The organism is Nonomuraea sp. ZG12, assembly GCF_052068115.1.
Lineage (GTDB): Bacteria > Actinomycetota > Actinomycetes > Streptosporangiales > Streptosporangiaceae > Nonomuraea.
On sequence record NZ_JBQHCW010000027.1, the window covers coordinates 1 to 115,343 of the forward strand.

Consider the following 115,343-nt stretch of genomic DNA (forward strand, 5'->3'; position numbering starts at 1 on the left):
ACCCCCCGTGCCGATGACCAGGACGGACGTGGCTATCCGGTTCTCCGGCGCATGCATGGTGTGCTCCTCAACCCGCATCTTCACGAAAGCAGTTCCACGAAGCAAGACCGGACAGCACCGCGATCTGTGACATCCATGCAGGCGTGCACGGTCACTCTTGGTGGGCCGGATGTCCCCGCGCGAGCCGCAGTTCGGTCTGGGGGGTTGGTCTTGCCTATGTCAGCCCAGAACCGGAGACTTGTGGGCCATGATGGCGCGGGCCCTCATAGCCGCGGTCCAGATCGTGACGGTGACCAGCAGGACGTAGATGGCCGCGATCGCCGCGACCACGGCCGCCACGCCGATGAAGGGCGTCGCGAGCGGGAGCGACAGGATGAAACTGGTCGCGCACTCATCGGGGCGACCTGACGTCGACGGCCGGCCAACCGGTCGTCCCCTAACCTTCTGCTGCTCGGCGGGGAAGGGCGTGGCGGAGCTGCGTTCGGGAGCTGATCCCGAGCTTGAGGAAGATCTTGCGGAGGTGCCACTCGACGGTACGCGGGCTCACGAAGAGACGAGCCGCGACCTCCGGGTTGGACAGGCCGTCCTGCACCAGCAGGGCGATCTGCTGCTCCTGCGGCGTCAACTCCGCACTCGTCGAGGCCTCGTTCTTGCGCTCGCGGCGGATGGTCTCGCCCGTGGCGAGAAGCTCGCGCCGGGCACGCTCGGCGAACGCCTCCATCCCGATCGACATGAATATCTCGTACGCGGTCCGCAGGTGGTCGCGCGCCCCGGCCCGCTGACGGTTGCGGCGCAGCCACTCGCCGTACAGCAGGTGAGCGCGCGCCAGTTCGGGGCGCAGGATCGTCCGGCGCAACCGCTCGATCGCCTCGCGGTAGAGGTCGTCCGCGGCCGCGTCGCCGCTCAGCAGCGCCCGGCAGCGAGCCAGGATTCCCTGGGCCCAGTCGGTGTCGCAGGGTTCCGCCGCGTCCGCCAGACCTTCGAGCGCCTCGTGGGCCGCCGTGTCGTCTCCGGCGCGTGTCGCCGCTTCGACGAGTTCGGGCAGCGCCCATTGGGAGACGAGCAGGTTGGCGCTCTGGGTGGTGGCCTGGGCCGCCGGCAGCGCCTGCTCATATCGTGCGAGGCCGTTGTAGAGGACCGAGGCCGCCCAGTGGGCGGAGGCGACGCCATTCAGCTGACCACCGGCACCGGCCTCCTCAACCGTGGCGGCGATCAGCGCCGCGGCCGCGGCCTCCTGACCCTGCATTGCCGTCAGCAGGAGCTTGGTGTGCTGCGTCATGGGCACACCCGTAGCGTCGGCGACAGCTTCGGACTGGGCGACGATCGCGGCCGCGGTGGCGAATTCGCCGCTCAGCACGATCGGCAGGGCCAACGCGTGGAGATAGATGGGAAGCTCGGACAGGGCGCCGGCCGTGCGTACCTCCTCGATCACCCTGACCGGCCACTCGGCCATGATCCGGTCATCCCAGAGGAGCGCGGTCAAGCCACCGGCGGCCCAGCTCCAGTTCATGATGTCCTGTAGGGGAGCGTCGGTGAACGCGGTCATCGCCCGTCGCAACGTGGGCAGCGCGGCTCTCCGGCCGTCGGTGATGAGCAGTGCGTAACCCTCGAGGACGAGATCGAGGGCACGCGGACCATCTTCGGGACAGGGAAGTTCCCCCATCGCCCGCGAAATCGCCATGAGGCTGTCCCGGTTCGCGGCCCCATAAGATGCGCTGGCCCAGGCGATGAGATAGGTTTCCCGCGCCAGATCCATATCGAAGGGCTCCAGTCGCTGCGCGGCCGTCAGCAACATCGGCGGCGCCTCGTTGTTGAAGCCGGCCGAGAACGCGATGTGACTGCGCACCAGGTGGGCTCGCACGCGTTGGAATTCGCTCTGGGCGTCCCGGTCGGCGAGGTCGACGAATCGGCGCGCGGCGTCGATGTCGCCCGCCCGTAGGCTGGCGTCCGCGGCCGTCAAGGCACGTTCGGCGCGCCGCGAGGTGTCCATGGTCAGTGCCACGGATCGCTGCAGGAACGCCGCCGCGGCGGCCAGCCCACCGCGCGCCTGCGCCCGGCCGGCGGACCGTTCGAGCTCGGCGGCGACGGCCTCGTCAGGCGCGGCTGTCGCGGACGCCAGGTGCCAGGCACGGCGATCCGGGTCGGTTGTCGCGTCGGTGGCCTCCGCCAGCGCCAGATGCACCGCCCGGCGATCCTCGTCCTTCGCCGACCCGTACACGGCCGACCGCACGAGCGGGTGACGGAAGATCACCCGTGCGCCGAACACCAGCAGCCCGTCCGTCCCGTTCCCCTGGGCCGTCTCCGGGGTGACCCCGAGCCGTTCGGCGGCACGCCGTACCAGGGCGGGGTCGCCGGTAGGCTCGGCGGCGGCGAGCAGCAGCAGCAGGCGGGTCTGCTCGGGCAGGTCTTCGATCCGGGCCAGGAAACTTTGCTCGATCCGGCTCGGCAGCGTGTCTGCGCGCAGCAGGCCGAATCCGCCCGCCCGCTGGGTCACGGTCAGCTCGCGCGGTAGCTCTAGCAAGGCAAGCGGGTTGCCTCTGGTCTCGGCCACGAACCGATTGCGGATGTGTTGATCGAGCCGGGTGTGCGTCACCGAGTCCAGCAGGGCGTGGGCGTCGGCGGCCTTCAGCCCGGTGACCTCCAGCTCCGGCAGTCCGAGCAAGTCCTGAGCCCGCTGGCGAGAGCTGAAGACGAGGGCGACCGACTCCGCCAGCAGTCGCCGGGCGACGAAGCCGAGGACCTGCGCCGAGGACCGGTCCATCCACTGTGCGTCATCCACCACACACAGCAGCGGATGCCCCTCCGAGGCATCCGACAGCAGACTCAGCACCGCCAGCCCGACCAGGAACCGTTCCGGCGGGGCTCCCGCTCGCGTCCCGAACACCGTCTCGAGCGCATCGCGCTGTGGCGCGGGAAGGTTCCTCAGCCGATCCAGCAGCGGCGCACATAACTGATGCAATGTGGCGAAAGCCAATTCCATCTCGGACTCGACACCGGCCGCACGCAGCACCCGCATGCCGGCCGCCGAGTTTTCCGCGTACTCCAAGAGCGCCGACTTTCCGACTCCCGGCGCGCCGTGCATCACGAGCACGCGGCTCTCCCCCCTGCGGACGGCCGCGATCATCTGATTGAGGAGAGCACACTCCGACCCCCGCCCGAGCAGACCAACGTTCTTACCGTGCCCGGCGCCCCGCCTGCGTTGGTCCACGGTCCTCCTTTTGTCCCCATTGCACGACTCTGATACTCCCACGGCCTACGCCAGGCCAAGCTTCCGGACCAAGGGATGTCGGCAACGATCTGTCATGAAAGGCGCGACGGCGTTCGGCCAGGTCAGCGGCTTGCACCGGACAGAGCAGTGGGTGGTTCTGCCGCGTGTACCTCGTTGGACTGCGGATCGGCTGACGGGAACGATGCGCACCGGCGAGCCGGATGGCATCTGGGGCAGCACCACTGTCGAAGAGCGCCGCCACCTGCGCGCGCGAAGCAACTTACGGCTAGCTTGCCCGGCTATCGGCGTGCTCCTGGTTCAGGACGAGTTCGAGCTGGCTACGTGAGGTGATGTCCAGCTTGGCGAAAATCTTGCTCAGGTGGTATTCGACCGTGCGCGGGCTAGCGAACAACTGGCTGCCGATCTCCGAGTGGCGAGCCGGGCGATCTGCCCTTCGCGCGGGGTGAGATCGCCACCGGCCCGCACGCCGCGCTGCGTCGCATCCCCGGTCGCCCGCAGTTCCTGCGCCGCCCACTCGGCGAAGGCCGTGTACCGCTTCATAACTCATCGCAGGGTGCTTGATCTGCGGTTCTGACCTTCGGCAGCGGTACGGGCAAGATCGCGGTTTGTGTCGGTTCGTCTGCTGCATCTGTTTGTGGTTCGGGTGCTCGGCTGGCTGGTGTTGCTGGGAGGTGGTCAGGCGGTTAAGGATGTCGAGATCATGGTGCTCCGGCATGAGGCGGCGGTGTTGAAGCGCCAGGTCCGGCCGAAGCCGGACTGGGCTGATCGGGCGCTCCTGTCGGCGTTCGCTCGCTTCCTACCCACGACGCTGCGAGCTCATCGGCTTGTCACCCAAGGCACCCTGCTGGCCTGGTATCGCCGTCTGATCAAACGCTCGTGGACGTGCCCAAGCCACTCTGGCCGTCCCGCGACGAGTAGGCAGTCCGGGACCTGGTCGTCCGTCTGCCCCGCACATCGCGCCGAGACCGCGCCGGCCCAGCGCCCGTTCGCCGTGCTGTTCGGCTGCTCCGATTCCCGGCTGGCCGCTGAGATCATTTTCGACCGGGGCCTCGGTGACTTGTTCGTCGTCCGCACCGCTGGCCACGTGCTGGGGCCTGAGGTGCTGGGCAGTATCGAGTACGGGGTAAGTGTGCTGGACTGCCCCTTGGTGGTGGTGCTGGGCCACGACGCCTGCGGCGCGGTCGGAGCCACTCGCGCAGCCCTGGAGGACGGTGTGGCCGCGCCCGGATACGTGCGAGACGTCATCGAACGGGTCACGCCCAGCGTGCTGGCCGCCCGCGCCGCCGGCCTCACCCAGGACGGCGATTTCATCGTCGAGCACATACGGCACACCGTCGACCTGCTGCTGGACCGCTCCCGGGTGCTGGCCGCCCAGGTGGAGGGTTTTGGCACCGGACAGGGGTTGTGCACCGACAGTCTGCTATACCGAAGACCCATCGCAGATCGGGCGGGGAAGCTGTGTGTCACTGTTCGAGGCTGGGTGGTGAGTAGGCGAGCACGTCGGGCACGGGGGGGTCATAGCGCTCGATGTCGACCAGCGCGCTGTGAGCACTCGGTCCTTGTGACAGGCGCGAGCAGGGCCGGTCCGCCGTGAGAACGTTCGGGTTGCTGTGACGATCCAGTGTTCCGCTCGTGCCTGGCTGGACCGGATCCCACCACGCCCCGGTGGACAGTTGGACGACGCCCGGCATGACGTCGTCGGAGAGGACCGCGCCCGCGAGGCAACTCCCCCGGTCGTTGTAGATGCGCACGATCACGCCGCTCTCGATGCCGCGTGACGCGGCGTCCGACGGATTGATCGTCACGGGCTCACGGCCGCGGATTTTCGAACTGAGGCTGTGGCCGCCGTTGTCGTATTGGCTGTGCAGGCGTGAGGCGGGTTGATTCGAGATCAGGTGCAGTGGGAATCGGTCCGACAGATCGGCGCGAAGCCATTCCACTGGTTCGAACCACGTGGGATGGCCGGCGCAGTCGTCGTAGCCGAATGAGTTGATCTCCTCGGAGAAGATCTCGATTCGGCCCGACGGTGTCAGCAGGGGTAACGCTGCGGATCTGAGCGGAGGGCTTCGAAACTGCCGGGAAACGGCGAAGATGATCAAACACCGACAGCCGCATGGCGAGATGCGGGAACATCGGGGGAACATGATCTTGAGGTGATCATTACCGAGCCGCTGGCATCGTCCAAAACGGGCCGTTGACCTGCGGTGATGTCGGTAGGGCGGGTGGGACTTGAACCCACGACCCACGGATTATGAGAATCCTCGGTCAGTGTCGTCCGCTATCGCAATGTGTTGTTTTGTATTGCTCTTTCCGTGATTTTCTTCACCGCTGTGTCGGTTGCTGTCAGTATTCGAGCGGCACACGCCGCACTTCGACGCGGCGGCCCGGCACTCGCTGTGGTCCGCGACGAGCCCGCCACCGTCCTCATCGTCTCTCAGCCCAGCTCACGAAGCCATGGGTCCAGAAGCGTGACCGCGCCATCCCGCGTGCCACCTTGAACGGGGTTGCCGTAGTGGTCCGCCGCGATGCCGGCGACCTGCTTGTCCGAGCTGCCGATGGCTTGGACGATGCCCTCGAAATCGCTCGGGAAGACGCAGTTGTCGGCGGTGTAGGTGACGAGCAGGCTCGGCAGGACCATCTCTGGGCCGGCCTTCTCGATCGTCGCGTTGGACGACAGCGCGGACCAGGTCGACAGCCACGCGTCCGGCGTGGTGAGCCGGCCGAACCCGACGATGCCGTAGTTGGTCGTCTCCGGTTTGGCGCCGTACACTGACCCGTAGCCGCGGTCGGACTTGTCCAGGTTCTGGTCCATCGCCCGCAGGTCGGCGTCCGTACGCCACACGGTGATCAGCCGTGCCGTACCCGCGCGCCTGCGATCTTCCGCCGCCCCTCCTCCGGATTTGATCGCCTTGCGGGCGGACAGTGCCTCCGCGACGTACGCCCGTGCCTTCTCGTCGATCCGGGCGATCCGCTCCCGCTGGGCCGCGCGATAACGCTCGACGAACTCCGGCGTGTAGGCGGAGCTTTCCGGAGCCGGCCGGTAGCCGTTCTGCTCCCCGAAGGGGTCGAGCGAGGAGTCGACGGAGAACGCGTCGTCCTCGTCGGTGACCGAGGGGTCGATGCACCGCCCCAGGAGAGTGCCCTGCCCGGGGTGCGGGGCGATGTAGGCCAGCGCGTCGAGCTCGGGCAGGACCGTGTCGCCGAGCCCGCTGGGCCGCCCGGCCGGTGTCCTGGCGATCCGATCCTGCGGCGCGCGGAGAGACTGCTGCACGTAGTAGGTCAGGAGCCCTCCGCCACCGGAGTTGCCGAGCCCGACCGTTCGCCGGAACCCGGCGCCGTTCAGCCATTCCAGACCGGCGGCCAGATCAAGCAGCGTCTGCTCGTGGACGAGCCGCAGATCGTTACCCGCGTCCCTTGCCTGCTGGACGAAAACCGCATGTCCGGCCTCGATCAGCGCCGGGATCAGGTAATGACGGGAGAAGTCCACTCGGGGATGCATCAAGACGACCACGGTGGTGTCACGCGGTTTGAGATCCGCCGGGGTGTACAGCGTGCCCTTCGCCGCGTTGCCGTCGGCCACCACGCTGGTCCGCGGCACGATACCGGTGCCCGCGGGGAGAGAGCCCGGGTGCCAGTCGACGTTCAGACCGGGGTTCTTGCGAGTCGTGGCGGTCATCGGACGGCGGTCACGGTCGCGTCGCGGGTGAGCAGCCGCCCAGCGCCCGGCAGGTCGACCGGCAGGCCGAGCGACTCGAGCAAGGTGAACGCGCCTGCGGTCGCCGCGGAGAGCACCGGGATTCCGAAGGTGCCCTCCGCGGCCTGCACGAGGGGCAATGACGGCATCTGCACACATGCCGAGAGGATCAGCGCGTCGGCGCCGCTCAGATCCAGGGACCGCGCGGCGGCCAGCACTCTGTCGCCCGGGATGCAGCCGACCTCGGTGTTGTCGGCGACCTCGAGCGCTTTCCAGTCGGTGACCGTGATTCCCTCCGCTTCGAAGTAGGCGACGACGAGCTCCGCGACCGGACGCAGGTAGGGCATCACCAGGGCGACGCGGTCCGCGGCGGTCGCGCGCAGCGCGTAGATCAGGGCACCGGCGCTGGAGGTGACCTGTGGCGCGAGGCCACGCTCGGAGAACTGGTCCCGTACCGCCTGTTCGGCGGTTACGTGCTCGGCGATCCCGTCCGGGTGTCCCTGCGCCATCAGCGCGACGAGGCAGGCGTAGAGGACCGCGTCGACGCCCGCGTCGCCGATCTCGTCGATGCACCGGCCTCGCTGCGCGTTCATGGCTCGGAGTTCCTCCGGCGACACCGTGTGCATCCGCATGCGGGTCGAGTGGAAGGAGAACGTGGCGTCGCGGTGCCGCTGCAGCAGCGCCGGCATCTCGGTTTCCACGGTGACGTTCGAGCTGGGCACGACCAGCCCGATGCGGTGATGACCCCTGGGGGGCACAGCCGTCGGTTCACTCATCGTTGTTCCTCACTGAGACGACGCGCAGGGCGTTCTTGTCGTGCTGGGCGATCCGGGAGCCTTGCAGGCCCGCGACCGCCGAGTACCACACGGCGTGTCGGCAGCCGGTCGCGCGCCGGTCGATGACGATCTCACCGCTCGTGCTTGCGTGCCCGGCTCCGAGAGGTTCGTCGGAGGACGGGCCGGCGGGCTCGCCCCCGGCAGCGATTCTGAAGTAGGGGCCGACCTTGTCCACGATCAGCAGCGGGTCCCGCTGGGCCACCTCGAGAACGCCCTGGTTCTCCGGGACGCCGAGGACGAACATCGCGGTCACGGCGTCACCGTCTCCGGTTCGGGCGCCGAGGGCAGCGCCTGCTCCCAGGCCTCGGCGCGTTCCATGATCAGCTCGGCCTTGCGGGTGAGCAGTTTCTCGAGCGTGGGCTCCGGACCGGATGCCACCTCGCAGAGCGCATCGATGGTGAGCGTCGCGTCCAGGTCCTCCTGCGGCGTGACCGGGCGCAGGGCCCGGGTCAGCTCGATCATGTAGCCGTTCGGGTCGTGGGTGTAGATCGACTCGATCGTCTCGTGCATGACCTGCATCTCGCAGGGCCACTCGCTCCCGTCCAGGCGGCGCCGGTATTCGAGCAGGTCCTCCTCCGAGTCGACGTGGATCGCGAGGTGGCGGGAGTTGGCGAAGAACTCGGGAGTGCCCTCAGGGAGGCGGGCCCAGGCATCGCCACGGGCTTCCGGGTCGCCGACCGGCTCGTGGCCGAAGTAGTAGAAGAAGGCGATCCGGTCGTCGTTGCCGATGTCGAAGAAGAAGTGAATGAAGTCGGGGTGCTGGTCAGGACCCCAGCCCGCGGCGCAGATCGAGTGCACCACGGGGAACTTCAGCACGTCCCGGTAGAACCGTACGGTCGCGGCCGGGTCGAAGGTCGGGAACGCGGCATGGTCGACACCACGCACGCGGTGCTCACCCTTGATCAATTTAATCTCCCGCATGTTCTGAGTGGTTTACGTTGCTCTCGCGACAGTTGCGTCGATTGATCAGGTTTCATCTCCGCCCCCGGTGAGGTACACGAGGTCCGCCCGGCCGGAGGCGATGCCGGCGGCGAGGTCGTCCATGCGGCTCGACGGGCCTTCGACGACGACGAGCGCACCGATCTCGTTGCGCAGGCGTTCGCCGATCTCGAGCCTGGTCAGAAGGCTGTCGTGGTCCTCGGGCCCGGTCAGCCAGCAGCCTTGCCAGCCCTTCTGCACAAGATCGTGCACGTGCTTGATGAGCGCCTCCCCTTCGTCCCAGGGATCGGTGCGGACGACCTCAACCCGGGCAAGGTCGGCGGCAGAGGGCGGGGCGCTGTCACCGGGAACGGCGGAGAGGGTGTCCCGGGTGTGCGGGGCGAGCAGACGGGAGTCCCAGCGGCGAGTGCCGCGTTCGAATGGCCGTGCCAGCACCCAGTCGACTACGCCGTCGGTCTGGACGTGGCTAGGATCGACTCCCGCGAACCGGGCGAGCCCGCTCCGGACGACCTCGGGATTGGTCCCGGCGAAGCGCTGGAGCGAGACGTTGCCGGTGCGGGTCATGTAGGCGACCATCAGCTGCTCGACCGGAAGATGGATGCGCCGCGGGAACGAGTCCCACCAGAGCATGCTGCGCCGGGCGAGCTCCTGCAGGCGTTCCACCTGCGGGCGGCGCTCCCGCTCGTAGGCGGCCAGCGCGGCCGGCAGATCCGGTGCCGCTGTCACCGCTTCGCGCAGCGCGATGGCGTCCTCCATCGCGAGCTTGGTGCCGGAGCCGACGGAGTAGTGGGCGGTGTGCGCGGCGTCGCCGAGCAGCACGACGTTGCCGTGCGTCCACCGCTCGCAGTGCACGGTGCGGAAGCGCAGCCACCGGGTCCGGTTGCCGATCAGCCGGTGCCCGCCGAGGTGCTCGGCGAACGCGTCCGTGAGGTAGTCGAGGGCCTCGGTGTCGGACTCCTCGGGCGGGGTCGCCTCGGTCGTGGCGTCGAAGCCGGCCGCGCGCCAGGCCGCCTCGTCGGTCTCGATGAGGAAGGTGCTGCGGTCGCGCGCGTACGGGTAGGCGTGGGCGACGAAGATCCCGTGGGCGGTGGTCGCCGGGGTGAAGATCGCGGTGTCGAGCGCGAAGTCCGTGCCCGCCCACAGGTAGAGTCCGCCGGCGACGTCGGCACGGGCGCCGAGCTCGACGGCGAGTTCGGTACGGGTCTGGCTGCTCACCCCGTCGGCCACGATCACCAGCTCGGCGTCGAGGTCGGCGAGGGAGGCCCGGGCACCGTACCGGATGTCGACGCCGGCGGCCTTGGCGTGCCGGCTGAGGATCGCCAGCAGCTCCGTTCTGGCGATGCCGATGAGCGCTCCGTTGTGCACCCGTGCGGACTGCCGGCCGACGACCATCCGCATGTCGTGCGGCCTGCCTGCCGTGATGATGTCGGCCTGCGTGACAGGGTCGGCGGCCTCGAGGTTGCGCTGGGTTCGGGCGGCGACGGCGACGCCGAACCCGAAGGTCTGCTCGGGCACGCTCTGCTCGTAGACGATGACCCTCGCTTCGGGGTTCGCCAGTTTGAACAGCCGGGCCGCGTAGAGGCCTCCCGGGCCGCCGCCGAGCACCGCGATGCTGTCGAGCCTCATAGGGGAGCGTTCTCCTTCTCGATCTTGCCTTCTATGTCGGCCCGGAGAGCCTTCTTGGAGACCTTGCCGACGTTGGTCAGCGGGAACGCGTCGACGATCTCGAGGCGCTCCGGGAGCTTGAACTTCGCAAGGCCCTGCTCGAGCAGGAACGCGTTGACGGCGTCGAGGGTGAGTGTCTCGGCACCGACCCCGGGCACCACGTAGGCGCAGATCCGCTCGCCCAGAACCGGGTCCGGCATCGCCACGAGGGCGGCCCCGTGCACCACGGGATGGCGGGCGATCAGCTCCTCGACCTCCTCGGCGTGGATCTTCTCGGCGCCGCGGTTGATGACGTCCTTGATACGGCCGTCGATCGAGTAGAAGTCCCGGCCGTCCACCACGTGCCGGGTGACCAGATCGCCGGTGCGATAGAAGCCGTCCGTGGTGAAGGCGGCGGCATTGTGCGCGGCCGCGCGGTGGTAGCCGGGGATCGTGTACGGCCCTCGGCAGGCGAGCTCACCGAGCTCACCGTCCGGCACCTCCGTCTCGAAGCCGACGTTGAGCACCCGCACCTCGTCGGCGGGGGAGATGGGAGTGCCTACCGTGCCGCGCCGGACCCATTCCGGCGAGCTCGGCGGGGTGAACAGGAACATGCCCTCGGCCATCCCGAACATCTGCTGTGTCGGGATGCCGAGCTCGCTCTCCAGGCGCTCGAGCAGGTCCGCGGAGGGACGCTGGCCACCCAGCACGAACCTCGTGAGACTGGTCAGATCGGTCGTGCGCGCGGCAGGATGCCGCAGAATCCGGATCGCGACCGCAGGCGGGACGACCGGCATGGTGGTGACCCGCTCGCGCGCGATCAGCTCCAGCATCGGGCCGGCGTCGGCTCCGGATGGGAGGACGAACGTGCCGCCCACGAGGTGAGCAGGCTGCAGGGCGGCGGCGATGCCGGCGTTGTGCATGATCGGCAGCGGGTGCAGGACCACGGCGTTCTCGTCGAGTTCAAGCGCTTCGGCCCACACCTGGGAGTTGTAGGCGTACTCGGCGTGCCGCCGGGGAGCGACCTTGGGCAGGCCCGTCGTGCCGCCGGACAGCTGGAAGGCGACGATTCCGTCCGGGTCGATCTCCAGCGAGCGCAGTCGCGCGCGGGCGTCCGGCTGCGATCCGGCGTCGAGGATGTCGTCGAACGAGAGTGCGCCGGGTGGCGCCGCGCCGCGCGCGACGATCAGTGTGTCGAGGATCGGGACGGCCTCGCCGAGGCGGGTGCCCAGCTCCACCAGGTCCCGGTTGCGGAAGTCGGCCTGGACGATGTGCCCGCGGGCCGCTGTGTGCTCTGCGAGCCGGCCGATCTCATGCGCGCCGTGCTGGGGAAGGGTACAGACGGGGATGATGCCGGCCTTGACCACGCCGTAGTAGGCGACGACGGTCTCGGCGACATTGCCGAGCTGGAACATCATCCGATCGCCGGGTCTCAGCGTGGTCATGGCGAGAAGCCCTGCCGCGAAGGCGGTACTGCGCTCGTCGAGTTCGCGGTGGGTCCACCTGACCTCGGTGGTGACCAGCGCGAGGTGGCCGGGGCGCCGGGCCAGGGCGAGGCGTATGACGTCCCCCAGCGGTTCGCGCTTCCACAGCTGCTCACGGACGTAGCGTTCGGCTCGGTCGTGAGGAAAGGGCGGGGACGGAAGGCCGACCTCACCGGTCATGGCAGACTCCTCGTTGACGCTTATGTAGAATAACCGACGTTTGTGTCAGGGCCAAGCGCAGGCGTCGACGCCGTTACCTGGCGATGGCAAGTCGGTGCGGTCTGTCAGTCGGAATCGGCGGGCAGGGCCCGCCGCATCGCGCTCTCAAGGTGTGCGATGTCTTCCTTGAGCAGCTCAAGGGCCGCCCGCGGGCCCGCGGCAACCGTACGGTCGTCGGTCCTGCGGACACCGGTCATCGCGACGTCGACGAGGACGTCCGCGATGGCGTCGGCATCACCGTCGGTCTCGGCCCGATACCACCAGGCCACCCAGTTGACCATGCCGAGCATCCCGAGCGCGGCCGTACGGGCCGGAAGGGGGCGGAAGACTCCTGCGGCGACGGCGTCCTCGATCAATCCGGTCAGTAGTTCGAGCACCCGATGCCGGGCCTGGCGGTGCATCTCCGCGATCTCCGCGGGAAGATCAGGTTCGCTGCGGTCGAGCAGCCGGAAGCGGCTGGTGTTCCTGGCATTGGTGACCGCTATCTCGCGAAGCGCGGTCTCGACCCGCGCGTCGGCGGTGAGGTCCGCACGGCCGCTGACGCGCTCGAGGATCTCCACGACGCGCTCGAGGACATCGCGCACCAGCGCGGCGAGGAGCTCTTCCTTGTTGCTGACGTAGTGGTAGAGCGCCGGCCGGCTGATCCCCATCGCGTTGGCGATGTCCTGCAGGCTCGTGTTGGCGAAACCCTGCTCCGCGAACAGCCGGGCCGAGTGCTCGAGCAGTTCGTTGGACACCAGGTGCCGGCGGGTCGGCTGCCGGGCCATCGTCACCTCGCCTTGATCTGGTATCCGCGAACGCGACCCATTCTGCCCCATGATCGTCATCACGCGGTGATCCCGCCCTCGGCCGCGGGCAAGGCGGGCTTGGTCGCGGGGATCGCGCCGACACCGGGCCGTGGGACGAAAGCCGAGGCGGCGGCGCCAACGACCGCGACAGCCGCGAACACCCCGACATTGCCTCCGAGACCCACGCCGGCCGACAGCAGAGTGCCGCCGAGTATGGGGCCGCCCACAGAGCCGAGCCGGCCGAAGCCGCTGCTCAGACCGAGAGCGGTCGCCCGGTTGCCGACGGGGTGGTACGCGGCCACATACCCGTAGACGACGATCTGGTTGCCGGTCGTCGCCGCGCCGGCGATGAAGGCCAGGACGTACAGCACCACGGTCGGCAGCGGCAAGGCGAACAGGCCGAGCGACACGACGGCGACGGCGAAGAGTGTGGTCGCGACCCAGCGGCTGCCGTACCGGTCGGCGAGGGAGGTGCCGACGAGCCCGCCGGCCACCGCCCCCATATTGAGCAGGAGCAGGAACGCGAGCGCGGACGACAGCCCGTATCCGGCGTTGCGCATCAGTTGCGGCAACCAGGTGTTGAGCCCGAAGACCAGCAGCATCGAGCACATGTTCGCCACCACGAACAGCACCGTGGCGACCGCGGCACGGCCGCTCACCAAGGAGCCCAGTTCCCGGCGGACGGAGTCGCGGGTCGATCGCACGAAATCCGGCGACTCCGGGAGGAGCCAGATCGCCAGCGGAACGAGCGTGACCAGTGGCAGCGCGCCGACGGCGAACAGCACGCGGAATCCGGCCGGCTCCAGCAGGACGAGCGCGAGGACCGAGGCGAGGATGCCGCCGACGGGGAAGCCGCAGAGCATCAGACCGCTGATCACCTGCCTGCGGCGCGCCGGTGCCACCTCCATGACCAGGGCGATGGCCGTCGGGGGGATGCCACCGAATCCGAGCCCCGCCAGAAATCGGAACAGGCCCAGCGACGACGGGTCAGGAGCGAGGGCGGCCAGCAGCATCATCAGGGAGAACCAGGCCAGCGAGATGATGAAGAGTCGTCGCCGGCCGAGCAGATCGGTCAGCGTTCCGCACGTGATGGCGCCCACGAACGCCCCGAGCAGTGCGTAACTGCCGATCGCGCCGGCTTCCACCGGGGACAGCGCCCACTCCTCATGGGCCAGCAACGCCGGTACGGCGGAGCCGTAGACGATCAGATCGTAGCCGTCGAACACGATCGCCCCGAAGCCGATCGCCACGGCCGCGATCGCGGCTCGTGGACTCACCGGGCGGGGCTGGGCGGAGGTCGTCATCCGTAATCTCCTCTTCGACCACACCCGATGCAGCGGGTGTGGCCAAGAACATACGAAGAACTCGACACTGATGTCAATATTTCGACACTGAGGAAAGGCTGATGGGTTCGACGCCCGTCATGACAGTCTCAACTCCCGCTCACCCAGCGGGGCGAAGAACACCTCGACCGCGTCGGACGGGGCGGTGGCCGCCCAGCGGGGCGTCCGGTCCTTGTCGATGACCTGGGCGCGGATCCCCTCCTCCAGATCCGGATGGCCCAGGGCCCGGCACGACGTCCGGTACTCCTGAAGGAGGACCTCCTCCAGCGAGCCGAGTAGCCCTGCCCGGCGGATCGCCGCATGGGTCACCTGGAGTGCCGTGGGGGAGTTGCCGCCGATCCGCGCGGCCGCCTCCTTTGCCGCGAGCTCGCCGGTGTCCAGCAACAGCTTCACGATGGTCGCCACGTCCTCGGCCGCGTAGCAGACGTCGATCCAGGAACGCTGCTCCGCCAGTACCCCGGACGGTGGCGCCTGGGCGTGGGCCTCCACGGCAGCGGTCACCCCGCCCTCCGCGACGGCCCGCGTGAAGGCGGTCATCTCCGCGGAGGGGATGAAGTGGTCGGCCAGGCCACAGGCGATGGCGTCGCCCGCCCCGATCGCCGTCCCGGTCAGCGCCAGATGCATGCCGATCTCACCCGGCGCCCGGGAGAGCAGGTACGTGCCGCCCACGTCGGGGACCAGGCCGATGCGCGTCTCGGGCATGGCGAGCTTCGTCCGTTCGGTGACCACCCGTACGCTGCCGTGTGCTGAGACGCCGACACCGCCTCCCATGACCAGGCCGTCCATAAGGGCGACGTACGGCTTGGCGTACCTGGCGATGTGGGCGTTGAGCCGGTACTCGTCACGCCAGAACGCGGCAGTGGCGTCGCCGCCCCGGCGGATGTCGTGATAGATGGAGCGGATGTCCCCTCCCGCGCACAGGCCGCGCTCGCCCGCGCCGCTGATGAGCACGGCCTCGACGGCGGCATCGCTCGCCCAGGCGTGCAACGTGGCGTCGAGCCGTCGGACCATGTCGTGGGTGAGTGCGTTGAGTGCCGCTGGCCGGTTGAGCAGCAGGTGGCCTAGGCCGCCAGAACGGGTCGTCCTGATGTGCATCAGGCGGCCCTGGCCGGGCCACGGGCGACGATGGCGCGCATGATCTCGATCTTCTCAACCGCGGTCGTAGACCAGTCCGCAGGGCAGGGCGATCCCGGGCCGGCGCCTGGGCGAGATGGCGTTCACGATGGCAGCGTGGCCGCCCATTCGCTGAGGGTCTCGGCGAAGAGCTTGGGATCCTCCGTGTGCATCGCGTGGCCGAGCCGGGGGAACGAGCGGTGGTCGACGGGCTGGTCGGCCTGGGTGATGAGCTCCCGGGCGCGGGCGGCCTGCCGGTCGGACAGCGCGCCTATCAACTGGCTCGTCTGCTCGTCCCCCTGCCGGAAGTGGTGGGTCAGCAGCACCGCCACCTTGACCGAGGGCAGCATGCGGGCATAGTCGCAGCTCGCCGCGACGGTTCCGGTCCAGAAGGCGCGGCCCCATTCGGGGGTCGTACTCCTTGAGATTCTGGGGCGGGCCGTCTCCTGCGGTGAACCTGCCGAGGGTGACGGTGAGCCGAGGCGGCAACTCGTCCTGTGCCGCGTTGAGCATGCCTTCCCGATCGCCGATCGACCACTGATCGCCCAGGTACTTGCTCCAAAGCGCGATCAACGGGCCGAGACCCTGGCGCAAGGACTGCCCGCACGAGGTGTCGACCTCGGCGTGGAACAGCGGCGGATCCTCGTAATAGGCCCCGCGGATGCTGCCGGGCAACCCGTACGCGGACAGCCAGGCGGACATCAGGCCACCTGAGGAAAAAGCCCGCTGACCAGGACCGGGCGCTGGATGCGACCGACGTGGGGGACATAGGTAGCGTCTGGGGCGTCGGGTCCGTAGCGTGGCGTTCGCATGACGGTTGACCCTAGCAACGCTTCGACAACGATGTCCATAAATTGACGCCTTTGTCGGCTATTGTGGATCGAGTCGTGTTCGCGTACCTGCTCGGCGTCACCGCCAACCCCACCGGCCCGTGGACCGCTCAGGCCGCCCGCAACTTCCTCATCGACACCGACACCGACATGACGAAGCTGAAGTTCCTGATCCGCGACCGCGGCGGCCAATTCACCGATGCCTTCGTACAACACGGCCCGACCTCACCGCGGCATCGGACAGTTGACACCATCGCAAGCCGAAACCAGGACCGCCAAGCCCATCGACCTGGCCGACCACGCTGTCCACCGCAAAGCCATCCTCGGCGTTGTCAACGAGTGCCGGATCGCCGGCTGACCAGCGACACCACCCGAGAACCGGCAGGCCAGACACCGAACCCATTATTGAGCCCCACAGGCATCAAGACGGTGCTCACCGGTGTCCGGATGCCGCAGATGAACTCGATCATGGAGCGGTGGGTGCAGTCGTGTCGGCGAGAGCTCCTCGACTGCTGCCTCGTATGGAACGAACTCCACCTGCGGCACGCCCTGCGCGAGTACGAACACTTCTACAACTGGCACCGGGCCCATCAAGCCCTGGACCAAGCAGCGCCGCTGCGTCCCGCCCCGGACCCGATCATCGACCCCGGGCGGATCACCGATCTGAACGTACGCCGACGAGACCGGCTCGGCGGCGTCCTCCACGAATACTTACATGCAGCTTGACCTGCATGGATGGAATTTTCGGCAGGCGCAAATCTGACCGTCATTGTCCCGGCGGACCCCATGCTGCGGACCTCTGCTCTCCTGCCACGCGCCCGGGGACCTGGGCCGGCCCCCGACTACAGGTGCGGCCCGAGCAGGGTCAGGTCGGCGGGCGAGAGGCGATCGGACGCGGTCGCCGCCTGGTGCCAGTAAGGGTAGAGCAGGGGCTGGCGGCTGACCTCGTCCAGCCGGGCACGCTCCTCGTCCGACAGCTTCAAATCGGCCGCGGCCAGGTTGTCGGCAAGCTGCTCGCTGGTGCGGGCGCCGATCACCAGCGAGGTGACCGCCGGTCTGCCCAGCAGGTACGCCAGCGCCACCTGCGCCGCCGAGACGCCGTGCCCCGCCGCGATGTCGACCAGCACCTCCACCGTGTCGTAGAGCTGCTCCTGGTTGCGGACCGGCGGCTCGTTCCAGTCGGTGAGCTGGCGACCTTCGGCCGGCTGCACGCCCCGGCGGTAGCGGCCGGACAGCAGGCCGCCGGCCAACGGGCTCCACACCAGTACGCCGAGGCCTTGGTCGACGGCGGCCGGAATCAGCTCGTACTCGGCGTCGCGGGCCTGCAGGGAGTAGTAGATCTGCTGACTGACGAAGCGCGGCAAGCCGAGCTTGTCGGCGATGCCCAGCGCCTTCATGAGCTGCCAACCGGCGTAGTTGGAGACTCCCACGTAGCGGACCTTGCCAGAGGTCACCAGGTGGTCCAGCGCGGCCAGGGTCTCCTCCAGCGGGGTGCGGCCGTCCCACTCGTGCACCTGGTAGAGGTCGATGTGGTCGGTGCCGAGCCGGCGCAAGCTCGCCTCGGCACCGGTGATGATGTGGTGCCGAGACAGCCCGGCGTCGTTGGGACCGTCGCCCATCGACATGCGTACCTTGGTGGCTAGCAACACCTCGTCGCGGCGCCCCTCGATCACCTTGCCGACGATCTCCTCGGACAGGCCGGCGGAGTAGACATCGGCGGTGTCGATGAGGTTGACCCCGGCGTCCATGCACATGTCGATCTGCCGACGTGCCTCCTCCACACCGGTGGAGCCGACGTAGGCGAACTTGCCAGCGCCGCCGAAACCCATGGTCCCCATGGTGAGCACCGATATCCGCAAGCCAGATCGGCCTAGTTCACGATATTCCATTGCGCTATTATCCCGTTCCTCGCGGCGGGTCCTACCGGTCCACCAGCAGTTTCCGTGACTGGAGACCTGCGTCCGCTGAAGCGGTAACGCGCAACACCACCCGGCCGGCGTGACGGTTCGCTGGGTGGTGTTCGGTGTTGTCAGACGACCTGGATGAAGACCCGGTCGTACCGCGTGAGGGGGAACGTGCCCTTGTCGGTGCCTTGGAGGATGACCGAGATGGTCTGGCCCGGTGTGGCGTCCGACGGGACGGTGACAGTGATTCGGTCGTGACCGCGGTCGGTGATGGTGACGGTGCGGGGGTAGGTGCCTTCTTCCCGGTACTGCCACCAGCTGAGATTCACGGGACTCTGTCAGGATCGTCAGTGAGGCCGGCGAGAGTGACCACGGAGCCGGGGCGTGCCCGGACCGTGTCACCGCCGAGGATCTTCACTGTGGGCGCGTGGTTGCCGTCCTTGTATTTGCGGGTCAGGGTCCACTGCACGCGGGCCGCGAAGTCGTTCTGCGCGGCCCCGGCCCAGCGCAGTGTCGTGTAGTCCCTGACCTCGTTGCCGGTGTCGTCCTTCTCCGTGGCTACCATCGTCCACAGGTTCGGCGTGGTGCTCGTCTGGGTCGCCCGGCCGCCCCAGTTGCCGAGCAGCGGGTTCTCCGGGTCCTGGATTCCGGTGTTGAGCAAGGGGTTGAAGGCGACGTTGTCGCCCTCGGAGAGGAAGTCGTACGGCGCCAGCGGCTTGCACCAGCCGGACGGGGCGCGTTCGGGATCACCGAAGATGTCAAGCGGGTCGCCCGGCATGGATTGACCGTCGAGCCAGGACCGGTATAGCGAGCCCAGCGGTCCGATCTGAATGTTCTGCTTGATCCACGCGCCGCTGAAGCAGACGCGGTCAGCCGGCAGACCTCGGACGTTGCCCTGCCCGCCACGGGCACAGTTGTAGCCCCAGGTGGCGTAGCCCGCCGCCATGTTCTCCACACGGAGGTCCGGCCAGATGGGAGCAATGTATTTCGCGTAGGTCTCGTCCTGGAGGCCGCTGGCCAGGATCACCGTCTTCTTGGAGACCTCGGCCTTGACACGGGGCCACTGCTTCGTGTGGGAGAACCGCTGCTCGATCGACTTGAGGGCACGGGCGATTGTGCTGGTTCCGGCCCACGCCTGGAGGTACAGGGGACGCGCATCATGGTCAAGCAGCAGGTCGCGGACCGACTTCTACAGCGTCAATCCCGTCGACACACTCGAATACCGCGTGCTGGCACACGTCAGCGACGACACCACCGCCGCTGACCTCGCGTCCGCCCGACGCGCGGTCCCCTCGGCCGACCACGAGCTGACGCTCTTCACACTGCCCGAACAACTGGTCGTGCAGATCATGCACCACGGCCCTTTCGCGGACGAATTCGGCACCCTCGCGCGGCTCGGCGCCTTCGCATCGGACCGCGGCCTGCGGCGCGTCGGCGCGCACCACGAGATCCACCTGGACCCCTTCACTGCCACCACCCCACAGGAGCACCTACGCACCATTCTGCGGGACCCGGTCGGATGACACCGCGCGGCCCACCAACGATGCGGGGTCGCATCATCGGCGGCCGGGTCCACACAGTCGCCGCGCCGCCGACCGGGTGATCTTCGGTGCGCCGTCCTCCGCAGGAGCGGTAGATGGCGTGGTCAGGCGGGGCGATGCTCGGCCCGGGTTTCGTGTAGTCCGACCAGCCCTCGGTGGTCAGTGGCCGCCGAAGTCTTCATTCCACATATCGTCACCGGCCATGCGGCGATGCCAGGTCCAGATCGTCTGCCCCGGCGCCGGACAGCGCAGACACATCCCGGCGCGAGACCGCGCCTCCGATGCTCTGACCGATACCGTAGCGAGGAACCGGGGGGCGGTCGCGTATGTCGCGGTGTGGGTTGCTCTATAGGTTATGCACTCATGTTGCTAACCGCCCGCTCGAGTTCGCCACGAATACGGTCCATGGTGGACGGGTAGGCCTCGGGCAGGTCGACGCCAAGCCGTTCAGCGAGGACGAAGATCCACCACAGGCACTCGGCGAGCTTGTGCCGTAGCTCGGCATCCACGTCGCCGTCGATATTCCAGGTGCGTTCGGCCGCGAGTACCAGGCGCCCGACGTAGGCGGCGTCATTGGTGAAGCCGACCGCGAGCTCCGGCAGCGTCCACGTCCTGTCCAGGACGCGCCGTTCGACCTGCTCGTAGAGGGCGCGTACGCGCAGCGCCTCGTCGCTCGCAGCGGCCAGCCCGGCCTTGCACGTCTCACTTATCTTCTGGCTCTGACCTGCTTTTTCTTCCATAAGACGACGCTATCGGGAGATGCGGACAACTACGATCCTGGTCCGCATGAGTCACCCGGCAGTGCCGGCGTCCCGTAGCGCAGGGTGAATTCCCCACAGTCTCATTGAAGCGCCCTTTCGTCCCGGGGGAGTCCTCGTACAGCCGGTACCCCGCTGGTCACGTCCCTCTGCTCGGGCCGGGCGCCGGATCATCATCCCGACCAGGAACGGCGGCATCCGGCAAGCCCCAGGAGACGCTGAATCCTGCGCACGGCACGGCATCCACGCCGAGACCGGGACGATCACGGCTGATCAGGTGAACGCCACGCTGGGACGCCTGGAGAAGGGGGACGTGCGCTGCCGGTTCGTCATCGACGCCACGACCTTCACCGCGCGCTGACCGAGGTCAGCGGACGAAGGCCTGGGCAGCCAGGCCGTTGACGGTGGTGTCACCCTGCTGGAAGCCGACCATCGACTCCAGCATGGGATGCGGGTAGTCGAGGCTGGGCGCGGTCAGAGCATCGAGGCGGGTGATCTGCTCGGCGGTGAGGGTGACGTCGAGGGATGCGAGGTTGGCCTCGAACTGCTCGGGGGTACGGGCGCCGATCAGCGTGGCGGTGACCTCCGGCCGCTGCCGTACCCAGGCCAGCGCGACCGCGGCCACGGTCGCCCCGAGATCATCGGCGATCTCGGCCAGCGCGTCGAGCAGCACGAAGGTGGACACGGTCAGGTGTGGACCGGCGTAGGCGGCGCGCCCCGAACCGGGCACCGCCGTGGTGGCGCGTGAGTACTTGCCGGACAGGGCTCCGCTGGCCAGCGGGCTCCACGGGGTGACGCCCAGGCCGAAGCGCCGCGCCGCGCCGAAGGTCTCACCTTCGACGGTCCGGGCGAGCAGGGAGTATTCGACCTGCAGCGCGGCGATCGGCTCCCAGTCGCGGAACCGGGAGGCGGTGGCGGCCTCGGCCACCCACCAGGCCGGCACGTTGGACAGGCCGATCGCGTGGATCTTCCCGGCGCGTACCAGGTCGGTGAGGGTGGACAGGGTCTCCTCGATGGGGGTGTGCCGGTCCCACTGGTGCATCCAATACAGGTCGACGTAGTCGGTGTTCAGCCGGCGCAGGGAGGCGTCGAGCTGGGCGCGGATCGCCTTGCGGCCGGCGCCGCCGGAGTTCGGGTCGTCAGGCGCCATGCTGCCGCCGAACTTGGTGGCCAGCACCACGCGGTCGCGGACGCCGGGGCGCTTGCCGAAGTAGGCGCCGAGCGTGGTCTCCGAGGCGCCGCCGTTGTACATGTTGGCGGTGTCGATGAAGTTGCCGCCCGTGTCGAGGTAGCGGTCGAGGATGGCGAAGGAGGTGTCGGGGCCGGAGCCCCAGCTGCCGTCGTCGAAGGTCATCGCGCCGAGGGCCAGCGGGCTGACCCGCAGGCCGGAGGTGCCGAGCGTGCGGTACGAGGTGAGGGACATGACGTTCCTTATCGTGTGGTGCGGTTGTTCCACCCACCACCTTCGCCGCCAGGGCGCTGCCGATGAAGGCCGCGCGAGAGGGGGTGTACGACACCTAGGAACGGCTTCGCATCGAGGCGAGGTAAACCAGGGCCTCGGCGCTGCGGCTGCCCGGCTCGGGCGTGCCGACCAGGAGCTGCTGGCCGGGGGCGTCGTGGACGTCGAAGGTCTGGTAAGTGAGCTCCACCCGGCCGACCGCCGGATGGACGAAGACCTTGAAGGCGCGGGTGAGCCCGCCCACCGACTGATCGCGCCATAGGTCACGGAACGTCGCGGACGTCTTCAGCAACTCCTCCACCAGCGCCCCGATCCGCGGGTCCCCGGGAAACCGGCCGGAGTGCAGGCGCAGCGCGCGCACGGTCTTGGGCACGACCTCGTCCCAGTTGGCGAACACCACCTGGGCCTGCGGATGGGTGAACAGGATCCGGACCATGTTCGTACAGCCCTCGAAGGGTGACAGCAGCGCGGCGGCCACGGCATTGGTGGCCAGCACGTCGAAAGCGGGGCCGAGGACATAGGCCGCCGACGCCGGGAAGGCATCCAGGAGCTGCGCCAGCGCGGGATGGACCTGGGCCAGGCCACCGGGCGGGCCCAGGCGAGGGGTCAGACCGGCCAGGCGGTGGAGATGTTCGCGTGAGTCGTTGTCCAGGCGCAGGGCGCGGCCGATGGCGTCCAGCACGGAGGCGGACGGGTTGCGTTCGCGGCCCTGCTCCAGGCGCGTGTAGTAGTCGCTGCTGACCCCGGCCAGGACGGCGACTTCCTCCCGGCGCAGCCCGGTCACCCGGCGCTTGGCGCCTGCGGGGAATCCGACGTCTCCCGGTTCGATGCGCGCGCGGTGTGCCTTGAGGAATTCGCCGAGTTCGGTCGTATGCATGCTGGTCACCCCCGCCCAGGGTATGCGCGGGCTGACGTAGGCTCGCGCTGTGATCACCACCTCCGCCCGCCTGCTGAGGGTGGTCTCGCTGCTGTCCAGCAGGCCGACGTGGTCGAACGCGGAACTGGCGGCCCGCCTGGAGGTCACCGAACGCACGATCCGCCGGGACATCGAACGGCTGCGGGAGCTGGGCTACGGCGTGGAGTCCGTGCCCGGCCCGGGAGGCGGCTACCGGCTGAGCGGCGGAACCCGGATGCCGCCACTCAACCTCGACGACGACGAGGCCTTCGCCGTCGCCGTGGCCCTGCGGGAGGCCGCCAACGGCCCAGCCCTCGGCGGTGATCAGGCGGCACTGTCGGCCCTGCTGAAGCTGCAGCACATCCTTCCCCGCCGCATGGCCGCCAGGCTGACCGGCCTGGACGCAGCCGTAGAACACACACCACGCGCGCCCGCGCCCGAAGCCTCCGCCGCCGTGCTGCTCGTCCTCGCCTCCGTCTGCCGGGCGAGCGAGCGGACCCGGCTGACCTACCGGGACATGCACGGCAAGAGCAGCACTCGTGACGTCGACCCGCACCGCCTGGTCTACACCGGGGCGCACTGGTACTTCGTGGCCCGCGACGTCGACCGCGACGAATGGCGCACCTTCCGCGCGGACCGCGTCACCGACGCCCAGCCCACCGGGGTGACCGTCGACCTGGTCGATCCCCCTGACGCCGCGCGGCTGGTCTCCGACACCATCGTCCGCACCGGATACCCCTTCTACGCCCGGGTCCGGCTCCCCGTACCCCTGCGGGAGGCGCTGCGCCTGGTCGCGCCGATCGTCGCGACGCACGAGGCCGACGGGGACGACGCCACGATCATCACGATCGGCGGCTCCGATCCCGACCAGCTGGCCGCCTACCTGCTCGGCCTGCGCACCCAGGTGCAAGTCCTGTCGCCCGGCTCGGTGCGTCAAGCCCTGCTGAGCCGGCTCGACGCCCTGTACCGCAGCAACACCTCCGCCGCGCCGTGACCAGGACACATCCTGTCCGGATCTGCCTCTAGCGTGAGAAGGAGGCGGGCGCCTTGAGTGAACCCGCGCCGGCAACACGTACAAAGTTCGGAGCAGTGTCATGACCGGCAACAGCCGATTGATGATTTACGGAGCCACCGGATACACCGGACGGCTCGTCACCGAGCGGGCCCAGCACCTGGGCCTCGACTTCATCGTGGCCGGGAGGAACCCGGACCGCGTCGACGCCCTCGCCAAGGAGTTCGGCGTGCCGGGCCGCTCTTTCGCCCTCGGCGACCCGGCGCTGACGCGCGAGGGCCTCGACGGCGTCACCGTCGTCCTGAACGTGGCCGGCCCCTTCCGCAAGACCGCCGGCCCGCTGCTGGACGCCTGCATCGCGACCGGCACGCACTACCTGGACACCACCGCCGAATACGACGTCTTCGCCGCCACCCAGTCCCGCGATGCCGCGGCTCGGGCGGCGGGCGTGATGGTCATGTCCGGCACCGGCTGGGACGTGGTGCCCAGTGACTGCGTCGCCGCGTACGCCGCCGCCCGCGTCACCGAGCCCGTTCGGCTGCGCATCGCGCTCAAGCTGCTCAGCGCCACTCCCGAGGAGGCCGCCGGGCTGAACCTCTTCTCCCGCGGGTCCATCGCCAGCGCCACCGAAGGCATCGGAGAGCTCGGCGCGCTCGTGCGTGCCGACGGCGAGATCGTCACGCTGCCGCAGCCGAAGACCGCCTCGTTCGACTTCGGCGACGTCGGCCCGGAGATCTGCGCGTCCGTCCCCATGGGGGATCTGATCACCAGTCACGTCTCCACCGGAGCCGGCACGATCGAGGTTTACGTCCAGGCCGGGCAGCCCCTGCCCATCGACCTGGACCTCGCCACACTGCCGGACGGGCCGAGCGCGGCCGAGCGCGAGGTGGGCCGCAGCAAGATCGTCGCCGAGGCGACCGGCCGAGACGGCACCGTGGCCCGCGCCCTCATCGACACGCCGACCGGCTACCGCTTCACTCAGCTCTCCTCCGTGGAGATCGCCCGCCGCGTCCTCCAGGGCTCGTACACCGCGGGCTTCCAGTCCCCGGTCTCCGCCTACGGCCCGGAACTGGCCCTGAGCATGGCCGACACCCACATCACCGACCTGTGACGTACGACCCATGAAGGCCCGGGGCGCCCGCGGCAACCGGCAGACATCCTGCAGGGTGCGCACCCCGGCCGAACGCGGCCCGGCCGCCTCCACCAAGAGCCTGGCGATCGATGCCACTGTGGCGCCGGGGGCCCCGCCCGCGTTGCCGATCGCGACACCGGCCATCACCAAAAGTGTAACTACATGTGTTACATTAATGTCGAAGGTGGTCGCGCGGCCGACCGGCCTCCGTGGAGGGGCCGCGGCTGGCCGGAGCCTGCGACCGCAGTCGTAACAGCAACCGTTTGTGCAAGGAGGATGGGACATGGGACAGCTAGACGGGAAGATCGCCCTGGTCACGGGCGGTAGCGCCGGTATCGGCCTGGGGGTGGCCCAGCGCTTCGCGCGTGAAGGCGCCACCGTCTACATCACGGGGCGCCGCAAGTCAGAACTCGACGCCGCGGTGAAAACGATCGGCGCAGGTGCCATCGGTGTGCAGAGTGACGTCTCCAGACTGGCGGATCTCGATGCGCTGTTCGCCACCATCAGGGAACGCAGCGGGCGACTCGACGTTCTGTTCGCCAACGCGGGAGTGGGCGCTCTCGTGGCGCTCGACGAGGTCACCGAGGGGGAGTATGAGCGGACATTCGGCATCAACGTGAAGGGCATGCTCTTCACCATGCAGAAGGCCCTGCCACTCCTGCCGGACGGCGCATCCGTCATCCTCGCGTCTTCTACCAACGCCTCCCAGGGAATTCCGGCGATGAGCGTCTACAGCGCCAGCAAGGCGGCTGCCCGCAACTTCGCCCGATCCTGGGCGGCAGAGTTGGCGGGCCGGCGAATCCGGGTCAACTCGATCAGCCCTGGCCCCATCGAGACTCCCGGACTCCTCGGCTTCGCCGGCGAAGACGCCGATGCCAGGCGCGAACTCAAGGACAACTTCTCCAGCTCTATCCCTCTGGGGCGCTTGGGGCACGTGGACGAAGTGGCTTCCGCCGCGGTCTTCCTCGCCTCCGACCAGAGCTCCTTCACCACGGGCGCCGAACTCTTCGTCGACGGCGGTCTCGCCCAGATCTGAGGGGGGTGCGACTCGTCCATCGGTGGTGAGAGCTCGCAAGCTCCTGGCCGACACAAGAACGGTTACACTTTCAGGGTCAGTGGTGCAGGGGACGCCATCTGCCGCTTTGAAGCGAGGATCGGAGGAGGTGGGCGGCTTGAGCGCGAACAGCCGCATGAGTCTGGCCGTGCACGTCCTGACCTGGCTGGCCTACGACCGCCGAGGGACCGACAAAGAGGTCGCGACGTCACAGCGCATCGCGAGCAGCGTGAACACGAATCCCGTCATCATCCGGCGCTGTCTCGGACAGCTGAAGGACGCCGGGCTGGTGACGGTCACCCACGGCAGAGGCGGCGGTTGGAACCTGGCTCGCGCCGCGCAGGACATCACTCTTCTGGACGTCTACCGCTCGCTTCCTGATGAGCCCGTTTTCGGCATGCACGCCTCGACTCCCGACGCGGAGTGTTACGTCGGTGCCGGTATCCAGTCCGCACTCTCCGACGTTTACCAGGAGGCGACCGAAGCCCTGTGCCGGTCCCTGCGCGAGACCACTCTCGCCGACGTGTTACGGATGACACTGGCATCGCAGGCCGTGACCGCTGGTACCCCGTGACCGGATCGTCGAATTCCCTTCGCGGGGCCGCAAGGCACCCCAGCCGATAAGTTGGAAGAGCGCACAGAACACGCCCATCGGCGCGCTCACCGCGGTGTCTTTTCCCGCCCTGGTCGATCAAGCCCGCGGCTCTATATCCGATCCTGTGGGGCTCAAGAACTCGAATCACTTCCCGCGCTGAGCCCTGCGCTCGATGTGCGGATGGGGTCAAGGGCGCCGAATGGTCGGTCCGGGCCGCCTGGGATCATGTCTCGTGATCTTGTCTACGGTGTACGCCGTCACCCGGCGTCTGTTGTCTTTGCCCGGGCTGCTGCTACGAAGGAGCGTCTCCAAGGAGGCGGAGCTGCCGGTGCTTCGGCATCGGAACGCGGTCCTGCGCCGTCAAATCTCGCGGGTGCGCTACGAACCGGCTGACCGCCTGTGGCCGGCGGCGCTCTCGCGCTTGATACCTCGCTCCCGGTTGGGCGGAGATCTTCCCGATAATCCGGCCACGTTGCTCGCCTGGCACCGCAAACTCGTGGCGAAGAAATAGGGAAATCGAGCCTTCCTGAATTTCTCTGTCGTGGTGACAGGCGGGATTCGCTCTGAATGAGCAGGGGACTGGTACGCTCCGGGACTGCTGTAGATCATCCGGTCGCTGCGCCAAGTCTCGGAGGCCCCTTTTCATGCGCCGTTTACCAGCCCTCTTATCCGCCTTGCTCCTCGGTCCGGCGACCATGCTCATCGTTCCGTCTGCGGCGGAGGCCGCCGTTCCCGACGTCGTGCGTGCGGTCCGTGAGCGGCTCGCCAAGGGCGCGAGCGTGAAGTTCACGCAGTACGGTTCCGTCGAAATCAATAACCGGAACAAATACACCAATCACACGGCCCGGGTGTTCCGCTACAACCCGATACAGGAAGGGATGCTGGTTCTCGGCAGGGGTGGAGTCGTGGCGGCGAGCATCACGCGCCGGGTGGACTTCAACCGTCATCTGCTGCCGCTGGCCAAGGAGCGCGCGGCCGAAGGCGACCCGGTCTCCCGGAGCCTGATCGCGCAAACTCGGCCGCACCGCTGGATCAACAGCAAAGGCCGCTTCTACAGCACGGAACGGCTGTGGACCGCGAACCTGCCCCAGGGAAAGACGTGGGCGCGGCGCGGCAACCGCGGTGCGGGCGCCACAGCCTTCGGCGACCACGTCATCAACATCTTCGAACTCGCGACGCTGAAAGCGCTGATCGCCGACGCCGATGAGAAGAAATTCAACCTGCCGAACCCGTCGGGTAAGACCGCCGACCTCAGGCGGACCGGGTTCTACAAAGGCACCCTCACGTTCGCCGAGTTGTATGCCCTCTCGCCCACTTTCCGGCAGGTGGCGGGGAAGCGGCCGGACGCGAGTTATGCGAACAAGGTCGTGGGCTGGACGCTCTACGTCGACGCGAAAGGGCTACCCTTCAAATTCGGCTCGGGCTTCTCCACGCAGGAGAAGGAGAAGTACCACACCCAAGGAGGCGCCACGACGGACATTGTGAGCTGGGGCCCGCCTAGGAACATCGCGGCGCCCAGGCCGAATCAGGTCGGCGTCGTCCGCGCTCCTGCCGACAGGCTGCCCGAATTCGACGACCTCGCGGAAATCGCCCAGGTGAAGGCGCCAAGCTTGGAACCGGCGTGGGAATCGAGCTGAATGAACCGGAGGCCGCTCTCGGCCTCAAATGCGAAGAGTGTTTGCTTGTCCACTCAAAGTCACTATAGCGGGGCCTTCTAGGCAGACTGCAACGGTGACGGATGGTGTTCCGCTCGGAAATGCGGTTTCGTGCTCTGAACTGGGGGTTTCTGCATGATCAGAGCGGTGGCTGCGACTATCGCGGGGTGTTGTTGTCGCTGGTCTACCGGTTGGTGAGGGGCTTGTTCGGCCTGCTGACCGTGCTGGTCCGCTCTGGTCTGTCCAAGGATGTTGAGCTGCTGGTGCTCCGTCACGAGAACCAGGTGCTGCGCCGGCAGTTCGATGGCCGGCCGCGGTGGGGTCACGCCGACCGGCTCTGGCTGGCGGCGTTGTCGAGACTGGTCCATCGCCGCCGGTGGACGGAGGCGTTCCCGGTCACCCTGGAGACGATCTTGCGCTGGCATCCCACCCTCGTGGCGCGTAAGTGGACTTTTACCGACAGGCGACGCCCGGGACGCCCTTGCACTCGCCGGCCGGTCAAGGCACTGATCGTTCGGATGGCGCGGGAGAACCCGGCATGGGGGCACCGGAGAATCCAGGGCGAGTTGGCGCGCCTGGGCTACCTGGTCGCGGCGTCCACGGTGTGGAAGATCCTGCACGTCGCTGGTATCGATCCGGCGCCCCGCCGGGTCGGGCTGATGGCTGCAGTTCCTGGCCGCGCAAGGTCATGCGATCGTCGCGTGTGACTTCCTGGTGGTCGAGACGTTGCTGGTCAAGCGGCTGTATGTGCTGGTCTTCATCGAGCACGCGGCGATTGCACCTGGCCGGAGTGACCACGCATCCGACCGGAGCATGGACGAGGACAGAGGTGACCTCCGCCGCTGCGGCCGCGTCCTGTGCCGAAGGAGACCTGCGCTTCATCATCGTCCTGGCCGACGGCAGAGCCATGCACGCGCGCCGGGCGCTGGTCGCCACCGGACTGCGGGACGTGCTCCCCGACATCCCCGGACTTGCCCGGCACTGGGGCCACGGCGTGGTGCACTGCCCGTACTGTGCCACGGATCGGAGGTGCGTGACGAACCCATCGGCATCCTGGCCGTGGGCCCGGCCTCGATCCACCACGCACTCCTGTTCCGTCAGCTGACCGACGATCTGGTGTACTTCACCCGCGGCACCGACCTGGACGAGGACACACGCGCCCGCTTCGCCGCCCGTGACATCCGCGTCGTCGACACCCCGGTCGCGGAGGTCCGGTCCGACGAGAACGGCATCACGGGCGTGCGGCTGGCCGACGGACAGGTCGTGCCGCGTCGGGTCCTCGCGGTCGTGACCACGATGCTGGCCCGCACCGGTGGTCTCGACGGCCTGCGGCTGCCGATGGAGGATCTGCCGGGCGGCATGGGCTGCCGCCTACATGAACGCCGACCTCGCCATCGCCTTCGAAGCCCCACAGAGCACGGTCCTGTGGATCATCAACGTTCACACCCTCACCCCGGCCGCGCTTCTGCTGTCGCGGATCTCCTTCAGCGCCGGACGCCCATGCGGTTGCGCCGCCAGGCGAGGCCGATCAAGGCCACGAGGGCGACGAGCGCCACAAGCACGATGATGCCGATCTTGAGGGGAGTCCCCATCGCGCCTTGGTCGTCCACCACGGTCGTCGTCGCACCGGCCTTGTTCTGCGCGGGCGCCGCCGCCCCGTCCGTCGCGGGCGCGGCGGCGACCACGCCCGACTTCACCTTCACCGTCGCTTTCGCCTTGGAAGGCTCGGTCGCGATCACGGTGACCCGCCACTCGCCACTCGGCAGCGGCTCGGCGGAGCGGTAGAGGTTCTGGCCCTCGCTTGCCGACCTGAGCGGCACCGGGCCGAAGGAACGGCCGTCGGCCGAGGTCGCGGTCAGCTTCGCCTCGACGATCTCCGTGACGGGATGGCCGTCCTTTTTGTACGTCACCAGCACGTTGACGTTGTCGGCGCCGTCCCCCGTCACCTCCAGAATGATCGGTCCGCCGTGGGCGGAGGCCGCCGGTGCGCCGAGCACCAGCAGGAACCCGGCCAGCAGGACGGTGAGGACGTATGTCAGTGCCTTGTTCACGAGTGGTGACTCCCCTCGGGTTCGGTGTCGGGGGTGAGCGCCCCTTCGCCGGGTGATGTCGGTAGGAAGACATGCTGGTGACCGTAGCCCGCGTCGATGTTCAGGGCGTCGAGAGCGGTGGCTCCGATCGACCAGGTGAAGAGCGCGTCGGCGCGTTGCCGTACGGTCAGGTCCATGGCGGCGGTGCGGGCCGGTCCGGTGAGGTCCCGCGCGGCCGCGTAGGTGTCGACGGTGGTGGCGATCTGCCGTACGGCGGAGGCGAGACTCGACCTCGCCACGTTGGTGGCGGTCTCACCGGACGGCGGGTCGGCGAGGCCGTCGGCGGCCGCGATGGCCGCCTTCTGCCATTCCTCGACGTCGGCGGCGGTTACCCCGACGGGCCCTGCGGTGCCGTCGGCGGGGAAGGCCTGGCTCAGGCCGTCGAGCACGGGGAGGAGCCGAGCCCGCGTGCTGCGGGCCAGCTCCGTCAGGGTCTTCTGCGTCTTGTCCCGGAGGGCGGACTCGGCGCGGAGCCGGTCGGCCGTCTGCTCGATCGAGCTCGGCCGGCTCACCCCGAACGCCACACCGCCGGCGACGATCGCGCCGAGCGCGAACGCGACCGTGAGGGCGAGTACGGGGGCCACTATCGCACGCCGTACCGGCGTCGGTTGCCTGGGTCGGTTGATGGTCGCCACCTCCTGAGGGCGGATGTCAAGATCGGGAAGTGAAACAGGCCCCGCGACACGTGTCGCGGGTGATCTGCGCCTGGTTCGGCGAGTCAGCCGGCGGGCACTCCCTCGGAGCCGTGCCCCGGTGCTCACGCCCCGAGAGGCGTACCTCGGCTGTGGAGCATGATCAGCTTTTCGATACGCCTGCGGCGCCGGGCAGCGATCACCCGGATGGCGAGGAAGGTAAGGGCGAGGAGGGCGAGGAGGGCTAGCTGCGGCCACGGCAGTGCCCAGACCGTGGTGTCGATCGCGACCCGCTCGGTGGTGAGGCCCGGGAGCGGCTCGCCCGCGGGCGAGGGGATCGACGTGATCGTCGTACCGATGGGCCCCAGCGGCCAGGCGCCGGGCACCCGTGCGACGAACGTGCGGCTGCCGCCCGGCATGATTTCCCTGGCCTTGGCCGCGGACGTGTCACTCCAGATGCTCTCACCCACGAGGGTGGAGGTCAGAACCCGGTTGTCCGTGACCAGCCGGACATTGCCGGCATTGGTCACGGTGTAGGTCACCTCGACGGATCCCGCGGCGAAGGGGTTCCCTTCTGTGGCGTCAGCACAACGCCCTCGTCGGCGGGGAGAAGCTGTGGCAATCCGCCCGGCGCGAGCGGCCCGGCTTCACGGTGGCGAACGTGTGCTGGTGGTACGCGATGGGCGCCGACGTCGACTGGACGGTCACCCCCCGGCCGATCTATTACGCCGACGGGCGCAAGGAGGCCGACTGCTATACCTACCCCCAGGAGCTGCACGACGAGCTCACTGCGGCGCTGGGCACCTTTCCCCTGTTCACCTACTGGGGCCCGGGAGCGGGCATCGCCTCATCAGCCTGGATCTGCCGTGCCACCCAGCACGTCATGACCGCGTACAACCCCGACCTGACGCTGGCCTACATCCCCCATCTCGACTACGACCTGCAGCGGTACGGCCCGTCCGACCCTCGCGCCGCCGCAGCGGCCGCCGAGCTCGACACCGTGCTGACGCCGCTGCTCGACGCCGCGGCGGCGCAGGGTAGGACGGTCGTCTGCGTGTCGGAGTACGGCATTACCGACGTCTCCCGCCCCGTCAACGTCAACCGGATGCTCCGTGCGGAAGGGCTCTTGGGCGTCTACACCCAGGACGGCATGGAGTACCTCGACCCGTGGACCTCGCGCGCGTTCGCCGTCGCCGACCACCAGGTGGCGCACGTCTACATTTCCGACCCTGCCGACGTGCCGGCCGTCGCCAAGCTCTGCGCGTCCCTGCCCGGCGTCGCCGAGGTGCTCGACGAAAGCGGAAAAAAGGCGTATGGCCTGGACCACCCCCGATCCGGCGAACTGGTCCTGCTCGCCGAGGCCGAGGCGTGGTTCACCTACTACTACTGGCTCGACGACGCCCGCGCGCCCGACTTCGCCCGCCTTATCGACATCCATCGCAAGCCCGGCTACGACCCCGCCGAACTCTTCTTCGACCCGGCGCACCCCGGCGCTGCCAAGCGCAGGGCTGGGGTGGCACTGCTGCGCAAGAAGCTCGGCATGCGCTACCTCATGAACGTCGTCGGCCTCGACCAGGGCGCTCGCGCCGTCCGCGGCTCACATGGGCTGCTTCCCGCCGACCCCGCGGACGCGCCGGTGCTGCTCTGCTCCGACCCTTCCGCGGCCAGGGAACGGTTCGAGGCAACGGAGGTCAAGGACCTGTTGCTCCGCCTGGGACTGGAGTCTCTTTCATCGTGACGTGGCTGGTCATAGCAGGGCCTGCCTGGCCGACGCCGGTATCCGGACCGTGATCACCGGGATTCGGATACCGCGCCCATCAAGCCCTGGATCAAGCGGCCCCGCTACGCACCGTCCCGGAGCCGATCACGGATCCGACGCGAATCGCCGAGCTGAGCGTACGCAGACGGGACCGGCTCGGCGGGGTCCTCCATGAGTACTCACATACCGCTTGAACTGCATGGATGGAATTATCGGCAGGCGCAATGTCGGGCCCGGTCTCCGATCCAGGCCGCTTCGAGGATCGCGGTCAGGCTGGCGGTGTCGGTCGGGCCTGGATGGTTCTGGATCAAGCGGGTGACGCCACCGGCCATCTCCGCGAAGCGCGGGAGGTCGGCGCGTGCCACGCCGATGTCCGCCAAGGTGGTAGGGATGCCGATGTCGGCAAGGAGCCCGTCGAGCCAGGTGAGGAACGTATCTGCGGCCTCGGCATCCGAGGCATCGGTCACGTCGAGCCCGCACACCCCGGCGAGGATGGCCAACCGGTCGCCGATGGCATCCCTGGCCGCGTCCAGCGCGTAGGGCAGCAGCAGCCCGACGCCCAGGCCGTGCGGCGTGTGGGTGGCTGCGCCGATGGGGTACTGAAGGGCGTGCGGAGCCGCGTTGCCTGCGTGGGAAAATGCGAGCCCGGCTAGCATGGACCCATAGGACATGTCCGCGCGCGCGTCCTTGTCGCCTCCGTCCCTGACGACATGGGGCAAGCTGCGGGCGATCCGCTCCGCGGCCAGGAGCGCGTAGTGATCGGTGATCGGGTTGCGGCCGAGGAAGACCTGCTCCACCGGGTCGCGCGGTCCGTGGGCCCGGGGTCGCGCGGTGTAGCTCTCCACCGCGTGACAAAACGCGTCGATGCCGGAGTGGGCAGTGACGGTCGCAGGGCAGGTGTAGGTGAGCTCGGGGTCGACGATGGCGAAGTCGGGCACGATGTGGACGCTGGAGACCCCCACCTTCAGCTCGCGGTCCGGGTCGGTCAACACCGAGACGGGCGTGAGCTCGGAGCCGGTGCCTGACGTCGTCGGGACCGCGACGAGAGGAATCGTCGGCCCCGGCACCTTCGACTCGCCGTAGAAGTCGCGCGGCGTCCCACCGTGGCGCCGGATGACGCCGACGATTTTGGCGAGGTCGATCACCGTGCCACCCCCGATGGCGAGGATTACGTCGGCGTCCACCTCTGCGGCGACCGAGACGGCCAGGGCGACATCGGCGAGCGGCACGTCCGGAGTCACGTCGGCGAACACCCCGACGACTTCGACCTTCTCCCGCACGGCGGCCACGATCTCGGCCACGCCCGGCTGCCCCAGAAGAACCCGGTCGGTCACGATGAGGACTCGCGAGCCACACTCGGCCACCACTCGTGGGATGTTCTGCGCGACCCCTTCGCCCACTATCAGCTGGCGTGGTCCGCGGACGGTCTCAAGCATGTCTGCCTCTCTGGAACGTCGGCGGTGATTTGCTGGGCGGACGTCCAGGTCATCTGCGAGACCGGGACGGCGTCGGCAAGGGCGGTACGAGTCAAGGTCGCGACCAGCACCTCGATCATGAGCCCGAGGGCGTAGCCTTTGGGACCGCCGAAAGGGCTGATCGCCCCATCCACCGCCGCGGCCGCGTCTGTGGCGCGCACACCGGCGGAGTCGACGGCGTCCCCGGGTGCCGGCGGATTCGTGCCGACCATGGCCCGGGTCCCGCCCCACGGGTGGAGGCCGGTCAGGTCATGTGCGCACCGGGCGCGGTGATCCTCGGCGGACACCCGGAGCAGCAGGCCGGTCACGGTAGGTCGATCGCCGCGTAGGTGACGTCGAGGTACTCAAGGATGCCCTCGTGCGACCCCTCCTTGCCGATCCCGGACTGCTTCACGCCTCCGAACGGAGCTGACGGGTCCGAGATCAGACCACGGTTGATGCCGACCATCCCCGTCTCTAGCCCCTCGGTGAACCGGAGCGCCCGCTGGAGGTCACGGGTGAAGACGTATCCGACCAGGCCGTGCTCGGTGTCGTTGGCCTTCGCCATGACCTCGTCGTCGGACGTGAACGAGATGATCGGCGCCACCGGGCCGAAGATTTCCGCCTCCAGCATCCGCGCGTCTTCGGGCACGTCGACGAGGACCGTAGGCGGGTAGAAGTGGCCCGGCCCATCCGGACGCTCGCCGCCCACCAAGACACGGGCGCCGCGATTGACCGCGTCGGCGACGAGCTCGTCGATCTTGGTGACCGAGGCCTCGTCGATCAACGCCCCGACGTCCACGCCGTCGTCGAGACCATGGCCCACCGAGAGCGCGCCCATCCGCTTGGCGAAGCGCGCCGTGAACTCCTCGCGCACCGGCTCCTCGACGTAAATTCGGTTGGCCGCGATGCAGGACTCCCCGATGTTGCGCATCTTGGCCACCATGGCACCGTCGAGCGCGACGTCCAGGTCCGCGTCGGCACACACGATCAAGGCCGCGTTGCCGCCCAGTTCCATGGAGGTGCGCAGCACGTTGTCCGCCGCCTGTCGTAGCAGCACGCGCCCGACCTCGGTCGACCCGGTGAACGAAAGCTTGCGGGTCCGACGGTCGGCTAGCAGTGCTGAGACCACCTCGCCGGCACGCTTGGTTGTCACGACGTTGACGACGCCCGGGGGAACGCCGACCTCCTCCATGATGCGGGCCAGGAACAGCATGGTGAGTGGCGTCTGGGCTGCTGGCTTGGTGATCGTCGTGCAGCCCGCCGCCAGCGCAGGAGCGATCTTGCGGGCACCCATGGCCAACGGAAAGTTCCAGGGCGTCACGAAGACGCACGGTCCGACCGGCTTCGGCACGGTGAGGATGCGATATCCACCAGCGGGAGCGGTGTTGTAGCGCCCCTCGACGCGCACCGCCTCCTCGGCGAACCAACGGAAGAACTCGGCGCCGTAGGCCACCTCTCCCCGAGCCTCGGCGAGCGGCTTGCCCATCTCGAGCGTTATCAGCCGGGCGACCTCCTCGGATCGCTTGGTCAGTGCCCGGTACGTCGCGGTCAACAACTCTGACCGTTTTCGCGGCGGGGTCGCCGCCCACTCCGCCATTGCCTTGCTCGCCACGTCCAGAGCGGCGAGCCCGTCAACGACGTCGGCGTCCGCCACCTCGGCGATGGTCTTGCCGGTGGCCGGGTCCTCGACGACAAAGGTGGCTCCGCTGGCGGCGTCGCGCCAGGCGTCGCCAATCCGGAGCCGCCGGTGCTCGGGGGCCAGGACGTTCATCGGGTCACTCATTGCGTCGCCTCCTGTGATGTTCTTGGTGATGTCCAGCGTGACCTCAGCGATCGCGCCACGCGCGTTGACGAACGGGTCACACGACCTCGTCGGGGTCGAGGTCGCCGAGCGGGTCGAACGTGGCCTTGGCCCTGGCTGCAGGGCGACGCCCCGCGCCACCGATCGCCTTCTCGGGCCATGGCTGCTTCAGCGTCGTCAGGCCGTGCTCACCGGTGACGGTCCGCCGAGGCTCGATTGCCACGTGCGGGCGCATGTTGACGTCGCCGCCCTGCGCGGTTACCTCCCGGCATCGGACAGCGCCAGCCCGGTGCCCGCATCGAACAGGTGCGCACGGTCCAGGTCGACCGTGACAAGCAGCCGCTCGCCCGGCGTACCGGTGACGGTGGGTCGTGCCTTGACCTTGAGGATCTCCGTCCCCACTCGGACGTCGACCACCGTTCGGTCACCGAGGGGCTCAAGGCCGTAGAGCTCGCCCGACAACGATGCGTTCCCACGCTGCTCGACGGACAGGTCCTCTGCGCGCAGGCCCAGCAGCAGCGGACGACCGTCCTCAGCCGTGGTCCAGCGGGGCCGCGGCAGCGTCCAGCCTTCCGCCCCGACCAGACGATCTCCCTCGGCGTGGCAGGCGAGCAGGCTGATCGGCGGGCTCCCGACGAAGCCTGCGACCCACTGGTTGGCTGGACGCTCGTACACCTCGGTCGGCGTTCCGACCTGTTGCACCTTCCCCTCCTTGAGGACCGCGACCTGGTCGGCCATGGACAGGGCCTCGACCTGGTCGTTGGTCACGTAGACGAAGGTTCCCCCGAGGCTCCGGTGGATGCGGGTGAGCTCGGTGCGCATCTCGACGCGGAGCTTGAGGTCGAGGTTCGTCAGCGGCTCGTCCATGAGAAACGCGCGCGGGCGACGGACCAGCGCCCGGGCCAGGGCGACACGCTGCATCTCACCGCCCGACAACTGCGCGGGACGACGCTGCAGCAGACGTTCGATGTGCAGCAGGCTCGACATCTGCTCGACGGCAGCGGCGACCTCGCTCGAAGAACAGCGGCGTGCCCGCAGCGGCGAAGCGATGTTTTCGTACGCCGTGTGTCGCGGGTAGAGGGCGTAGCTCTGGAAGACCATGGCCAGGTCACGTGCGGCCGGGGCGTCACCGGTCGCGTCCCTCCCGTCCAGATGCACCGACCCGGCGTCAAGCTTCTCAAGGCCGGCGATCGCTCGCAGGGTCGTCGTCTTGCCTGCCCCGGAGGGCCCGAGCACGACGAAGAACGAGCCGTCCGGCACGTCCAGCGTCACCCCGTCCAGGGCCTGGACTTTACCGAAGGACTTGCACAGCCCGTGCACTGCCACGGTTCCCATCAGGCCACCAGTTCTTCCGTGCTCACGTCGTAGACCGGCGGGGGGCCGCCGGTGTGCCGCAGCCCGACCGGTGCGTCAGCAGCGAAACGGACAGTCGGTGGCATCCGAACCCGTACGTCGCGCTGGCCGCCGTGGTCGACCACGTAGATGATTTCGTCGCCCAGCCACTCCGCCGAGACCACGCGGGCCGGGACCGAACGTTCCGCTCCTGGTTCCGTGACTTCCAGCGCCTCCGGCCGGACGCCTGCGACCAGGCAACGGTCGCGCGGCAGGCTTGGCGGTGGCGTGAGGACCAGTCCGCTCTGACTGCGCAGCTTCCCGTCGGCCACCTCCACCTCAATCAGGTTCATCGGCGGGGAGCCGATGAATGCGGCGCAGAAAAGACTCGCCGGACGGTCGTAGACTTCCAGCGGCGTGCCGATCTGCTCGACGCGGCCCTTGTTGAGGATGGCGATTCTGTGACCGAGCGACATCGCCTCGACTTGGTCGTGGGTGACGTAGACCATCGTCGTCCCCAGCTCCCCCTGCAGGTGCTTGATCTCCGTGCGCATGTCCGCCCTCAGCTCCGCGTCCAGATTGGTGAGAGGTTCGTCCATGAGGAATGCGCGCGGTCGTCGCACCAGGGCGCGAGCAAGCGCGACGCGCTGCTGCTCCCCGCCGGACAGCCGGTGCGGTCGCCGGTCCAGGAGCGGACCAAGCCGCATCAGCCGGGCGGCCTCGTCGACCCGCTTCTGCACCTCCGGCTTGGGCAGTCCCTCGGCCCGCAGTGGGAACGCCAGGTTGTCGCGGGTTCTCAGATGCGGGTAGAGAGCGTAGAACTGGAACACCATGGCGATGTCGCGCTCGGCAGGCGGCAGGTCGTTGACCAGCGTGTCGCCGATGCGGATGTCGCCCGTCGTCTGCCTCTCCAGGCCGGCTATGGCCCGCAGCGTGGTCGTCTTGCCGCAACCCGAAGGGCCGAGCATCACGAACAGCTCGCCGTCGCCGATGGACAGGTCCACGTGATCAACTGCGACCGTCCCGTCCGGGTAGCGCTTGTGCAGGGAGGTCACCTCGATGCCCGCCATCAGCGTCGCACCGCCCCGAGCGTCACACCGGCGACGAGGTGCTTGCGCACCAGGTAGGCGAAGACGAGCACCGGTAGGGCGAACACTATGGAGGCGGCGGCCACGAGACCCCAGTCCACAGTGGTTCCACCGATGAGGCCGGCGATGGCGGGTGGGGCCGTCCGCACGTCGTCGCTGGAGGTGAGGAAGATGGCGAACACGAACTCGTTCCACGAGAAGATGAGTGCGAAGACCGCCGTCGCGGCGATGCCGGGCACGAGCAGGGGAAGGGTGAATCGCCAGAACGCCTGCAAGCGGGTGTAGCCGTCGAGCATGGCGGCATCCTCGTACTCTGCGGGCACCTCGTCGACGAACCCCTTCATCATCCAGATCGTGAACGGGACGTTGAACGCGGTGTAGATGAGGATCAGGCCGAGCTTGGTGTCGATGAGTCCGACTTGGCGGTACATGAGGAAGATCGGGATCACGACCACCACGGGCGGCATGAAGCGGGTGGACAGGATGAAGAACAGTTGGTCCTTCTTGGCCTTCAGGGCGAAGCGTGAGTAGGCCCAGGCCGCTGGGACCCCCAGAACGGTGGCCAGCACCGTGGAGACTCCGGCGACCACGACGGAGTTGAGGAACGAGACGGACAAGGCCGAGCGACCGCCGCCAGAGGCGACGAACACGTCCTTGAAATGGTCCATGGTGACCTTGAAGCCGAAGAACTTAGCCGGAATGGCGTAGACGTCCCGGTTCTCCTTGATGGACGTCTCGATCATCCACAGCACCGGAAAGAGCATCACGACGGCCAGCACGATCAGCAGCGCGATCTCCAGCACGGAGCGGCCCCGGCCGCCACGGCGGCGCGCGGGGGGCGTGTGATCCCGGACAGGACCTGTGGGCACGGCCTCGTCGACGGAGACGGCCATCAGTCCTCCTTGAGCTTGTTCAAGTAGCGCAGGTAGAGCTGCGTGAGCACGATGACGACGAGGACCATGAGGATCCCGTACGCCGAGGCGGTTCCGGTGTTGAAGCCCAGGAACGCGACCTTGTAGACGTGGAACGACAACGTCTCGGTGGAGACCCCCGGACCTCCACTGGTGAGGATGTAGACGAGGTCGAACAGCCGGAAGGCCTCGATGGCCCTGAACAACACAGCAATGAGGAGCAGCGGCCACACCAGCGGAAGAGTGATGGTGCGGAACCGGAACCACTCGGACGCCCGGTCGATCGAGGCGGCCTCGTACAAGTACTTGGGGACCGCGGTAAGGCCCGCAAGTGCGATGAGCATGATGAACGGCGTCCATTGCCAGGTGTCGACCACGATCAGGGAAATCAATGCCGTTCGCTGCCCGGTGAGCCACTCCACCTGCCCCAGGCCGAGCGAGCCGAGCATGCTGTTGATCACGCCGAATTGCGCGTCGAGCATGAATCGCCAGAACAGCCCGACCACGACCGGCGACAGCATCATCGGAACCAGGAACAGAGTGGTCAGCAGTCCTCGCCCGTGCGTGCGCCGTGAGATCAGGTAGGCGATGGCGAAACCGAGCACGGTCTGCAGAGCGACCGCGCCGCACACGTAGATCAACGTCGTCAAGGCCCTCTGGTGGACCTGCGCCGAAGTCAGGATGGCGGTGTAGTTCTCGAACCCGATGAAATGGGCGGGCCCCCCGCGGGTAGCCGAGTAGTCGGTGAACGACAGGTACAACGCCCACAGCAACGGGAACACCGACATGGCGAGCAACAGCAGCAACGCGGGGGAGGTGAAGACCACGGTGAGCCAGCGGTCGCTCAAGCGGCGGGACCGACCCGGTGCGGGCGGCGTCGCAGACGCCACCTGCCCGGGGTGGTCGGTCGTCAGAGAGACGGGGTCACTCACAGTCCGCCGCCGCCCTTGCGGTTTTTGGAGTCGAGCACGCCCTGCTGTTCCTTGGCGATGTCGTCGAGCGCATCCTTCGGCTTCTTCGCGCCGTTGAGAGCCGCGTTCACGTTGGTGTTCTCAATGTCGACGAGGCGCGCGTACTCGGGCACGTTCCACATGTCCCGCATCCGCGGAACCGAGTCGGTGTACACCTGGTTGAACGGCTGGGCATTGAGGAACTCGGGCGACTCCAGGGCGTCCGTACGCGATGGCACGCCACCGGCGGCGGCCCACTTCTTCTGGACGTCGGCCCGCTCGAACCACTTCATGAAGTTCAGGGCCTCCGCCTGGTTCGTCGTGGAGGAGTAGGCCGACACGTGCATCCCCATGCCGCCGAGAGGCACCAGGTTCGTCTTCTGGCTCGGCAGGGTGGCGAAACCCAGCTTGTCGAGAATTTGCTCCCGCGTGGTGCCGAGCGTCGACTGCTTCGGGTCGAGCAGGCCGCCGCTCGCGGCGATCCAGTTGAACGCGATGCATGCCTTGCCCTGGGCGACCGCCGCGTTCACCTCGTCGATGAACCAGTTGCCGGAGCCCTTGGCGGTCAGCGGCTTCATCTTGTTGACCAGGACGTCCATCGCCTCATGGCCCGCAGCGTCGTTGAGGACGCCATCGATCTTGCGCGTCTTGGAGTCCCAGAGATTGCCGCCGTAGACGCCGTTGACCGTGTTGTACGTTACGGCCGCGGCGTCGGAGCCGTTGGCCTGGTGGAAAGCCAGCCCGCTGACGCCAGGGTTGTCCGCCTGGCACTTCTCGGCGACTGAGATCATCTGGTCCCAGGTCTGAGGTGGCTTGTCGCCGATCAGGTCCTTGCGGTAGATCATCGTCCAGGTGTCGCCGAGCAGCGGCAGTCCGTACAGGCTGGCGTTTTCGTCGCGCTTCCCGGTCTCCGCTTGGGGGAACTGGCCGTAGGCCGCCAGGAGGTACGGGTTGTAGGCCTTGACGTCGATGTTCTTCTTGACGAAGTCGGTGATGTCGAGGATGTTGCCGTTCGTCACGGCCTCGCCGATGTGTTGCGAGTCCAGGATCGGGATGTCGAAGTCGGTCTTGTGCGCTGCGAACTGGGTGAATATCGCGTCGTGCCAGTTCGCGTTCGGCACGGTGTTGACCTTGATGGTCACGTTCGACCGCTCCTTGGCGTACTCCGCGTTCGCGAAGGCTTCCAGCGCGTGGGCGGGGGGCCAGTCGAACCAGATGAAGCTGAGGGTCAGCGGGTCCTTGGTGAGCTCCGGGATGGTCGCCGGTGCCTTGGGGGCGCTCGCCTTCGCGCCGTCGTCCTGGCCGCAAGCCGCCATGGTCGTGGCCACCAACATGGCCACCATCGCCAGCTGCACCTTTCGACGGGGAACGGACAGTCGTCCTATTCGCTTTGGATACCGCATCCTCTTGCCTGCTTTCTGGGTGGGGGGACCTCTGGAGCAGTTGCTGCGTGCTTCGCCGAGCAGTTGCTGGGTTGTTCAGGCGTGTTGCCGGCGGTCGCAGGGCCTGGCCCGCAGACCGGCGTCACGAGTACGCCGCGACGTAATGGGGCTTCAAGCAGTCGAGAAGTCCTTCGGTCCTTTGCGGCCCGGTGGCGAACCGAGTAGGACGTCGAGCATGCTCATAGGAGCTTCAACTGATCGAAGCGGAGCGATGGGTGCAGATGGCTGGCATCCGTCACCTTTCCTATACGATCCGAATGGGGGCGTCAACACCCCGCAGCGTTGAGACCGATGTCAACAGGTTCCCGAAGACGCAAGAAAGGACCTCATGTCACGATGGACGACGAAGCGATGATCGCGCGGCGCCGTGGAGCCATGACGGGCGGAACGCCGCCGGGAAGATCTCGCGGCCGGCTTGCCGACGAGGTGTACGACACGCTGCTCGGACAGCTGATGTCGCTACGGATCGAGCCTGGCTCCCGCGTCACGATCGACGTCCTGGCGCGAGAGCTGGGGGTCTCGCAGACGCCGATCCGAGACGCTCTCAACCGCATGGAGGCCGAGGGCCTGGTCGTGCGTGTGCCCCATGCTGGCTATCGCATTCCCCCCCAAATCACCCGTCACCGATTCGAGGACATGCTTGAGCTCCGCCTGCTCCTCGAGCCGGCAGCGGCGCGCAGATCCGCCGAACGCGCATCCTCGAAGCAGGTGGCCGGTCTGCGACGAATGCTGGAGGAGATGGCGGAGTTGGAGGGGGGCAACGGGCCCATGGCCTATGGCGCCTTCGGGCTACGCGACGCCGCTTTTCACGATCTCGTCGCCCTGAGCGCGGAGAACCAGGTCATCCGAGAAGCGCTCGCTCGCCTGCACACGCACGTGCACCTGTTCCGGCTTCTCCACGACAACCAGGTCACTCACTTGGCCATGGCCGAGCACGAAGAAGTTCTGGCCGCGATCGCCGCGCGTGACCCCGACGCCGCCGCCTACGCCATGCGTCGGCACATCCTGCTGTCCGGCGCGCGGTTCCGACGATTGTTCGACGAGGTCAAGGACGCGGACGGAATGGCGGTAAAGGCTTGACGGGCGGGCTGGGCCGAGGAATGCTAACCCAATCGGATCGGATCGGATTGGATCGGATTGGATCCACCTCACCCGCCCCAGATGCGAGGAGAAGCAGGTGCCCAGAGCACTGCTCCTGACCGGCGACGCCGCCGAGGAGCTCGACACCATGTATCCCTACTATCGCGTGCAGGAGGGCGGCTGGGACGTTGACGTCTCGTCACGGACGATGCGTGACGTTCAGCTGGTCATCCACGAGTTCGACCCCAACTCCGACGCCTACGTGGAGAAGAACGGCCGAAAGTTGCCGGTCGACGTGCCCTGGGCCGAGGTCGACGTCGAGCGCTATGACGCCCTCATCATCCCTGGGGGACGCGCCCCCGAGTGGATCCGGGTCGACGCCGACGTCAGGCGCATCACCGAGCACTTCTTCGCGCGCAACCTCCCGATCGCGCTGGTGTGCCACGGCGCGCAGGTGCCAGCTGTGTACGGGCTGCTGAAGGGCCGAAAGACGGCGTGCTTCCCCCCCATCACCGGTGACATGGAGAACGCGGGCGCGACGGTCGTCGACGCTCCCGACGTCGTGGACGGCAACCTCGTCTCCTGCCGGGGGTGGCCCGACATGCCGCAATTCGGCAGGGCGATGATGGAGGTCTTTTCGAAGTCGATCAACTCCGCATCGGCATGAGCACACCTGACCTGTCCCGGTGACGGCACTTCGGACCGTCACAGTCGACGGCTCCCCCGTCCACGTCATGGAGAGCGGCACCGGGCCCGCGGTGCTGATGCTGCACGGCTCCGGACCCGGTACGACCGGATCCGGCGCCTGGGCAACGACGGCACAGGCGCTGGGCACGTCCTGGCGCCTGGTGGCTCCTGACCAGGCGGGGTTCGGCCGTACACCGATCCCGGCGGGCTCCAGGGGTGGGCTCCGGCTGTGGACGGAGCAGGCCGCGGGCCTGATGGATGCTCTCGGTGTCGAACGCTACGCCGTGGTGGGTCACTCCATGGGCGGTGCCGTGGCGCTGGCGTTGGCGGCCGCGCGTCCCCAGCAGGTCACCCGTGTCGTGGCGGTCTCGACGATGGGCGCCCCCGGGGCGCCGCTGTCCGCCGAGCTCGACGCGGTCTGGGCCGCCCCCGCCGGCCCGCTCGGGGCACGAGACATGTTGAGTCGCCTCGTCCTCGACCAAGCGCTCGTGACCGAGTCGGCCGTCGCTGCCCGTGCAGCTGCGATGCGAGCGGGGGCGGCCGCATTCGCGTCGTTGTTCCCTCCACCTAGGGCACGTTGGGCCGACGACCTCACCCTCTCGGCGCGAACGCTGGCAGGGGTCCGCGCGCCCGTGCTGCTCGTCCACGGCGCCGAGGACCGAGTCACCCCGCTCGGGACGGCAGCCCTGCCCCTGCTCGAACACCTGGCCGATGTCCGTCTGTACGTGCTCGGCCGATGCGGGCACGTACCGGCGCTCGAGCACCCACACGACTTCAGGCGACTCCTGTCGTGTTTCCTCGGCCGGGAACGAGGTCACTAATTGCTGCGACAGGTCCGCAGCCCGTGCTCAAGCAGATCAGCATGAAGCAGGCGTGATCCGCGCAGAAGCTAGCGCCCTCCCCGAGACCCGAGCCATGACGAGGCAGTGGCCGAGGTCATCGCTCGACATGGTCGCATCGACATCCTCGTGAACGACGCCGGACGTAGCCACGTCGGTGCCGTGGAGGAAACCGGCGAGGCCGAGCAGCGGGCCCTGTTCGAGGTCCACTTCTTCGGCCCCGCCGCGCTGACACTGCGCCTGCCGGAAATTACATCCGCCCACGTCGTTCTCCGGTGAGGGCTTCGCGTGCCGCCGGGCTGGCTTTCTGATCCGAGACCGGGATGGGAAGTTCCCGGACCTCATGGACGAGGTCCTCGCCAAGGCTGCCATCAAAACGGTGCTCACCGGTATCCGGATGCCACATGGACTCGATCATGGATCGGCGGGTGCAGTCATGCCGTCGCGAACTTCTCGACCGCTGCCTCGTATGGAACGAACGCCACCTGCGGCACGCCCTGCGAGAGTACGAACACTTTTACAACCAGCACCGAGCACATCAAGCCCTGAACCAAACAGCCCCGCTGCGCACCGTCCCCGATCCGATCACGGATCCAGAGCGAATCATCGAATGTCGGTCCAGGAGTCCCGGCACCGTCTGGCCCGCAAGATCTGCCACGGCAACTCCGGTCGGATCCGACAGGCCTATCGGAAAGGCCAGGAGGATCAACTCGCGGCTCTTGGACTTGTCGTCCATGCCGTCGTTGTGGTCGGGGGTGGCGCCTCGGCCGAGGGCCCGGCGGATCGAGGTGGGAGGTGATGCGCCAGGTGCTCGCAGGGCCGCGGCTTCCCGGTCGCCGACGTGGTCCAGGACGGCGGCCACGTGCGGGCTGGGCGGGCCGGTGACCACGGACGTGTTCCCTGTTGAAATCGACGCGTCTTCAGAGCTTGGTGAGAGGTGTGACAGGTGGGGGGAAGGTCTGTTGGGTGCCGGAGAGATCGTTAGTGGTGCAGGCCGTATCCCCGCTTGAGCCTGCCCGCCGACGAGATGGCGGCGAGCAGGCTCTCGTGGTTCAGGCGTTCATGTGGGATCCCGAGATCAGATGCGGTTCCACCGTTGGTTGGCGCCGCCGTGGCAGGTCCAGATGTTGAGCCGGACGCCGTTGGCGGTGCCGTTTGCGGTCACGTCCAGGCACTTGTTCGCGCCGATGGCGGTGATGGTGCCGTCGGTGTTGAAGCGCCACTTCTGGTTGCTCTGGCCGTTGCAGTCCCAGATGAGAACGCTCGTGCCGTTGGCGGTGCCGTTGTTGTTGACGTCCAGGCACTTGCTGCCATAGACGCGCAGTTCACCGGCGGACGTCGAGGTCCACTGCTGGTTGGCCTGCCCGTTGCAGTCCCAGATGTTCACTGGCGTGCCGTTGGCTTGAGACGCTTCGACCACGTCGAGGCACCGGCCCGATCCGACACCTTGGATCCGCGTCGTGGGATCGGGTGTGCCACCACTGACGCGGAACACCACGGTGCCGTGGGACGGGACGCTCGCCGAGATGGCTCCCGTGGTCGTGGTGACGGCGTTGGTCCAGGCGTCGCGCAAGGAGAAGGAGTTGCCGCTCAGGCCGATGGCGGAGGCGGTGGTGCTGATCGTGGTCGTGCTGCCTCCCTGGTTGAACAGGGCCACCGCGACGTCGCCGTTGCTGAGGCGTTTGGCCAGGATGCGGCGGGTGCCGTCGTTGCTGATCTGGGTGGCCTGCAGGCCGAGGGCGTCCTGGTTGATGGCGATCAGGCGGGGGTTCTTCAAGATCGTCGTGGTGGCGGCGTCCATGTTCCGGACGTCGTTGCCCGCGATGAGCGGCGACGCCATGACGGCCCACAGGGCGAAGTGGCTGCGCATCTCGGTGTCGTTCATGCCGCCCCGGCCGACCTCCATCATGTCCGGGTCGTTGAAGGCCCCTGGCCGGGCGTAGCCCGACAGTGGCGCGTTGACGTTGACGATGTTCTGGATGCCCATCGGGTAGCCGTTGGTCTGGCCGGAGTCCCAGGTGTTGGTGATGTCCTCGGTGGTGCGCCAGATGTTGGCGACGTCGCCCCAGTTCCGCTGTGGGCCGGTCTTGTCGTGGATGCTGTTGGGGTTGATGCTGTAGAGGATCGGCCGGCCGGTGGCGGCCAGGGCGTCGCGCATCTTGGCGAAGGTGCGTACCTGGTCGTCGATGGTGCCGGTGGGTGAGCACCAGTCGTACTTGAGGTAGTCGACGCCCCAGGCGGCGAACTGGCGGGCGTCCTGGGCCTCGTGGTTGAGGCTGCCGGTCGCGCCGGGGTAGGAGCCGAAGTACTGGGCGCAGGTCTTGTCGAGCGGGGCCTGGTAGAGGCCGAACTTCAGGCCCCTGGCGTGCAGGTAGTCGCCGAGGGCCTGCATGCCGCTCGGGAACCTCGACGGGTTGGCCTGGAGGTTCCCGGCCGAGTCGCGGGTCGGGTTGAACCAGCAGTCGTCCACGACGACGTACTGGTAGCCCAGGTCGCGCATGCCGTTGCTGACCAGGGCGTCGGCCGTCTGCCGGATCAGGGTCTCGTTGATGTTGCAGCCGAAGGTGTTCCAGGTGTTCCATCCCATCGGCGGGGTACGGCCCACGCCGTTCTCCAGAGCCTGCGCCTGGGCGGCGGGGATGAGCGCCACGGCCAGCGCCGCCAGGCTCAGCATGACACGTGCTCGTTGTCTGCTCACGGATGTCCCTCCTAGGGATGGTCGGGCGCAGCCGACCGGGGGTGGTCGCGCTGCCGCGGGTGATGGGGTCGAAGGCGGTGCTCATGCCGGCTGCGGGCGGTCACTGGAAGGAGGCGTCGTCGATGTAGAGGTCGTCGGTGCCCGAGGCCGTCTCGACAGAGAAGGAGGCGTTGGTCAGGAGGCTGCCACCGCTGTTGCCGTACGGAGTGAACTGCCACCAGTTGAGGTTGAGCAGGTAGCCGCTGCCGCCCGCGAAACGCAGGTACAGGTCACGGGTGCCGGTCGCGCCGGACACCGGGCAGGTGACCGTGGCCCAGTTCTGCCAGCCGCCGGTGCCGTTGACGGTGCAGGTGCCCACGAGAGTGCCGGTGGCGCTGCCGAGCCGCAGTTCGATCCGGCCGCCGCTGGTACCCGAGGCCACCCGGGCGGTGAAAGAAGTGGCACCGTTGCCGAAGGCGACGCCCTTGACCTTGATGTAGTCGCCGTTCTGGATGAAGCCGACGTTCATGCCGCCTTCGCCGGAGGCTTCGGTCTCCACCCCGGACGACCAGGCGATGGTCTCGGCTTCCTGCCGGACGAACGGGTCGAGGGTGCCGACCTGTGGCGGACCGGCGGTGGTCATGTTGATCGTCGGAATGGTGCCGTCGGCGTTGTAGGTGAACTTCTCCACCGCCACTGACCTGGTGTAACCGCCGCCGTTCGGCAGAGCGCCGTTGTGGTAGAAGAAGTACGATCCTCCGGCGTAGTCGATGATCCCGGCGTGATTGGTGAAGCTGCTCCCCTGCCGGGGCATGATCGTCCCCCGGTAGGTCCACGGCCCGATGGCCGTGGGGGCCGTCGAGTAGGCGATGAACTCCGAGCAGCATTCGGCGGCGAACACGTTGTAGTACAGGCCGTTGCGCTTGAAGATCCAGGGCCCCTCTTCATAGAGCGTGGGACGGCTGGGGTTGCCACTGCGCGCGCCGAACCCCGCGCTGGTCAGCGGGATGTAGGTGATCCCGCCGGAGTAGGAGATCATGTCGCTGTTCAGGCGTACATACGCGAGGCGAGGGTTACCCCAGTACAGGTAGGCCTGGCCGGTGTCGTCGATGAGGACGTTGGGGTCGATCTCGTTGTTCTCGGCCAGCGGACGGCCCAGCGCGTCACGGAACGGCCCGGTGGGGCTGTCGCCGACCGCGACGCCGATGGCCATGCCGCCGGTCGAACGGTTCCGCACCGGGACATACCAGTAGAACTTGCCGTTGCGGTAGGCGACGTGGCCGGCCCAGGCGTTGGCGTCGGCCCAGGCGAAGGTGGCCAGGCTCATCGGTGAGCCGTGGTCGGTCCAGTTGGCCATGTCGGTTGAGGAGTAGACGCGCCAGTCGCGCATCGTGAAGTACGTGGAGCCGTCCTCGTCATGGCCGGTGTAGAGGTAGAGACGGCCGTTGTGGACGAGCGGCGCCGGGTCGGCGGTGTAGATGGTCTGCACGATCGGGTTGTCGGCCTTGGCCATGGGCGGCGACAACGTGATCAGCAAGAACAGGCTCACGGTCCAGAGAATCATTCTTCTGGCAGTGCGAAGTGCGGGTCTCACCTGGCGTCTCCCTCAGGCGGTGTTCGATGGGGGTGTGGTGGCCCCGGACGCGGCGGGTCAGAGCGACCGCCGCGTCCAGGGCGGTTCAAGGGGCGATCAGCAGGCTCATGCGCTTCAGCGCTGCAGTGTCAGCAGACCCGGCCGGTAGGGCAGGAGGCCGTAGTCGCCGCCGGAGTTGGGGTTGCGTCCCTGGTAGAGCAACTGCAGGTTGCAGGGGTCGACGGTCGCCGCTGTCGCGGAGGTGGTGCCGACGGTGAGCAGAGCGCCGGGGAACACGATCGACGCGATGGCGGCGATCAGCACGCGTGAACGATTTCCCCTGATAGGCCGCATGGTTTCCTTTCAACGAAAAGTTAGCGCTAACATAACGGCCATGAAGGTATCCGGATGGCGGGGCCGAGGGTGGGTGGCAATAAGGTCGCGTCTTTTGTTATCGCTAACATTCAGATCTGCGTCTGAGGCGTAGTTTCACGAAGTACATCCGACCGGTCGATCGGCGTCAACGAGGAGCGGTTCTCGCTGACCTCGGCGCCGCCGTCGGCGCGCTTCCCTGCCTGGACATTCAGCCCGAGAGAGATCGCCTAACGGCTCCTGCGAAAGTGAAACTTTCATAGAAGTACGACTTGGCAACCATGGATTTCGGGCCTGATCTCGTTGATTCTCGCAGTCTGGCTGGCAGAGATAACGGCTCCCCTTTCGATCAATTTTCGGACGGATGGCCACGAACGGTGGAAGTCACCTCGGCGTTCGATCGTGCAGGTTCACGGCCAAGGGGGTGAGCCGGGGCTGCTGCGCGGTGTGACCGCGATCGGCCACTGCCAGCAGCCGCCGGCCGGCCTGCTCGGGCCGGACACCGGGACCGTCGGCCGACAGAGTGCCCGGTTGGCGGGTGAGCCCCTCGATGAGGTCCTCGTCGACCGTGAGGCCCAGACCGGGCGAGTCCCCGAGGAGAAACGCGCCGTCCTCGACGCACAGGTCGACGGACAATCCGAACGGCGGCCGCAGATTCTGCAGCTCGCTGGCCATGTGATTCGGCACCGAGCCGGCGGCGTGCAGCAGCCCGACCGGGATGTTGCCGATCGGGCTGACCGGCAGATCGTGGGCGTGAGCCAGGGCGGACACCCGCAGGAAGTGGGTGACCCCCCAGACCGCAGCCATCTGGACGATGTCGACGGCCCCCGCGGCCAGCAGCGGACGATACTGCTCAAGCCCGGTGAGGTTCTCCCCGGTGGCGACCGACGCGCGGATCCCACGGCCGACGACGGCCAGGCCCTCGGCGTCCCACCGCCGGACGGGCTCCTCGATCCAGGTGAGATCCAGGGTGCGTTCGAGCTCGCGGACGTGCCGGATCGCCTGCTTGCGGGTCCAGGCCTCGTTCACGTCGAGCATCAGGCCCGGCCGCGTTCCGCGCCCGGCCTCGGTCAGGACCTCCTGGACCAGGACCAGGCGGTGCCGGTCTCGCTCGATGTCGAGGCCACCCTTGATCTTGGCCGCCCGCAGACCGTGCTCGGCGTAGACCGCGTACACCGAGACGAGTTCGTCGTCGGTCAGGCCGATGTCCAGCCCCGAGGCGTAGGCGGGAACCCGCCTGTCACGCCCGCCCAGCAGCCGCCAGAGCGGTTCACCGGCCGCCTTGGCCTTGATGTCCCACAGCGCGGTGTCGAGGGCGCCGATGGTCCCGAACACCGCGCCCGCGTGGCCGGCCTTGAAGGTCTGCCGCAGCATGCGGTCGTACAGCGCCGTTACGCCGCGCGGATCCTCGCCCTCGATGGCGGCGAAGACACTGGCGAGCTCCACGTGCGGCCCGATGCCGACGCCGGTGATCCCCTCATCGGTGTCCACCATGATGATCGACACCAGAACGACGCCATCGGCGTAGACGCCGTTGGCGTCACCGACCGGACGGTCCCATTCCTGGACCGTCGTCAAAGTGCGATACCCCGAAATTCGCATGTCAGCCCTTCGTGGAACCGGCGGTGACACCGTCGGCGATCTGGCGCTGAAGAAAGAGATAGATCATCAACATGGGTACGGCGGCGATCAGAACCCCGGAGGCGAAGGTGGGGATGTCGTCGGAGTACTGTCCACGCAGCGAGGTGACTCCGACCATGAGGGTGCGGTGGTCGGCCGATGGCATCATCAGCAGGGAGACGAGCACGTCGTTCCAGCAGAACAGGGCGTTGAGAATGCCGACCGATAGGAGGGCAGGAGTGCCCATCGGCAGCATGATCCGCCGGTAGACGCCGTACGTCGTGTTCCCGTCGATTCTCGCCGCGTCGACGATCTCCGAAGGAATGGTCTTGTAGTAACTCGTCATCAGGAAAATCGTGAACGGCAGGAACTGCGCGACGTAGGCCAGGATCAGGCCCGGGTAGGTGTCGATGAGGCCGCTGTCGGCCATGACCCGCGTGAGCGGCACCATGATCACCTGAAATGGGATGAACAAGGCTGCGAGACAGCCCAGGAACAGCGTCTTGGAACCGCGAAAGCGCAGCTGGCTCAGCGCGAAGCCGGCCATTGATCCGAAGAGCAGAAGGACGACCACCGAGATCGTCACCACGATGAGCGAGTTGGCGAAGTATCGGGCCATGCCGACGCTGGTCCACGCGGTGACAATGTTGTCCCAGTTCAGGGAGGTCGTCGGGGAGAACCGGTCGAGGACGTAGTCACGCCGGGTCTTCATGGCGACGTTGGCGGTGAACACGAGAGGGTAGATCGTCGCCAGCGCGAGGAGCGCCATCGGAACGGCGACCACCCACCTGCCCACGCGGCTGCCGGACATCAGTCCTCCCTTCCGGCGCGGCGGAGCACGCTGATCTGCATGAGTCCCACCACGAGCATGATGAGGAAGAGGACCGTCGAGGCGGCCGAGGCGAGCGCGGGGCGGTTCATCTGTCCCTGCTGGATCCAGATGTAGTACTCCGGCAGGTAAGTGGACCCCTCCGGGCCGCCGCTGGTCATGACGTACAACAGGCCGAACATGGACGTCAGCATCCCGATCATCGTCGTCACGAAGACGAACTGGATCGTGCGGGTCAGGCTCGGGATGATCACATGCCAGACGGTCCGGGGGAGTGACGCGCCGTCCACCCTGGCCGCGTCCAGGAGCGCGGGGTCCAGGGTGGCGAATCCGGCGAGGAACACCACCAGGGCCATCCCGAACGTCGCCCAGATGTGCACGCCGACCACCGCGAACATGGCGATGTCCGGGTCGCCGAGCCAGTCGACCGGGCCGACGCCGATCACCGCGAGGACGGTGTTCAGCGAGCCGTCGAAGGCGAGCATGAGGTTGAAGATCGCACCGACGATCACCGGTGAGAGCACGGCCGGGAAGAAGTAGACGCTGCGGAAGACCCGGTGCCCGGGTACGCGCAGGTAGATGAAGGTCGCGAGCAGACCGGGGATGGCCACCGCCACGGGAAGCAGCAGCACCAGCAGCCCGACGTTGCGCAGCGCGCTTCGGAACGTCGCATCCTGGAACATCTCCAGGTAGTTGTCGAGACCGACCATCGTCCCGTTGCGCTCGCCGTCGCCCGTGAAGGAGAAGTTGACGCCCAGCAGCAGCGGCCACAGCCGCAGCGTCACGATGATCAGTAAGGCCGGAGCCACCAGAACGTATGGCGCGAGGCGTTCGGACCACAACTTCCGGGAGCCCGGCCGGGAAGAGGCTCCGGGGTCACCGTGACGTCCCCGCCGCCTCGACTCTTCTCCGCCGGCCCACCCGGAGCCGACCGGCCGGGCCGGCGGTGACGAATTTCGGATCGGCACGGGATCAGCTCGCCCGATCGGAAGCGGCCAGCTGCTCCACCACCTCGTCGACGGTCGCCGAGCCGCTCAGAAGCTGCTGGGACAGCCTTCCCATCAGATCCAGGGTCTTGGAGGATAACGCGACATGCAGGGCGGGCTTACCGTTCTTGATCTCGGAGACGATCGTGCCGACGGCCGCGGGGCCCTGCGACACGTCGATCGTGGTGTCGGACGCGATCGCGCCGGCGTCGGAGTAGAAGGAGGTCAGGGCGTCGGTCGCGGTCAGCGACCGCACCAGGTCGGCGGCCAGCTTCGGGTCCTTCGCCCACTTCGCGACCGCGTAGCCGATGCCACCGTCGTACGGAAGGTTCGCGCTGGTTCCGCCGGTGACGACCGGGGACGGCATGACGCCGAGCTTGTCGGCTCCCAGGAACTCGCTGAAGTCCTTCCAGTGCCCGATGTCAGACATCAGCCCGATGATGTGAGCGGCCTTACCGGAGTTGAAGATAGTGAAGGCGTCGTTGAACATCGCGGTCGAGTTGGCCCCGTCGTTGTTCAGCTTCGAGTCGCCGGCCTCTTTCCACAGCTTGAAGACCCGCTTCACGTTGGGAGAGGTCCAGACGCGCTTCCCGGCGATCCAGTGGTCGTACTCCTGCGGCGTCAGGATGCCCGAGCCGAGGCCCGACAGGAAGAACTGGATGCCGACGCCCTCCTTATTGCCGAGCGCGAAGCAGTTGGTCCCCGTCTTCAGCTTGATGGTGGTGCAGTTTTCGACGAACTCGTCCCATGTGGTGGCGGGGCTCGCCGGGTCGAGTCCCGCCTTCTCGTACAGCGCCTTGTTGTAGTAGATCGGATGGCCCTGCAACGTCACCGGCGCGGCGTAGACCTTGCCGTCCTTACTGAACGCGTCCCAGCCCGCCAGGCGCTGCTTGTCCTCGGCCACGTACGGGTCGAGCGGAAGGAGCGCGTCCACGCGGTCGCGGATCTGGCCGCCACCGTTGAAGAGCATGACATCGGGTCCTGTGCCGGCCTGGATGGCCGCGCCCAGCAAGGTGTAGTACTGGTCGAACGGCTGAGCCACGAACTCGACCGTGACGCCGGGGTGCTTCTTGGCGAAGTCGCCTTTCGCCCTCTGCACGTAGGAGGCCGCGGCCGCGTCACCGGATTTCCAGTCCCAGACCACGAGCTTCGAGACCTTGCTGGAACCGCTCGGCGATGACGTGGGCCGGGTGGCGCTTCCGCAGCCGGCCAGGGCCAGTCCCGCGACCAGGATGGCCGACCACAATATTCGCTGCTTCATTGCTGTTCACTCTCCAGAGGACGGCCGGCTCGCCCGACCGCTGTTTGAGGCGAAACGTAATTCGTATGACGTCTTACGTCAATGCACGTGTCATATACTGACGGCGAAATATGGCGCCGCCCGCGGCACCGGAGGAGATATGACGACATCCCAGGAGTCGCCGCCGGCGTGGGTGCGACGGCCGGCCAACCTCGCCAAGGCGGTGACGGCGGAGCTGGTGGAGCGCATCGTTCGGGGGGTGCACCCCTCGGGTACGCCGTTGCCCCCCGAGCCCGCGCTTTGCGATGCCTTCTCGGTGAGCCGGACCGTCATCCGCGAAGCGGTGAAGATCCTTCAGGAGAAGGGGCTGGTGCAGGTCCGCCAGGGCAGCGGCACCATAGTCACTCCGCCGACGATGTGGGACATGCTCGACGAGCTTGTCCTGGCGGCGACCATCGCCGAGGATGACAGCCTGGCCATCCTTGACGACCTCGTCGTCACGCGACGCGTGCTGGAGTCCGACATGGCGAATTTGGCCGCTCGCCTCGCGGATCAGGACACCATCGACCGGCTGCGTGCGCTGGTCGATCGGATGGACGAGCTCGTGGACGACCATGTCACGTACGCCGAGCACGACCGCGCCTTCCACGACACGATCATGCAGGCGTCCGGGAACCGGATCGCCCGTGGTGTGGTGCGATCCCTGGAGAGCCAGGTCATCAACACCGCGCGCTACATGGGCCAGCCCCAGCGGACCCTGTGCGTGGCGTCCAACCTCGGCCATCGCCGCATCTACGAGCGCATCGCCGCCCACGACCCCGGCGGTGCCGCCGAGGCGATGTTCCATCACATCACCGGCGCCTGGCTCGTCCGTCGCGGTGGGCCGGGCGACCCCGTGCGCCTGGAGCGTTGATCACCGCGGGGACCGGAGCGTCTGGGTGATGGTTCTCGCCGGGACGGTGGACCGCCCCGGCGAAGGTAGGAGATGGCCGGCTCAACTACTCAGGCTCCAGCGCTGGTTGGCGCCGCCGTGGCATGACCAGATGGCGAGTTTGGTGCCGTTGCCCGTGGCGCTGTTGGGCACGTCGAGGCACTTGTTCGCGCCGATGGCGGTGATGGTGCCGTCGGAGTTGAGGCGCCACTTCTGGTTGTTCTGGCCGTTGCAGTCCCAGATCTGCACTGCGGCACCGTCGGCGGTGCTCTGGTTGCTCACGTCCAGGCACTTGTTGCCGTAGACCCGCAGCTCATTCGCGCCGTTCGATGTCCACTGCTGGTTGGCCTGTCCGTTGCAGTCCCAGATCTGCGCCTGGGCGCCATTGGCCTGCGAGACGCCGCTCACGTCGAGACACCTGCCCGAGCCCACACCCCGGATCGGCGTGGAATCGGCCGGCGGGGTGGTCCCGAACTGCGAGAAGAAACTCCACACCTCTCCCTTGGTCCAGGTCGTGATGCCGCTCTCAGCGTAGGTCCCGTCCACCGGGCCGGGCATGTGGCCGTTGTCGAAGGCAGCCCAGACGACCGGGTATCCGGCCCGGCATCCCGAGTAGGTGGTGGATATGTGCGTCCTGCTGCCCGACCCCGGCTCGGGTGGGTTCTGGGCGGTACAGCCGTTGTTCCTGACGAACCTGTCACGCAGCGACCGTCCCTGGGAGATGTTGAGCACCGAGTCCCCGATGCCGTGGAGTCCCATGTACGCGATGGGCTGACTGCCGTCGCTGCACCCGCTGAGCTGCGCACCGGCGTAGACAGCGACCGCACGGAAGACCGTCGCCCTGCTGCACGCGAGTGAGTAACTCATGCCGCCGCCGTAGCTGAAGCCCAGGGCGAAGCGCTGCGAGGTGTCGACACACAGGTCCGCCTCGATCAGCCTGATCAGGTCGTCGACGAGGGTCACGTCCTCGCCGCCGGAATTGGCCCAGCCGTTGCCGATGCCCTGGGGCGCGACGAAGATCGCGCCGTTGTTCGACATCTGCCGCAGGCCGTAGAAAGACCAGGGGTACCCGCTGGTGCCGCCCGAGTCGATTTCGGTGGCTGTGCCGCCACGCCAGTGGAACGCGAAGATCAACCGGTAGGGCGTGCTGTTGTGGTAGTTGTCCGGGGTTCGCAGGATGAAGGAGCGATTCTTGCCGCCGCTCTGAATCGAATGCGTACCGCTCCCCAGCGTCGGAGTCTTGCCGCACCCGGCGGTCGGCGCGAGGGTGCCGGCACCCGTGGACGACGTGGTCCCGCCGGTGCTGTTGCTCAGCGCCGCGGGCCCTGTGGACAGGACAAGAAGTGCCGCGACCGCGATCGCCCCGAAGATGGATCCGTGCTTCGACATCACGCGACTCCCCTTGGGGTTCGAATATCGACACGTCTGGATGGGGACACCACTTGGTTCTCCTTCATGGGGGGGTGAAAGGCATGGGGGGTGAAAGGCTCGGCCTGCCGGTGTGACGGCTCAGCGCCGTTCTGTTGGTCCCGCGCGGAACACCACATCCGGCCGGCACCGCTGAGCCTCGAGCTGCCTGATGAAGTCCACCTACGCCGTCGGTCGCGTGGCTGGTTTCGATCGCGCACATGACCGCTGCGGAGTGCCCCACTCCAGCTGCGGTCCAACCGAGGAGCCCCTGACAGGAGCGTCCTGGCGACTTAGCTACCCATTACCTTCCTCGCGCTGAGGCGCGTCAAGACCTTAAGCCCACTTATTTCTGGCCTCTCACAAAGAGGTCTGTGCAAGAGTGGGAACTCATCCGGGCATTATTGCAGGTAGGTGCCCGTTTCTTTCCTGACGCTGATTCCAGGATCCGGCAGGGCGACAGATGTATCGCATTCAATCCAGGGCGGGCGGGGGATTGATGCTGGCCCGCGCCACGGTTGGTCGTACCCTTGAGGAGGCGGTGGCGACACTCCGCGTGCGGAAGGCGCATACCGGCCGGGCTGCGAGTTGATCAGTCGGCTGCGCCCGCGACTGCATGCCCACCGACCTGGACCACATCACATGCTGTTCGAGTTCCGCCGGGCTCAGGAGATGGAGACGAGCCGGCCGGCCGCCCGCCGCGCCACACCAGCGGAGCCGGGAGGTATCGAGAAGTCCATCAGATAGCGGTGCGAGAGGCCCGGCGGCTGCAGGCCCAGTCCAACCTCATCAGGATCTTCGCGATCAGAAACGAAGGCGGCAACGCCGCCACCCTTGTCGGATCGGTGCGCTGCTTGTCCAACGACACCGTCAGCCTGAAAGTCGTGGTCTCCCGGACCGTCTCCCACGGCGATGAGCCCGCCCCCTTCGGCGAGACCTCCGCCAACGTCACCTGCACCCCCCGCCTCGAAGACAGGTTCGTGTACGTGCCGATCCTGCGCGACGGCCCGTCACCCCCGGCCGCATGATGGCGGCGGCCACCGACATGTACAACAGCGCCGGCAGGCACCATTACGCCTCTAACACCATCCTGCCCATCGGACACTGAGAGCGGGGTCCAAGTACTACGCGACCCGGGAGCCGGGGTTGGTGTCACATGATGGGCCACCGACCCCGGACTGGTACCGGGACACCTTCTCGTCGGCGGAATGGGCCTGCCACAGGACGGTAACGGGTGAAAGTTTCACCGTGCCGCGTTCTCGGGAAGAGCGAACATTCTGGGTAAAGGCAGGTAAGACCCGGTCGCCGAACGAACGCCGGCCAGGCAGGACCCGACCGATTCTTGACAGGCCTTTCTTGCTTCGTGTCTACTCTGGCGCACCACCCACAACCGGCCGCCGGCAGAGGACAGGTTCAGGAACTGATGTGAGCGCTAACAATGACATTCGGACTCGAGCGTCCCGCCCCAGACGCTCGGTCCAGCCCCGTTTGAAGGGATGTGAGCGTTACAGACGTCGATGAGGTCAGCCCGGTAAACGTGGTGCGCCTGGGCGCCATTGGACTGCGAGACGCTGTTACACGGTCGATTTTGTCGGGTCGCAGTTCAACGGACCGTGTCCCGTCCGGAAACACGGTCTCGTGCTCTGCACTGGGATTCTGCTGCATGATCAGAGCAGCGGCTGCGACCAGCGCGAGGTGCTGTTGTCGCTTGTCTACCGGTTGGTGAGGTGCTTGTCCGGCCTGCTGACGGTCGCCAACTGCTCCTCCGCAACGGGGTCTCCGGGATGAGCCGAGGCCTTACGCGGCTGTTGCCCGCCGTCGCCCGTGCCCGGATCAGTGGGACGAGAAGAAGAGGCGCTGCTGGATCTCCCTGCGGTAGTCGTCGAGGGTGTTGTCGATGTGCGTGGCCGCGGCCTGAGCGGCCGCCTCGGGGTCACCGGCGCGGATGGCCTGGTAGATGGCGTCGTGCTCCTCCACGGCCTTGGCGGCGTGCTCGCCCACCGAGCCGCGCAGGCCGATGAGGCTCGACTGCGCCTGCAGCCTACGGGCCTCCCGCACGGCGACCTGGAGGAATATGTTGTGCGAAGCGACGGCGATCGCGGTGTGAAAGGCGTCGTCGCCCTCGTTGAACAGTTCCTCGCGTCCGGTCTCGAAGCCGGTGCGGCACAGGCCGGCCGCTTCTTCGATCGCCCTCAGCTCGGCCGGGGTGGCGCGCCGGGCGGCCAGCCGGCTGGTCTCCATCTCCTGAGCCCGGCGGAACTCGAACAGCATGTAGACGTGGTCGAGGTCGGTAGGGAGGAAGAAGGACCCCCAGCGCCCGGTGCCGAGCATCCCCTCGTCGTCGGCCACGTACAGGCCGCGGCCCTTCTGGGCGCGTACCCGGCCGAGCGCGGAGAGGATCTTCACCGCCTCGCGCACCACGGTGCGGCTGGTGCCCAGCTGCCGGGCCAGCTCGTTCTCGGTCGGCATGCGGTCACCCGGACGCAGGCCGAGTCTGAGGATCAATTCCAGCACCTGCTCGGCGGCTACCTCGTAGCCCGGCCGGTATCCGCTCTCGCGGGGGGCCTCAGTCACCGTGCTTCCTCCTTGCCGTTCCCTGCAAGAGTATGACTGATGGGCCGACCCGCCCCGCCACAGTGCCGTCTCATGAGTACGACACATATGAACGGTTCATCCCTGAGTTATCGGTGCGGATGTACGCGGTCATCGGTATTTCTGCTGGTGAAGGTATGAATTAGCCGACCATGGTCGCACTCTCGGTGCGCCAATCGCAAAATAGGCAGGCTTAAAGGCTTGACGGCTATCCCTGCCCCGAAGGTAATGGGTAGCGAGTCCGGCGATCCCCGACCGCTCCACCCGGCAAAGGCGTCACCTGCCTGAGGATCACGGCGTGACCTGGCCATACGCCTACCCCCCGAAGGAACGACTGTGCCCTTACCTCCGCCCGTCACGATGCTGAGACCGATCCTGATCGGCATCTTCACCGCCGCGCTGGCCGCGGCGTTCGCCCTCGTCGCCCCCGCCGACCCGGCCCTCGCGGCCACCACGACCCTGTACGCGTCACCCGCCGGCACCGGCACCGCCTGCACCCCCACCCAGCCGTGCTCGCCGGCCGCGGCGCAGACGGCGGTACGTTCGCTGAACGCCGGGATGTCCGGTGACATCGTCGTGGAGTTGGCCGGCGGGGTGTACCGGCTGTCCTCGCCGCTCCGGCTGACCGCCGCCGACTCCGGCAGCAACGGCTACTCCGTCAGATGGCAGGCCGCGGCAGGGACCGTCCCGGTCATCAGCGGAGCCAGGGCGATCACCGGATGGACCGTCGCCGACTCGGGAAAGAACATCTGGCGCGCCAACGTCGGGGCCGGGATCGACACCCGGCAGGTGTACGTCGACGGTGCGCTCGCCACCCGGGCGCGCACCGCCGTCAACCGGTCCGACTTCACCGCGAGCAGCACCGGGATGAGGTTCACCAGCGGCGCGCTGAGCCATCTGAACAACCTCGCCGACCAGGACCGGGTGGAGATGGAGAGCGTCGGCTCCTTCACGGACCGGTACGCGCCGGTGCAGAGCATCAGCGGAAACCTCATCACGATGCGGCAGCCCGCCTGGAGCAACAACAACTTCGGGTACGACACCTTCACCAGCCCGCACCGGGCGGGGCCGCTCCACCTGGTCAACGCCTACGAGTTCCTCGACTCGCCGGGGGAGTGGTACCTCGACCCCGAGGCCGGCGTGCTGTCCTACATCCCGCTCGCCGGGCAGAACATGGCTGAGGTCAGCGTGGAACTGCCGGTGCTCCAGTCGCTCGTGCACGTGGGGGGCACCTATGACGCGCCCGCGCACCACATCACGTTCAGCGGCATCACCTTCACCGGCACGAGCTGGCTCGGCCCCAGCGGCGACCAGGGCTACGTGGACCAGCAGACCGGCGCCTACATGGCGGGCGACTGGAGCCGGCCCGCCTTCACCTCCTGCCACCAGGGCTGCCGGGAGTTCGAGGCGACCCGGCCGAACTGGTACCAGATGCCGGCCGCCGTGCAGGTCTCCGCGGCGAGCACCATCACCTTCACCGACTCGCGCTTCGTCAACCTGGGACAGACGGCCATCGGCATCGGCAACGACGCCAACGCGCACGCCAGCGGTGTCGGCCTGGGCGCCGCCGACATCACGGTCATCCGGTCGGAGATCGCCCACAGCTCGGCCGGCGGCATCGTGGTCGGCGGCGTGCGCGCGGACGCACACCACCCGAGTGACCAGCGGATGGTCAACCGGAACATCACCGTCAGCGACAACCGCATCCACGACCTCGGCCTGGACCACCGAGGCGTCGTCTCGGTCCTGACCACCTACGTCACCAACACCGACGTGTCCCACAACGAGGTCTACAACATGCCCTACACCGGCATGTCGATCGGGTACGGCTGGGGCGCCAACGAGCCGGGCGGCAGCACCCACTACGCCGACCGCGGCCTGTACGACTTCCAGCCGCGCTACACCACGCCCACCACCGCTTCCGGCAACCGGCTCATCGGCAACTACGTGCACGACGTCATGCAGCAGATGACCGACGGCGGCTGCATCTACACGCTGTCGTGGAACCCGGGCGCGGTGATCAACGACAACCACTGCCTGCGCACCAACGGCTGGTTCGGCATCTACTTCGACGAGGGCTCGCGGCACTACACCGTCAGGAACAACGTGCTGTCGAGCACCGGCACCTGGGCCACCGCCAACTACTGGTACGGCGAGAACATGGGCGACTTCACCGTCACCGGCAACTGGTCGACCAACGGCAGCACCAACATCACCAACGGCGACCGCGGCAACGTGGTGAACAACAACGTCACCGTCACCAACGGCGCCTGGCCGGCCGGTGCCCAGGCCGTGATCGCGGCCGCCGGGCCACAGGGCCGGCCTCCGGGGAGCACGAGTGCGTTCAAGGGTGTGGGGTCGGGGCGGTGCCTGGATGTCAACGGCGCTTCGCAGGCGAACGGCGCGCAGGCGCTGATCTGGGACTGCAACGGGCAGGCCAACCAGCAGTGGACCTCGACCGGCGCCGGTGAGCTGCGGGTCTACGGCGGCAAGTGCCTGGACGTGAACGGGGCCGGGACGGTGGACGGCACCGCGGTGATCATCTGGGACTGCAACGGACAGAACAACCAGAAGTGGCGCCTCAACGCCGACGGCAGCATCACCGCCGTCGGCGCGAACAAGTGCCTGGACGTCAGCGGCACCGGCACTGCCAACGGCACCAAAGTGCACATCTGGACCTGCCACGGCGGCGCCAACCAGAAGTGGACCCGCGCCTGACACCGTCGGCCTGACGGGCCTCGTCTCCACCGCGGCCAGAGGCGGCACTCCTCTGGCCGCGAGGCAGAATCCCGGGCGCCTTGCCCTGACCGGTCCTCCTGTCGCAGAAGGGAACACTCATGTCCCGACGTCCATGGCTCACCTTGCTGACCACGATGGCACTCATCACTTCCGGAGCACTCGCGCTCGACGCCTCCCCGGCGAACGCCCTCGACATCCCGCCGTCCGACTACCAGCAGGTGTCTCTCGCGTCGGGTGGCGCTGAACTGGGTGAGGCGATGTCGCTGGCCGTGATGCCGAACCGGTCGGTGGTGCACACGGCGCGCGACGGCACGCTGCGTGTCACCGATGCCAACGGCAACACGAAGGTGGCCGGCAGGCTCAACGTCTACACCCACGACGAGGAGGGCCTGCAGGGAGTGGCGGTCGATCCCGGCTTCGCGTCGAACCGGCACCTCTGGATCTACTACTCTCCGCGGCTGAGCACGCCGAACGGTGATGCGCCCAGCACCGGCACGCAGGCCCAGTTCGACCAGTGGAAGGGCGAGCTGTACCTGTCCCGGTTCGCCCTCAAGGCGGACGACACTCTCGACATGACCAGCGAGAAGGTGGTCCTGCGGGTCCAGAACGACCGCGGCCAATGCTGTCACGTGGGCGGGGACATCGACTTCGACGCCACCGGCAACCTATATCTGACCACCGGCGACGACACCAACCCGTTCGAGTCGAGCGGCTACTCCCCGCTGGACGAGCGGACCAACCGCAACCCACAGTTCGACGCCCAGCGCTCGGCCGCCAACACCAACGACCTGCGTGGCAAGCTCCTGCGCATCAAACCACAGCCTGACGGCACCTACACGATCCCCGGCGGCAACCTGTTCCCGCCGGGGACGGCGAAGACCCGGCCGGAGATCTACGCGATGGGCCTCCGCAACCCGTTCCGGATGAGCGTGGACAAGGCGACCGGCATCGTCTACCTCGGCGACTACGGGCCGGACGCGGGTGTGACCAGCTCCAGCCGCGGGCCGAGCGGGCAGGTGGAGTTCGACCGCATCACCGGTCCGGGCAACTACGGATGGCCGTACTGCACGGGCACGAACACCACCGGCGAGACCTACAACGAATGGAACTTCGCCACCAACAGCACCGGTCCGAAGTACGACTGCGCGGGCGGCCCGGCCAACAACTCCTTCCGTAACACCGGCCTGACCACGCTGCCTCCGGCGAAGCCGGCGTGGATCCGGTACGCGGGGGACGCCGGAAGCCCACCGGAGTTCGGCTCCGGATCGGAGTCGCCGATGGGCGGCCCGGTCTACCGTTACGATCCCGCCCTGAGCTCGGCCGTCAAGTTCCCCCAGGCGCTCGACGGGCGGTACTTCGCCGGCGAATACGGCCGACGCTGGATCAAGGCGATCGAGGTCAAGCCGGACGGCGCCCACGGGGAGATCTCGGCGTTCCCCTGGTCGGGGACGCAGGTGATGGACATGGCCTTCGGCCCTGACGGAGCCCTGTACGTCCTCGACTACGGCACCGGAAACAACAACCAGGCGCTGTATCGCATCGAGTACATCGGCGACGCCAACCGCAATCCGATCGCCCAGGCGTCCGCCGACAAGACGTCGGGACCGGCTCCGCTGACGGTGAACTTCTCCTCGGCGGGCAGCTCGGATCCGGAGGGCGGCGCGCTGGCCTACTCGTGGAACTTCGGCGACGGCACCACCTCCACGGCAGCGAATCCGAGCAAGACCTACACCACGAACGGCGCCTACACGGTGACGCTCACGGTCCGGGACCCGCAGGGTCTCACCGGCACGGCGAGCGTGATCGTGACCGTCGGCAACACCGCACCGACGGTCAGCCTCACCACCCCTGCCGACGGGCAACCGTTCTCCTTCGGCGACACCGTGCCCTTCCAGGTCACCGTCAGCGACCCCGAGGACGGCACGGTCGACTGCGACGGGGTCACCGTCGCCTACTTCCTCGGCCACGACAGCCACCGTCACCAGATCACCTCCAAGACCGGCTGCTCGGGCTCCATCTCGGTGCCGGTCGACGGTGAGCACGACGCCGCGGCCAACATCTACGGCGTTTTCGAGGCCTCCTACACCGACCAGGGCGGTCTGACCTCCACCAGCGCCCGTACGCTCCAGCCGCGGCACCGACAGGCGGAGCACTTCGGTGCCCAGCAGGGCATCCAGACCGCCGACCACGCCACCGCGGAAGGCGGCAAGACGGTCGGCTTCACCGATGACGGCGATTGGATCTCCTTCCGGCCGTACCACCTGGGCGACGCGACGAGGGTCATCGCCCGGGTGTCCTCGGACGGCGCGGGCGGCAGGATCGAGGTACGGGCGGGCTCGGCGACAGGCACACTGCTGGGAACGGCGAACGTGGCGACCACCGGCGGCTGGGACACCTTCACCGACGTCTCGGCGAACCTCAGCGGCGCGCCGGCCGGCATGACGACGTTGTATCTGGTCTTCCGCGGCCCGACCGGACAGGGCCACCTGTTCGACGTGGACGCCTTCACCTTCGACACCGGCACCCCGCCCTCGGGGAGCACGGGTGCGGTCAAGGGTGTGGGATCGGGGCGATGCCTGGACGTCGACGGCGCGTCGCAGGCCGACGGCGCGCAGGCGCAGATCTGGGACTGCAACGGGCAGCCCAACCAGCAGTGGACCTCGACCGGCGCCGGTGAGCTGCGGGTCTACGGCGGCAAGTGCCTGGACGTGAACGCGGCCGGGACCGCGGACGGCACCGCGGTGATCATCTGGAACTGCAACGGCCAGAACAACCAGAAGTGGCGCCTCAACACCGACGGCAGCATCACCGCCGTCGGCGCGAACAAGTGCCTGGACGTCAACGGCACCGGCAACGGCACCAAGGCGCGCATCTGGACCTGCACCGGAGGAACCAACCAGCGCTGGACCCGCGTCTGAAAGGGACACTCATGCTGCGACATCTGACCCCCGCCGCCCTCGGGCGCACCGCCAGGAGCGACCGAAAGACCTCTGTGCTGCGACGCCTGTCAGTGGCGGTGGCGGTGGCGGCGATCACCGCCGCCGCGACGATGGTCCCCGCCATCCCCGCCCAGGCCGCGGCCTTCAATGTGCTGGTGTTCTCCGAGACGGCCGGGTTCCGGCACGACTCGATCTCCACCGGGATCCAGGCCATACGCGAGCTGGGGGCCGCCAACGACTTCGCCGTCGACGCGACCGAGGACTCGAACGCCTTCGTCGCGGCCAACCTGGCCCAGTACAAGGCGGTGGTGTTCCTCAACACGACCGGTGATGTGCTCAACGACGACCAGCAGGCCGCCTTCCAGGCGTACGTGGACGGCGGAGGCGGTTACGTTGGAGTGCATTCGGCCGCGGACACCGAGTACGACTGGCCGTACTACGGGCAACTGATGGGGGCCTGGTTCACCAACCACCCGGCGATCCAGCAGGCCACCGTACGGAACGAGGACCGGGCGCACGCCGCGACCGCTCACCTCGGGACGACCTGGTCACGCACCGACGAGTGGTACAACTACCGCTCCAACCCTCGCCCGAACGTCCGCGTGCTGCAGAGTCTGGACGAGGGCAGCTACAGCGGCGGCGGCATGGGCGATCACCCGATCACCTGGTGCCGCCCACAGTCCTCCGGCCGCGCGTTCTACACCGGTCTGGGGCACACCCGCGAGTCGTACGCCGATCCGAACTTCCGCACGCTGCTGCTCGGCGGGATCCGGTACGCGGCCAAGGCCACCAACGCCGACTGCCGTCCGGAGACCGGGTACACGACGTTGTACAACGGCTCGACGACGGGCTGGTCGCAAGCGGGGCCGGGGTCGTTCGCCAACAGCGACGCCACGCTGATCTCCCAGGGCGGCATGGGGATGTTGTGGCACAACGCCAAGGAGTTCCGCTCCTACTCGCTCAAGCTCGACTGGAAGCTGACCGGCGACTCCAACTCCGGCGTGATCGTCGGGTTCCCGGCCACCAGTGACCCCAACGCGGCGCTCAACACCGGATACGAGGTGCAGATCGACGCAACCGACACCCCGGACAAGACGACCGGGGCGATCTACGGGTTCAAGGCCGCCGACATCGCCGTCCGGGACGCGGCGCTGAACCCGCCAGGGCAGTGGAACACCTATGAGCTCCTGGTGGAGGGTGAGCGGCTGCAGGTGTTCCTGAACGGCACCAGAATCAACGACTTCACCAACACAGATCCGGTCCGCTCGCTCCAGCAGGGCCACATCGGCATCCAGAACCACGGGTCCGGCGACGTGGTGTCCTTCCGCAACATCCGTATCAAGGAACTGTCCAGCACCCCGGGCAGTACGAGCGCGCTGCGGGGTGTGGGGTCGAACCGGTGCCTGGACGTCAGCGGCGCGTCGCAGGCCAACGGCGCGCAGGCGCAGATCTGGGACTGCAACGGGCAGCCCAACCAGCAGTGGACCTCGACCAGCGCCGGTGAGCTGCGGGTCTACGGCGGCAAGTGCCTGGACGTGAACGCGGCCGGGACCGCGGACGGCACCGCGGTGATCATCTGGAACTGCAACGGCCAGAACAACCAGAAGTGGCGCCTCAACACCGACGGCAGCATCACCGCCGTCGGCGCGAACAAGTGCCTGGACGTCAACGGCACCGGCAACGGCACCAAGGCGCGCATCTGGACCTGCACCGGAGCAACCAACCAACGCTGGACCCGCTGAGGCCCTCGGTCACACGCCGGCGCGCGGCCCCCGTCCAGGGGCCGCGCGAGCCTCCCCTCGTCACCCTCCGACTCCGACCGTTGCCGGCAACCCCCTCAGGAGATCCTTCATGCGAAGATCACGCCTGTTCTCCGCCCTGGTCGCAGCCTTGTCAGGGCTGTTGATGTCCTTGTCGCCACAAGTGGCGCACGCGGCCGCACCGCAGTTCAGGGTGCTGTTGTTCACCGAGACGGCGAGCGGCGCCTTCCGGCATGACTCCATCCCCGCAGGTGTCGCGATGTTCCAGCGGCTGGCGGCCGACAACGATTTCCAGCTCGACCACAGCGAGGACTCCGCCGTCTTCACAACCGCGACCCTGAACGCCTACGACGCGGTGATCATGTTCCAGACCAGCGGAATGGTATGGGACAACGACGCTCAGCGTCAGGCCTTCCAGACCTATGTGCGCGGTGGCCACGGCGTCGTCGCGATCCACAACGCCACCGACATGAACATCGAGGCGCAGTTCCCCTGGTGGGACCAGGTCGCCCTGGCCGGCGCCCACATGACCGCGCATTCGTCGATCCTGCAGGGCACCGCCAAGGTGGCCGATAAGGCTCACCCCTCCACGCAGGGGCTGCCGGATCGGTGGGTGCGTACGGAAGAGTGGTACAACTTCGACCAGAACATGCGGGGCTCGGTGCACGTGCTGGTGACCGCGGACGAGACCACGTACGACGCGGGGCCGAACAGGATGGGCGCCGACCACCCGATCTCCTGGTGCCACAACCCGGAGGGCGGCCGGGTGTGGGCCACTGCGATGGGTCACCAGGCGTCCGCCTACGCGGAGCCCCTGTTCGCACAGCATCTGCTGGGCGCTGTGCGGTGGGCGGCGGGCGCGGCGCCGGGTGACTGCGGCGGCACGGTCGCGGCCCGGTTCCAGAAAGTGACCCTCGACGGCGCACCCGACCAGCCGATGGAGCTGGATGTGGCCGCCGACGGCAGGGTCTTCTACATCTCGCGCTCCGGCAAGGTGAACATGATCCCCGCCGATGGCGGGGGCACGCGCGTCATCGGCACCCTGCCGGTGTACGACGGTGGCGAGGACGGCGGCATCGGGCTGGCGCTGGATCCGGGCTTCGCCACCAATGGCTGGATCTACGTCAACTACTCGCCGTCCAACGGCGGGGAGGTGAACCGGTTATCGAGGTTCACGTACAACGGGACCAGCCTCGACCTGGCGAGCGAGAAGAAGATCCTTGAGGTTCCGGCGTACCGCAACGTCGACGAGCCCGGCCACACCGGCGGCTACCTCGTGTTCGGGCCGGCCGGGAACCTGTACATCGGCCCGGGTGACGACACCAATCCGCACGGGTCCAGCGGATACGCCCCGATCGACGAGCGGCCGGGCCGGGAGCACTACGACGCTCAGCGGTCCTCGGCCAACACCGACGACCTGCGCGGCAAGATCCTGCGCATCCACCCCGAGCCCGACGGCACCTACACGATCCCGTCCGGCAACCTGTTCGCGCCCGGCACCGCCAAGACCCGGCCGGAGATCTACGCGATGGGCTTCCGCAACCCGTTCCGCTTCTCGGTCGACAAGGTGACGGGCTGGATCTCGGTGGGCGACTACGGCCCGGACGCGGGCGCCGCGAACCCCAGCCGCGGTCCCGAGGGCACCGTCGAGTGGAACCTGATCAAGCAGCCCGGCTTCTACGGCTGGCCGTACTGCGTCGGCGACAACCTCCCGTTCAACGACTACAACTTCGCCACCGGCACCTCCGGCGCGAAGTTCTCCTGCTCGGCACCGGTCAACAACTCGCCCAACAACACCGGACTGACCAACCTGCCCCCGGCCAAGCCCGCTACCGTGTGGTACGACTACCACGCCTCGGTCGAGTTCCCCGAAATCGACTGCTGCGGCGGCGCCGCCCCGATGGGCGGCCCGTTCTACCGCTACGACCCGGCCGGCACCTCGGACCGAAAGTTCCCCGAGTACTTCGACGGCACGCCGTTCCTCTATGAATGGAGCCGCAACTTCGTCAAGGAGCTCCGCCTGGACTCCTCGGGCAACCTCCTGAAGATCAACCCCTTGGTGGCCCAGTTCGCCCCGCGTGCGCCGATCGACATGAAGTTCGGCCCGGACGGCGCCCTGTACATGGCCGACTGGGGCAACGGCTTCGGTCACGCGAACACCGATGACGGCATTTACCGTGTCGACTACGTGGCCGGAAACCGCGCGCCCCTGGCCAGGGCAAGCGCCGACCCCGACTCGGGCACGGCACCGCTGGCGGTGGCGTTCTCCTCGGCCGGCTCGACCGACCCCGACGGCGACGCGATCACCTACGCGTGGGACTTCGGCGACGGCGGGACCGCCACCAGCGCCAACCCCTCCCACACGTACGACACCAACGGCACCTACACGGCAAGGCTGACCGTACGGGACTCCGGCGGGAAGACGGGCAGCGTCACGTTGCCCATCGTCGTCGGCAACACTCGTCCCGAGGTGGCCTTCTCGGCCCCACCCGACGGCGGGTTCATCGACTTCGGCGACCAGGTGGACTACACGGTGAACGTCACCGACGCCGAGGACGGCGCCGCCGACTGCACCAAGGTCAACGTGATCACCGCGCTCGGCCATGACCAGCACGCCCACGACACCGGCCAGTACACCGGATGCTCCGGGACGGTCACGACCACCGCCTCAGGCCATGACGAGGCCGCCAACGTCTACTACGTCCTGTCCGCCGACTACACCGACCAGGGCGGCCTGAAGGGCTCCGCCGGCCTCACCCTGCAGCCGAAACACAAGCAGGCCGAGCACTTCACCGGCTCGGCCGGAATCCGCGTCATCGACGAGTCCGGCGCCGAAGGCGGCAGGCGCATCGGCGACATCTCGAACGATGACTGGATCTCCTTCAGCCCGATCAACCTGTCCGGGATTGACACGGTGTCCTTCCGCGTCTCGGCGCCGTCCGGCACCGGGGCGTCCATCGAACTGCACGCCGACTCGCCGACCGGGCCCCTCCTTGCCTCTAGCCCCGTGCCGGCGACCGGGGGATGGAACACCTACGTGTCGCTGCCCGCGGTGCCGGTCACCGACCCCGGTGGTACCCGCGACCTGCACGTCGTGTTCAAGGCGCCGTCCGCGAACGCGTTCGACCTGGACTCCGTCACCTTCAACGGCAGGGGAGTCGGGCAGGGTGACGGCACGCCTCCCGGCAGCACGAGCGCACTGCGGGGCGTGGCGTCGAACCGGTGCCTGGACCTCAACGGTGCCACGCAGGCGAACGGCGCGCAGGTGCAGCTCTGGGACTGCAACGGGCAGCCCAACCAGCAGTGGACGCCGACCGATTCGGGTGAGCTCCGCGTGTACGGCGACAAGTGCCTGGACGTGACCGGGGCCGGGACCGCGGACGGCACCGCGGTGATCATCTGGGACTGCAACGGCCAGAACAACCAGAAGTGGCGGCTCAACGCCGACGGCACGATCACCGCCGTCGGCGCGAACAAGTGCCTGGACGTCAACGGCACCGGCAACGGTACGAAGGTGCAGATCTGGGCGTGCAACGGCCAGAACAACCAGAAGTGGACCCGCGTCTGATTCCCCTGGCCGTGGGGGCCACCACCACTCCGTAGGGAGCGATATCCGAGATGCCTGATCTATCGCGAAGGCAAGTGCTGAAATTGGGCGCGGCAGGATCTGGAGCCGCGATCCTGCCGCTGGGGTGGACGGCCGCCCCCCGGGCCGCCTCGGCGCCCCCTCCCCAGGTGCGCGCCGCGAACGAGCTGGCCCTGTGGTACGACGAGAGCGCCGGCACGGACTGGCTGCGAGCGCTCCCGATCGGCAACGGCCGCCTGGGCGCCATGGTGTTCGGCAACGTCGACACCGAGCGATTTCAGCTCAACGAGGACACCGTCTGGGCCGGCGGACCGTACGACCAGAGCAATCCCCGAGGGGCGGCGGCGCTGGAGCAGATCCAGCACCTGGTCTTCCAGAACCAGTGGAGCCAGGCCCAGACGCTGATCGACCAGAACATGCGGGGAAATCCGGTGGGACAGCTGGCCTACCAGACCGTCGGCGAGCTGCGGCTCGGCTTCGGCAGCGCCGCCGGGGTCACGGAGTACAACCGATATCTGGACCTCACCACGGCCACCACGGCCGTGTCCTACCTGCAGAACGGCGTCCGCTACCGGCGCGAAGTGCTCGCCAGCGCGCCTGATCAGGTGATCGCCATCCGCCTGACCGCCGACAGGCCGGGCTCGATCACGTTCTCCGCGACGTTCGGCAGCCCGCAACGAGCGACGCGCTCCAGCCCGGACGGGACCACGGTCGCGCTCGACGGCATCTCGGGCGACATGGAGGGCGTGGCCGGCTCGGTCCGGTACCTGGCGCTGGCACGGGCCGTCGCCGAAGGCGGCAGCGTCCGCAGTTCCGGCGGCACCCTGCAGGTCACCTCCGCAGACAGCGTGCTGGTGCTGGTGTCCATCGGCTCCGGTTACCGCGACTTCCGCGACGTCGGCGGCGACCACCAGGGCATCGCGCGCCGCCATCTCGACGCGGCCACTGGCAGCACCTACGACGACCTGCGCGGCCGGCACGTCGCCGACTACCAGCGGTTGTTCGGGCGCACGACGCTTGACCTCGGCCGGACCGCGGCGGCCGACCAGCCGACCGACGTGCGGATCGCGCAGCACGCGAACACCGACGACCCGCAGTTCTCCGCGCTGCTGTTCCAGTACGGCCGATACCTGCTGATCTCGTCCTCACGGCCGGGCACCCAACCGGCCAACCTCCAGGGCATCTGGAACGATTCGCTCACACCGGCCTGGGACGCGAAATACACCATCAACGCGAATCTGCCGATGAACTATTGGCCGGCCGACACCACGAACCTGTCCGAGTGCTACAAGCCGGTGTTCGCCATGCTCGACGAGCTCGCGGTCAGCGGCGCCCGAACGGCCCGCGTCCAGTACGACGCCGGCGGCTGGGTGACCCATCACAACACCGACGCCTGGCGGGGGACGTCGGTCGTGGACGGCGCGTTCTGGGGCATGTGGCAGACCGGTGGCGCCTGGCTGGCCACCCTCGTCTGGGACCACTACACCTTCACCGGCGACCTGGAGTTCCTCCGGCGGTACTACCCCGCGATGAAAGGCGCCGCGCAGTTCTTCCTCGACACCCTCGTGCAGGAACCGAATCTCGGGTATCTGGTCACCAACCCGTCGAACTCTCCGGAACTCGCCCACCACGCGGGCGTCAGCGTCTGCGCCGGCCCCACCATGGACAACCAGATCCTGCGAGACCTGTTCAACGGCTGCGCCGAGGCCTCCCAGACGCTCGGCGTCGACGCCGACTTCCGGGCGCGGGCCCTGACCGCCCGGGACCGGCTCCCGCCGATGAAGATCGGCTCGCGCGGCAACATCCAGGAGTGGCTGTACGACTGGGTCGAGACCGAGCCCGCCCACCGGCACATCTCCCACCTCTACGGCCTGCACCCCAGCAACCAGATCAGCAAGCGCGGCACCCCGGCGCTGTACACCGCCGCGCGGCGAACCCTCGAATTACGCGGGGACGACGGGACCGGCTGGTCACTCGCCTGGAAGATCAACTATTGGGCGCGGATGGAGGAAGGCAGCCGGGCGCACGCGCTGCTCCGCCTCCTGGTGACGACGGACCGGCTGGCGCCGAACATGTTCGACCTGCACCCGCCGTTCCAGATCGACGGCAACTTCGGCGCCACGTCCGGCATCGCCGAGATGTTGCTGCACAGCCACAACGGCGAGCTGCACGTGCTGCCGGCACTGCCGCCGGCCTGGCCGAACGGCAAGGTGCAGGGCCTTCGGGGACGCGGCGGCCACACTGTGGATGCGACATGGAGCTCCGGCGGGGCCACCGAAATCCTCATCGGGTTCGACCGTGACGGGACGGTCGACGTACGCAGCCGCATCTTCGCCGGAACCTACGAGGTGGTCGACGCCTCGACCGGCGATACCGTCTCCGTCGCCGAACCCGAGGACGACGTCATCAGACTGACCGGCCAGGCCGGTCGTACGTACCGCCTGAGCGGGTCCGGCCCCGCGCCGGCGAGCTACGTGCGGATCATCAATGCGACCACCGGCCTGGTGCTGGACAGCGGCGGGAACGTCGCCTCCGGGTCGAACCTCAAGCAGTGGAACTGGGACGGCAGCACCCACCTGCAGTGGCAGCTCGTGGACCTGGGCGGCGGCTGGTACCGCATCGTCAACCGCGCCAACGCCATGGTCATCGACAGCTGGGGCAACACCGCCAACGGCGCCACTGCCCGGCAGTCGGCCTGGAACGGCGCCGCCAACCAGCAGTGGCGACTCAACAGCACGGGCAACGGCCGCCACCAGATCATCAACCGGGGCACCGGCACCGCCCTGGACGGCATGGGCAACAGCACCGCCGGCTCCGCCGTCGCCTTGTGGACGCCGAACAGCAGCACCAACAACCAATGGACGATCACGAGCGCGTGACCGCCGCGGCGCCTCACCCGCTCCGCGGCCGACAGCGTGGCTGCACGGCGACCGCGGCCGGTGACCTGGCTCCTGTTGCTGAGCCTGGTCACCGTCCGCGCTTGCGCTGTGGGCCATGCGGACGCGGGGGTGTAGGTCCACTTCCGGTTGCCGCCGCCGCAGCAGCTGTAGTTCCACGTGGCGATGAAGTCGTATCCGCCGGAGTTCAAGGCGGATGCCGTCGCGTTGTACCTGTCTGACCCGGCGCGGACGTACGCGTCGGTGGCCCGGGATCTGGGCATCAACCGTGAGACCCTGCGCCTGTGGGTGAAGGAGGCCCGCGCGGACGGCACCGCCGGGGCGAAGAAGGCGGGCCCGGCCAAGAAGCCGGCGAGCGGCCCGATATCGTCCGACGACGTGCTGGAAGAGGAGAACAAGCAGCTCCGGGCCCAGGTCCGGGAGCTGGAACTGGAACGCGACATCCTGCGCGGTCGGCCAAATATTTCGCGGGAGAGACGAACTGGTGAGCCGCTTCGAGTTCGTTGCCGACCATCGGGGCGCCTTCGGCGTGAAGCGGCTATGCCGGGTGCTGGGACTTTCCCGCTCCGGCTTCTACCGATGGATGAAGGCGGCGCCCCCCCGGGCGGCCCGTGCCGCGGCCGATACCGCGCTCGCGCAGGAGATCAAGCAGATCCACGAGGAGTTCGACGGCACCTACGGCAGCCCGCGCATTACCGCCGAACTGCGTGAGAAGGGCCGCGAGGTCAACCACAAGCGCGTCGCCCGCGTGATGCGCCGCATCGGCATCGTCGGGGGGTGCACCTGCGCAAAAAGGTGCGCACCACTCTGCCCGAGCCGTCCCATCAGAAGGTTCCCGACCTGCTCCGGCGGGACTTCACCGCGCCCGCGCCGAACCTGCGCTACGTCGGGTCGGGTAGCCGGAGGGAATTTCACCCTCCGGCTCCCACAGAACCGTGCGTAATAGTCTCCCATTACACGGCTCTTGCCCCCTGATCGGGACTGTACGGTCTTCGGTGTAACTCCTGATCAAGGAGAACGCAGTGATGAGTACTGTGATCCAGGCATCGACGGAGATCGACCTGGAGGACGCCGCGGTGGCGCGTAAGAAGCCGGAGAACTCGACGGATCGGGAGCTGGTGGCCAGGCTGGTTGACCAGGCCGGGGGCGATGGCGGTGGCGGCGAAGCGCCGGAAGTGTTCGCGTCGCCGTTCCTGGTGTGGATTCCATCCGAGTCGCATGGCGTTCCTTCCTGGTTTGTTCGGGTGTGCTTAGATCTGGGTGAGTATGGAGGCGGCGGCGTCGACGAAGTCGTGAATGTCCTGGTCGCGGGTGGCGGTGGAGACGCAGCCCATACCGCGAGGGGCGATGATGAAGCCCTGGTTGAGAAGGCCTAGGAAGAACGCCTGCTGCATCTTGGGGTCGACACGGCGGGTGTCGCGGAAGGTGGTCACGACACCTGCGCCGATGTGGATGTTGAACAGGGACGCGTACCCGGTGACGTGGGCGGGAAGGCCGTCACGGTCGATCCGGCGGGTGAGTTCGTTGCGCAGGCGCGCACCCTTCGCGGCGAGGCCGAGATGGGCGAGCGGCGACAGCCGGCGCATCGTCACCAGGCCGGCGGCCAGGCTGCAGGCGTTGCCGGTGAAGGTTCCTCCCTGGTAGAGGCGGGGGCCCCCGGCGCGGGCGTCGTAGACGTCGGTGCCGCCTTGGGGTTCAAGCTGCCGCATCAGGTCATCGCGTCCGCCGTAGGCGCCGATGGGGAGCCCGCCGCCGATCACCTTGCCCATGACGGTCAGGTCGGGGGTGACCTCGTAGTTGGCCTGCGCGCCTCCGGGTGCGACGCGCAGCGTGATGACCTCGTCGAAGATCAGCACGATCCCCAGAGCCGTGCAGGCCTCCCGCAGCGCCTGCAGGTATTCCTTCCTGGCGGGGATAACGCCGCCGACGCCGAGGATGGGCTCCACGATCACGGCCGCTACGCGCGGGCTGTGGGCTCGCAGCAGTGCGACGGCCGCGTCCTCGTCGTTGAACGGCAGCACCAGGACGCGTTGGTCGCATCCGGCGGGCAGACCGGCCATGTCCGGCGTCGCGGTCGGGGTGTGCGACGGCCCCCATGACTCGGGGTGGGGGCGGACGCTGACGAGCGCGTCGTCGTGGGTTCCGTGATAGCCGCCTTCGACCTTGGCGATGAGGTTGCGTCCGGTGTGGGCGCGGGCCAGGCGCATCGCGAACATCGCGGCTTCGGTGCCAGAGCCGGTGAAGCGGAGTCGTTGTAACGAGGGGACCCGCGCCCGCAGGAGCTCCGCCAGCTCGCTCTCCTGCGGTGTGGCGAAGGAGAAGCTGGTCCCGCCCCTGGCCGCACGGCAGACGGCGTCGACGACCTCGGGGTCGGCGTGCCCCAGGACAAGAGCGGTGTAGTTGTTCAGCATGTCGACATACACCCGGCCGTCGACATCGGTCACCTGCGTGCCGCTGCCCCGGACGAGGTACACCGGGTGCGGTGACCAGGAGTTGAGGCTGCGGGTCGCACCGGCGGGGAGGGAGGTGACGGCTCGTTCATACTGCCGCCGCGAGTTCGGCGTTTGCTCGGCGTAGGAGATGTCGAGGGGGGAGGTCATGACGTGATTCCTTCCTGAACGGGCTGAAACTGGTCGCGGGGGGCCCAGGTCATCAGGGCGCTACCCCAGGTCATGCCGCCGCCGAAGGCGAGGAGCAGGACGGTGTCGCCGCCCTGGACACGTCCTGAGCGGACGGCGGCGTCGAGGGTGACGGGGACGGAGGCCGCACCGGTGTTCCCGTAGCAGTCACCGCTGATGGCGAGCTGGTCGGGCAGCAGGCCTGCCTTCTTCGCGCAGTCGTGGAGGAGCCGGACGTTCGCCTGATGGGGGACGACAAGGGTCAGCTCGCTCATGGTCAGCTGAGACCGCTCCAGCACGTCGTTGAGCATCCGCTTGAAGATGGCCTCGACGAAGGTGCGTACGGCTCGGCCGTCCATTTTGAAGAAGTGGTCACCGTCACGCAGGGTCTGGGCGGACGCGGGCCGGCGGCTTCCTCCTGCCGGAATGCGTACGTAGTGGGCCTTGGCACCGTCGGCGCCCAGTTCGATATCGGTGATACCCGGCCCGGCCGTAGCCCGTGACAAGACGACCGCGCCCGCCCCGTCGCCGAACAGGCTCGCGGTGCGCGAGTCGGTGTAGTCGAGGATGCGCGAGTAGACGTCCGCCCCGATGACCAGCGCGTGGCGAAGCCGCGGGTTGGTCATCATCATCGAGCGGGCGACCGCCAGGGCGTACACGAACCCCGTGCAGACGGCGTCGACGTCGAATGCCGCACAACTGCCGATACGGAGATTGGCCTGCACGATGCAGGCGGTGGCCGGCATCGGCTTGTCCGGTGTGGAGGTCGCGACGATGATCAGGCCGATGTCGTCCGCCTGTAGTCGTGCGGCGCGCATGGCTCGCCGCGCGGCGGCTGTGGCGAGGTCCGATGTCGCTTCGCTGTCGGCGGCGACGCGCCGTTCACGGATTCCGGTACGCTCCTCGATCCACTCGGGGGCGACGTGCATGCGATCCGAGAGCTCGGCGTTGGACACGACGGTCGCAGGCAGGCAGGCACCGGTTCCGGCGATGGCGACGCGGTGGTTCGCGGGCACGGCACGTTCACGATTTCGGTGCATGTTTCTCCCTAGGGATACTGCCGGCGTTGTGGCGTCACACGCCGGTGTGCTTGGGCGGGTTCTTGGCTACAAGGGCCGGGGGTTTCGCGGGTGTGGCGCGTTGCCCGCTGCTCGCGGCCGCCCCGATGACGGAGGCGCAGACGAGCGCGGCACCGATGATCTGCAGCGGCGACAGGTCTTCCGCGAAGACCAGGAACGCCAGCACGCTGGTGACGACCGGCTCGGCGCTGGAGATTGCCGCCGAAGGGGCGGCGCCCAGCAGCCGAAGACCGGCAAAGAAGGCGATGATGGCGATGAGCGTGGAGACGACGGCGGTCGCCACGGCCGCCGACCAACCGGGGAGGTCGCCGGGGAAGGACGGAGCGTGGGCCAGGCACGCGCCGGCGTAGACCCCGGTCGCGGCCAGGCAGACGGTGGTGGTCGAGGCGAGCGGGCCGGCCGCGCCCGACAGGTGGCTGCCAGCCAGGATGTAGCCCGTGTAGATGATCGCCGCGGCGACCGCGAGTGCGATGCCGAGAAGATCGCCCTCCAGCGTCGGGCTGGCGACCAGCGCGACGCCCAGAGTCGCCATGCCGGTGGCCGCGAGCGTGATCAAGGGAGGCACGCGGCGGGTCAGGACGGCGCCGCAGATGGCCACCAGTACCGGGTAGGTGTAGAAGAGGACCGCTACCAGACCTGCTGGTATTCGCGTCAACGCGGTGAAATAGGTCAATGACTGCCCGACGTAGCCAACCGCGCCCATCAGCACCAGGAGGCGCAGGTCTCGCCCGCGCGGCCAGGGGGTCGATGTGATCGCCATTAGCGCCGTGAGGGCGATCGCGGCGACGCCGAAGCGGATCAGCAGCACACCGTGAACGTCGGCGCCGCTGTCATAGGCGATCCTCGCGAAGATCGCCATGGCGCCGAAGGACACGGCGGAGCCGAGGATGAGAAGCACTCCGGTCGCGGTACGCCGGGGCAGGACCGGGGGGGCGGTCATCGTGATTCCCCGCCCGGGTGCGCCGTGTGGCGTGGTGAGCAGGCGCCTCGCGCCGCCTCAGGCCACGTGCTTCAAGGATCGATACGGCCGTCGGGGCGGCTCTGATTGCGCCGCGCCTTGCGCTCTTCGGCTCTGACGCCGGTGGGACTGAGCTTCATGGTGGAACCACATCCCGTCTCCTTGAGCTTCCCCCCAATCGGAGTAACCTGTCAAGTAGTGAGAATGGTGACGGCGTAGATGGGGTGTCCATAATGACGAGCGAGCAGAGGAGTAAACCCGACGTGGCTCCGGATGGCTTGGAGACGCTCCGGCTCTTTCTCAATACGCGAGATCTGGAAGCCGGCCTCGACGAGTTCGACGAGGCCGGCTCTCTGGCGAGGTGGCTCCGCGAACACGAACTCCTCGACCCGGACGAGACGGTGCGCCATGACGACGTCCTGCGGGCCCGAGAGCTGCGTGAGGCGCTCCGCTCCCTGCTGAGCGAGCGCTCCGAGCCCGGCCACGCCTCCCGCGCCGCGCAGTCCTTCAACGTGGCCGCCCAGTCGGCCGCCCCGCTGCAGGTCGAGATCTCACCGGACGCGACCGTCACGTTGGTTGCGACCCGCTCCGGGGCGCCTCGCGCGCTGGGCCGCATCGTCGCCGCCGTCGCCGGGCACGCGGGAACCCCTGCCTGGGAACGCCTCAAGATCTGTGGCAACCGTGCCTGCCAATGGGCGTTCTACGATCACGCCAGAAACAAGACCGGCCGCTGGTGCGACATGGCCACCTGCGGAAACAAGGCCAAGGCGAGGAGCTATCGGCGGCGGCGATCCGACACGGTGACGGCCGGCGTCGCCTTCGATCCGGGTGGCCGCCCCGGTTCACCCCAGACCGGCTGACCGGCCTGCGCCAGCCTGCCGGTGACCGGCAGGGGCCGAGGTGATGCCCGGGCGGCCTCGCGGCGGGCCCGCGTGGTGGGCCGCGCTTTCCGTACCCGCGTCCTCAGCCGAAGTCGCGGCGGCGCAGGACCAGCAGCCCGCCGCCCACATGATCTGCGCCGACACCGGTCAGTGGGGACCAGCGGCCGAGCGATTCGCCGTCGCAGCCGCCGCCGAGGTGTCCGCCAGGTACGACCGAGGAGCATCCGTCTCCCAAGCAAGCCTGTTGTGGGCGCTGGCCCACGCCCGCGACTGGAACGTGGCCGAAACGGTTCTCCTGCGCGATGTGCTGCCCCGCCGGGGCCAGGCGGTCTCAGCACGTGCCGCACGCCTGCTCATGACTGCCGCCCGCCTCCGGGACGACGCTCGCGGGCGGCCAAGCCTGTGCCAGGCCTCCCGCGAGCTCACCATCAGTCCGTGAGCAGGCACGACCGCGGCCGAGGACCGGAAGGTGTTTCATAAGCGGAGACACATGAAACATGGCTCGCGCCTTGCCCCGTCCAGGAGATTCTCTGTTTCACAGGCCGGTGCAAACGACTTGATTCATGAAACGGTCGAAGGCAGCACCACGCCAGCCGAAGAGAACGCCGACCCTGTGTCGCCCTGTCACCCACCCGGCCTGACGGCTGGCCCGACTGGCTCGGACGCCGGCCTATCCCCATCATTGAACGCGACCGGCTCCGTCAGACCATCGACGCCCATCGACTGTCCCGCGAGACCGCGCGCGCCCAGACCGACCAGCAACTCGCGCCGCACTTCTCCTACATTGTCATCGAAGGCCTCAACCCCGGCCAACACCCCGCAAACGCACCCGGCTCACCATCGCTCTCCGCCTTGCCGCCGGAGAAGACCACCGCACCCACTACAGGGTCCTGGGACCATCCACTCTCGGGAGAGATCACCGCTCTTCGCGGGGTACGTCACGAGGAGCCAGGTGAGCGACAGCGCGGCCGATTCCCTCGACCAGCCCGCTGAGACGATCGCGCCTGTGGCGCCGTATGAGCCGGTCCGCGTCGTGCCGACCCGCCCGGATGGCTGGCCCGACTGGCTGGGCCGCAGGCCGATTAGCTCAACTGATCGCGACAAGATCCTGGGCGCGCTGCGCGCCGATCAGGATGAGCAGAACGCTGTGGAGTGCCGCGACAGTCTCCAGCGCGCGCCGCTGTTCTCCTGTCTGACGATCGAGGGCTTCGGCGGTCAAGACGACCCTCGTAAGGTCATCCGGCTGCGCACCAGTATCAACGCGGCGTGCCGTGTGGCCGCGGGGGACCGGCGGACCAGCTACCACGCCATCGACGAGCGCATCACGATCGGGATCGCTGGCCCCGACGCCCGTGAACGCATCGCCGACCTGCGCCAGCGGCTCACCCGGATGAGCCGCAACCGAGGGTGGACGATCACCGGGGACCTGTGCTGATCCTGGCCGCTCAGGTGGACCGGTGGCGGGCGGCGGGATCACGGTCGGCCACGTGGTCGGCGACGGCATCGACACCGGGGCGGGCATAGCGTTCCAGGGAGCGGACGGAGGCGTGCCGGGAGCGGGCGAGCAGGGTGGGCGTGTTGGTGCCGTCTTCGGCCTCGTGGGTGTGGGCGGAGTGGCGGAGTTGATGCAGAGTCCAGCCGCCGCGCAGTTCGAGTTCGGCTGCGTCGAGGATCCCGAGATGTGCCAGCGGCCGGGTGAGGTCCTCGAACAGCTCGGCGGCGCGTCGATAGGACAACCGTCCGCGTCCGGTGACCTTACACACGTCCGTCGTCGGGGTGCGGGCAGGAGCTTTGCGATCGGTGAGAAACACCGGTCCGTGAGCTCGGCCTTTGAGGAGAGGGGGCAGGAGTTGAGCCGTGCCCGATTGCCAGTGCACCCAGTCGATCGTGCCGCCCTTGGACAGGCCCCGGCCGCGTTTGTCGGTCGGCAGGAGGTCGGCGATGTCGAGGATGAGGATCTCCTGAGCCCGCCCGCACGTCTCATACAGCATCTTCCAGAGCGTCTTCTCCCGGACGCCGGCCTTGAGGTCGAACAGGGCGGCGAGCTGTTCGCGCGACAGGGCCTTGGTTCGGTCGGGCGGGGCGGGCCGACGTTCGATACCGGCGATCGGGTTGTCGGCCAGCCAGTCGCGATTGCGCCACCAACCGATGGCGGCCTTCATGATCGACAGCTCCCGGTTGGCGGTGTCGGTGTCCACGAGGTGGGCCCGCTCGACGAAGGCGGACCTTGGCTGAGCGGGATCACCCGGGCGGTTCTGGGGCTCATGATCGGGACTCTTCGCTCTGTCGCAGTAAATGCGTACACCTCGACCTTGAACGGCGAAGGAGGCGCTTCAGGTCAGTATGACCACGCCCACTAGAGTGCCACAGTAAATCCGGTATTTACTGCGGTGCGCGGCGAAGGGTGCGATGGTGGGGTGACAGCGATTTGACGTGCGACGACGCCCTCGGGTGGTGAGGCGGTGATCGCCGGGTGGCGCTCAATGGTGAGGGCCGAGGGGCGCGGGCGGCCAAGGCGTGGGCGCTGATCATCGAATGCGCCGGCGGGAAGCCGGTCGCCGCTGAGTACGTGTGCCAGGCGGTGAGCGCCGTGGTGGGCGTGGACGGGGCGGCGTTGTCGCTGTCGACGGGGATGGACAGCCAGAGCCTGGTGCACGCGACCGATGAGGTGGCCCGGCGGGTGGCCGAGCTGCAGTTCTCTCTGGGCGAGGGCCCGGGGGTGGAGGCGTGGGCGTTCGGCGGCACGTCGCTGGCCCCCGACCTGGGCTCGGCGGAGACGGCGGCCCGCTGGCCGTGGTTCGCCCCGGCCGCGGTGCAGGCCGGGGCGCGGGCGGTGTTCGCCTTCCCGTTGCAGGCCGGCGCGATTCGGCTGGGCACTTTGGATCTGTACCGGGCCCGATCCGGGCCGCTGGCGGTGGAGCAGCTGGCTGATGCGCTCACCTTCGCCGCGGCCGCGCTCGGCGTCATGCTGCACACCGCCCACCCCCGGGCGGGCCCCGCGCAGGAGGTGCAGCCCTTCGGCGCGATGCAGGAAAGCCGGGCGGAGGTCTACCAGGCCACCGGGATGATCGCGGTGCAGCTGAACGTGAGCCTGGCGGAGGCGTTTGTGCGGTTGCGCGCCCACGCTTTCACCCAGGGGGTAGGGGTGGCCGAGATCGCCCGCCTGGTCGTCAGCCGCAACCTGCGCTTCGACCCCGACGGCCTGACCGCCTCCGAGGCCGGCGACTGAACCGAGCACATGTGAACCGAACACCGTGCGCGAAAGCCCTGCGAACACGCAGAGCCTGAATGTTGAGAAGGGAAGTGAAACCATGGCGCGTGAACAGCTTCTGGCACGGGTGTTCGTCGAGCTGGCCGACACCCTGGTGGCCGACTTCGACGTGATCGAGTTCCTGCACCTGCTCACCGAACGGTGCGTGCAAGTGCTGGGAGTGGACGCGGCCGGGCTCCTGCTCACCGATCAGGCCGACCACCTGCAGCTGGTGGCCGCCTCCAGCGAGCAGTCCCGGATCCTGGAGCTGTTCCAGTTGCAGGCCGACCAGGGCCCCTGCCTGGACTGCTACGCCACCGGAACTCAGGTCGCCGTCGCCGACCTGGCCGCCGAAGCCGCGCGGTGGCCCGAATTCGCCGCGGCCGCCCATGAGCGGGGATTCGCCGCCGTGCACGCGATGCCGATGCGGCTACGCGAGCAGGTCATCGGCGCCCTCAACCTGTTCAGCGCCACCCCCGGCGGCTTGGACGCCGACAGCGCGGCCCTGGGCCAGGCCTTCGCCGACGTGGCCACGATCGGGCTGCTCGGCGAGCGGGCTGCTCGGGAGCAGACGCTGCTGTCACAGCAACTGCAGATCGCGTTGAACACCCGCGTCCTGATCGAGCAGGCCAAGGGCATGCTGGCCGAGCGGGGCGGCGAGTCGATGGATAGGGCGTTCACCACGATGCGCGCCTATGCCCGCGCCAACAACCGCAAACTCACTGATGTTGCCCACGCCGTTATCAACGGCGACGTCCTGCTATCCGAACTTACCCGCGTCCGTAAGGCGTCCCACCGGGCACCGGGCTGAGCGTCTCCAGATGCCCACCGACCGTGACCTACGGCTGTGGGCAGCTGCGGCGAACGGGCCGGTGGGTGGCGGGGAACGGTCGCCGACCGTAACGTGGTGGAGATCATCTGATGCAGGGCGCCCCTGGTACGAGGCGGGATCGAGGTCTAGACTGTCGAGTGGGTAGCAAACCATTGCAACCCAGATTCGCACCATCTGAAGTTTGCGAACATCGCGATCTTCCGGGAGCCGTCCAGACCCCGCGGCGTCAGGCCGATGTGGCCGTAAGACCTTGAGCACAAGCGGACGCTTGGCGAAAAGGCCTTGGGGTCTGACCCCGCACCTTCATGTGATGCCCCGCAAGGAGTGGGCACCATGACCGAGTTAACTGTGACGACGACCCGCCATCGTGATCACTGGGTGCTGGCGCTCAGCGGCGAACTGGACACCCTGTCCTGTCCCCGGCTGCAGCGCGAACTGGACACGCTGCTGGCCTACCGCTACCAGAACGTCATCGTCGACATCAACGACCTGCGATTCTGCGACGCGGCCGGCCTGCGCCTTTTTCTGTCGGGCACCAGGCGCTTCTTTGAGGCCGGTGGCTGGCTACGCCTGTGCGGGGTGTGTCCCTGCCTGCTACGTCTGGCCGATGTGCTGGCCTGCCGCACTCATCTGACCTTCAGCCCTGCCTGCGCCGAAACGCCGGCGGCCCTGTGCGACATGGACGACTTGGAGGAGGGCCTTCCCGCCTCAACCCGTCCTGTCCACAGCGCTGCGCTTGGGTTGAGGCCCTTACCCGGCTGACAGCAGTTGGTCCCGGGTCAGAGGGACGGCTCGGCGCAGGCACCGTCATCGTGCGCGCTGCACGCGGTGAGTTGAAAAGGGCGTTTCACCGGCCGTTGTCCGCTGCGGTCGTGGGGCCCCACCGCGAGTTGTGGCGGATGCGATGCGCGCCGACCACACCGAGCGTATACTGCGCTACGTGTACAACCAATCGCCTAATGTAACGATTGGTTGTGGTGCGCCACGTTGATCGTGGTGGACCAGTGCCGCCCAGACCTCGCGACACACGCATCGACGTGGAGCCGACGAGGGCGCGCAGGGCCGAGTGAGGGTCCTGGAGGGGCGCCCCCGCCCGGCCCCGCCTGGCGCCTGGTCTGGAGCGGGGATGGACGCATTGGTGCTCTCCACCGCACGGCTGCACGGATTCGTGGTCGTGACGGCGGCAGGGGAGATGGACCTGATCGGCAAGCCGCTGCTGTACGGGTGCGTCCAGGCCGCGTTGCGTGCCCATCACGATGGGCTGCTGGTCATCGACCTGTCGGCAGTGTCGTTCATGGACGCCCAAGGGCTGTCCGCCCTGGTGATGAGCAGACGGTACGCCATCCAACACCAACGGGGGCTGGCTCTGGCCGGGGCCTCAACCGCCGTGCGGCGGCTTCTGCAGATCACCGCGCTGAGCGGTAGCTTCCCCTTGATGGCCTGGCCGAAGGCGCAGAACTCGGATGATGCAGGGGTGCCGGGCATGGTGAGGTGAGGGGCAGCGGCATGCCGCACGTGGACGCGAGACATGTGGAGCGCCCGGTGCGGTGAGAGTCGCACGCCTGTTCCGCTCGGAAACACGGTTTCGTGCTGTGAGCTGGTGTTTTGGTGCGTGATAAGGGCGGTGGCTGCGACCATCTCGGGGTGTTGTCATCGCTGGCTTACCGGTTGGTGAGGGGTTTGTTCGGCCTGCTAACCGTGCTGATCCGCGCTGGTCTGTCTAAGGACGTTGAGCTGCTGGTGCTCCGTCACGAGAACCAGGTACTCCGCCGCCAGCTCGACGGCCGGCCGCGGTGGGATCACGCCGACCGGCTCTGGCTGGCGGCGTTGTCCCGGCTGATCCAGCGCGGCCGGTGGGCGGAGGTGTTCCCGGTCCCCCCGGCGACGATCTTGCGCTGGCACCGCACCCTCGTGAGGCGTAAATGGACCTTCACCGACAGACGGCGCCCGGGACGCCCTTGCACTCGCCGGCCGGTCAAGGCACTGATCGTTCGGATGGCCCGGGAGAACCCGGCCTGGGGGCACCGGAGAATCCAAGGCGAGTTGGCGCGTGTCCCGCTCGGAAATACGGTTTCGGGCTGTGAGCTGGGATTTTGCTGCATGATCAGAGCGGCGGCTGCGACCATCATGAAGTGTTGTTGTCGCTTGTCTACCGGTTAGTGAGGGGCTTGTTCGGCCTGCTGACGGTACTGGTCCGCGCTGGTCTGTCTAAGGACGTTGAGCTGCTGGTGCTCCGTCACGAGAACCAGGTACTCCGCCGCCAGCTCGACGGCCGGCCGCGGTGGGATCACGCCGACCGGCTCTGGCTCACGGCGTTGTCGCGGCTGATCCACCGTCGCCAGTGGGCGGAGGTGTTCCCGATCACCCCAGCAACGATCCTGCGCTGGCACCGCAACTTGGTGGCGCGTAAGTGGACCTTCACCGACAGGCGGCGCCCAGGACGGCCTCGCACCCACCGGCCGGTTAAGGCACTGATTATTCGGATGGCGCGGGAGAACCCGGCATGGGGACATCGGAGAATCCAAGGCGAGTTGGCCCGTCTGGGCTACAACATCGCGGCCTCCACGGTGTGGGAGATTCTGCACGCCGCCGGTGTCGATCCGGCGCCCCGCCGGGCCGGGCCGACCTGGCGGCAGTTCCTGGCCGCTCAAGTTCACGCGATCATCGCGTGTGACTTCCTGGTGGTCGAGACCGTGCTTCTCAAGCGGCTGTATGTGCTGGTCTTCATTGAGCACGACACCAGGAGACTGCACCTGGCCGGAGTGACCGCGCGCCCGACCGGTGCATGGACGGTGCAGCAGGCTCGCAACCTGGTCATGGATCTGGGGGAACGCATCGCCGGGCTGCCGGTTCATGATCCACGATCGAGACCCGCTTTTCACCTCCGCATTTCGGGAGGGTCTTCACAGCTGACGGGCTACGGGACATCACAACGCTGCCGCGGATGCCGAGAATGAACGCCATCTGCGAGCGCGTCATCCGCACCCTGCGTCGCGAACTACTGGACCGGATCCTGATCGTTGATGAACGCCACCTGGCACTCGCGCTCAAGGAGTATCTGATCCACTACAACAGGCACCGGCCGCACCAATCGCGGCACCAGCGTCCTCCGAACGTCGCAACGCAGCCCACCAGGCCCGTGACCGACCTCAACGACCTACGATCGATCCACCGAAGAGCCGTCGCTGGAGTTGCCCCGGTTTGACAGACACATCAGGGCTTGCTACTACGCGGCAGCATAGTCGAGGTCTTGGGCGTTCTTGAGCGCGTGGCGGCGTTCGTATTCGGCCGGGCTGAGCTGGCCGTTGGCGGAGTGGCGGCGGCGTGGGTTGTAGAAGCCCTCGATGTAGCTGAACAGGGCTCGTTGGGCTTCTGACCTGGTGCGGAAGGTGCGCCGGTCGATCAGCTCGCACTCCAGCGAGGCGAAGAAACTCTCGGTGATGGCATTATCGAAGCACGTCCCGGTACGGCCTGTCGACGGGCGGACGCCGGCCCGTTCACAGCGCTGACCAAAGGCGATCGAGGTGTATTGACCCCCCTTGTCGCTGTGGTGAATCACCCCGGCCTCGGGGCGACGCTGGTGCAGCGCCATCGCCAGCGCGTCGGTCACCAGTTCGGTGCGCATGTGCTCGGCCATCGCCCAGCCGACAATCCGGCGGGAGAACACATCCAGCACCACCGCCAGATAGACGAGGCCCTGCCAGGTCGGCACGTACGTGATGTCGGCTGTCCAGATCCGGTTCGGCTCCTCGGCGGAGAAGTTGCGCCGGACCAGGTCGGATGCAGATCTGGCGCGCGGATCGGCGATGGTGGTGCGGGCGCCCTTGCGCCTGCTCACCCCGGCCAGCCCGGCAGCGCGCATCAGCCGGGCCACCCGCTTGCGGCCCACCCGGACCCCATCCAGCTCGCGCAGGTCGGCATGGATACGCGGCGCCCCATAGATCTCATCGGAGGCCTGGTGATGCCGACGGATCTGCTCGGTCAGCTCGGCGTCGCGGCGGGCTCGCACCGACGGGCCGCGCCGCTGCCGGGCCGCCCAGGCGTAGTATCCCTGGCGCGACACACCCAGCACCCGGGCCAGCAGGGAGACCTCGTGGTGGTCTTTCTCCGGATGAATCAGCTGGTACTTCATCTCGGCAGATCCGTCTCCCGCGCGAAGAAAGCCGCCTTAGATTCAAAGAGTCAAGGCAACACATTGGGCCGGGGTTCGGTAGCCGAGGCACTTGCGGGGGCGGTTGTTCAGTCGGGCGGCCAGTGCGTCGAGGTCGGCTTGGCTGTACAGGCTCAGATCGATGCCTTTCGGTAGGTATTGCCGGATCAGTTTGTTCGTGTTCTCGTTCGTGCCCCGCTGTCACGGGCTGCGGGGTGCCGCGAAGTAGACGTCGATGCCGGTCGCGGCGGTCAGCAGCTGGTGGCCGGCGAGTTCCATGCCGCGGTCCCAGGTCAGAGTGCTGCGTAGGCGGGCATCCATCCGTGAGAATGCCTGCTGCAGGGCGGGGATGACCGTCGTGGTGTGACGGCTGGGGAGCGCGACCATGGTCAGGTAGCGGGACTTGCGGTCGACCAGCGTCGCGACCTGGCTGTTCTTGGCTCCAACGATGAGATCGCCTTCGAGGTGGCCGAGCTCGGTTCGGGCGTTGGCTGCGTCAGGCCGTTCCTCGATCGGCCGTGCCCCGGTGATCTGGGAACGCCACTGGCCCTTGACCGTGTTCTTCTTGTTTTTGCGGATGGGACGGCGCGTGCGCAGTTTGGTGCACAGCTCACGCGGGATCAGCTTCCAGCGGGTCGTGTATATCGCGCGGTAGATGCTTTCATGGCTGATCCGCATGAGCGGGTTGCCGGCGTGTATCAGCCGCAGATGTCCCACGATCTGCTCCGGGGACCACTCGTTGTCGAGCAGTTCGATCACCAGCTGGCGCAGCACCGGATTGTCCTGCAGGGCGGACGGTTTCGGGCGACGTGCCTGCTCTTGAGCGCGTTGCTCGGCGGCGACCGCACGGTACTTCACCCGGCCGCCGTTGCGGGCAACCTCCCGGCTCATCGTGGATGCCGGGCGGCCGATCGACACGGCGATCGAACGTAATGAGGCTCCAGCCTCGAGGCCGCGAGAGATCGCTTCCCGCTCCTCGGCGCTCAAACGGTCGGCCCGGCGCACCCGCTCGGCCGGCGCGATGCCGCCATGGTGCTTCAGCACCGTGAAAACCGACCCCGGAGGCTTGCCCAGTGCCCGGGAGATCACGCTGATGGAGTCACCGGCGCGCCACCGCCGCCACAAATCTTCTTTCATCGCGTCCGACATTCCCGGCCGACCCATCCGAGCCACGATCCACCCATCCACTTGCAGTGTTGCGTTGATCGTCTGAATCTAAGGCGGCCTTACGCAAGATCTCCTTCTCCTCGCGGAGAATCTTGTTCTCGCGGCGCAGCCGGGCCAGCTCGTCCTTCTCGGCGCTGGTCAGCCCGTCTTGGCGGCGGCCGTCATCCAGATCGGCCTGGCGCACCCAGGTACGGATCGACTGCGCGGAGGGCTGGAACTCCTTGGCCAGCTCCTCCGGTGTCCGTCCCGCACGCACCAGCTCCACCATCTGCCGGCGAAACTCCGGCGGATAGTTGTTCGGCACAGCAGACTCCTTCTTCCGGGAACCAGGGTTCCCCAGAGATCAGGTGTCCACCAAACCGGGTCAACTCCACACATGCCGCTTGAACTGCCCGGACGAGGTTTTCGGCAGGCGCAGGATCGGACCGGATTTTGGCGCTAGAGAGACGATCTTGACGACGATTCGGTGACGGCGGCTGTTTGCCCTGGTCGAGCGCCCTAGCGTGCCTGCTCATGCCTGTGGATTTCCTCTCAGATGAGCAAGTAGCCCGCTATCGCCGGTTCCGGCCTGAGGTGTCGGTGGCCGAGCTCGAACAGTTCTTCCGGCTGGACGCCAAAGCCCTGGAGGCGCTGGCCGGTAAGCGTCGCCCGGCACCGAAGCTGGGCTGGGCGGTGCAGTGGGGCACCGTGCGGATGCTTGGCACCTTCCTGGCCGAGAACCCCATCGACGTGCCGGGGGAGGTGCTGGAGTTTGTCGCCGAGTAGCTCGGCGTCGACCCGGGGTGCGCGCCGGAGTACCTGAGTCGGCCGAAGACCGCCTACGAGCACGCCTGGGAGATCCGGGATCTGCTGGAGCTGTCGGAGTTCTCCAAACGCGAGCAGGAGGTCCGCGACTACCTGGCCGCCCGGGTGTGGTCGACGATCGAGGGGCCGCGGGCGTTGTTCGACCCCGCCGTGGTGCACATGCTGCGCGAGGGCATTCTGCTGCCTGCGGGGATCACCACGCTGACCCGGCTGATCAGTTCAGTGAGGTGCGCCGGGCCGAGCACGCGCGGTTGTATCGCACGCTGGCCGAGCGCGCCGGCCCGGAGCTGCGGGCCAGGTTGACGGAGCTGCTGCGGGTGCCTGCCGAGCGGCGGGTGTCGGAGCTGGAGCGGTTGCGTACCGCGCCGACGCGGGCCTCGGGCCGGGTGATGGTGGCGGAACTGCGTCGGGTGGCCGAGGTCGGCGGGCTGGGCGCCGGGGCGGTGCGGGTGGAGCCGGTGCCGGTGGTGAAGCTGTCGGCGCTGGCCCGGTATGGGCTGGTCTCCAAGGCGCCGACGCTGCGGGATCTGGAAGGCGATCGGCAGGCGGCCACGTTGTTGGCCACCGTGCGTCATCTGGAGACCTCGTCGGTCGATGATGCCCTGGATGTGCTGGATCTGCTGATCACCTCGAATCTGCTGGCGCGGGCGGAGCGGGCGGGCAAGGCCGAGCAGCTGCGTACGTTCCCGAAGCTGCGCAAGGCGGCGCGCACGATGGCCTCGGCGGTGGAGGTGTTGATGTCGGCGCCGGAGGCGACCGAGGATCGGCTGGTGTCGCTGGTGGAGGTGTGGAAGGCGATCGAGGAGGTGGTGCCGCGCGAGAAGCTGGCCTCGGCGGTGGAGACGATCGCGGCGTTCGTGCCCACCACCGACGATGACGCGGCCGCGCAGTGGCGGGCGGAGTTGGTCAAGCGCTATCGCACCGTGCAGGGCTTCATCGAGCTGCTGCTGGAGGTGATCCGGTTTCGGGCGGTCGAGGCCGGTACGGCGGTGCTGGCGATGGTGCGCACGGCCGCGGCGATGGCCAAGAGCCGCCGCCGCTACACGCCGGGCGACATCGCCGCGCACGAGGAGCTGATCACCGGGTCGTGGCGGCCGCTCATCTACCGCAACCCTGATGTTCCAGAAGGGCAGATCGACAAGGCGGCGGTCATGCACCTGCACCACGCGCTGCGCCGGCGCGATGTGTTCGCCGAAGGGTCCGAGCGGTGGAGCGATCCGCGGGCCCGGCTGTTGGACGGGCCGGCGTGGCAGCAGGCGCGGCCGCGCATCCTCACCTCGCTGGAGCTGGAGGTCGAACCTGCTGGGCATCTGGCCGAGCTCGCCGGCGCGCTGGAGGGCGCGTATACCCGGGTGCTGGACGGGCTCGGCGCCAATACCGCGGTGCAGTTCGTCGGCGGACGGCTGCAGCTGGAGAAGCTCGGCGCGGCTGAGGAGCCGCCGCTGATGAAGGAGCTGCGCGCGCTGCTGGATGACATGCTGCCCCGGCTGGACTTCCCCGAGCTGTTGCTGGAGGTCTTCGACCGCACCGGCCTGCCGGCCGACTTCACCCACATCTCCGGCGCCGACCCGTCGATGGAGGACTTCGGCGTCAGCCTGGCCGCGCTGATCGTGGCCGAGGCGTGCAACGTGGGCCTGGTGCCGATCGAGAAGCCGAATGTGCCCGCGCTGACGAGGGCCCGGCTGCTGCAGGTGGATCAGGGCTATCTGCGCGACGAGACGATCGCGGCAGCCAATGCCCGCCTCATCGCCGCGCAGGCCGAGCTGGATATCGTCCGGTGCTGGGGCGGCGGGCACATCGCCTCGGCCGACGGGCTGCGCTTCGTCGTGCCGGTGCAGAACCTGCACACCGGCCACAACCCGATCTACTTCGGCCGTCAGCGCGGCGCGACCTGGCTGAATGTGGTCAACGACCAGGTGATGGGCATCGGCGGGCTGGTGGTGCCCGGCACGTTGCGGGACTCGCTGTTCATCCTGGACGCCATCCACAACCTCGACGGCGGGCCGAAGCCGGAGACGGTGGTCACCGATACCGCCAGCTACTCCGACATCGTCTCGGGCCTGTTTTCGATCTGCGGCTACCAGTTCTCCCCGCGCATCGCCGACCTGGCCGACACCCGGCTGTGGCGCACCAATACCCGCGCCGTTTACGGGCCGCTGGAGCATATGTCCCGCCACACCGTCCGGCTGGACAAGATTCGCGCGCACTGGGGTGACATGCTGCGGGTGGCCGGCTCGCTGACGATGGGCACGGTGCGCGCCTACGACCTGATCCGGATGCTGTCGGCCGATGGCCGGACCACCGGCCTGGGCGAGGCGTTCGCGCACTACGGCCGCATCTCCAAGACGCTGCATCTGCTGCAGTTCATCGCCGACGAAGGCTATCGGCGGATGATCGGCACCCAGCTGAACGTGCAGGAGGCCCGCCACCGTCTGGCCCGGAAGATCGCCTTCGGCAACCGGGGCCAGCTGCGCCAGCGCTACCGCGAGGGCCTGGAGGATCAACTGGGCAGTCTGGGTTTGGCGTTGAACGTGGTCATCTGGTGGAACAGTCTCTACCTCGATGCTGCGGTCAAGCAGCTGCGCGAGCAGGGCTTTCCCGTCACCGATGAGATGTGCGCGCGGCTGTCACCGATCCAGTACGACCACATCAACTTCCTGGGCCGCTACGCCTTCTCCCGCGCTGATGTGGCTGAGGGCTTGCGTCCCTTCCACGACGGCACTCACGAGAGCGGCTGAACCCCGGTTCAGCCATCTGGTCAGGCGGCCCGCAGCAGGGCGGCCAGATCGGCGGGTAGGGGCATGGGCCGGGTGAGCGACGCGGGCGCGGCCGGTGTTGCCCTCGGGGTAGCGGCCCAGCGCCGACCCGGGCGCCGCGACGATGATCCGCACCACCTGGCCGAACGCTTCGCGGCGGTCGCGCTGGCGTACCGCGAGGGCGAACATGGCGATGTGATTGGCGGTGTGTGGCCAGGGCCAGGGCTGGGAGATGATGTGCGCGCGCTCCAGGTGCCGCCAGCGCGCCTGCGGCTCGGTGGCGGTGCGGGCGGTGCGCATCTCGTCGCGGTAGGCGGCCCGCACCGGAGCGGGCATCGAACGGCCGATCATCGCTCGTCCTCCTACGTGTTGGTCTGCACTGATGAGCAGCAACCGTCCGAGCAGCCGTCAGCCGCGGAGGCGGTCCCGGTCACGATGCCACCGGAAAGGGAGGCGGCAGGGACGGCACAACAGGCGTCCCCGCGCCAGGCTTTGCGGCCTTCCTTGACCGCGACGGCGGCGATGACCAAGGCGGCGATCGGGTCGGCCCAGGACCAGCCGAACAGGCTGTTGAGCGCCAGGCCCACCAGTAGTACCGCCGACAGGTAGGTGCACAGCAGGGTTTGCTTGGAGTCGGCCACCGCGCTGGCGGAGCCGAGCTCGCGGCCGGTGCGGCGCTGGGCGGCTGACAGGAACGGCATGATGACCAGCGAGAGGGCGGCCAGGATCAGGCCGGGGGTGGAGTGCTCGGCCTCACCGGAGCCGAGCAGGGCGCGGACGGCATCGAAGGTGACATAGGCGGCCAGGGCGAAGAAGGAGATCGCGATGACGCGCAGCGCGGTCTTCTCCCGCGCCTCGTGATCGGCGGCGGAGAACTGCCAGGCCACCGCGGCGGCAGAGGCGACCTCGACGATCGAGTCGAGGCCGAAGCCGATCAGCGCCGCCGAGGAGGCGATGCTGCCGGCGGTGATGGCCACGGCCGCCTCGATCACGTTGTAGGTGATGGTGGCGGCCACCAGCAGCCGGATCCGGCGCTGCAGCAGCGTGCGCCGCACTGGGGAGGGGCCGAGCCCGGGCAGGTTGAGCGCGGTCATGCCAGTGCCTCTCCGGCCGCGAGTGCCACGCCGCCATCGCTGTCATCGCGGTTGTGGCTGGTGCCGGGGGTGGGGCAGAGCGTGACGGCGTGGCCGGTGGCGGCCAGCAGCTGTTCGGCCGAGGCGAGAAGGTCCATCAGTTCGGGCCGGGTCAGGGAGTAGAACGACTGCCGGCCTTCGGCGCGGTAGTCGACCAGATCGCAGTCGCGCAGGCAGGCCAGGTGCTTGGACACCGTGGACTGAGCCAGGCCGAGCTCGGCGGTCAAGTCGACCACGCGGGCCTCACCACGGGCCAGCCGGGCCACGATGCGCAGCCGGGTCTCATCGGCCAGGGAGTGGAAGAGCGCGGCCGCCGGGGGGATGCCGGCGGCGATGTCGGCGCTGACGCAGAGGCCAGCATCACTATCAATCGCCATATGACGATGATAGTCCGATATAGGCATGTCATGGCAAGAGTGCGGCGATATCGGACCTAAGTGATCTCCTGGCATCTGGTGACATTGTGCCCCCGGTCGGCTTCGTTCTTGAGGACCGAGCCGGCGCTAGGCCGCTGCTGCCCCGAAGGCCTTTGCAGTCTGCGGTCAGCCTTCGCCGTCCTCGCCCAGCACGCGATAGACGCTGGCCAGGGGGGGTTACGGCCCTTGTTCTTACCAGTGCGAATGACCAGCTCGCGAGCGATCTCCGGCACCGGCACCCCGCGCCCGCGCAGGCTGCGCGCGTAGGCGATCATGTCGTCGTCGAACACCTTGGGGCGGCCGCCGTGACGGCCGCGCTCCCGCGCTGAAGCCTGACCTTCGAGGGACTTCTCCCGGATGTACTCCCGCTCAGATTCGGCCATGCCGGCGAAGAACGCGAACAACGCCGCCCCGTGCCCGCTCGGGTCGTAGAGCCCCTGCAACGGGCCGGTCAGCAGCTCCAGCTGGATATCGGCCCGGCGCAGCTCTTCGGCGATGGCCAGCAACTCGGCCGCGCCGCGCCGGCCCCTGAGCAGCAACCAATCGGTCAGTGGCGGTAGCGGGCTGACGCCAGCGGACCTACCGCCATCCGGCGGTCCGATATGGGTAGCCGCTCTATGCGAAGACGCGGTCGACGACGGCGGCTTGCTCGGCGGTGCCTGCGCGGAAATATCGGGCCGAGGTGTCAAGGGAGGCGTGACCGAGAAGAGCTTGGACCTGGGCGACGTCGGCGCCGCCTTCGCGTAGGTGTGACGCAGCCGATGCGGTCGAAGCCCAGGCAGACCAGCGGCCCGGCCGATGGACAGGATGACCTGGACGATTCCGGAGATGGTGAGTTGACCGCGTTGCCCGGTCCACAGCGGGCCGGGGTGGCGTCCGCGGATGTCGAGCCAGGTGGAGATGCGGACGCGGGCAATCGGTGGGAGCGGGACGGTGCGGACTTGATCGCCCCACCCATCGAAAGGGGACAAGTTGAAGGCTGAAGCCGAGCTTCATGTGGTCGCCTCGACGACGCTCGACCAGCTCCCGGTCCTCGTCATCGAGGAAGAACACCCGCTCCAGGTCCGCGCGCGACGGCACTTCCCCATATTGGCCGTACGCGGACGCTTCGTCATCGGTAAGGAACTCCACCATCGGCATACGCCGCAAAGTAGGGCCGGCTCGCCCATAACTAACCGAAAGTAGTCGAACCGTTACTTAACCCGCCGCCGTGCTCCAGCTCCCTGTAGGATCCGCAGATTCGTGTCGGAGGGCAGCGTCTGGACCTGCTGTTGGTGGGCAGTCCGCATGATCTGTCGGCCGCGCTTGTCCGCGTGGACGTGTCGGATCCCCTTGCCATGTCGGCCCGCCGGGACCTTGATGGCGATTGCAGTCGCTGCCCCCGACCATGACCGACAGGGCGACCGGGTCGCGCATGGCCATGCGTTTCTCCGGTCAGGCGGTGACCGGCTTGCGCGGCGGTGGAGATCGGCGGGTGCCGTGGCTGGACCACCGGAAGCGATCACGCAAGGCGTCCCGGTCCGGCCCGAGCCGGGCCGGCCGCTAGGAGTCCTGGGTGAGGTCGGCGCGGTGGTCGGTGGCCCACTGGGCGAGGGTGCGGCCGCGCTTGCCGAGGACGCGTTCGACGTCGGGCAGGACCGTGGGCGGCTCCTCGGCGTACTCGGCCTGGTAGCCGAGCAGGTATTCGGCGATGTCGTAGGGCATCCCGGCGGTGATGTAGGAGGCGCGTGCCTGGCCGTAAGTGAGCGCTTCGAAGCGCAGGCTTCTGCCCAGTCCCTCGCCGATCGCGGCGGCCTGCTCGCGGTGGCTGAGCGCCTGCGGGCCGCTCAGCGAGTAGGCCCTCCCGGCGTGCCCGTCCTGGACGAGGGCGGCGGCGACGACCTCGGCGATGTCGGCCTCATGGATGGGTACGCCGAGCGCGTCGGGGAAGGCGCTGCGCACCACGCCTTCGGTGCGGACGGACTCACCCCACATGTCCAGCTTGTTGATGGCGAACTCCCCCGGCCGGACGTGGGTCCATTGCAGGCCGGAGGCTTCAATGGCCTGTTCGACCTGGTGCAGCATCTCGTAGCTGCCCGGCCGCCGGATGGTGACGGCCCCGCTGGTGAGGGTGACGATGCGGGTCAGTCCCGATTTGGCGGCCTGTCCGGCGAAGGCGCCGGCCTGCTCGGCGGCGCGGCCGGGGTCGGGGTCGAGCAGGCCGGCCATGTAGTAGGCGCGGTCCACGCCGTCGAGCGCGGCGGGCGCGCCACTAATGTCGCCGGCCACCAATTCCACGCTATCGGGCAGGGCGGCGGTGGCCGGGTTCCTCGTCAGGGCGCGCACGTGCTGTCCGGCGCGCAGCAGGCGGTCGACCACGATGCGCCCGATCGTGCCGGTCGCGCCGGTCACCAGGATGGTCATGGAAGTTCTCCGTTCGTCGATGGCGGACGGCCGCAGGCCGTCGATCGAGGGCCGACATTAGCTCCGCGAGTCCCTCCCGCGCACATCGGCTCACGTCTCATTTGGCAGTTCAGCGGGCATGGACGAGGATCGCTGCCATGCAGGCACTCGCCCGTCGGCTGGTACCCGACGAGATGTGGGAGGTGGCCGTTACGCTGATGCCGGCCCCGCGTCGGCGACGTCAGGGGGGTGGCAGGGCCGCCGCCGATGCGCGTACGGTGCTGACCGCGGTCGTCTATGTGCTCACCAGTGGCTGCGCCTGGCAGCACCTGCCGGCCTCCTTCGATGTCAGCGTGCCTACCGCGCACCGCTGGTTCGTCCGCTGGACCAGGGCGAACCTGTGGCAGAGCCTGTGCGAGGCCACGACGGACGATCCCGGGCTGGCCGACTGGACCAGGGCGATCCGTGACTGTGCGTCATTTCGTGTTTACGACTGAAAAATCACCAAAAGAGACCTGGGATCAGCAGCCGCGTGCGGCGCCGCGGGGCGTGGGACCGGTCAGGAATCGAGAAGCCCTGACCTGTGCCGTGCGGATAGCGTGAGGACATCCCCTCCCGGCGACTGACAAGGAGCAACGCGTCATGAGCGGCACATCGAAGGCCGGCAGCGAGAAGGCGCGACACGATTCCTCGGCGGAGAGATTCTCCGAGCAGGAGCGCGCCGCGATGAAGGCACGCGCCACCGAGCTGAGGGCGGCGGCACGCGGCGGCCGAGGCGCGAAGAAGGCGGCCGCTGATGAGGCGGCGGTGCTGTCGGCGATCGCCGCGATGGCAGAGCCGGACCGTGCGCTGGCCGAGCGCGTACACGCCGTCGTCACCGCCGCCGCCCCCGAGCTGGCGCCGAGGCTGTGGTACGGCCAGCCCGCCTACGCCAAGGCCGGGAAGGTGGTGTGCTTCTTCCGCAGCGGGCAGGCGGACAAGGAACGCTACTCCTCGTTGGGGTTCAGCGTGGAGGCGAATCTCGACGAGGACGATGGCATGTGGCCGACCGCTTACGCCCTGACAGAGTTGACCGAGGCCGGCGAGGCGGCGATCAGGAGGCTCGTTCAGAAGGCCGTGCGCTGACGCGAACGCGACACCGCACCGGCCGGTTCGCAGGGCCCTGGAGCTCTCCGGTGACAACGGCTTGCCCAGCTCGGGACGGGTGGTCACCCGGGTCATCGCGGAACAGACCCGGGTGACGCTCGCGCGGCAGTCGGTCGGCCGAGGTCGGATCGATCAGGAATCGAGAAGCGCGGACCAGCCAACTCGCCATGGCGTGATGAGCGCGCCACATCAAGACGAACAACGCCTGACCGAGCGCAAGCGACAGTGAAGTTTCTCGTGCGCCCAGAGCAGGAGAAACCTCAGTGCAGGTATAGCCATGGAGCGCAAGTCGACAAGGAGTCATTGCGATATGACAAGAAGGCAAAGGATCATCTACTGGATTTCCACCATTGGGCTCGCATCGGGATTGGTCGGTTCCGGGGTTCAACAATTGTTGAGAGCGGAAGGCGAGGGCGCGTTGGCGCCACCCTATGCTTGGGGCATTGTGGAACTAGGCTACCCCGTCTATATTCTAACGATACTGGGCCTGTGGAAACTCTTGGGGGCGGTGACGATTCTTCTCCCCAGGTATCCGCTACTCAAGGAATGGGCGTATGCGGGCCTCTTCTTCCTGCTCACCGGAGGGATGTTCTCGCATATCGCCTCAGGCGACTCTTGGTATCAACTGCTTCCGGCGCTCTTTCTTCTGGTTCTCACGATAGTGTCATGGTATTTCAGGCCGGCAGACAGAAAGCTACCGACGCGAAAGACCTGAGCCTGGCTCCACCTCGGGAATTTCTCGAAAGAGCCGTGAGATAGGGCCAGGTGTCCCGCCAGGAGCTCGCGCGCATCGCTACAGAGGTTGAAAGTTCGGGGTTTCATGTCGACCGCGGGTTCGTAATCAGGCCGGTGGGTGCCAGGAAGGCGTCCAGAAGGCTGGCCCGGTACTGCATCTGCTTGAGTCGGCTGCGGATGACTACGGCGAGGTCGTCGAGCGTGCAGGGGGCCAGATTGCCCAGGCCGCGTTTGAGGTGCGACCACACCATCTCCACGGGGTTGAGATCAGGCGCGTAGGTCGGCAGGTGGAACACCGTCAGTCACGGGCGCGTGTCGATCAGGGCGCGCATCCGGGCGTCGACGTGAATGTTGACGTTGTCCCAGATCAGCACGATCGGCCCGCCGAGCTGCTGATGAGCGGGTCCAGCAGACGGGCGTAGTCGGTCTCGCTGAAGCCTTTGCGTTCGTTCTTGCGACGCCGGTAGATCCTCATGCGGTAGATCAGCCGGGTCCGCTGCCCCGGCTTGAGGCAGATCAGTCCGGCCAGGTTGACCCGGCCGGAGCCCTTGCCCGAGACGGTGACGGCCGGGGTGTGTCCACGGCGGGACCAGGTGCGGGCCTTGGGAGGCCTCAGCGATTGTCCTGCTTCGTCGGCGAAGCAGATCCACGCGTCCTGGTCCCGCGCCGTTGTTCCGCCAGCGGCCAGGTGTCCTTCACCCAGGTGGCGATCTGCGGGCGCCGATAATGTCATCCGGCCAGGTCATGGTCCTGGCGGGGATCGCCTAACGCGCGTGATGCCCAGCCGCTCGGAGTGCGGCGTGATGATCGTCTGTGCTCTTTCGTCTGGCCTATCTCGCCGTCACGAACACCTTCGCCGCGCTGCGGCTGCTGCCGATGGGCGATCGGGACAAGGACGTCGAGATCCTCGCCCTGCGCCACCAGATCACTGTTCTCGAACGGCAGCTCGGCGCCGACGCCAGGGTGAGATTCACTCCCGAGGACCGGGCCTTCCTCGCCGCCCTGCTGACGTCAATGCCCCGCGAGATCCTGCGCCGGCTGCGCCTCCTCGTCCGCCCGGACACCGTCTTGCGCTGGCACCGCGATCTGATGAGACGCGGTCATGCCCGTACCTGCCGGCCGAAGCGGCCGGGGCGCCCGCCCACGGTCCGCTCCATCCGCACGCTCATCCTGCGCCTGGTCCGGGAGAACCCGTCCTGGGGATATCGGCGGGTGCACGGTGAGCTGGTCATGCTCGGCATCAAGGTCGCGCCCTCCACCGTGTGGGAGATCCTCAAGCAGGAAGGCATAGACCCGTCCCCTGAACGAGCGTCGGTCACGTGGACGGACTTCCTGCGATCCCAAGCCGACGCGCTGCTGGCCTGCGACTTCATCGAGACCGTCACCCTCACGGGGCAACGCCAGTACATCCTGGCCGTCATCGAGCGCGCCAGCCGGCGCGTCCATGTGCTGGGCACCACCGCCGCTGCCGGGCACGTTTCCTGATCCGCGACCGGGACGGGAAGTTCCCCGCTCTCATGGACGAGATCTTGGCCGACGCCGGTATCCGGACCGTGATCACCGGGATCCGGATACCGCGGATGAACGCGGTCATGGAGCGGTGGGTGCAGTCGTGTCGCCGCGAACTGCTCGACCGCTGCCTGGTATGGAATGAGCGCCACCTGCGTCACGCCCTGCGTGAGTACGAGCGGTTCTACAACCGGCACCGCGCCCACCAAGCCCTGGATCAAGCGGCCCCGCTACGCACCGTCCCGGAGCCGACCACGGATCCGACGCGAATCGCCGAGCTGAGCGTACGCAGACGGGACCGGCTCGGCGGGGTCCTCCATGAGTACTCACATGCCGCTTGAACTGCATGGATGTAGTTTTCGGCAGGCGCAGAGCCGACTTGGACATAGCTTGAGCGCGCATCAGGCCGCCGTTGACCGGCAACGCTGCGCAGACCTTCTTGCTTGATCTTCCGATGGTCATCTCTTGGGTCTGAGCTGACGGTGACAGCCTAAACGATCTACCGCGCTACGCGATCCGTACACGAGAGCAACCACCGAGCAACCAACCATGATCAATAACGCGATCCAAGGTCGACGAGAACCGAGAAACCTCAGGTAGAACGCGGTATTGGAGAGTAGGACGGGTGGGACTTGAACCCACGACCCACGGATTATGAGTCGGTTCCCTGAGTGCCGCCCAGTGTCATCGAGGGTTGTTCTGTATCGTCGTGGCCGGGATTCTCCCGATCTTCGTGTCGGCCTGTACCGTCGCGTGCCGCCCCGTATTGCATACACGCGAGCAATCACCGAGCAACCATGCGTTCGTGACCACCGGCACTATGTGCGATTTTGTCCAATCTCGACAGGGTCGTGTCGGCAGGGCTTTCGGGATGAGGCTCGAGCTTCACGGTAGATCGAGCAACCACGGAGCAGCCATCATCTGGCGAGTTCGCGTCCGCAAGCCAGGAATTGCAGGCGATCTCAGACGCGATGTGCGGCATGCTTGACGTGCATGGATGTAGTTTTCGGCAGGCACAGTGTTGTCGGGCCTCGCCGCCGCCGTGGCCAAGAGCAGTGACGGTCCCGTCGAGATGCTGCGCATGTTCAAGCTGGCCAAGGCATCGGCACTGTGAGGTGCCCAGCAGATTCCGGACAGTCGGCTACATAAGCTGACAGAAGTCTGGAAGAGGTAGGTACGTGACAAGGCGTTGCGGGCAGTTCTCACGCGAGTTCAAGGAAGAAGCCATCCGCATGGTGCCGACGCAGAACCTCGTGTGGCAACGATGCCAGGAGGGTGCTGAGGGAAGGCCCTGTCGTCCAGGGTGAATCTCACCCTGGTGTCGGCACCGAGTTGCCGTTCAAGAACCGTGATCTGATGGCGCAGGGCCAGTATCTCGACGTCCTTGTCTCGATCGCTCATCGGGATGACCTGGGCGGATGTAATTTTCGCAGGCGCAGCGTTCCGCGTCTTACTCCAGCTCACTTGACGGCACGCGCACCGAATGGCCCGGCTTGTACCGCCGCTTGATCGCCAGTCCGTTGCCTGTGAGGGTGACCGTGTTGCGTGTCACGAGCAGGTCGAGCTGGCGTCCGCGCCAGCGGAGGTGACGCACGCCGGCATTGGCCAGCTCCGACGGCAGGTTCGGGGTGATGACCAGGGCATCCGGCTCGGCTTCGATCCCGATGAAGGCGTACAGGAAACTGGCTGGCGCCAGTCCGCTCTCCGGGAACGGGATATCGGTTCCGACCGAGCTCCCGCCCGGGCTGCCGACCGAGGTCTCGCCGCGGAACAGGGGAGCGCCGCCGCAGATGTGGTCGGGTTCGCTCCACCGATCGAGGATCGTCGTCATCCGTGCCCAGGCATCATCGGCGGATCGATAGCGGGCGCGCGCCATCACGTCGAATCCCGAGGTGTAGAGGATGGCTCCGCCATCTTGCACTTCGTCTCCCCAAGGAGTCGTGAGGTGGGTCAGGAAGAACCAGTAGCTGTTGCGGCGCGTCGTCGACCTCGGGGCGAACACCCACTTCGAGTAGATGTCGGCGGGTCCCTCGACGTAGTCGCCGAGTGCTGCGACGAACCTGGTCGAGGCATCCGGTGCGGGACGCCCGTCGGAATACGCCGTCGCTCCCGGCACGGTTGTCGCCGACGACCACCACGCGAGCGTGCCCGTGACCTGTGAGACCTCCAGGTAGTACACGCCGGGTGGCTGCTTCGGCAGATCGATGTGCGCTACCTGGCCGTCGCTCCAGTCGGTGAACCGCTGTTCCGCGATCTTGACCGACGTTTCGCCCGGCAGCCCCTGGTAGAACGACATCGTGAACGCGGCACCGCGCTTGCCGTAGGTGGGGAATCGCGCGGCGACGCTCGTGAATTCGGCGTTCGCCGTGAAGCTCTGCCCCAGCGAGTGGCCCGCTCCGATCGTCGGTGCCAGGCCGCCGCTCTCGATCAGTACGACCGCATCCCGCAGCTCGGTGTGGCCGTTGTCGAGCCAGTCGAAGATGCGCGCGGCCTGCTTCTTGGTGGGGAGGCCGAACGACGCCGCTTCGAGATTGACGTAGGTCGAGCCGTAGTCGTGAGCGACGCCGTCGGCGTCGATGGTCTGGACGTACCTGCCCGCCGCATCGTTCCAGAACACCTGGTTGTAGCGCTGCCGGGCTTGCCGGCGCACGGACCTCAGCTCGTCCGCGATCGTCGCGTTTCCGACGTGATCCTCGAGCTGAGCCATCGCCTCGAGGGCCCCGTAGAAGTAGGCGTTGAGATAGGCGTCTTGATAGCCGAACGACGTGATGTCCCAGTAGTTGGAGGCCAGCGATCCGTCCCGTCCGCTGTGGTCGGGCGACGTGATCGTGACGATCCCACTCTTTCCGTCGAGTGAGTCGAGATAGAAGCTCATCGCACGCCGCACTCGCGGCAGCATCGTGGCGAGGAATTCGGAGTCTCCCGTCCACGAGTAGTAACGCCAGGTGCCGAGGATGTACATGGCATTGGACGTGAAGTGTCTAGCGTCGAAGAGAGTCGGGTCGGGGAAGGGCCACGCCGGCGAATCCGGCCATGACCAGACGTACCCGTCCTCTTCCAGTTGCGTGCTCAACAGGGAATCGGCCTGTGCCCTGGAGCCCGCCGTGGCGGTCCAGTCCAGGATGCGCCCCTCCCAGTCGGCCCAGTCCATGGCGTGCCCGCTGAATCGGTAGCTGAGCGCACGCTCCCAGTAGAAGGTGGACAACTGCGTCGCCCTGTGCTGATCGGATGCCACGAAAACCGGAAAGACCTCCGGCAGCGCGTCGGAATGCGGCTGGACTTCCACCGCGAGCGATCGCGAGATGGCCTGCTCCGTGTCCGCGCTGCCGGAGTTGAGCGTCATCGCCATCGACTCGGCGGTCATCGTACCGTCGAGGACCGGTTCGGTTCCCGTGATCCGGAGGTCGTACGGGCCGCTGCCGCTCGCTGTGACCGCCTTCGATCCCGACACCGGGTTCGTCCAGGCGTCTCGACGCTTCAGTTGTTCGGCGGGCATGTAGTCGCCGCGGTCTCCGTAGAAGCGGTTGAACAGGACGCCGTCCGCTGCGGCGACGGAGTATCCGTCGCGGAGCCACGACGTGTTGAGCGTCAGGCCGGGGTCGGACCGTGGTTCGTTCTGCCACTGAATGTCGTACGTCATCGTCAGGTTCCGGCCGGAGAGCTTTAAATCCCACGACGCGATGCCGTCGACGTTGAAACCCGCGACCTCGATCGTCATCGTGCGATCCGCCTGCACCTGACGATTGTTGTATGCCGACCCGCCCACGTCGACCGTGGTGCCGCCGAGCCGGCTCCACCAGCCGGGGGTTCCCGAACGGTGCGATATCTCCAGGTAGTAGGCCCCGGCTGGCTGATCCGGCACATCGAGGTAGGCCCATCCGTTGTCCTGCACCGGGTTCACCTCGCGACTGACGATCTCGGTGAGACCGGTCTCGGGAGTTCCCACGTAGAGCGTCATCGTCAACGCCGAGTTCTGGCTGCTCCAGGTGGGGAACTGGCCACCGACGCGGGAGAAGCGGTACATCGTCGCGGTGAACGACTGGCCGAGCGTCTGCCCGGCGCTGAGCGGGACGGGGGAGTTGAGCTGCCGCTGTTGCAGGTTCATCGTCGACGGCAGTTGGATACCCGCCAGGCTCAGCGCTGTGTCGCTCGCCGTGCAGGTGACGCCGTTGTTGAAACCGGCGTCGAAGAAGTCGGTCGCGCCGAGGAACACCGAGCCGAACACCGTGGGTTCGTACTGGCCGGAGCCCGTCGAATCGCACGCGAATCGGGTGAGTTTTCCGTACGCGCCGGAGAGACTGATGAACTTGTTTTCGAGCTGGTATGTCGCGGCCTCTGCCGCGGCGGTCTGGGGGATGCGCCACAGGCTGCTCGCGGCAAGGAGCAGGCCGCTGCCCGCTCCCTGGAGGAAGATGCGCCGACTCATGCGGAATCGCGTGCTGTCCGTGGCCACGGAGGTCTCCAGTCGCTCGATCGTGGTAGTGGTGTTCGCGGCTCGAAGCACGCAATGACGTCGTCGGAGCGAGCACCGGAACGGCAGCTAGCAGGCGACTTGAAAGCTTTCAAGTAGGGTCACAGACGAGCCGAGCACTGTCAACCATGTGACGAATGTGGCCATTTCTCGTAGCCGACCGGCGAGCCGGCGGCAACCCGGATCGAGGTCGAGATCTCCGCCGCCGCCGCTGAAAGTGCTCCAGGCAACTACCCGTCACCGTCACGGCACCAGTCAGGGGCGGGACTGTACGGTTTACTAGACAGACCCCGTCGGCAGGTGGCAAGGCCTCGGCCGTCGTGGGTGGATCGGGCGGTGCTCAGCGCGCTGGCGCGTCTGCTGTCTCCAGCCGGTCGCCGGCGGTTGTTCGTGACGCCGGGCACGCTGAGGCGAGTTCCGTGACGAGGTCGGCCCGGTCCAGGGAGCGGCAAACGCGCAGATCAGAACTTACGTGGCAAGCTCATGGGCGCGGGGCCGAAGTGATGGGCAGCGAGCCAGGTGGCACAGAGGCCAGGCCAGGCGGATGCGGCCAGTCCGCTCTGGGCGAGCCCGAGCCCGTGCTCGCCCTCGGGAAAGACATGTAGCTCGTACGGTGTTCCGGCGCGGGCGAGTGCGGCGGCGAGCAGCAGGCTATTCTCGGCCGGGACCCCTTCGTCGGCCGCGGTGTGCCAGAGGAACGTGGGCGGCGTCTCGGCGGTCACGTTGAGGTGGGCGGACAGGGCCCTCGCCTGCTCCTCGGTGCTGTCGGCGCCGAGCAGTCTGCGGCGCGACCCGGAGCGCGCGCGCGACCCGGTGAGGTCGATGACCGGGTACCCGAGCACCAGGGCATCCGGGCGCTCCCCGTCTTTCGAGGTGGCGAGGGTGGCGGCGAGGTGGCCGCCCGCGGAGAACCCCATGACGGCGACCCGCGAGGTCCCGCGTTCCCGGACGACGCGCACCGCCTGGCGCAGGTCGTACAGCGGAGCCGGATGCAGCGGCTCGCTCCCCGGCCCGGCTCCGGCCACCCGGTATTGGAGCACGTAGGCGTCGATGCCCAGCGTGACCAGCCAGCGGGCCACGTCCGCGCCCTCGTACCCGGCCAGCCCGGCGTAACCGCCGCCTGGGCACACCACAACCGCACCCGTGGCCAGGCCGTTCGCCGCGTACAGCGTCAGGCTCGGCGGTTCACCGGTAGCCGGGCCCGGGGGAGTTGCCGGCCAGAGCGGAATGTCGATCATGCTTCGGCACCTTACCCCGCGAAGGGTTAGGGAGATTTGCTGAACCTGACCGCGACGGGCCGTGATCACGCGTCGTGGGATCAGATGTCGTCGCTCCGTGTGCGTGCCAGGAACTCGGCGATCGGGTTGACCTGCGGTCGGCAGCTTGTGGCGTGGATCGGGCATGATCGCTGTTCATGGCGCTCGGCCGGCTTGAGGATGCCGGTCACCGGCGGACATCCTCCTTCTGGTCACCTGGCAGAGATGCCCGATCTACTTGCTGAAATGTTTCAGCTAACGACCCCAATGTGTCCCCTCAGCGCGCAGACATTGACGTGAAGACCTCGGGCTGCTTACGGTGCGCAGTACTTGAAATGTTTCAACTTTTCTTGAAGGAGCCCGCTTCATGCATCTAGCCGTGACTGATATGCGCGTGGAAGGACTGGCCGAACCCCTAGGTCTTGACGCGAGTGCGCCGGAGTTCTCCTGGCGGATCACCGGGGCCGGCCGCGGGCGGGCACAGAGCGCGTACCGGCTGATCGTGGGACGAGAGTGCGATCCGGCCGCCGAGGGAGCCGAGGTGGTCTGGGACAGCGGCATCGTGACCTCGGCCGCGACTTACGACCTCCCGTACGGCGGTGCTGAGCTGCGGCCCCGTACGCGCTACCAGTGGCGGGTCAAGGTGGCCGACGAGAGTGGCACGTGGACGGGCTGGAGCCCCGCGCACTGGTTCGAGACCGGTCTCGGCGATGCCACCGGGTGGACGGCGGGCTGGATCGGTACGCCCATGGTGCCCGGGTCGCAGCGGTTGCCGTCGCTGGAGAACGTGCCGCGTATCTGGGTCGCTGACCGGCTCGGGCCGTCCGGCTCGGAGACGGGGGCGTTCAGGACGCGGTTCGTGGTGCCGGGCGGGGCCAGGCCGCTGTCGGCATGGCTGGTGATCGGCGGCGCCGCCGAGGTCGAGGCGTATATCAACGGCGTGCCGCTCGCGGGGGAGAGGCGGGAAGGGGCGTTCGTGGCCGACGCGGGTGACCTGGTGGCCTCGGGCGAGAACGTGCTCGCGATCAGGGCCGCAGGCTCGGGGCTGTGCATGCGGCTGGAGGTCGTGGCCGAGGGGCGGCCGGTGCTGCCGCAACTCGTGCCGGTGGCCAGGGAGAGCGCCGTGACCGTCACGTCCGGTGGCCGGTGGCGGGCCAGTGACCGGCCCGGCGACGGGTTCGAGCAGCCCGGGTTCGACGACGCGGCGTGGCCGCTGGCCGAGGAGGTGGGGCTGCACGGCGACCCACCGCTGGGTCGCGAGCCGATCGGCGACCGGCCCAGCCCCTACCTGCGGCGCGAGTTCGGCGTGCCGTCACCGGTGCGTCGGGCCAGGCTGTACGCCACCGCGCTCGGCGTCTACGAGATCCACCTGAACGGCACCAGGGTGAGCGACGACCACCTGGCCCCCGGCTGGACCGACTATCGCCACCGTGTCACGTACCAGACCTACGACGTCACGGAACTGGTGTCGGAGGGGCACAACGCGCTCGGCGCGATTCTCGCCGACGGGTGGTACGCGGGCAACATCAGCTGGTTCGGCCCCTTCCACTACGGCCGGTGCCTGGCCTTCCGCGCCGAGCTGGAGATCCTGCACGACGACGGCGGCGTCACCCGGCTGCGCACCGACTCGGAATGGCGGGCCGCCTCGGGCTCGATCCGCTACGCCGACCTGCAGAACGGCGAGCGGCAGGATCTGGCGTCCGAGCCGCTCGGCTGGACGGTGGCCGGATTCGACGACTCCGGCTGGGTGCCCGCGGTGCCCGTCAGCCCGCCCGCCGGCCGGTTGACCGCCGCCGTCGCGCCGCCGATACGGGTGCACGAGGAGCTGGAGCCGGTGGCGGTGTGGGAGCGGCGGCCCGGCGTGTGGATCGCCGACTTCGGGCAGAATCTGGTCGGCTGGGTCCGGCTCACCGGCCGCGCCGGCCGCGACCGCCCGGTGGTGCTGCGGCACGCCGAGGTCCTCGACCATGAGGGTGGGCTGCACCTGGCCAACCTGCGCTCGGCCCGCGCGACGGACGAGTTCCTGCCGCGTGGCGAGGAGATGGAGACGTTCGAGCCGAGGTTCACCTTCCACGGGTTCCGCTACGTGGAGGTGTCAGGGCTGCGCGCGGCGCCGGAGGCGATCACGGCCAGGGTGGCACACGCCGCGATGGAGCCGGTGGGGGAGTTCACCTGCTCCGACGAGCGGCTCGACCGGTTGCAGCGCAACATCGTGTGGGGGCAGCGGGGCAACTTCCTGGCCGTCCCCACCGACTGTCCGCAGCGTGACGAGCGGCTGGGCTGGACGGGTGACATCTGGGCGTTCGCGCCCACCGCGCTGTTCAACTACGACGCCGCCGCCTTCCTGCGGAGCTGGCTGGCCGACGTGATCGACGCGCAAGGCGACGACGGCGCGGTCACGCACGTGGTGCCCGACGTATTGTCGGGCCGCGGCTCGTCGCCCAACGCCAAGGAGGCGGGCTCGCCCGGCTGGGGCGACGCGCTGGTGATGCTGCCGTGGGCTCTGCACCGGCTGCGCGGCGACACCAGGGTGGTGGCGGCATGCTTCGAGCCGATGCTGCGCTGGCTGGCGTACCTGGACAAACGCTCCGACGGTGGGATCTTCCCCGAGGAGGGGTTCGGCGACTGGCTGTCGATCGGCGCCGAGACCCCCAAACGGCTCGTCGGCACGGCGATCTTCGCTCTGTCCGCCCGGCAACTCGCCGAACTCGCCGCCGCGCTCGGCCGCGACGCGGACGAGCGGGCCTGTCTGGAGCTGTACGGGCACGTACGGCGGGCGTTCCGCGCGGCCTTCATCGAGGGGCCCGGCGTGCTGGTGAGCAGGACGCAGACCGCGTACGTGCTGGCCATCATGGCCGGGCTGCTGGAGGAGGACGAGCTGCCCAGGGCCGTGGCCCGGCTGACCGGCGACATCGAGGCACGCGGCGATCACCTGTCGACCGGTTTCCTCGGCACGCCGTACCTGCTGGACGCGCTCACCTCGACCGGGCGGCTGGACGTGGCCTACCGGCTGCTGACGCAGGACACCTTCCCTTCGTGGCTCTACCCGGTCGTGCACGGCGACGCGACGACCATGTGGGAGCGCTGGGACTCCTGGAGCCACCACCGTGGGCTGCAGGACCCGGCCATGAACTCCTTCAACCACTACGCCTATGGGGCCGTCGGCGACTGGATGTACCGGACGGTCGGCGGGCTGGCCCCGGGGTCGCCGGGGTACGCCGACATCGTCGTGCACCCCCGCCCCGGCGGAGGGATCGGCTGGGCGAGAACCGCGCACCGCACCAGGCACGGCAGGGTGGAGATCTCCTGGCGGCTGGAGGGCGACGGCTTCGCCCTGGACGTCGTCGTGCCGCCCAATACCCGCGCCGAGGTACACGTGCCCGCGCCGCCGGAGCGGGTGACCGAGGGCGGCGTGCCGGCCATCGAGGCCGAGTGCGTGGCCTTCGACCGGCTCGACGGCGGAGCTGCGGTCTACCGGATCGGTTCGGGCTCGTACGCGTTCCGCACCGGGATCAAGAGGAGCGCCCGGGACGAGAAGGACTGGGCCGATTAGGAGCGAGCAGCACCGCGAGCATCGGCAACAAGCGCCGCTGTAGCCGATGCTGAGGTGCACCTACCCTGAGATTGGCGGGGGCGCGGTGGATGCGCGGATGATGAGCTCGGGCTGGAAGACGATCTCCTGGTGCCAGTGGTTGTCGTCCGCGCGAAAGTCGGTGACCAGGAGCTCGGCGGCGGCCTGACCGAGTTGCTGCTTCGGCATGCGGATCGAGGTCAGCGCCGGTGACAGCAGGGCGGCGAACTCGACGTCGTCGTACCCCACCACGCTCATCTCGCCGGGTGCGGCGATCCCGCGCTTTTCCAGGTCGCGCAGGACGCCGACGGCGACCATGTCGTTGATGCAGAAGATCGCTGACGGCCTGCGTTCGTCGTCGAGCAGCTGGGCCAGCCCTGCCTCGCCCCCTTGGGCGTTGAGCACGGACAGAGTGATCTCGCTGATCGCCTCGTCGGGGTCGAGCCCCGCCCGGCGCGCCGCGCGGTGCAGCCCTTCCCTGCGGTCGGCGCACTGCCTGACCGTGGAGGGCCCGTTGAGGAAGCCGATGCGGCGGTGGCCGAGTGAGAAGAGGTGGTCACCGGCCAGGTCACCTCCCTGGACGTTGTTCACGGCCACCGCGCACAGCTCAGAGCCGACACCGAGCCGGTCCAGGAGCACGACCCCCACTCCGCGCTGCCGGAGTTCGATGAGGTGCTCGATGTCGTCGCCTGCCGGCGAGATGAGGATGCCGGCGACCCGATGTTCCTCAAGGGTCTTCAGGTAGTAGGCCTCCTTGTCGGGAGAGTCGTCGGAGCTGCATACCATCAGCAGGAACTGCTCCTTGGCCAGCTTGCTCTCTATGCCCGGCAGTATCTCGCTGAAGTAGGGACTGCCTATCTCGCGCACCACCACCCCCACCGTGCGGCTTCGGCCTCCGCGCAGCTGCCGCGCCGGCGCGTTGGGCACGAAACCCAGGGCGGCGATGGAGGAGCGGACCCGTCGCTGGGTCCGCTCCGCCACCAGCTCGGGGCGGTTGAGCACATTGGAGACGGTGCCGAGCGACACTCCGGCGTGCGCGGCCACGTCGACCATGCTGAGGCGCGTCCGGGCGCGCTCTCCGTCGGAGCCGCTCGTCGAGGTCTTGCTCGGTCTGTCGATATCGGACACCCCGTGGATAACCCTTTCAGCTCACAGCTTGTCGGACCAGTATATCAAATTGAAAGGTTTCACTCACTCATCTGTAAAGACGTCGATCCGGTGCGCGAACCTGTTGACCTCACTGAGGTCACCGTCTACTGTGCGGGCATTGAAATGTTTCAATCCCCTCTCGGCGTCGATGTGGAGGTTCCGTGCCACCCCCGTCCACCGAACCACATGAAGCGGCATGCCCCGCCCCGATCCGACTCCGTGTGGAGGATCACCCTGCGGGGCCCCCGCGCACGGGCAGGGCGTTGCCGGTGGTGCTGACGGCTCACCCCCGCCTGTCGTGGGTGGTTCCGCTGGTGCGGCAGGGGCAGCGGCAGACCGCTTACCAGGTCGTGGCGTCGTCAGCGGATGGCACGGTGTGGGATTCCGGCCGGATCGAGTCCGGCAGGAACGCGCACGTGCGGTGGGGCGGCCCGCCCGTCGCGCCGCACTCGGCCCTGCGCTGGACCGTGAGGGTCTGGGACGAGCACGCGAGGCTCTCGCCATGGGCGCATGCGACGGACCTGATCGCCGGGCCGCTGACCGCGGACGACTGGACGGCACGCTGGATCGAGATTCCGGCGACCCACGCGGCAGGCGAGGAGTTCTCCTGGGATCCGGCGTGCCGGGCCTGGCGAGCGCGCCTGCACTTGGCCGGCCTGGGCCTGTTACGGGTTCTGGTCGACGGGCAGGCGGTCAACCCCGATGCGAGCGACCCCTCGCGCACGGCGTTATCCCGGGCGGCGAGCCGCAGTTATGACGTCACCGGACTGCTGCGGGACGGCAACCGACACACTCTGGCGGTCGTGGCCGGCATCGGCCACTACGGGCAGGTGCTCGCCGAGCCACGCGCCCTGGTCGAGCTGCGGGTGGAGCTCGACAACGGCACCGTCGTACGGGTGGGCACCGGCCCGCACTGGCGGCATGGCCCCTCCTCGATCATCCGCGAGGACCCCTTCTACCTTGAAGAGCACGACGCCCGCAGGACATTCACCGGCACTGCCGGGACAGGCGCAGGGGAGCCGGCGCGCGCGGTTGAGCGGCCGGTCGCCACCCTCGCACCCGACGCCGGACCGCCGCTCGCCGTGGTGGAGGAGATCGCGGCGATCCCATGCGGCGACGCGGGAGGAGTCCTCGTCTTCGACGCCGGCCGTAACGTGGCCGGGCGCAGCCGGGTCGTCGTACGCGGCGCCGCCCCCGGTACAAGGATCGAGATCGTTCACGGAGAGAAGCTCGACGACGCCGGCCGCGTTGGGACGCTCAACATCCGGCTGCCCGACGACCGGGACCGGGAGCGGCAGGTGCTGGCCTGGACCTGCGCCGGCGGCGTCGACGTCGCGGAGGCGTGGTTCGCGTTCTACGGCTTTCGCTATGTCGAGGTGCGCGGCGTCCCGGCCGGCGCCGCCGTCGAGGTGACTGCCAGGGTGCTGCACTCCGACGTCGCGCTCACCGGCATTTTCGCGAGCGACGAGCCGCTGCTGGACCGTCTCGTGGCGATGGCGGTACGGACTCAGCGCAACAACTCTCACTCCCATCCGGAGGACTGCCCCACCCGCGAGCAGGGCGGCTGGACCGGTGACGCGTCGGTGTCGGCGGAGGCCGCCTTCTCCCACCTCGACATGGCCGGCCTCTATCGGCACTGGCTCGACGACGTGGTGGCCGACCAGCGCCCCGACGGCGGCGTCCTCGGATTGACCCCGCACCTGCTGGGAGCGCGTCACGTCCAGCCCGCCGACCCGGTGTGGGGCTCGGCGATGACCGAGATCCCGCTCCAGCACTGGCGGCACACCGGCGACGACACGCTCATCATCCGGCTGTTGCCGGCCATGCGCCGCTGGTGCGACTGGCAACTCGGCACGCTGTCGGGCGGCGTCGTCAGGGGCGCTGACATCAGCTACGGCGCGGACTGGCTCGCCCCCGAGCGCACCTCGCCGGTGATGCTGCAGACCGCGGCCGTCATCCGCTCCCTGCGCGCGCTGGCCGAACTGGAGGCCGTCGCAGGCGACGGCTGCGAGGCCGCGCGGCGCGAGCGCGAGGCCGATGCGCTGGCGAGCACGGCCAGGGCCGTGCTGCACGATCCGCTCACCCATGAGTGGGCCGACTCGGGCCAGGGTTCCGCTGCCGTCGCGCTGGCGTCCGGGCTGGCCTCGGACGAGGAGGAGCGGCGCGCTCTGGCCGACCAGATCCGCGTGGACATGCGCGTCCGCGGCGACAGGGTCTCGACCGGGTTCGCGGCCACCCAGTTACTCGTGCGAGCCATGGCGGAGGCCGACGGCGGCACGGCGCTGATCGCGGCGGTGCGCCAGCCGGAGCAGCCCGGCATCGGCGCGATGCTCACCACGGGGCCAGGTACATTCTGGGAAACCTGGTGGATCGACGACGAGAACGCCGGTGTCGCCTCGCTTGACCACATCGGTCTCGCCGCGCCGTTCGCCGCCTGGGCATGGACGCACGTGGCGGGCATCCGGCCGCTGGCAGAGGGGTATCGCCGCTTCGCCGTCGCGCCGTGCCTGCTCGGGCCGGTGACCAGGATCGATGTCACGGTCGAGACGGTCCGCGGCACGATCGCACTCGGCTGGCGGCTCGACGGCGACACACTGACGCTGGAGCTGACCGTCCCGGTGGGCAGCACGGCCCTGGTCGACCTGCCGGGCCGCCCGGCGCAGGAGTACGAATCCGGCCGGCACCGCATCGTGGCGACCGGCATACCCCTCGCCCAGGAGCGGCCGGCCATTGGCAGGACACCGCCCGTGCCGCCGGGCCAGGCGGTCACCGCGGCGGTGCTCAGAGGCGGCGCGGTGAGCGCGGACGCCGACGCGGGCTGGAAGGCCCGCCTCGATGGGCACGAACTGCGGATCGAGGCGCCACCCGGCGCGCCGATCGGGTCCTGCGCCGAAGTCGTCCTCCGCGGCGCCGCCGGCGAGCCGCTCGCCCGCCGGGTGGTCCGCGCTGGACGATCCGCTCGCTGGCTGTCTCGCGGCGTCAGGGCGCCCGGCTGGACGGCCGGCCCTGGCGTCCGGCTCGACGTCCTCCACGGCACGTTCGTCTGCACGCCGGTCTTCCACGGAACGTTCCCTGGGCCGACCTTCGAAGTCAGCGGGCCGCCCCTTCCACCAGGGCAGACCCGATGGGTACGGCTGCCGCTCCCCGGCGGGGACGACCTCGGTGCCGCGGCCTTCGCCTTCGCGGAGGTGGATCTGTGCTTCCCGGTGCTGCCCGGCCGCACGATCGTGCCGATACTCCGGTTGACCGGAGCCGACGGCAGCAGCGTTCAGGACACCGTCCGCCCGCTGCCCGTCTGCTGGAACAGGATCAGCGTCGACCTGTCGCGATGGCCTGGCAGGGAGAGGGTGGTCGAAGTGGCCGTCGGGGTCGCCTGGCTGGACCGGCCCGATTCGGCCAGAGGGCCGGCGCTTCCGCTCGACCTGCAGGAGGGCCGCTCCAGCCTGCCGTTCCGGATGGGCGATGTGGGGTGGACCAGTGCGCCACGTACCTGTTGAGCGGGCTCGCAACCCGCTGCGGGCCCCGACTGCCTTACCGCTCGCTGAGTTCCTGTCAGAAGGAGATTGAAGATGATCAGTCGCATCGCACCATGGAGGACCCGCGGCCTGGCCGCCGCCCTCGTCCCGATGCTCACCCTGGCCGCCGCATGCAGCGGTGGCGAAGAGGGCGAAACGGCCGCCGTCGACGGCGGCACCAGCATCACCCTCTCGATGCAGGCCGGTCTGGTCCCGCAGTTCGAGAAGTACGCCGCGGCCTACGAGCAGGCCTTCCCGAAGCGGAAGGTGACGGTCGAGTCGTTGCCGGACGACGGCACCCAGTACATCCAGCAGCTCGTCACCGCCCGGCTCGGCGACAAGCTCCCCGACGTCCTGATGAACGTCGACTACGCGGCCAACCGGCTGGCAGCGGGCAACGTCACCATGGACCTGGCCCCGTGGCTCGGGGAAGGCAAGGACGGCCTGAAGGGCAGCGAGTTCCTCCCGCAGTTCGTCGGACAGTACCGGCCGATCACCAAGCCGGATCAGATCACCGGCCTGCCGGTGAGCGCCGACTCGGTCACGCTGTTCTACAACCGGACCGCCTTCAAGCGGGCAGGCGTGACCGAGCTGCCGAAGCCCACCTGGACGTGGGATGACATGTACCGGGTCGCGGCGGAGATCCAGAGCAAGTCAGGCGGAGACGTCGTCGGCCTGGCGCCGCCGCTCGCCACCGGCGGCCAGCCCCACATCTATACGCCCGTGATCAACGCCTACGGCGGCTATGTCTACGATGCGAAGACCAAGAAGTCGGGAATCGGCCAGCCGGAGGCGGTCAAGGCCTGGACGCAACTCATCAAGGCCTACGGCACCGCGTCGCCGGCGTACTCGGCCAACCCGGCCTCGCAGCCCAAGTTCGATGGCGGGCAGGTGGCGATGGCCTTCAGTGTCCGCGCCGGGGTGCCCACACTCAAGAGCCAGCTGAAGGACGACTGGGACGCCGAGGTCATGCCGACCATCAGCGGCAAGACCACCGTCGGCGGCGGCTCCTACGGCCTGTCCATCGCGCAGACCAGCAAGAACAAGGACGCCGCGTGGGCGTTCCTCGCGTGGTTCTACCGCAACGACGGCGGCATGAAGATCGCGCAGGAGGCCGGCCAGGTCGTCCCGCCGACCCTGGACGGCCTGGAGAACGGCATCTGGAAGGACCTGAAGGCACCGCCGTCCAACAACGCCGTCTTCGCCGACGCCGCCAAGAACGCCGTGCTGCCGACGCAACTGCCCGGCAAGGCCCAGGGCGTGCTCGACGAGCAGGTGCTCAAGGCGGTGCAGGAGGTCGTACTGAAGAAGCGGCCGGTGGCCGAGGCCTTCGCCGACGCGGAGAAGGCCGTCAACGAGGCGCTCGCGACGACCGGCGGGTGACGTCGGCGCGGGCACGGCCAAGGAGGAAGATCGATGATGGCGACAGTGACGAGTACAGCCGACGGCAGAGCGGTCGGCACGAGCCCTCCCGCACCCGGCCAGGATGGCAACAGACGCCGGCGACGGCGAGACGCGTGGGCCGCGACGGCGTTCGTGGCGCCGAGCATGCTCGCCTTCGGCGTGTTCGTCATCGTGCCCGCGCTCGCCGGGCTGGGCCTGAGCTTCTTCAGCTGGGACCTGTTCACCCCACCCGAATGGGTGGGCCTGGACAATCTCGCCCGCCTGTTCGGCGACAGCCGGATGTGGGGCTCGCTGTGGGTGACGCTGCTGTTCGTGCTCCTGGGAGTGGTTCCGACGATCGTGGTCGGCTTCGTGCTCGCCGTGCTGCTCAACACCAGGCTGCCGGGCGTCGAGGTGATCCGGGTGCTGTATCTGGCCCCGATGGTGGCGTCCTCGGCGGTCGCGGCGGTGCTGTGGGCGTACCTATACGACGGACGGACCGGCATCATCAACTCGATGCTGCGCTGGGTGGGCATCGACGGCCCTGCCTGGCTGTCCGACACCACCTGGGCGCTGCCCGCGCTGTCCCTCATGATGATCTGGTTGGCCCTGCCGCTGGTGATGCTGCTGTACCTGGCCGGGCTGCAACGCATTCCCGACGACATCTACGCCGCGGCGGCGCTGGACGGCGCCGGCTTGTGGCGGCGGTTGTGGAGCATCACCTGGCCCAACGTGGTGCAGACGACGGTGCTGGTGACCGTCCTGCAAGTGATCAACTTCGTCAGCGGCTCGTTCGAGACGGCGCTCATCATGACCGGCGGCGGCCCTCTCGACAGCACCCAGACCCTGGCCTTGTACGCCTACCGCACGGCGTTCGAGAAGGGCGAGATGGGCTACGCCAGCGCGCTCGCGCTCTTCCAACTCGTGCTCATCGGCGTCGCCGTGAGTCTGGTACGGCTCGCCGCGAAGCTCAGGAGTGCCACATGACCCTCCGGACCCTCGTCCGATACGCGACGCTGCTGCTGTGCGGGCTGCTCATGGCGGCGCCGCTGTTCTACCTGCTCTCGGCGTCTTTGATGTCGGCGCAGGACGCGCGTGCCTTCCCACCCCACCTGCTGCCGCCGAACGTCGTATGGCACAACTATGTAGAGGCCTACGAGTTCCTCTCCGCACGGGCCATCGTCAACTCGTTCGTCTTCAGCATCGGCATCGTCGCCGTGCAACTGGTGATCTCCATCCCGGCGGGCTTCGCTCTGGCGACGATCCCGTTTCGGTGGACGGGCCTGCTCCTCGGCGTGATCCTTGTGCCGATGTTCGTGCCCGCCAACATGACGCTGATCCCCCTCTACATCATCACCTATCAGCTCGGCCTGGTCGGAACCTACGCCGGCATGATCCTGCCAGTAGCGGGCCAGACGGCGTTCGCGATGCTGCTGTTCCGGCAGTTCTTCGCCGGGCTGCCGCCGGGCCTCATCGAGGCGGCCCGGCTGGACGGCGCGGGCTGGCCACGCGTCCTGACCCTGATCGCGCTGCCGCTGGCCAGGCCGGCGCTGGCCGCCTATTGCTCGATCAGCTTCCTGACCGCGTGGAACACCTACATCTGGCCGCAGGTCGTCGCGCCGGACCGCGAGCACCAGGTGATGACGGTCGCGCTCGCGCCCCTTGCCCAGGGGCAATACACCCTGATGTCGCCCAGCGTCGGCCTGGCGGCGGCAGTGATCAGCATGACGCCGGTGCTGATCATCTTCCTCGCGTTTCAGAAGTGGTACATCAAAGGCGTCGTCGGGACCGGGCTGGAGTAGTAGTGGACGAATGGCGGCAACGTGACAACCAGATCCGCCG

Annotated in this window: 98 protein-coding genes and 7 pseudogenes; 46 read left to right on the forward strand and 59 right to left on the reverse strand. The window is 68.1% G+C overall.

Annotation, left to right across the window (positions count from 1 at the left end):
• Positions 1 to 436 precede the first annotated feature (436 nt).
• Positions 437 to 3,124, reverse strand: a complete 2,688-nt coding sequence (locus ACTMTF_RS41085) for an AAA family ATPase (RefSeq protein ID WP_441115527.1) — start codon at positions 3,122 to 3,124, stop codon at positions 437 to 439.
• Between the two features lie 178 nt (positions 3,125 to 3,302).
• Between ACTMTF_RS41085 and ACTMTF_RS41090 the strand changes: the two genes are divergently transcribed.
• Positions 3,303 to 3,554 (forward strand): hypothetical protein, encoded by a 252-nt coding sequence (locus tag ACTMTF_RS41090; protein ID WP_441115635.1) that lies wholly within the window; start codon positions 3,303 to 3,305, stop codon positions 3,552 to 3,554.
• On the opposite strand, the gene ACTMTF_RS41095 is transcribed toward ACTMTF_RS41090, so the two are convergent.
• On the reverse strand, positions 3,495 to 3,944 hold the full coding sequence (locus ACTMTF_RS41095; RefSeq protein WP_441115528.1) for a LuxR C-terminal-related transcriptional regulator: 450 nt from the start codon (positions 3,942 to 3,944) through the stop codon (positions 3,495 to 3,497). The genes ACTMTF_RS41090 and ACTMTF_RS41095 overlap by 60 nt on opposite strands.
• Here ACTMTF_RS41095 and ACTMTF_RS41100 point away from each other — a divergent pair.
• Positions 3,930 to 4,571: pseudogene (locus ACTMTF_RS41100) on the forward strand (carbonic anhydrase); the annotation flags it as partial. The gene ACTMTF_RS41095 and the pseudogene ACTMTF_RS41100 overlap by 15 nt on opposite strands.
• A gap of 121 nt (positions 4,572 to 4,692) precedes the next feature.
• Here the strand turns inward: ACTMTF_RS41100 and ACTMTF_RS41105 are convergent.
• The 11 genes from ACTMTF_RS41105 to ACTMTF_RS41155 all read right to left on the reverse strand — a co-directional run bounded on the left by ACTMTF_RS41105 (position 4,693) and on the right by ACTMTF_RS41155 (position 15,639).
• Positions 4,693 to 5,328, reverse strand: coding sequence for a molybdopterin dinucleotide binding domain-containing protein (locus ACTMTF_RS41105; protein WP_441115529.1), 636 nt, complete (start codon positions 5,326 to 5,328; stop codon positions 4,693 to 4,695).
• A gap of 335 nt (positions 5,329 to 5,663) precedes the next feature.
• Positions 5,664 to 6,905 (reverse strand): hypothetical protein, encoded by a 1,242-nt coding sequence (locus ACTMTF_RS41110; protein ID WP_441115530.1) that lies wholly within the window; start codon positions 6,903 to 6,905, stop codon positions 5,664 to 5,666.
• Positions 6,902 to 7,699 (reverse strand): maleate cis-trans isomerase family protein, encoded by a 798-nt coding sequence (locus ACTMTF_RS41115; protein ID WP_441115531.1) that lies wholly within the window; start codon positions 7,697 to 7,699, stop codon positions 6,902 to 6,904. The genes ACTMTF_RS41110 and ACTMTF_RS41115 overlap by 4 nt, the downstream gene beginning before the upstream one ends.
• Positions 7,692 to 8,012: a hypothetical protein gene (locus ACTMTF_RS41120; RefSeq protein ID WP_441115532.1), complete on the reverse strand. Its 321-nt coding sequence runs from the start codon at positions 8,010 to 8,012 to the stop codon at positions 7,692 to 7,694. The genes ACTMTF_RS41115 and ACTMTF_RS41120 overlap by 8 nt, the downstream gene beginning before the upstream one ends.
• The gene (locus ACTMTF_RS41125) at positions 8,009 to 8,644 is read right to left on the reverse strand and encodes a VOC family protein (RefSeq protein ID WP_441115533.1); all 636 of its coding nucleotides are present in this window, start codon (positions 8,642 to 8,644) and stop codon (positions 8,009 to 8,011) included. Before ACTMTF_RS41125 ends, ACTMTF_RS41120 begins: the two co-directional genes overlap by 4 nt.
• Before the next feature lie 81 nt (positions 8,645 to 8,725).
• Positions 8,726 to 10,324: an FAD-dependent monooxygenase gene (locus ACTMTF_RS41130; RefSeq protein WP_441115534.1), complete on the reverse strand. Its 1,599-nt coding sequence runs from the start codon at positions 10,322 to 10,324 to the stop codon at positions 8,726 to 8,728.
• Entirely contained in the window at positions 10,321 to 12,006 is a 1,686-nt protein-coding gene (locus tag ACTMTF_RS41135; protein ID WP_441115535.1) for a (2,3-dihydroxybenzoyl)adenylate synthase, read from the reverse strand. The genes ACTMTF_RS41130 and ACTMTF_RS41135 overlap by 4 nt, the downstream gene beginning before the upstream one ends.
• 104 nt (positions 12,007 to 12,110) lie before the next feature.
• Positions 12,111 to 12,812: a TetR/AcrR family transcriptional regulator gene (locus tag ACTMTF_RS41140; protein ID WP_441115536.1), complete on the reverse strand. Its 702-nt coding sequence runs from the start codon at positions 12,810 to 12,812 to the stop codon at positions 12,111 to 12,113.
• Positions 12,813 to 12,871: 59 nt separating this feature from the next.
• Entirely contained in the window at positions 12,872 to 14,137 is a 1,266-nt protein-coding gene (locus tag ACTMTF_RS41145; RefSeq protein WP_441115537.1) for an MFS transporter, read from the reverse strand.
• 117 nt (positions 14,138 to 14,254) lie between these two features.
• Entirely contained in the window at positions 14,255 to 15,271 is a 1,017-nt protein-coding gene (locus ACTMTF_RS41150) for an enoyl-CoA hydratase/isomerase family protein (protein WP_441115538.1), read from the reverse strand.
• Positions 15,272 to 15,393: 122 nt separating this feature from the next.
• Positions 15,394 to 15,639: a hypothetical protein gene (locus ACTMTF_RS41155; protein ID WP_441115539.1), complete on the reverse strand. Its 246-nt coding sequence runs from the start codon at positions 15,637 to 15,639 to the stop codon at positions 15,394 to 15,396.
• 537 nt (positions 15,640 to 16,176) lie between these two features.
• Here ACTMTF_RS41155 and ACTMTF_RS41160 point away from each other — a divergent pair.
• On the forward strand, positions 16,177 to 16,845 hold the full coding sequence (locus tag ACTMTF_RS41160; protein ID WP_441115540.1) for an integrase core domain-containing protein: 669 nt from the start codon (positions 16,177 to 16,179) through the stop codon (positions 16,843 to 16,845).
• 116 nt (positions 16,846 to 16,961) lie between these two features.
• Here the strand turns inward: ACTMTF_RS41160 and ACTMTF_RS41165 are convergent, their stop codons facing one another.
• The 3 genes from ACTMTF_RS41165 to ACTMTF_RS41175 all read right to left on the reverse strand — a co-directional run bounded on the left by ACTMTF_RS41165 (position 16,962) and on the right by ACTMTF_RS41175 (position 19,197).
• Positions 16,962 to 17,957, reverse strand: a complete 996-nt coding sequence (locus ACTMTF_RS41165; RefSeq protein ID WP_441115541.1) for an aldo/keto reductase — start codon at positions 17,955 to 17,957, stop codon at positions 16,962 to 16,964.
• 191 nt (positions 17,958 to 18,148) lie between these two features.
• Positions 18,149 to 18,352 carry a hypothetical protein gene (locus ACTMTF_RS41170; RefSeq protein WP_441115542.1) on the reverse strand — a complete coding sequence of 68 codons (204 nt, stop codon included), beginning with the start codon at positions 18,350 to 18,352 and terminating at the stop codon, positions 18,149 to 18,151.
• Positions 18,349 to 19,197, reverse strand: a complete 849-nt coding sequence (locus tag ACTMTF_RS41175; protein WP_441115632.1) for a nucleoside hydrolase-like domain-containing protein — start codon at positions 19,195 to 19,197, stop codon at positions 18,349 to 18,351. The genes ACTMTF_RS41170 and ACTMTF_RS41175 overlap by 4 nt, the downstream gene beginning before the upstream one ends.
• 52 nt (positions 19,198 to 19,249) lie before the next feature.
• Between ACTMTF_RS41175 and ACTMTF_RS41180 the strand changes: the two genes are divergently transcribed.
• Positions 19,250 to 19,546 carry a hypothetical protein gene (locus tag ACTMTF_RS41180; RefSeq protein ID WP_441115543.1) on the forward strand — a complete coding sequence of 99 codons (297 nt, stop codon included), beginning with the start codon at positions 19,250 to 19,252 and terminating at the stop codon, positions 19,544 to 19,546.
• Positions 19,547 to 19,917: 371 nt separating this feature from the next.
• On the opposite strand, the gene ACTMTF_RS41185 is transcribed toward ACTMTF_RS41180, so the two are convergent.
• The 3 genes from ACTMTF_RS41185 to ACTMTF_RS41195 form a co-directional block, all read right to left on the reverse strand.
• Positions 19,918 to 20,304: a hypothetical protein gene (locus ACTMTF_RS41185; RefSeq protein ID WP_441115544.1), complete on the reverse strand. Its 387-nt coding sequence runs from the start codon at positions 20,302 to 20,304 to the stop codon at positions 19,918 to 19,920.
• Between the two features lie 385 nt (positions 20,305 to 20,689).
• Entirely contained in the window at positions 20,690 to 21,745 is a 1,056-nt protein-coding gene (locus tag ACTMTF_RS41190) for an aldo/keto reductase (RefSeq protein WP_441115545.1), read from the reverse strand.
• 94 nt (positions 21,746 to 21,839) lie between these two features.
• The gene (locus tag ACTMTF_RS41195; RefSeq protein WP_441115633.1) at positions 21,840 to 22,658 is read right to left on the reverse strand and encodes a helix-turn-helix transcriptional regulator; all 819 of its coding nucleotides are present in this window, start codon (positions 22,656 to 22,658) and stop codon (positions 21,840 to 21,842) included.
• Between the two features lie 49 nt (positions 22,659 to 22,707).
• On the opposite strand from ACTMTF_RS41195, the gene ACTMTF_RS41200 reads away from it, so the two are divergent.
• The 7 genes from ACTMTF_RS41200 to ACTMTF_RS41230 all read left to right on the forward strand — a co-directional run bounded on the left by ACTMTF_RS41200 (position 22,708) and on the right by ACTMTF_RS41230 (position 29,229).
• Entirely contained in the window at positions 22,708 to 23,670 is a 963-nt protein-coding gene (locus ACTMTF_RS41200; RefSeq protein WP_441115546.1) for a helix-turn-helix transcriptional regulator, read from the forward strand.
• 100 nt (positions 23,671 to 23,770) lie between these two features.
• Positions 23,771 to 24,799 carry a saccharopine dehydrogenase family protein gene (locus ACTMTF_RS41205; RefSeq protein WP_441115547.1) on the forward strand — a complete coding sequence of 343 codons (1,029 nt, stop codon included), beginning with the start codon at positions 23,771 to 23,773 and terminating at the stop codon, positions 24,797 to 24,799.
• Positions 24,800 to 25,103: 304 nt separating this feature from the next.
• Positions 25,104 to 25,856: a glucose 1-dehydrogenase gene (locus tag ACTMTF_RS41210; protein WP_441115548.1), complete on the forward strand. Its 753-nt coding sequence runs from the start codon at positions 25,104 to 25,106 to the stop codon at positions 25,854 to 25,856.
• Between the two features lie 127 nt (positions 25,857 to 25,983).
• A complete protein-coding gene (locus ACTMTF_RS41215; protein WP_441115634.1) occupies positions 25,984 to 26,448 on the forward strand; it encodes an Rrf2 family transcriptional regulator in 465 nt (154 codons plus the stop codon).
• Between the two features lie 716 nt (positions 26,449 to 27,164).
• Positions 27,165 to 28,106 (forward strand): hypothetical protein, encoded by a 942-nt coding sequence (locus ACTMTF_RS41220; RefSeq protein ID WP_441115549.1) that lies wholly within the window; start codon positions 27,165 to 27,167, stop codon positions 28,104 to 28,106.
• 101 nt (positions 28,107 to 28,207) lie between these two features.
• On the forward strand, positions 28,208 to 28,831 hold the full coding sequence (locus ACTMTF_RS41225) for a helix-turn-helix domain-containing protein (RefSeq protein ID WP_441115550.1): 624 nt from the start codon (positions 28,208 to 28,210) through the stop codon (positions 28,829 to 28,831).
• Between the two features lie 122 nt (positions 28,832 to 28,953).
• A complete protein-coding gene (locus ACTMTF_RS41230; protein WP_441115551.1) occupies positions 28,954 to 29,229 on the forward strand; it encodes a hypothetical protein in 276 nt (91 codons plus the stop codon).
• A gap of 379 nt (positions 29,230 to 29,608) precedes the next feature.
• Here the strand turns inward: ACTMTF_RS41230 and ACTMTF_RS41235 are convergent, their stop codons facing one another.
• The 3 genes from ACTMTF_RS41235 to ACTMTF_RS41245 all read right to left on the reverse strand — a co-directional run bounded on the left by ACTMTF_RS41235 (position 29,609) and on the right by ACTMTF_RS41245 (position 31,388).
• Positions 29,609 to 30,175: a hypothetical protein gene (locus ACTMTF_RS41235; RefSeq protein WP_441115552.1), complete on the reverse strand. Its 567-nt coding sequence runs from the start codon at positions 30,173 to 30,175 to the stop codon at positions 29,609 to 29,611.
• Entirely contained in the window at positions 30,172 to 30,798 is a 627-nt protein-coding gene (locus ACTMTF_RS41240) for a hypothetical protein (RefSeq protein WP_441115553.1), read from the reverse strand. The genes ACTMTF_RS41235 and ACTMTF_RS41240 overlap by 4 nt, the downstream gene beginning before the upstream one ends.
• 173 nt (positions 30,799 to 30,971) lie before the next feature.
• Complete coding sequence (locus ACTMTF_RS41245) at positions 30,972 to 31,388, reverse strand: hypothetical protein (RefSeq protein WP_441115554.1); 417 nt, start codon at positions 31,386 to 31,388, stop codon at positions 30,972 to 30,974.
• A 32-nt stretch (positions 31,389 to 31,420) separates the two neighbouring features.
• Here ACTMTF_RS41245 and ACTMTF_RS41250 point away from each other — a divergent pair.
• Positions 31,421 to 32,584, forward strand: a pseudogene (locus ACTMTF_RS41250) (nucleotide pyrophosphatase/phosphodiesterase family protein); the annotation flags it as partial.
• Between the two features lie 230 nt (positions 32,585 to 32,814).
• Here ACTMTF_RS41250 and ACTMTF_RS41255 read toward each other — a convergent pair.
• From ACTMTF_RS41255 to ACTMTF_RS41295, 9 genes are all read right to left on the reverse strand, one after another.
• The gene (locus ACTMTF_RS41255; RefSeq protein ID WP_441115555.1) at positions 32,815 to 34,041 is read right to left on the reverse strand and encodes an iron-containing alcohol dehydrogenase; all 1,227 of its coding nucleotides are present in this window, start codon (positions 34,039 to 34,041) and stop codon (positions 32,815 to 32,817) included.
• Entirely contained in the window at positions 34,008 to 34,388 is a 381-nt protein-coding gene (locus ACTMTF_RS41260) for an Ldh family oxidoreductase (RefSeq protein WP_441115556.1), read from the reverse strand. The genes ACTMTF_RS41255 and ACTMTF_RS41260 overlap by 34 nt, the downstream gene beginning before the upstream one ends.
• Positions 34,385 to 35,845, reverse strand: coding sequence for an NAD-dependent succinate-semialdehyde dehydrogenase (locus ACTMTF_RS41265; protein WP_441115557.1), 1,461 nt, complete (start codon positions 35,843 to 35,845; stop codon positions 34,385 to 34,387). The genes ACTMTF_RS41260 and ACTMTF_RS41265 overlap by 4 nt, the downstream gene beginning before the upstream one ends.
• A 76-nt stretch (positions 35,846 to 35,921) precedes the next feature.
• On the reverse strand, positions 35,922 to 36,086 hold the full coding sequence (locus ACTMTF_RS41270; RefSeq protein ID WP_441115558.1) for an FAD-linked oxidase C-terminal domain-containing protein: 165 nt from the start codon (positions 36,084 to 36,086) through the stop codon (positions 35,922 to 35,924).
• A gap of 35 nt (positions 36,087 to 36,121) precedes the next feature.
• Positions 36,122 to 37,135, reverse strand: coding sequence for an ABC transporter ATP-binding protein (locus ACTMTF_RS41275; protein WP_397012305.1), 1,014 nt, complete (start codon positions 37,133 to 37,135; stop codon positions 36,122 to 36,124).
• Positions 37,136 to 37,197: 62 nt separating this feature from the next.
• Complete coding sequence (locus ACTMTF_RS41280; protein WP_441115559.1) at positions 37,198 to 38,265, reverse strand: ABC transporter ATP-binding protein; 1,068 nt, start codon at positions 38,263 to 38,265, stop codon at positions 37,198 to 37,200.
• The gene (locus ACTMTF_RS41285; RefSeq protein WP_441115560.1) at positions 38,265 to 39,176 is read right to left on the reverse strand and encodes a carbohydrate ABC transporter permease; all 912 of its coding nucleotides are present in this window, start codon (positions 39,174 to 39,176) and stop codon (positions 38,265 to 38,267) included. Before ACTMTF_RS41285 ends, ACTMTF_RS41280 begins: the two co-directional genes overlap by 1 nt.
• Positions 39,176 to 40,042, reverse strand: coding sequence for a carbohydrate ABC transporter permease (locus ACTMTF_RS41290; RefSeq protein WP_397012299.1), 867 nt, complete (start codon positions 40,040 to 40,042; stop codon positions 39,176 to 39,178). The genes ACTMTF_RS41285 and ACTMTF_RS41290 overlap by 1 nt, the downstream gene beginning before the upstream one ends.
• 80 nt (positions 40,043 to 40,122) lie before the next feature.
• On the reverse strand, positions 40,123 to 41,487 hold the full coding sequence (locus ACTMTF_RS41295; RefSeq protein WP_441115561.1) for an extracellular solute-binding protein: 1,365 nt from the start codon (positions 41,485 to 41,487) through the stop codon (positions 40,123 to 40,125).
• 435 nt (positions 41,488 to 41,922) lie between these two features.
• Here ACTMTF_RS41295 and ACTMTF_RS41300 point away from each other — a divergent pair, with 435 nt between their 5' ends.
• The 5 genes and pseudogenes from ACTMTF_RS41300 to ACTMTF_RS41320 all read left to right on the forward strand — a co-directional run.
• A complete protein-coding gene (locus ACTMTF_RS41300) occupies positions 41,923 to 42,666 on the forward strand; it encodes a GntR family transcriptional regulator (protein WP_441115562.1) in 744 nt (247 codons plus the stop codon).
• Between the two features lie 97 nt (positions 42,667 to 42,763).
• Positions 42,764 to 43,333, forward strand: coding sequence for a DJ-1/PfpI family protein (locus ACTMTF_RS41305; protein WP_110697691.1), 570 nt, complete (start codon positions 42,764 to 42,766; stop codon positions 43,331 to 43,333).
• A gap of 19 nt (positions 43,334 to 43,352) precedes the next feature.
• Entirely contained in the window at positions 43,353 to 44,174 is an 822-nt protein-coding gene (locus tag ACTMTF_RS41310; protein WP_441115563.1) for an alpha/beta fold hydrolase, read from the forward strand.
• Positions 44,175 to 44,276: 102 nt separating this feature from the next.
• A pseudogene (locus ACTMTF_RS41315) lies at positions 44,277 to 44,471 on the forward strand (SDR family NAD(P)-dependent oxidoreductase); the annotation flags it as partial.
• A gap of 322 nt (positions 44,472 to 44,793) precedes the next feature.
• A pseudogene (locus ACTMTF_RS41320) lies at positions 44,794 to 44,940 on the forward strand (Tn3 family transposase); the annotation flags it as partial.
• 330 nt (positions 44,941 to 45,270) lie between these two features.
• On the opposite strand, the gene ACTMTF_RS41325 reads toward ACTMTF_RS41320, so the two are convergent.
• From ACTMTF_RS41325 to ACTMTF_RS41355, 7 genes are all read right to left on the reverse strand, one after another.
• Entirely contained in the window at positions 45,271 to 46,890 is a 1,620-nt protein-coding gene (locus ACTMTF_RS41325; RefSeq protein WP_441115564.1) for a glycoside hydrolase family 27 protein, read from the reverse strand.
• Between the two features lie 100 nt (positions 46,891 to 46,990).
• On the reverse strand, positions 46,991 to 48,418 hold the full coding sequence (locus ACTMTF_RS41330; RefSeq protein WP_441115565.1) for a glycoside hydrolase family 43 protein: 1,428 nt from the start codon (positions 48,416 to 48,418) through the stop codon (positions 46,991 to 46,993).
• Positions 48,419 to 48,577: 159 nt separating this feature from the next.
• Entirely contained in the window at positions 48,578 to 48,766 is a 189-nt protein-coding gene (locus tag ACTMTF_RS41335; protein WP_441115566.1) for a hypothetical protein, read from the reverse strand.
• A gap of 432 nt (positions 48,767 to 49,198) precedes the next feature.
• Positions 49,199 to 50,392 (reverse strand): mandelate racemase/muconate lactonizing enzyme family protein, encoded by a 1,194-nt coding sequence (locus ACTMTF_RS41340; RefSeq protein ID WP_441115567.1) that lies wholly within the window; start codon positions 50,390 to 50,392, stop codon positions 49,199 to 49,201.
• A 25-nt stretch (positions 50,393 to 50,417) separates the two neighbouring features.
• On the reverse strand, positions 50,418 to 51,245 hold the full coding sequence (locus ACTMTF_RS41345; protein ID WP_441115568.1) for a carbohydrate ABC transporter permease: 828 nt from the start codon (positions 51,243 to 51,245) through the stop codon (positions 50,418 to 50,420).
• Positions 51,245 to 52,048, reverse strand: a complete 804-nt coding sequence (locus tag ACTMTF_RS41350) for a carbohydrate ABC transporter permease (protein ID WP_441115569.1) — start codon at positions 52,046 to 52,048, stop codon at positions 51,245 to 51,247. The genes ACTMTF_RS41345 and ACTMTF_RS41350 overlap by 1 nt, the downstream gene beginning before the upstream one ends.
• A 187-nt stretch (positions 52,049 to 52,235) precedes the next feature.
• Positions 52,236 to 53,510 carry an ABC transporter substrate-binding protein gene (locus ACTMTF_RS41355; RefSeq protein ID WP_441115570.1) on the reverse strand — a complete coding sequence of 425 codons (1,275 nt, stop codon included), beginning with the start codon at positions 53,508 to 53,510 and terminating at the stop codon, positions 52,236 to 52,238.
• On the opposite strand from ACTMTF_RS41355, the gene ACTMTF_RS41360 reads away from it, so the two are divergent.
• Positions 53,482 to 54,402, forward strand: coding sequence for a FadR/GntR family transcriptional regulator (locus ACTMTF_RS41360; RefSeq protein WP_441115571.1), 921 nt, complete (start codon positions 53,482 to 53,484; stop codon positions 54,400 to 54,402). The genes ACTMTF_RS41355 and ACTMTF_RS41360 overlap by 29 nt on opposite strands.
• A gap of 81 nt (positions 54,403 to 54,483) precedes the next feature.
• On the opposite strand, the gene ACTMTF_RS41365 is transcribed toward ACTMTF_RS41360, so the two are convergent.
• Positions 54,484 to 55,809, reverse strand: a complete 1,326-nt coding sequence (locus ACTMTF_RS41365) for a ricin-type beta-trefoil lectin domain protein (protein ID WP_441115572.1) — start codon at positions 55,807 to 55,809, stop codon at positions 54,484 to 54,486.
• A 767-nt stretch (positions 55,810 to 56,576) separates the two neighbouring features.
• Here ACTMTF_RS41365 and ACTMTF_RS41370 point away from each other — a divergent pair.
• A complete protein-coding gene (locus ACTMTF_RS41370; protein ID WP_441115573.1) occupies positions 56,577 to 56,855 on the forward strand; it encodes a hypothetical protein in 279 nt (92 codons plus the stop codon).
• An 805-nt stretch (positions 56,856 to 57,660) separates the two neighbouring features.
• Here ACTMTF_RS41370 and ACTMTF_RS41375 read toward each other — a convergent pair.
• The gene (locus ACTMTF_RS41375) at positions 57,661 to 58,401 is read right to left on the reverse strand and encodes a FadR/GntR family transcriptional regulator (protein WP_441115574.1); all 741 of its coding nucleotides are present in this window, start codon (positions 58,399 to 58,401) and stop codon (positions 57,661 to 57,663) included.
• Between the two features lie 378 nt (positions 58,402 to 58,779).
• On the opposite strand from ACTMTF_RS41375, the gene ACTMTF_RS41380 reads away from it, so the two are divergent.
• The 6 genes and pseudogenes from ACTMTF_RS41380 to ACTMTF_RS41405 all read left to right on the forward strand — a co-directional run.
• Positions 58,780 to 61,137, forward strand: a complete 2,358-nt coding sequence (locus tag ACTMTF_RS41380) for an RICIN domain-containing protein (protein WP_441115575.1) — start codon at positions 58,780 to 58,782, stop codon at positions 61,135 to 61,137.
• A 119-nt stretch (positions 61,138 to 61,256) separates the two neighbouring features.
• The gene (locus ACTMTF_RS41385; RefSeq protein WP_441115576.1) at positions 61,257 to 64,076 is read left to right on the forward strand and encodes a PQQ-dependent sugar dehydrogenase; all 2,820 of its coding nucleotides are present in this window, start codon (positions 61,257 to 61,259) and stop codon (positions 64,074 to 64,076) included.
• Positions 64,077 to 64,087: 11 nt separating this feature from the next.
• On the forward strand, positions 64,088 to 65,839 hold the full coding sequence (locus tag ACTMTF_RS41390) for a ThuA domain-containing protein (RefSeq protein WP_441115577.1): 1,752 nt from the start codon (positions 64,088 to 64,090) through the stop codon (positions 65,837 to 65,839).
• 109 nt (positions 65,840 to 65,948) lie between these two features.
• Positions 65,949 to 69,425, forward strand: coding sequence for a ThuA domain-containing protein (locus ACTMTF_RS41395; protein ID WP_441115578.1), 3,477 nt, complete (start codon positions 65,949 to 65,951; stop codon positions 69,423 to 69,425).
• Positions 69,426 to 69,499: 74 nt separating this feature from the next.
• Positions 69,500 to 72,322: a glycosyl hydrolase family 95 catalytic domain-containing protein gene (locus ACTMTF_RS41400; RefSeq protein ID WP_441115579.1), complete on the forward strand. Its 2,823-nt coding sequence runs from the start codon at positions 69,500 to 69,502 to the stop codon at positions 72,320 to 72,322.
• A gap of 177 nt (positions 72,323 to 72,499) precedes the next feature.
• Positions 72,500 to 73,231, forward strand: a pseudogene (locus ACTMTF_RS41405) (IS3 family transposase); the annotation flags it as partial.
• 359 nt (positions 73,232 to 73,590) lie between these two features.
• Here ACTMTF_RS41405 and ACTMTF_RS41410 read toward each other — a convergent pair.
• Genes ACTMTF_RS41410 through ACTMTF_RS41420 form a run of 3 tightly spaced genes read right to left on the reverse strand, consistent with a single transcriptional unit; the run spans position 73,591 to position 76,935 of the window.
• Positions 73,591 to 74,940, reverse strand: a complete 1,350-nt coding sequence (locus ACTMTF_RS41410) for an aspartate aminotransferase family protein (RefSeq protein WP_441115580.1) — start codon at positions 74,938 to 74,940, stop codon at positions 73,591 to 73,593.
• On the reverse strand, positions 74,937 to 75,998 hold the full coding sequence (locus ACTMTF_RS41415; protein WP_441115581.1) for a 3-oxoacyl-ACP synthase III family protein: 1,062 nt from the start codon (positions 75,996 to 75,998) through the stop codon (positions 74,937 to 74,939). The genes ACTMTF_RS41410 and ACTMTF_RS41415 overlap by 4 nt, the downstream gene beginning before the upstream one ends.
• Before the next feature lie 34 nt (positions 75,999 to 76,032).
• On the reverse strand, positions 76,033 to 76,935 hold the full coding sequence (locus ACTMTF_RS41420; protein WP_441115582.1) for a DMT family transporter: 903 nt from the start codon (positions 76,933 to 76,935) through the stop codon (positions 76,033 to 76,035).
• Positions 76,936 to 77,258: 323 nt separating this feature from the next.
• Between ACTMTF_RS41420 and ACTMTF_RS41425 the strand changes: the two genes are divergently transcribed.
• The 3 genes from ACTMTF_RS41425 (at position 77,259) to ACTMTF_RS41435 (ending at position 79,311) form a co-directional block, all read left to right on the forward strand.
• Positions 77,259 to 77,855: a CGNR zinc finger domain-containing protein gene (locus ACTMTF_RS41425; protein WP_441115583.1), complete on the forward strand. Its 597-nt coding sequence runs from the start codon at positions 77,259 to 77,261 to the stop codon at positions 77,853 to 77,855.
• Positions 77,856 to 77,898: 43 nt separating this feature from the next.
• Positions 77,899 to 78,315 carry a hypothetical protein gene (locus ACTMTF_RS41430; protein WP_441115584.1) on the forward strand — a complete coding sequence of 139 codons (417 nt, stop codon included), beginning with the start codon at positions 77,899 to 77,901 and terminating at the stop codon, positions 78,313 to 78,315.
• 513 nt (positions 78,316 to 78,828) lie between these two features.
• The gene (locus ACTMTF_RS41435; RefSeq protein ID WP_441115585.1) at positions 78,829 to 79,311 is read left to right on the forward strand and encodes a hypothetical protein; all 483 of its coding nucleotides are present in this window, start codon (positions 78,829 to 78,831) and stop codon (positions 79,309 to 79,311) included.
• A 10-nt stretch (positions 79,312 to 79,321) separates the two neighbouring features.
• On the opposite strand, the gene ACTMTF_RS41440 is transcribed toward ACTMTF_RS41435, so the two are convergent.
• Entirely contained in the window at positions 79,322 to 80,074 is a 753-nt protein-coding gene (locus ACTMTF_RS41440) for a tyrosine-type recombinase/integrase (RefSeq protein WP_441115586.1), read from the reverse strand.
• 275 nt (positions 80,075 to 80,349) lie between these two features.
• Between ACTMTF_RS41440 and ACTMTF_RS41445 the strand changes: the two genes are divergently transcribed.
• The 6 genes from ACTMTF_RS41445 to ACTMTF_RS41470 all read left to right on the forward strand — a co-directional run bounded on the left by ACTMTF_RS41445 (position 80,350) and on the right by ACTMTF_RS41470 (position 85,163).
• Complete coding sequence (locus ACTMTF_RS41445) at positions 80,350 to 81,105, forward strand: ANTAR domain-containing protein (RefSeq protein ID WP_441115587.1); 756 nt, start codon at positions 80,350 to 80,352, stop codon at positions 81,103 to 81,105.
• Positions 81,106 to 81,187: 82 nt separating this feature from the next.
• Positions 81,188 to 81,937: a GAF and ANTAR domain-containing protein gene (locus ACTMTF_RS41450; protein ID WP_441115588.1), complete on the forward strand. Its 750-nt coding sequence runs from the start codon at positions 81,188 to 81,190 to the stop codon at positions 81,935 to 81,937.
• A gap of 354 nt (positions 81,938 to 82,291) precedes the next feature.
• Positions 82,292 to 82,720, forward strand: coding sequence for an STAS domain-containing protein (locus tag ACTMTF_RS41455; RefSeq protein ID WP_441115589.1), 429 nt, complete (start codon positions 82,292 to 82,294; stop codon positions 82,718 to 82,720).
• A 364-nt stretch (positions 82,721 to 83,084) separates the two neighbouring features.
• Complete coding sequence (locus tag ACTMTF_RS41460; RefSeq protein ID WP_441115590.1) at positions 83,085 to 83,453, forward strand: STAS domain-containing protein; 369 nt, start codon at positions 83,085 to 83,087, stop codon at positions 83,451 to 83,453.
• 598 nt (positions 83,454 to 84,051) lie between these two features.
• Complete coding sequence (locus tag ACTMTF_RS41465; protein WP_441115591.1) at positions 84,052 to 84,915, forward strand: helix-turn-helix domain-containing protein; 864 nt, start codon at positions 84,052 to 84,054, stop codon at positions 84,913 to 84,915.
• Positions 84,912 to 85,163, forward strand: a complete 252-nt coding sequence (locus ACTMTF_RS41470) for an integrase core domain-containing protein (protein WP_441115592.1) — start codon at positions 84,912 to 84,914, stop codon at positions 85,161 to 85,163. Before ACTMTF_RS41465 ends, ACTMTF_RS41470 begins: the two co-directional genes overlap by 4 nt.
• A gap of 21 nt (positions 85,164 to 85,184) precedes the next feature.
• Here the strand turns inward: ACTMTF_RS41470 and ACTMTF_RS41475 are convergent, their stop codons facing one another.
• From ACTMTF_RS41475 to ACTMTF_RS41485, 3 genes are all read right to left on the reverse strand, one after another.
• Positions 85,185 to 86,090: an IS3 family transposase gene (locus ACTMTF_RS41475; RefSeq protein ID WP_441115593.1), complete on the reverse strand. Its 906-nt coding sequence runs from the start codon at positions 86,088 to 86,090 to the stop codon at positions 85,185 to 85,187.
• A 219-nt stretch (positions 86,091 to 86,309) separates the two neighbouring features.
• Positions 86,310 to 87,245, reverse strand: a complete 936-nt coding sequence (locus ACTMTF_RS41480) for an IS30 family transposase (RefSeq protein WP_441115594.1) — start codon at positions 87,243 to 87,245, stop codon at positions 86,310 to 86,312.
• Positions 87,208 to 87,579, reverse strand: a complete 372-nt coding sequence (locus tag ACTMTF_RS41485) for a transposase (protein ID WP_441115595.1) — start codon at positions 87,577 to 87,579, stop codon at positions 87,208 to 87,210. Before ACTMTF_RS41485 ends, ACTMTF_RS41480 begins: the two co-directional genes overlap by 38 nt.
• A 209-nt stretch (positions 87,580 to 87,788) precedes the next feature.
• Here ACTMTF_RS41485 and ACTMTF_RS41490 point away from each other — a divergent pair.
• Positions 87,789 to 88,382 (forward strand): annotated as a pseudogene (locus ACTMTF_RS41490) (DUF4158 domain-containing protein).
• The gene (locus ACTMTF_RS41495) at positions 88,307 to 90,817 is read left to right on the forward strand and encodes a Tn3 family transposase (protein WP_441115596.1); all 2,511 of its coding nucleotides are present in this window, start codon (positions 88,307 to 88,309) and stop codon (positions 90,815 to 90,817) included. Before ACTMTF_RS41490 ends, ACTMTF_RS41495 begins: the two are co-directional and overlap by 76 nt.
• On the opposite strand, the gene ACTMTF_RS41500 is transcribed toward ACTMTF_RS41495, so the two are convergent.
• The 6 genes and pseudogenes from ACTMTF_RS41500 to ACTMTF_RS41525 all read right to left on the reverse strand — a co-directional run bounded on the left by ACTMTF_RS41500 (position 90,707) and on the right by ACTMTF_RS41525 (position 94,787).
• Positions 90,707 to 91,186, reverse strand: a complete 480-nt coding sequence (locus tag ACTMTF_RS41500) for a DUF3703 domain-containing protein (protein WP_441115597.1) — start codon at positions 91,184 to 91,186, stop codon at positions 90,707 to 90,709. The genes ACTMTF_RS41495 and ACTMTF_RS41500 overlap by 111 nt on opposite strands.
• An 11-nt stretch (positions 91,187 to 91,197) precedes the next feature.
• On the reverse strand, positions 91,198 to 91,929 hold the full coding sequence (locus ACTMTF_RS41505; protein WP_441115598.1) for a cation transporter: 732 nt from the start codon (positions 91,927 to 91,929) through the stop codon (positions 91,198 to 91,200).
• Positions 91,926 to 92,345, reverse strand: coding sequence for an ArsR/SmtB family transcription factor (locus ACTMTF_RS41510; RefSeq protein WP_441115599.1), 420 nt, complete (start codon positions 92,343 to 92,345; stop codon positions 91,926 to 91,928). Before ACTMTF_RS41510 ends, ACTMTF_RS41505 begins: the two co-directional genes overlap by 4 nt.
• A 56-nt stretch (positions 92,346 to 92,401) precedes the next feature.
• Positions 92,402 to 93,355, reverse strand: coding sequence for a recombinase family protein (locus tag ACTMTF_RS41515; protein WP_441115600.1), 954 nt, complete (start codon positions 93,353 to 93,355; stop codon positions 92,402 to 92,404).
• Positions 93,356 to 93,383: 28 nt separating this feature from the next.
• A pseudogene (locus ACTMTF_RS41520) lies at positions 93,384 to 93,524 on the reverse strand (DUF4158 domain-containing protein); the annotation flags it as partial.
• A 402-nt stretch (positions 93,525 to 93,926) separates the two neighbouring features.
• On the reverse strand, positions 93,927 to 94,787 hold the full coding sequence (locus ACTMTF_RS41525) for an SDR family oxidoreductase (protein WP_441115601.1): 861 nt from the start codon (positions 94,785 to 94,787) through the stop codon (positions 93,927 to 93,929).
• Positions 94,788 to 94,924: 137 nt separating this feature from the next.
• Here ACTMTF_RS41525 and ACTMTF_RS41530 point away from each other — a divergent pair, with 137 nt between their 5' ends.
• The 3 genes from ACTMTF_RS41530 to ACTMTF_RS41540 all read left to right on the forward strand — a co-directional run bounded on the left by ACTMTF_RS41530 (position 94,925) and on the right by ACTMTF_RS41540 (position 96,627).
• Complete coding sequence (locus tag ACTMTF_RS41530) at positions 94,925 to 95,263, forward strand: transposase (RefSeq protein ID WP_441115602.1); 339 nt, start codon at positions 94,925 to 94,927, stop codon at positions 95,261 to 95,263.
• A 145-nt stretch (positions 95,264 to 95,408) separates the two neighbouring features.
• A complete protein-coding gene (locus ACTMTF_RS41535) occupies positions 95,409 to 95,891 on the forward strand; it encodes a DUF1801 domain-containing protein (RefSeq protein ID WP_441115603.1) in 483 nt (160 codons plus the stop codon).
• 298 nt (positions 95,892 to 96,189) lie between these two features.
• Entirely contained in the window at positions 96,190 to 96,627 is a 438-nt protein-coding gene (locus ACTMTF_RS41540; protein ID WP_441115604.1) for a DoxX family protein, read from the forward strand.
• Positions 96,628 to 96,730: 103 nt separating this feature from the next.
• Here ACTMTF_RS41540 and ACTMTF_RS41545 read toward each other — a convergent pair whose 3' ends face one another.
• Both ACTMTF_RS41545 and ACTMTF_RS41550 read right to left on the reverse strand, forming a co-directional pair.
• Positions 96,731 to 96,943 (reverse strand): transposase, encoded by a 213-nt coding sequence (locus ACTMTF_RS41545; protein WP_441115605.1) that lies wholly within the window; start codon positions 96,941 to 96,943, stop codon positions 96,731 to 96,733.
• Between the two features lie 71 nt (positions 96,944 to 97,014).
• Positions 97,015 to 97,380 carry a hypothetical protein gene (locus ACTMTF_RS41550; RefSeq protein ID WP_441115606.1) on the reverse strand — a complete coding sequence of 122 codons (366 nt, stop codon included), beginning with the start codon at positions 97,378 to 97,380 and terminating at the stop codon, positions 97,015 to 97,017.
• An 80-nt stretch (positions 97,381 to 97,460) separates the two neighbouring features.
• Between ACTMTF_RS41550 and ACTMTF_RS41555 the strand changes: the two genes are divergently transcribed.
• Both ACTMTF_RS41555 and ACTMTF_RS41560 read left to right on the forward strand, forming a co-directional pair.
• The gene (locus tag ACTMTF_RS41555) at positions 97,461 to 98,132 is read left to right on the forward strand and encodes a hypothetical protein (RefSeq protein WP_441115607.1); all 672 of its coding nucleotides are present in this window, start codon (positions 97,461 to 97,463) and stop codon (positions 98,130 to 98,132) included.
• A gap of 32 nt (positions 98,133 to 98,164) precedes the next feature.
• Complete coding sequence (locus ACTMTF_RS41560; RefSeq protein ID WP_441115608.1) at positions 98,165 to 98,497, forward strand: integrase core domain-containing protein; 333 nt, start codon at positions 98,165 to 98,167, stop codon at positions 98,495 to 98,497.
• Positions 98,498 to 99,606: 1,109 nt separating this feature from the next.
• On the opposite strand, the gene ACTMTF_RS41565 is transcribed toward ACTMTF_RS41560, so the two are convergent.
• The 3 genes from ACTMTF_RS41565 to ACTMTF_RS41575 form a co-directional block, all read right to left on the reverse strand.
• Positions 99,607 to 102,609 (reverse strand): MGH1-like glycoside hydrolase domain-containing protein, encoded by a 3,003-nt coding sequence (locus ACTMTF_RS41565; protein ID WP_441115609.1) that lies wholly within the window; start codon positions 102,607 to 102,609, stop codon positions 99,607 to 99,609.
• Positions 102,610 to 103,088: 479 nt separating this feature from the next.
• Complete coding sequence (locus ACTMTF_RS41570; protein WP_441115610.1) at positions 103,089 to 103,865, reverse strand: alpha/beta hydrolase; 777 nt, start codon at positions 103,863 to 103,865, stop codon at positions 103,089 to 103,091.
• A gap of 80 nt (positions 103,866 to 103,945) precedes the next feature.
• On the reverse strand, positions 103,946 to 104,074 hold the full coding sequence (locus ACTMTF_RS41575) for a hypothetical protein (protein WP_441115611.1): 129 nt from the start codon (positions 104,072 to 104,074) through the stop codon (positions 103,946 to 103,948).
• 176 nt (positions 104,075 to 104,250) lie between these two features.
• Here ACTMTF_RS41575 and ACTMTF_RS41580 point away from each other — a divergent pair, with 176 nt between their 5' ends.
• Positions 104,251 to 107,436: a family 78 glycoside hydrolase catalytic domain gene (locus tag ACTMTF_RS41580; RefSeq protein WP_441115612.1), complete on the forward strand. Its 3,186-nt coding sequence runs from the start codon at positions 104,251 to 104,253 to the stop codon at positions 107,434 to 107,436.
• Positions 107,437 to 107,496: 60 nt separating this feature from the next.
• Here ACTMTF_RS41580 and ACTMTF_RS41585 read toward each other — a convergent pair whose 3' ends face one another.
• A complete protein-coding gene (locus ACTMTF_RS41585) occupies positions 107,497 to 108,582 on the reverse strand; it encodes a LacI family DNA-binding transcriptional regulator (protein WP_441115613.1) in 1,086 nt (361 codons plus the stop codon).
• 242 nt (positions 108,583 to 108,824) lie between these two features.
• Here ACTMTF_RS41585 and ACTMTF_RS41590 point away from each other — a divergent pair, with 242 nt between their 5' ends.
• The 4 genes from ACTMTF_RS41590 (at position 108,825) to ACTMTF_RS41605 (ending at position 115,303) form a co-directional block, all read left to right on the forward strand.
• The gene (locus ACTMTF_RS41590; protein ID WP_441115614.1) at positions 108,825 to 112,100 is read left to right on the forward strand and encodes a family 78 glycoside hydrolase catalytic domain; all 3,276 of its coding nucleotides are present in this window, start codon (positions 108,825 to 108,827) and stop codon (positions 112,098 to 112,100) included.
• Positions 112,101 to 112,172: 72 nt separating this feature from the next.
• Entirely contained in the window at positions 112,173 to 113,501 is a 1,329-nt protein-coding gene (locus ACTMTF_RS41595; RefSeq protein WP_441115615.1) for an ABC transporter substrate-binding protein, read from the forward strand.
• Between the two features lie 33 nt (positions 113,502 to 113,534).
• A complete protein-coding gene (locus ACTMTF_RS41600) occupies positions 113,535 to 114,488 on the forward strand; it encodes a carbohydrate ABC transporter permease (protein WP_441115616.1) in 954 nt (317 codons plus the stop codon).
• Entirely contained in the window at positions 114,485 to 115,303 is an 819-nt protein-coding gene (locus ACTMTF_RS41605; RefSeq protein ID WP_441115617.1) for a carbohydrate ABC transporter permease, read from the forward strand. The genes ACTMTF_RS41600 and ACTMTF_RS41605 overlap by 4 nt, the downstream gene beginning before the upstream one ends.
• Positions 115,304 to 115,343 lie beyond the last annotated feature (40 nt).

Excerpts from the sequence above, each read along its gene's own strand:
- ACTMTF_RS41085 (WP_441115527.1), bottom strand. The coding sequence starts at position 3,124 with ATGATCGCGGCCGTCCGCAGGGGGGAGAGCCGCGTGCTCGTGATGCAC.
- ACTMTF_RS41090 (WP_441115635.1), top strand. The coding sequence starts at position 3,303 with ATGAAAGGCGCGACGGCGTTCGGCCAGGTCAGCGGCTTGCACCGGACA.
- ACTMTF_RS41095 (WP_441115528.1), bottom strand. The coding sequence starts at position 3,944 with ATGCCGGAGCACCATGATCTCGACATCCTTAACCGCCTGACCACCTCC.
- ACTMTF_RS41110 (WP_441115530.1), bottom strand. The coding sequence starts at position 6,905 with ATGACCGCCACGACTCGCAAGAACCCCGGTCTGAACGTCGACTGGCAC.
- ACTMTF_RS41115 (WP_441115531.1), bottom strand. The coding sequence starts at position 7,699 with ATGAGTGAACCGACGGCTGTGCCCCCCAGGGGTCATCACCGCATCGGG.
- ACTMTF_RS41130 (WP_441115534.1), bottom strand. The coding sequence starts at position 10,324 with ATGAGGCTCGACAGCATCGCGGTGCTCGGCGGCGGCCCGGGAGGCCTC.
- ACTMTF_RS41135 (WP_441115535.1), bottom strand. The coding sequence starts at position 12,006 with ATGACCGGTGAGGTCGGCCTTCCGTCCCCGCCCTTTCCTCACGACCGA.
- ACTMTF_RS41140 (WP_441115536.1), bottom strand. The coding sequence starts at position 12,812 with ATGGCCCGGCAGCCGACCCGCCGGCACCTGGTGTCCAACGAACTGCTC.
- ACTMTF_RS41145 (WP_441115537.1), bottom strand. The coding sequence starts at position 14,137 with ATGACGACCTCCGCCCAGCCCCGCCCGGTGAGTCCACGAGCCGCGATC.
- ACTMTF_RS41150 (WP_441115538.1), bottom strand. The coding sequence starts at position 15,271 with ATGCACATCAGGACGACCCGTTCTGGCGGCCTAGGCCACCTGCTGCTC.
- ACTMTF_RS41155 (WP_441115539.1), bottom strand. The coding sequence starts at position 15,639 with ATGCTGCCCTCGGTCAAGGTGGCGGTGCTGCTGACCCACCACTTCCGG.
- ACTMTF_RS41165 (WP_441115541.1), bottom strand. The coding sequence starts at position 17,957 with ATGGGGACCATGGGTTTCGGCGGCGCTGGCAAGTTCGCCTACGTCGGC.
- ACTMTF_RS41185 (WP_441115544.1), bottom strand. The coding sequence starts at position 20,304 with ATGGAAGAAAAAGCAGGTCAGAGCCAGAAGATAAGTGAGACGTGCAAG.
- ACTMTF_RS41190 (WP_441115545.1), bottom strand. The coding sequence starts at position 21,745 with ATGTCCCTCACCTCGTACCGCACGCTCGGCACCTCCGGCCTGCGGGTC.
- ACTMTF_RS41195 (WP_441115633.1), bottom strand. The coding sequence starts at position 22,658 with ATGCATACGACCGAACTCGGCGAATTCCTCAAGGCACACCGCGCGCGC.
- ACTMTF_RS41205 (WP_441115547.1), top strand. The coding sequence starts at position 23,771 with ATGACCGGCAACAGCCGATTGATGATTTACGGAGCCACCGGATACACC.
- ACTMTF_RS41210 (WP_441115548.1), top strand. The coding sequence starts at position 25,104 with ATGGGACAGCTAGACGGGAAGATCGCCCTGGTCACGGGCGGTAGCGCC.
- ACTMTF_RS41220 (WP_441115549.1), top strand. The coding sequence starts at position 27,165 with ATGCTCATCGTTCCGTCTGCGGCGGAGGCCGCCGTTCCCGACGTCGTG.
- ACTMTF_RS41225 (WP_441115550.1), top strand. The coding sequence starts at position 28,208 with ATGGTGTTCCGCTCGGAAATGCGGTTTCGTGCTCTGAACTGGGGGTTT.
- ACTMTF_RS41255 (WP_441115555.1), bottom strand. The coding sequence starts at position 34,041 with ATGCTTGAGACCGTCCGCGGACCACGCCAGCTGATAGTGGGCGAAGGG.
- ACTMTF_RS41265 (WP_441115557.1), bottom strand. The coding sequence starts at position 35,845 with ATGAGTGACCCGATGAACGTCCTGGCCCCCGAGCACCGGCGGCTCCGG.
- ACTMTF_RS41280 (WP_441115559.1), bottom strand. The coding sequence starts at position 38,265 with ATGGCGGGCATCGAGGTGACCTCCCTGCACAAGCGCTACCCGGACGGG.
- ACTMTF_RS41285 (WP_441115560.1), bottom strand. The coding sequence starts at position 39,176 with ATGGCCGTCTCCGTCGACGAGGCCGTGCCCACAGGTCCTGTCCGGGAT.
- ACTMTF_RS41295 (WP_441115561.1), bottom strand. The coding sequence starts at position 41,487 with ATGGTGGCCATGTTGGTGGCCACGACCATGGCGGCTTGCGGCCAGGAC.
- ACTMTF_RS41300 (WP_441115562.1), top strand. The coding sequence starts at position 41,923 with ATGGACGACGAAGCGATGATCGCGCGGCGCCGTGGAGCCATGACGGGC.
- ACTMTF_RS41345 (WP_441115568.1), bottom strand. The coding sequence starts at position 51,245 with ATGTCCGGCAGCCGCGTGGGCAGGTGGGTGGTCGCCGTTCCGATGGCG.
- ACTMTF_RS41360 (WP_441115571.1), top strand. The coding sequence starts at position 53,482 with ATGGCCGACCACAATATTCGCTGCTTCATTGCTGTTCACTCTCCAGAG.
- ACTMTF_RS41355 (WP_441115570.1), bottom strand. The coding sequence starts at position 53,510 with ATGAAGCAGCGAATATTGTGGTCGGCCATCCTGGTCGCGGGACTGGCC.
- ACTMTF_RS41365 (WP_441115572.1), bottom strand. The coding sequence starts at position 55,809 with ATGTCGAAGCACGGATCCATCTTCGGGGCGATCGCGGTCGCGGCACTT.
- ACTMTF_RS41380 (WP_441115575.1), top strand. The coding sequence starts at position 58,780 with ATGCTGAGACCGATCCTGATCGGCATCTTCACCGCCGCGCTGGCCGCG.
- ACTMTF_RS41385 (WP_441115576.1), top strand. The coding sequence starts at position 61,257 with ATGTCCCGACGTCCATGGCTCACCTTGCTGACCACGATGGCACTCATC.
- ACTMTF_RS41390 (WP_441115577.1), top strand. The coding sequence starts at position 64,088 with ATGCTGCGACATCTGACCCCCGCCGCCCTCGGGCGCACCGCCAGGAGC.
- ACTMTF_RS41395 (WP_441115578.1), top strand. The coding sequence starts at position 65,949 with ATGCGAAGATCACGCCTGTTCTCCGCCCTGGTCGCAGCCTTGTCAGGG.
- ACTMTF_RS41410 (WP_441115580.1), bottom strand. The coding sequence starts at position 74,940 with ATGACCTCCCCCCTCGACATCTCCTACGCCGAGCAAACGCCGAACTCG.
- ACTMTF_RS41415 (WP_441115581.1), bottom strand. The coding sequence starts at position 75,998 with ATGCACCGAAATCGTGAACGTGCCGTGCCCGCGAACCACCGCGTCGCC.
- ACTMTF_RS41430 (WP_441115584.1), top strand. The coding sequence starts at position 77,899 with ATGCCCGGGCGGCCTCGCGGCGGGCCCGCGTGGTGGGCCGCGCTTTCC.
- ACTMTF_RS41450 (WP_441115588.1), top strand. The coding sequence starts at position 81,188 with ATGGCGCGTGAACAGCTTCTGGCACGGGTGTTCGTCGAGCTGGCCGAC.
- ACTMTF_RS41455 (WP_441115589.1), top strand. The coding sequence starts at position 82,292 with ATGACCGAGTTAACTGTGACGACGACCCGCCATCGTGATCACTGGGTG.
- ACTMTF_RS41460 (WP_441115590.1), top strand. The coding sequence starts at position 83,085 with ATGGACGCATTGGTGCTCTCCACCGCACGGCTGCACGGATTCGTGGTC.
- ACTMTF_RS41470 (WP_441115592.1), top strand. The coding sequence starts at position 84,912 with ATGAACGCCATCTGCGAGCGCGTCATCCGCACCCTGCGTCGCGAACTA.
- ACTMTF_RS41475 (WP_441115593.1), bottom strand. The coding sequence starts at position 86,090 with ATGAAGTACCAGCTGATTCATCCGGAGAAAGACCACCACGAGGTCTCC.
- ACTMTF_RS41480 (WP_441115594.1), bottom strand. The coding sequence starts at position 87,245 with ATGAAAGAAGATTTGTGGCGGCGGTGGCGCGCCGGTGACTCCATCAGC.
- ACTMTF_RS41500 (WP_441115597.1), bottom strand. The coding sequence starts at position 91,186 with ATGATCGGCCGTTCGATGCCCGCTCCGGTGCGGGCCGCCTACCGCGAC.
- ACTMTF_RS41505 (WP_441115598.1), bottom strand. The coding sequence starts at position 91,929 with ATGACCGCGCTCAACCTGCCCGGGCTCGGCCCCTCCCCAGTGCGGCGC.
- ACTMTF_RS41510 (WP_441115599.1), bottom strand. The coding sequence starts at position 92,345 with ATGGCGATTGATAGTGATGCTGGCCTCTGCGTCAGCGCCGACATCGCC.
- ACTMTF_RS41525 (WP_441115601.1), bottom strand. The coding sequence starts at position 94,787 with ATGACCATCCTGGTGACCGGCGCGACCGGCACGATCGGGCGCATCGTG.
- ACTMTF_RS41530 (WP_441115602.1), top strand. The coding sequence starts at position 94,925 with ATGCAGGCACTCGCCCGTCGGCTGGTACCCGACGAGATGTGGGAGGTG.
- ACTMTF_RS41535 (WP_441115603.1), top strand. The coding sequence starts at position 95,409 with ATGAGCGGCACATCGAAGGCCGGCAGCGAGAAGGCGCGACACGATTCC.
- ACTMTF_RS41540 (WP_441115604.1), top strand. The coding sequence starts at position 96,190 with ATGGAGCGCAAGTCGACAAGGAGTCATTGCGATATGACAAGAAGGCAA.
- ACTMTF_RS41550 (WP_441115606.1), bottom strand. The coding sequence starts at position 97,380 with ATGACATTATCGGCGCCCGCAGATCGCCACCTGGGTGAAGGACACCTG.
- ACTMTF_RS41560 (WP_441115608.1), top strand. The coding sequence starts at position 98,165 with ATGGACGAGATCTTGGCCGACGCCGGTATCCGGACCGTGATCACCGGG.
- ACTMTF_RS41570 (WP_441115610.1), bottom strand. The coding sequence starts at position 103,865 with ATGATCGACATTCCGCTCTGGCCGGCAACTCCCCCGGGCCCGGCTACC.
- ACTMTF_RS41580 (WP_441115612.1), top strand. The coding sequence starts at position 104,251 with ATGCATCTAGCCGTGACTGATATGCGCGTGGAAGGACTGGCCGAACCC.
- ACTMTF_RS41595 (WP_441115615.1), top strand. The coding sequence starts at position 112,173 with ATGATCAGTCGCATCGCACCATGGAGGACCCGCGGCCTGGCCGCCGCC.
- ACTMTF_RS41600 (WP_441115616.1), top strand. The coding sequence starts at position 113,535 with ATGATGGCGACAGTGACGAGTACAGCCGACGGCAGAGCGGTCGGCACG.
- ACTMTF_RS41605 (WP_441115617.1), top strand. The coding sequence starts at position 114,485 with ATGACCCTCCGGACCCTCGTCCGATACGCGACGCTGCTGCTGTGCGGG.